Source organism: Vibrio sp. 99K-1 (assembly GCF_013114585.1).
GTDB classification, from domain to species: Bacteria; Pseudomonadota; Gammaproteobacteria; order Enterobacterales; family Vibrionaceae; genus Vibrio; species Vibrio chagasii_B.
The window spans coordinates 1-115,343 of record NZ_VTXF01000014.1 but is presented as its reverse complement, the minus strand read 5'-3'; the positions used below and the strand labels follow the sequence as shown (position 1 = coordinate 115,343).

Annotated in this window: 102 protein-coding genes (1 of these 102 running past the window's edge); 53 read left to right on the top strand and 49 right to left on the bottom strand. The window is 46.0% G+C overall.

Features of this window, described 5'->3' with window-relative positions:
- From acs to F0228_RS12810, 3 genes are all read right to left on the bottom strand, one after another.
- A protein-coding gene (gene acs / locus F0228_RS12820; RefSeq protein ID WP_061033585.1) for an acetate--CoA ligase crosses the window boundary here: on the bottom strand, nt 1-487 show its start. 1,463 nt of this gene lie to the left of the window's left edge; the window shows 487 of its 1,950 coding nt (coding positions 1-487); its start codon is at nt 485-487; its stop codon lies off the left edge, out of view.
- 218 nt (nt 488-705) lie between these two features.
- Nucleotides 706-1,338, bottom strand: a complete 633-nt coding sequence (locus F0228_RS12815) for a 3'-5' exonuclease (protein WP_137406931.1) — start codon at nt 1,336-1,338, stop codon at nt 706-708.
- Between the two features lie 11 nt (nt 1,339-1,349).
- Nucleotides 1,350-3,182: a DUF294 nucleotidyltransferase-like domain-containing protein gene (locus F0228_RS12810; RefSeq protein WP_171762293.1), complete on the bottom strand. Its 1,833-nt coding sequence runs from the start codon at nt 3,180-3,182 to the stop codon at nt 1,350-1,352.
- A gap of 232 nt (nt 3,183-3,414) precedes the next feature.
- On the opposite strand from F0228_RS12810, the gene F0228_RS12805 reads away from it, so the two are divergent.
- Nucleotides 3,415-4,596: a 3-phenylpropionate MFS transporter gene (locus F0228_RS12805; RefSeq protein WP_171731000.1), complete on the top strand. Its 1,182-nt coding sequence runs from the start codon at nt 3,415-3,417 to the stop codon at nt 4,594-4,596.
- A gap of 131 nt (nt 4,597-4,727) precedes the next feature.
- Nucleotides 4,728-8,159 (top strand): PAS domain-containing hybrid sensor histidine kinase/response regulator, encoded by a 3,432-nt coding sequence (locus F0228_RS12800; protein ID WP_171762290.1) that lies wholly within the window; start codon nt 4,728-4,730, stop codon nt 8,157-8,159.
- A gap of 79 nt (nt 8,160-8,238) precedes the next feature.
- Here F0228_RS12800 and F0228_RS12795 read toward each other — a convergent pair whose 3' ends face one another.
- From F0228_RS12795 to F0228_RS12780, 4 genes are all read right to left on the bottom strand, one after another.
- Entirely contained in the window at nt 8,239-9,624 is a 1,386-nt protein-coding gene (locus F0228_RS12795; protein WP_171762289.1) for a class II fumarate hydratase, read from the bottom strand.
- A 12-nt stretch (nt 9,625-9,636) separates the two neighbouring features.
- Complete coding sequence (locus tag F0228_RS12790) at nt 9,637-10,023, bottom strand: hypothetical protein (protein WP_004737102.1); 387 nt, start codon at nt 10,021-10,023, stop codon at nt 9,637-9,639.
- Nucleotides 10,024-10,225: 202 nt separating this feature from the next.
- The gene (locus F0228_RS12785; protein ID WP_061033590.1) at nt 10,226-11,929 is read right to left on the bottom strand and encodes a sodium:solute symporter family protein; all 1,704 of its coding nucleotides are present in this window, start codon (nt 11,927-11,929) and stop codon (nt 10,226-10,228) included.
- A 10-nt stretch (nt 11,930-11,939) separates the two neighbouring features.
- Complete coding sequence (locus F0228_RS12780; protein WP_008219570.1) at nt 11,940-12,206, bottom strand: DUF4212 domain-containing protein; 267 nt, start codon at nt 12,204-12,206, stop codon at nt 11,940-11,942.
- 402 nt (nt 12,207-12,608) lie between these two features.
- On the opposite strand from F0228_RS12780, the gene F0228_RS12775 reads away from it, so the two are divergent.
- Nucleotides 12,609-14,360: a potassium/proton antiporter gene (locus F0228_RS12775; RefSeq protein WP_032498445.1), complete on the top strand. Its 1,752-nt coding sequence runs from the start codon at nt 12,609-12,611 to the stop codon at nt 14,358-14,360.
- Here the strand turns inward: F0228_RS12775 and F0228_RS12770 are convergent.
- The 11 genes from F0228_RS12770 to aspA form a co-directional block, all read right to left on the bottom strand.
- Nucleotides 14,357-14,986: a response regulator transcription factor gene (locus tag F0228_RS12770; RefSeq protein ID WP_171731002.1), complete on the bottom strand. Its 630-nt coding sequence runs from the start codon at nt 14,984-14,986 to the stop codon at nt 14,357-14,359. The two genes, F0228_RS12775 and F0228_RS12770, sit on opposite strands and share 4 nt — an antisense overlap.
- Nucleotides 14,987-15,196: 210 nt before the next feature.
- Entirely contained in the window at nt 15,197-17,026 is a 1,830-nt protein-coding gene (locus F0228_RS12765; RefSeq protein ID WP_171731003.1) for a protein-disulfide reductase DsbD, read from the bottom strand.
- A gap of 174 nt (nt 17,027-17,200) precedes the next feature.
- The gene (locus tag F0228_RS12760) at nt 17,201-17,689 is read right to left on the bottom strand and encodes an arginine repressor (RefSeq protein ID WP_004737108.1); all 489 of its coding nucleotides are present in this window, start codon (nt 17,687-17,689) and stop codon (nt 17,201-17,203) included.
- A gap of 327 nt (nt 17,690-18,016) precedes the next feature.
- On the bottom strand, nt 18,017-18,481 hold the full coding sequence (pyrI, locus tag F0228_RS12755; RefSeq protein ID WP_004737110.1) for an aspartate carbamoyltransferase regulatory subunit: 465 nt from the start codon (nt 18,479-18,481) through the stop codon (nt 18,017-18,019).
- 15 nt (nt 18,482-18,496) lie between these two features.
- Entirely contained in the window at nt 18,497-19,426 is a 930-nt protein-coding gene (pyrB, locus tag F0228_RS12750) for an aspartate carbamoyltransferase (RefSeq protein ID WP_061033594.1), read from the bottom strand.
- 483 nt (nt 19,427-19,909) lie between these two features.
- A complete protein-coding gene (locus tag F0228_RS12745) occupies nt 19,910-20,920 on the bottom strand; it encodes an ornithine carbamoyltransferase (RefSeq protein WP_004737112.1) in 1,011 nt (336 codons plus the stop codon).
- A 141-nt stretch (nt 20,921-21,061) separates the two neighbouring features.
- Nucleotides 21,062-21,973 (bottom strand): carbamate kinase, encoded by a 912-nt coding sequence (gene arcC / locus F0228_RS12740; protein ID WP_105057667.1) that lies wholly within the window; start codon nt 21,971-21,973, stop codon nt 21,062-21,064.
- 71 nt (nt 21,974-22,044) lie between these two features.
- Complete coding sequence (gene arcA / locus F0228_RS12735) at nt 22,045-23,268, bottom strand: arginine deiminase (RefSeq protein ID WP_061033596.1); 1,224 nt, start codon at nt 23,266-23,268, stop codon at nt 22,045-22,047.
- Nucleotides 23,269-24,035: 767 nt separating this feature from the next.
- Entirely contained in the window at nt 24,036-25,484 is a 1,449-nt protein-coding gene (locus tag F0228_RS12730; protein ID WP_105057666.1) for a YfcC family protein, read from the bottom strand.
- Between the two features lie 508 nt (nt 25,485-25,992).
- Nucleotides 25,993-27,300 carry an anaerobic C4-dicarboxylate transporter gene (locus F0228_RS12725; RefSeq protein ID WP_171731004.1) on the bottom strand — a complete coding sequence of 436 codons (1,308 nt, stop codon included), beginning with the start codon at nt 27,298-27,300 and terminating at the stop codon, nt 25,993-25,995.
- A 180-nt stretch (nt 27,301-27,480) separates the two neighbouring features.
- On the bottom strand, nt 27,481-28,932 hold the full coding sequence (aspA, locus tag F0228_RS12720; protein ID WP_061033599.1) for an aspartate ammonia-lyase: 1,452 nt from the start codon (nt 28,930-28,932) through the stop codon (nt 27,481-27,483).
- A 284-nt stretch (nt 28,933-29,216) separates the two neighbouring features.
- Between aspA and F0228_RS12715 the strand changes: the two genes are divergently transcribed.
- Entirely contained in the window at nt 29,217-29,741 is a 525-nt protein-coding gene (locus tag F0228_RS12715) for an FxsA family protein (RefSeq protein WP_102426101.1), read from the top strand.
- Nucleotides 29,742-29,872: 131 nt separating this feature from the next.
- Here F0228_RS12715 and trmL read toward each other — a convergent pair whose 3' ends face one another.
- The 4 genes from trmL to F0228_RS12695 all read right to left on the bottom strand — a co-directional run bounded on the left by trmL (nt 29,873) and on the right by F0228_RS12695 (nt 33,192).
- Entirely contained in the window at nt 29,873-30,352 is a 480-nt protein-coding gene (trmL, locus tag F0228_RS12710) for a tRNA (uridine(34)/cytosine(34)/5-carboxymethylaminomethyluridine(34)-2'-O)-methyltransferase TrmL (protein ID WP_009844716.1), read from the bottom strand.
- A 77-nt stretch (nt 30,353-30,429) separates the two neighbouring features.
- The gene (locus F0228_RS12705) at nt 30,430-31,047 is read right to left on the bottom strand and encodes a superoxide dismutase (RefSeq protein ID WP_171731005.1); all 618 of its coding nucleotides are present in this window, start codon (nt 31,045-31,047) and stop codon (nt 30,430-30,432) included.
- Nucleotides 31,048-31,123: 76 nt separating this feature from the next.
- Complete coding sequence (gene cpxA / locus F0228_RS12700; RefSeq protein ID WP_061033602.1) at nt 31,124-32,503, bottom strand: envelope stress sensor histidine kinase CpxA; 1,380 nt, start codon at nt 32,501-32,503, stop codon at nt 31,124-31,126.
- Nucleotides 32,503-33,192 carry a response regulator gene (locus tag F0228_RS12695; RefSeq protein WP_061033603.1) on the bottom strand — a complete coding sequence of 230 codons (690 nt, stop codon included), beginning with the start codon at nt 33,190-33,192 and terminating at the stop codon, nt 32,503-32,505. The genes cpxA and F0228_RS12695 overlap by 1 nt, the downstream gene beginning before the upstream one ends.
- Before the next feature lie 180 nt (nt 33,193-33,372).
- Between F0228_RS12695 and F0228_RS12690 the strand changes: the two genes are divergently transcribed.
- From F0228_RS12690 to pfkA, 3 genes are all read left to right on the top strand, one after another.
- Nucleotides 33,373-33,882, top strand: a complete 510-nt coding sequence (locus F0228_RS12690; RefSeq protein WP_061033604.1) for a CpxP family protein — start codon at nt 33,373-33,375, stop codon at nt 33,880-33,882.
- 163 nt (nt 33,883-34,045) lie between these two features.
- A complete protein-coding gene (gene fieF, locus F0228_RS12685; RefSeq protein ID WP_061033605.1) occupies nt 34,046-34,954 on the top strand; it encodes a CDF family cation-efflux transporter FieF in 909 nt (302 codons plus the stop codon).
- Between the two features lie 316 nt (nt 34,955-35,270).
- Entirely contained in the window at nt 35,271-36,233 is a 963-nt protein-coding gene (pfkA, locus tag F0228_RS12680) for a 6-phosphofructokinase (RefSeq protein WP_008219637.1), read from the top strand.
- A gap of 149 nt (nt 36,234-36,382) precedes the next feature.
- Here pfkA and tpiA read toward each other — a convergent pair whose 3' ends face one another.
- Nucleotides 36,383-37,153 (bottom strand): triose-phosphate isomerase, encoded by a 771-nt coding sequence (gene tpiA, locus F0228_RS12675; RefSeq protein WP_008219641.1) that lies wholly within the window; start codon nt 37,151-37,153, stop codon nt 36,383-36,385.
- Between the two features lie 235 nt (nt 37,154-37,388).
- On the opposite strand from tpiA, the gene F0228_RS12670 reads away from it, so the two are divergent.
- Both F0228_RS12670 and F0228_RS12665 read left to right on the top strand, forming a co-directional pair.
- Nucleotides 37,389-37,736, top strand: coding sequence for a 5-carboxymethyl-2-hydroxymuconate isomerase (locus tag F0228_RS12670; protein ID WP_008219643.1), 348 nt, complete (start codon nt 37,389-37,391; stop codon nt 37,734-37,736).
- 64 nt (nt 37,737-37,800) lie between these two features.
- On the top strand, nt 37,801-38,223 hold the full coding sequence (locus tag F0228_RS12665) for a DUF805 domain-containing protein (RefSeq protein WP_008219645.1): 423 nt from the start codon (nt 37,801-37,803) through the stop codon (nt 38,221-38,223).
- Between the two features lie 65 nt (nt 38,224-38,288).
- Here F0228_RS12665 and F0228_RS12660 read toward each other — a convergent pair whose 3' ends face one another.
- The 3 genes from F0228_RS12660 to glpX form a co-directional block, all read right to left on the bottom strand.
- Nucleotides 38,289-38,636 carry a DUF3135 domain-containing protein gene (locus tag F0228_RS12660; RefSeq protein WP_061033607.1) on the bottom strand — a complete coding sequence of 116 codons (348 nt, stop codon included), beginning with the start codon at nt 38,634-38,636 and terminating at the stop codon, nt 38,289-38,291.
- A 117-nt stretch (nt 38,637-38,753) separates the two neighbouring features.
- Nucleotides 38,754-39,380: a metalloregulator ArsR/SmtB family transcription factor gene (locus F0228_RS12655; RefSeq protein ID WP_171731006.1), complete on the bottom strand. Its 627-nt coding sequence runs from the start codon at nt 39,378-39,380 to the stop codon at nt 38,754-38,756.
- Nucleotides 39,381-39,559: 179 nt separating this feature from the next.
- The gene (glpX, locus tag F0228_RS12650; RefSeq protein WP_102424375.1) at nt 39,560-40,567 is read right to left on the bottom strand and encodes a class II fructose-bisphosphatase; all 1,008 of its coding nucleotides are present in this window, start codon (nt 40,565-40,567) and stop codon (nt 39,560-39,562) included.
- Nucleotides 40,568-40,891: 324 nt separating this feature from the next.
- Between glpX and zapB the strand changes: the two genes are divergently transcribed.
- Complete coding sequence (gene zapB, locus F0228_RS12645; protein WP_008219652.1) at nt 40,892-41,134, top strand: cell division protein ZapB; 243 nt, start codon at nt 40,892-40,894, stop codon at nt 41,132-41,134.
- Between the two features lie 95 nt (nt 41,135-41,229).
- Here the strand turns inward: zapB and rraA are convergent, their stop codons facing one another.
- From rraA to priA, 7 genes are all read right to left on the bottom strand, one after another.
- Nucleotides 41,230-41,748, bottom strand: a complete 519-nt coding sequence (rraA, locus tag F0228_RS12640) for a ribonuclease E activity regulator RraA (protein WP_171731007.1) — start codon at nt 41,746-41,748, stop codon at nt 41,230-41,232.
- Nucleotides 41,749-41,821: 73 nt separating this feature from the next.
- A complete protein-coding gene (locus tag F0228_RS12635) occupies nt 41,822-42,739 on the bottom strand; it encodes a 1,4-dihydroxy-2-naphthoate polyprenyltransferase (protein ID WP_061033609.1) in 918 nt (305 codons plus the stop codon).
- A gap of 189 nt (nt 42,740-42,928) precedes the next feature.
- Nucleotides 42,929-44,269 carry an HslU--HslV peptidase ATPase subunit gene (gene hslU, locus F0228_RS12630; protein WP_061033610.1) on the bottom strand — a complete coding sequence of 447 codons (1,341 nt, stop codon included), beginning with the start codon at nt 44,267-44,269 and terminating at the stop codon, nt 42,929-42,931.
- Between the two features lie 55 nt (nt 44,270-44,324).
- Nucleotides 44,325-44,873 carry an ATP-dependent protease subunit HslV gene (hslV, locus tag F0228_RS12625; protein ID WP_004737138.1) on the bottom strand — a complete coding sequence of 183 codons (549 nt, stop codon included), beginning with the start codon at nt 44,871-44,873 and terminating at the stop codon, nt 44,325-44,327.
- A gap of 201 nt (nt 44,874-45,074) precedes the next feature.
- Entirely contained in the window at nt 45,075-45,614 is a 540-nt protein-coding gene (ftsN, locus tag F0228_RS12620; protein WP_032498450.1) for a cell division protein FtsN, read from the bottom strand.
- A 122-nt stretch (nt 45,615-45,736) separates the two neighbouring features.
- Complete coding sequence (gene cytR / locus F0228_RS12615; protein WP_008219665.1) at nt 45,737-46,741, bottom strand: DNA-binding transcriptional regulator CytR; 1,005 nt, start codon at nt 46,739-46,741, stop codon at nt 45,737-45,739.
- 240 nt (nt 46,742-46,981) lie between these two features.
- Nucleotides 46,982-49,183 (bottom strand): primosomal protein N', encoded by a 2,202-nt coding sequence (gene priA / locus F0228_RS12610; protein ID WP_061033611.1) that lies wholly within the window; start codon nt 49,181-49,183, stop codon nt 46,982-46,984.
- 331 nt (nt 49,184-49,514) lie between these two features.
- Between priA and rpmE the strand changes: the two genes are divergently transcribed.
- Together rpmE and F0228_RS12600 are read left to right on the top strand one after the other, a co-directional pair.
- Nucleotides 49,515-49,733: a 50S ribosomal protein L31 gene (gene rpmE / locus F0228_RS12605; RefSeq protein ID WP_004737142.1), complete on the top strand. Its 219-nt coding sequence runs from the start codon at nt 49,515-49,517 to the stop codon at nt 49,731-49,733.
- Between the two features lie 333 nt (nt 49,734-50,066).
- Nucleotides 50,067-51,356: a malic enzyme-like NAD(P)-binding protein gene (locus F0228_RS12600; RefSeq protein WP_008219668.1), complete on the top strand. Its 1,290-nt coding sequence runs from the start codon at nt 50,067-50,069 to the stop codon at nt 51,354-51,356.
- A 179-nt stretch (nt 51,357-51,535) separates the two neighbouring features.
- On the opposite strand, the gene metJ is transcribed toward F0228_RS12600, so the two are convergent.
- Entirely contained in the window at nt 51,536-51,856 is a 321-nt protein-coding gene (gene metJ / locus F0228_RS12595; protein ID WP_004415993.1) for a met regulon transcriptional regulator MetJ, read from the bottom strand.
- 208 nt (nt 51,857-52,064) lie between these two features.
- Between metJ and F0228_RS12590 the strand changes: the two genes are divergently transcribed.
- The 3 genes from F0228_RS12590 to metF all read left to right on the top strand — a co-directional run bounded on the left by F0228_RS12590 (nt 52,065) and on the right by metF (nt 56,836).
- Nucleotides 52,065-53,246, top strand: a complete 1,182-nt coding sequence (locus F0228_RS12590) for an O-succinylhomoserine (thiol)-lyase (RefSeq protein ID WP_171731009.1) — start codon at nt 52,065-52,067, stop codon at nt 53,244-53,246.
- Between the two features lie 2 nt (nt 53,247-53,248).
- Entirely contained in the window at nt 53,249-55,660 is a 2,412-nt protein-coding gene (locus F0228_RS12585; protein WP_061033613.1) for a bifunctional aspartate kinase/homoserine dehydrogenase II, read from the top strand.
- A 276-nt stretch (nt 55,661-55,936) separates the two neighbouring features.
- Nucleotides 55,937-56,836: a methylenetetrahydrofolate reductase gene (gene metF, locus F0228_RS12580; RefSeq protein WP_004737146.1), complete on the top strand. Its 900-nt coding sequence runs from the start codon at nt 55,937-55,939 to the stop codon at nt 56,834-56,836.
- Nucleotides 56,837-56,959: 123 nt separating this feature from the next.
- On the opposite strand, the gene F0228_RS12575 is transcribed toward metF, so the two are convergent.
- The 3 genes from F0228_RS12575 to argE all read right to left on the bottom strand — a co-directional run bounded on the left by F0228_RS12575 (nt 56,960) and on the right by argE (nt 61,873).
- Nucleotides 56,960-57,499: a PadR family transcriptional regulator gene (locus F0228_RS12575; protein ID WP_008219678.1), complete on the bottom strand. Its 540-nt coding sequence runs from the start codon at nt 57,497-57,499 to the stop codon at nt 56,960-56,962.
- 349 nt (nt 57,500-57,848) lie between these two features.
- Nucleotides 57,849-60,485 (bottom strand): phosphoenolpyruvate carboxylase, encoded by a 2,637-nt coding sequence (gene ppc, locus F0228_RS12570; RefSeq protein ID WP_171731011.1) that lies wholly within the window; start codon nt 60,483-60,485, stop codon nt 57,849-57,851.
- A 251-nt stretch (nt 60,486-60,736) separates the two neighbouring features.
- The gene (gene argE / locus F0228_RS12565; protein WP_171762288.1) at nt 60,737-61,873 is read right to left on the bottom strand and encodes an acetylornithine deacetylase; all 1,137 of its coding nucleotides are present in this window, start codon (nt 61,871-61,873) and stop codon (nt 60,737-60,739) included.
- 154 nt (nt 61,874-62,027) lie between these two features.
- On the opposite strand from argE, the gene argC reads away from it, so the two are divergent.
- The 4 genes from argC to argH all read left to right on the top strand — a co-directional run bounded on the left by argC (nt 62,028) and on the right by argH (nt 67,379).
- Nucleotides 62,028-63,032: an N-acetyl-gamma-glutamyl-phosphate reductase gene (gene argC / locus F0228_RS12560; RefSeq protein WP_017063685.1), complete on the top strand. Its 1,005-nt coding sequence runs from the start codon at nt 62,028-62,030 to the stop codon at nt 63,030-63,032.
- A 12-nt stretch (nt 63,033-63,044) separates the two neighbouring features.
- Nucleotides 63,045-63,833, top strand: coding sequence for an acetylglutamate kinase (argB, locus tag F0228_RS12555; RefSeq protein WP_116871575.1), 789 nt, complete (start codon nt 63,045-63,047; stop codon nt 63,831-63,833).
- A gap of 113 nt (nt 63,834-63,946) precedes the next feature.
- A complete protein-coding gene (locus F0228_RS12550; RefSeq protein WP_116871576.1) occupies nt 63,947-65,158 on the top strand; it encodes an argininosuccinate synthase in 1,212 nt (403 codons plus the stop codon).
- Nucleotides 65,159-65,504: 346 nt separating this feature from the next.
- Nucleotides 65,505-67,379, top strand: a complete 1,875-nt coding sequence (gene argH, locus F0228_RS12545) for an argininosuccinate lyase (RefSeq protein WP_004737153.1) — start codon at nt 65,505-65,507, stop codon at nt 67,377-67,379.
- A 233-nt stretch (nt 67,380-67,612) separates the two neighbouring features.
- Here argH and F0228_RS12540 read toward each other — a convergent pair whose 3' ends face one another.
- Nucleotides 67,613-67,861: a DUF3624 domain-containing protein gene (locus F0228_RS12540; RefSeq protein WP_105057654.1), complete on the bottom strand. Its 249-nt coding sequence runs from the start codon at nt 67,859-67,861 to the stop codon at nt 67,613-67,615.
- Between the two features lie 87 nt (nt 67,862-67,948).
- Here F0228_RS12540 and F0228_RS12535 point away from each other — a divergent pair, with 87 nt between their 5' ends.
- Nucleotides 67,949-68,296, top strand: a complete 348-nt coding sequence (locus tag F0228_RS12535; protein WP_004737155.1) for a RidA family protein — start codon at nt 67,949-67,951, stop codon at nt 68,294-68,296.
- Nucleotides 68,297-68,823: 527 nt separating this feature from the next.
- Here F0228_RS12535 and F0228_RS12530 read toward each other — a convergent pair.
- On the bottom strand, nt 68,824-70,290 hold the full coding sequence (locus tag F0228_RS12530) for a dihydrolipoyl dehydrogenase (RefSeq protein WP_171762287.1): 1,467 nt from the start codon (nt 70,288-70,290) through the stop codon (nt 68,824-68,826).
- Nucleotides 70,291-70,497: 207 nt separating this feature from the next.
- Complete coding sequence (locus tag F0228_RS12525; protein ID WP_004737157.1) at nt 70,498-71,226, bottom strand: glutathione peroxidase; 729 nt, start codon at nt 71,224-71,226, stop codon at nt 70,498-70,500.
- Between the two features lie 220 nt (nt 71,227-71,446).
- On the opposite strand from F0228_RS12525, the gene oxyR reads away from it, so the two are divergent.
- Nucleotides 71,447-72,340 (top strand): DNA-binding transcriptional regulator OxyR, encoded by an 894-nt coding sequence (oxyR, locus tag F0228_RS12520; RefSeq protein WP_004737158.1) that lies wholly within the window; start codon nt 71,447-71,449, stop codon nt 72,338-72,340.
- Nucleotides 72,341-72,431: 91 nt separating this feature from the next.
- On the opposite strand, the gene F0228_RS12515 is transcribed toward oxyR, so the two are convergent.
- Nucleotides 72,432-74,993, bottom strand: a complete 2,562-nt coding sequence (locus F0228_RS12515; RefSeq protein WP_171762286.1) for a PBP1A family penicillin-binding protein — start codon at nt 74,991-74,993, stop codon at nt 72,432-72,434.
- Nucleotides 74,994-75,144: 151 nt separating this feature from the next.
- Here F0228_RS12515 and pilM point away from each other — a divergent pair, with 151 nt between their 5' ends.
- The 18 genes from pilM (at nt 75,145) to F0228_RS12425 (ending at nt 95,838) form a co-directional block, all read left to right on the top strand.
- The gene (gene pilM, locus F0228_RS12510; protein ID WP_171762285.1) at nt 75,145-76,170 is read left to right on the top strand and encodes a type IV pilus assembly protein PilM; all 1,026 of its coding nucleotides are present in this window, start codon (nt 75,145-75,147) and stop codon (nt 76,168-76,170) included.
- A complete protein-coding gene (locus F0228_RS12505) occupies nt 76,154-76,753 on the top strand; it encodes a PilN domain-containing protein (RefSeq protein ID WP_008222290.1) in 600 nt (199 codons plus the stop codon). Before pilM ends, F0228_RS12505 begins: the two co-directional genes overlap by 17 nt.
- Nucleotides 76,746-77,357: a type 4a pilus biogenesis protein PilO gene (pilO, locus tag F0228_RS12500; protein ID WP_171762284.1), complete on the top strand. Its 612-nt coding sequence runs from the start codon at nt 76,746-76,748 to the stop codon at nt 77,355-77,357. The genes F0228_RS12505 and pilO overlap by 8 nt, the downstream gene beginning before the upstream one ends.
- Nucleotides 77,344-77,862, top strand: a complete 519-nt coding sequence (locus tag F0228_RS12495; RefSeq protein ID WP_061033622.1) for a pilus assembly protein PilP — start codon at nt 77,344-77,346, stop codon at nt 77,860-77,862. The genes pilO and F0228_RS12495 overlap by 14 nt, the downstream gene beginning before the upstream one ends.
- A 35-nt stretch (nt 77,863-77,897) precedes the next feature.
- Nucleotides 77,898-79,616, top strand: coding sequence for a type IV pilus secretin PilQ family protein (locus F0228_RS12490; RefSeq protein WP_105057647.1), 1,719 nt, complete (start codon nt 77,898-77,900; stop codon nt 79,614-79,616).
- Nucleotides 79,617-79,792: 176 nt separating this feature from the next.
- Nucleotides 79,793-80,311 carry a shikimate kinase AroK gene (gene aroK, locus F0228_RS12485; RefSeq protein WP_004737165.1) on the top strand — a complete coding sequence of 173 codons (519 nt, stop codon included), beginning with the start codon at nt 79,793-79,795 and terminating at the stop codon, nt 80,309-80,311.
- 26 nt (nt 80,312-80,337) lie between these two features.
- Complete coding sequence (gene aroB, locus F0228_RS12480) at nt 80,338-81,426, top strand: 3-dehydroquinate synthase (RefSeq protein ID WP_171762283.1); 1,089 nt, start codon at nt 80,338-80,340, stop codon at nt 81,424-81,426.
- A 79-nt stretch (nt 81,427-81,505) separates the two neighbouring features.
- Nucleotides 81,506-83,014, top strand: a complete 1,509-nt coding sequence (locus F0228_RS12475) for an AAA family ATPase (protein ID WP_061033625.1) — start codon at nt 81,506-81,508, stop codon at nt 83,012-83,014.
- Between the two features lie 69 nt (nt 83,015-83,083).
- Nucleotides 83,084-83,929 (top strand): Dam family site-specific DNA-(adenine-N6)-methyltransferase, encoded by an 846-nt coding sequence (locus tag F0228_RS12470; protein WP_004737168.1) that lies wholly within the window; start codon nt 83,084-83,086, stop codon nt 83,927-83,929.
- Between the two features lie 185 nt (nt 83,930-84,114).
- Nucleotides 84,115-84,789, top strand: a complete 675-nt coding sequence (gene rpe, locus F0228_RS12465; RefSeq protein ID WP_008222304.1) for a ribulose-phosphate 3-epimerase — start codon at nt 84,115-84,117, stop codon at nt 84,787-84,789.
- A 120-nt stretch (nt 84,790-84,909) separates the two neighbouring features.
- Nucleotides 84,910-85,596, top strand: coding sequence for a phosphoglycolate phosphatase (locus F0228_RS12460; RefSeq protein ID WP_061033626.1), 687 nt, complete (start codon nt 84,910-84,912; stop codon nt 85,594-85,596).
- 151 nt (nt 85,597-85,747) lie between these two features.
- Nucleotides 85,748-86,764 (top strand): tryptophan--tRNA ligase, encoded by a 1,017-nt coding sequence (trpS, locus tag F0228_RS12455; protein ID WP_061033627.1) that lies wholly within the window; start codon nt 85,748-85,750, stop codon nt 86,762-86,764.
- Nucleotides 86,765-87,148: 384 nt separating this feature from the next.
- Nucleotides 87,149-89,743, top strand: a complete 2,595-nt coding sequence (locus tag F0228_RS12450) for an ExeM/NucH family extracellular endonuclease (protein WP_061033628.1) — start codon at nt 87,149-87,151, stop codon at nt 89,741-89,743.
- Nucleotides 89,744-89,952: 209 nt separating this feature from the next.
- Nucleotides 89,953-90,531: an aminodeoxychorismate/anthranilate synthase component II gene (locus F0228_RS12445; RefSeq protein ID WP_061033629.1), complete on the top strand. Its 579-nt coding sequence runs from the start codon at nt 89,953-89,955 to the stop codon at nt 90,529-90,531.
- A gap of 464 nt (nt 90,532-90,995) precedes the next feature.
- Nucleotides 90,996-92,207 (top strand): aspartate aminotransferase family protein, encoded by a 1,212-nt coding sequence (locus F0228_RS12440; RefSeq protein WP_008222315.1) that lies wholly within the window; start codon nt 90,996-90,998, stop codon nt 92,205-92,207.
- Nucleotides 92,208-92,314: 107 nt separating this feature from the next.
- A complete protein-coding gene (gene astA, locus F0228_RS12435) occupies nt 92,315-93,334 on the top strand; it encodes an arginine N-succinyltransferase (RefSeq protein ID WP_061033630.1) in 1,020 nt (339 codons plus the stop codon).
- 39 nt (nt 93,335-93,373) lie between these two features.
- Nucleotides 93,374-94,831, top strand: a complete 1,458-nt coding sequence (astD, locus tag F0228_RS12430; protein WP_016796009.1) for a succinylglutamate-semialdehyde dehydrogenase — start codon at nt 93,374-93,376, stop codon at nt 94,829-94,831.
- 215 nt (nt 94,832-95,046) lie between these two features.
- Nucleotides 95,047-95,838, top strand: a complete 792-nt coding sequence (locus tag F0228_RS12425; RefSeq protein WP_008222320.1) for a DUF1338 domain-containing protein — start codon at nt 95,047-95,049, stop codon at nt 95,836-95,838.
- Nucleotides 95,839-96,048: 210 nt separating this feature from the next.
- Here the strand turns inward: F0228_RS12425 and crp are convergent, their stop codons facing one another.
- From crp to F0228_RS12395, 6 genes are all read right to left on the bottom strand, one after another.
- Entirely contained in the window at nt 96,049-96,681 is a 633-nt protein-coding gene (crp, locus tag F0228_RS12420; protein ID WP_004410522.1) for a cAMP-activated global transcriptional regulator CRP, read from the bottom strand.
- 240 nt (nt 96,682-96,921) lie between these two features.
- Nucleotides 96,922-97,791 (bottom strand): phosphoribulokinase, encoded by an 870-nt coding sequence (locus F0228_RS12415; RefSeq protein ID WP_008222326.1) that lies wholly within the window; start codon nt 97,789-97,791, stop codon nt 96,922-96,924.
- A 77-nt stretch (nt 97,792-97,868) separates the two neighbouring features.
- Complete coding sequence (locus F0228_RS12410) at nt 97,869-98,081, bottom strand: YheU family protein (RefSeq protein WP_004737179.1); 213 nt, start codon at nt 98,079-98,081, stop codon at nt 97,869-97,871.
- A gap of 128 nt (nt 98,082-98,209) precedes the next feature.
- A complete protein-coding gene (locus F0228_RS12405; RefSeq protein WP_061033631.1) occupies nt 98,210-99,190 on the bottom strand; it encodes a hydrolase in 981 nt (326 codons plus the stop codon).
- 271 nt (nt 99,191-99,461) lie between these two features.
- Nucleotides 99,462-99,932: a TIGR02444 family protein gene (locus F0228_RS12400; protein WP_061033632.1), complete on the bottom strand. Its 471-nt coding sequence runs from the start codon at nt 99,930-99,932 to the stop codon at nt 99,462-99,464.
- A complete protein-coding gene (locus F0228_RS12395) occupies nt 99,929-101,851 on the bottom strand; it encodes an ABC transporter ATP-binding protein (protein ID WP_061033633.1) in 1,923 nt (640 codons plus the stop codon). Before F0228_RS12395 ends, F0228_RS12400 begins: the two co-directional genes overlap by 4 nt.
- A 171-nt stretch (nt 101,852-102,022) precedes the next feature.
- Here F0228_RS12395 and kefG point away from each other — a divergent pair, with 171 nt between their 5' ends.
- The 5 genes from kefG (at nt 102,023) to F0228_RS12370 (ending at nt 106,577) form a co-directional block, all read left to right on the top strand.
- Nucleotides 102,023-102,607: a glutathione-regulated potassium-efflux system ancillary protein KefG gene (gene kefG / locus F0228_RS12390; RefSeq protein ID WP_061033642.1), complete on the top strand. Its 585-nt coding sequence runs from the start codon at nt 102,023-102,025 to the stop codon at nt 102,605-102,607.
- A complete protein-coding gene (gene kefB / locus F0228_RS12385; RefSeq protein ID WP_032498650.1) occupies nt 102,594-104,390 on the top strand; it encodes a glutathione-regulated potassium-efflux system protein KefB in 1,797 nt (598 codons plus the stop codon). The genes kefG and kefB overlap by 14 nt, the downstream gene beginning before the upstream one ends.
- A 148-nt stretch (nt 104,391-104,538) precedes the next feature.
- Nucleotides 104,539-104,739 (top strand): YheV family putative zinc ribbon protein, encoded by a 201-nt coding sequence (locus tag F0228_RS12380; RefSeq protein ID WP_004737184.1) that lies wholly within the window; start codon nt 104,539-104,541, stop codon nt 104,737-104,739.
- Nucleotides 104,740-104,833: 94 nt separating this feature from the next.
- Nucleotides 104,834-105,424, top strand: coding sequence for a peptidylprolyl isomerase (slyD, locus tag F0228_RS12375; RefSeq protein WP_008222340.1), 591 nt, complete (start codon nt 104,834-104,836; stop codon nt 105,422-105,424).
- Between the two features lie 187 nt (nt 105,425-105,611).
- Nucleotides 105,612-106,577: an isoaspartyl peptidase/L-asparaginase gene (locus tag F0228_RS12370; RefSeq protein ID WP_061033634.1), complete on the top strand. Its 966-nt coding sequence runs from the start codon at nt 105,612-105,614 to the stop codon at nt 106,575-106,577.
- A gap of 115 nt (nt 106,578-106,692) precedes the next feature.
- Here F0228_RS12370 and F0228_RS12365 read toward each other — a convergent pair whose 3' ends face one another.
- Together F0228_RS12365 and F0228_RS12360 are read right to left on the bottom strand one after the other, a co-directional pair.
- Nucleotides 106,693-106,920 carry a SlyX family protein gene (locus F0228_RS12365; RefSeq protein WP_004737187.1) on the bottom strand — a complete coding sequence of 76 codons (228 nt, stop codon included), beginning with the start codon at nt 106,918-106,920 and terminating at the stop codon, nt 106,693-106,695.
- Between the two features lie 5 nt (nt 106,921-106,925).
- Nucleotides 106,926-107,903: a PQQ-binding-like beta-propeller repeat protein gene (locus F0228_RS12360; RefSeq protein WP_171731018.1), complete on the bottom strand. Its 978-nt coding sequence runs from the start codon at nt 107,901-107,903 to the stop codon at nt 106,926-106,928.
- Nucleotides 107,904-108,034: 131 nt separating this feature from the next.
- On the opposite strand from F0228_RS12360, the gene fkpA reads away from it, so the two are divergent.
- The 9 genes from fkpA to tuf all read left to right on the top strand — a co-directional run.
- On the top strand, nt 108,035-108,811 hold the full coding sequence (gene fkpA, locus F0228_RS12355) for an FKBP-type peptidyl-prolyl cis-trans isomerase (RefSeq protein WP_061033636.1): 777 nt from the start codon (nt 108,035-108,037) through the stop codon (nt 108,809-108,811).
- A 205-nt stretch (nt 108,812-109,016) separates the two neighbouring features.
- On the top strand, nt 109,017-109,742 hold the full coding sequence (locus F0228_RS12350; RefSeq protein WP_004737190.1) for a transcriptional regulator: 726 nt from the start codon (nt 109,017-109,019) through the stop codon (nt 109,740-109,742).
- Nucleotides 109,736-110,125, top strand: coding sequence for a sulfurtransferase complex subunit TusD (gene tusD / locus F0228_RS12345; RefSeq protein ID WP_061033637.1), 390 nt, complete (start codon nt 109,736-109,738; stop codon nt 110,123-110,125). The genes F0228_RS12350 and tusD overlap by 7 nt, the downstream gene beginning before the upstream one ends.
- Nucleotides 110,122-110,478 (top strand): sulfurtransferase complex subunit TusC, encoded by a 357-nt coding sequence (gene tusC / locus F0228_RS12340; protein ID WP_061033638.1) that lies wholly within the window; start codon nt 110,122-110,124, stop codon nt 110,476-110,478. The genes tusD and tusC overlap by 4 nt, the downstream gene beginning before the upstream one ends.
- An 8-nt stretch (nt 110,479-110,486) precedes the next feature.
- Nucleotides 110,487-110,762, top strand: a complete 276-nt coding sequence (gene tusB, locus F0228_RS12335; protein WP_061033639.1) for a sulfurtransferase complex subunit TusB — start codon at nt 110,487-110,489, stop codon at nt 110,760-110,762.
- Between the two features lie 182 nt (nt 110,763-110,944).
- Nucleotides 110,945-111,319 (top strand): 30S ribosomal protein S12, encoded by a 375-nt coding sequence (rpsL, locus tag F0228_RS12330; protein ID WP_004737194.1) that lies wholly within the window; start codon nt 110,945-110,947, stop codon nt 111,317-111,319.
- A gap of 107 nt (nt 111,320-111,426) precedes the next feature.
- Nucleotides 111,427-111,897 (top strand): 30S ribosomal protein S7, encoded by a 471-nt coding sequence (rpsG, locus tag F0228_RS12325; protein ID WP_004737195.1) that lies wholly within the window; start codon nt 111,427-111,429, stop codon nt 111,895-111,897.
- A gap of 143 nt (nt 111,898-112,040) precedes the next feature.
- Nucleotides 112,041-114,137, top strand: coding sequence for an elongation factor G (gene fusA / locus F0228_RS12320; RefSeq protein ID WP_061033640.1), 2,097 nt, complete (start codon nt 112,041-112,043; stop codon nt 114,135-114,137).
- Nucleotides 114,138-114,165: 28 nt separating this feature from the next.
- Nucleotides 114,166-115,343 (top strand): elongation factor Tu (tuf, locus tag F0228_RS12315; protein ID WP_171762282.1); only part of this gene is annotated, 1,178 nt, incomplete at its 3' end.

Here is a 115,343-nt window from a genome sequence, read left to right as displayed (position 1 = left end):
ATACCACGGTATGAACCGCACCAATACGAGTACACGCCAGCATAGCAACTGCAGCTTCAGGAACCATAGGCATGTATAAACAAACCACATCGCCTTTACGTACGCCTTGCTCTTTTAGAGCGTTAGAGAACAGACATACTTCTTTGTGCAGTTCATTAAAAGTTAGGGTTTTATCATCAGCAGGGTCATCGCCTTCCCAGATGATTGCGACTTCATCACCGCGCTCAGCAAGGTGGCGGTCAATACAGTTCGCCGACACATTCAATGTGCCATCTTCAAACCAGCGAATATCGATGTGGCCTGGGTCGAAAGAGGTATTTTTTACTTGTGTGAAAGGTTTAATCCAATCCACGATTTTTCCGTGTTCACCCCAAAAGCCTTCTGGGTCAGAAACAGATTGTTGGTACATGGCTAGGTAAGTGTCATTATCCGCGTGTGTGGTTGATTTAATATTTTCTTTTACCGGATAAACGTGGGCTTCACTCATTGCATCTCTCCTTGTGCCTACATTCCTAATGAACTGGCAACTTCCTTTGTGTTCAGTTTCTAGGTCTATTACAGAACCGTCTTTGTGTTATCACTCTCGGCTAGGACGGCGATTTCCACAATTAGACTTTAGGATGAGACGCCGCTTTTCACTTACAAAATAGCGAGTTAAGTTCATTTTTGAGATGTTGCTCTCTATGTCGAGCTGCAAGGATTGAATTAGGTGTACGAAGAGTTGAAGCGGGGCAGATCACCATGTTTCAGGCGGACAAAGATCAGCGCAGCAGAGATAGCATCTTGTAATGCATCATGTTTATTGACTGGAATTGGTAAGTCGAGCTGGCGGCAAATCGCATCCATGCTGAGGTCGAAATAGGCATTGGGCAGCTGTCTTTCGAGTTTGTCTTGATAGAGTTGGCTCACTTCGATTAATCGGTTAGGCAGCGGAAATCCGAGTTGTTTTAAACAGGCGCGGTCGAGAATTTTTTTGTCATAGCGGATGTGATAGCCGACTAAAGGACGATTACCAATGAAGCTTAGCAGTTCAATTAGGGCTTGTTTCTCTTCGATTCCGTGTTTGAGGTCTTGATGGCGGATGCGGTGGATTTTTATTGAATTGCAGTCGAGCGATTGAGGGGCTCGTAATCTAACTTCGAAGGGCTTACTGGTGATGATGCGGTTACCGATGATCTTGGTCGCGGCAATAGTGACTAATTCCGCCTGATTAGGGTCTAGGCTGGTGGTTTCACAATCGAGTGAGACATATTCTTGATGAAGAGGCGCAGTAAACAGAGGCTGATGCGGAGAGCCTTTGAGCTTGTGATGCCAGTAATAGCGAACCAGTCTATTCATCGTGCAATCGCCTAGTCCCTTATCTGATAGTGGTAGCCGAGCCATTGCTTGAATTTCTTAACCACGTGCAGGCTATGACGAAGCAGATCTCGATCTGCTCGCTCCATTAGTTTGACGTCGATTTTATTGCTGCTGTGCTGTTGCGACAGGCGTTGTGATAAACGCCACTTAAAAAACTGCTTGAGCGCTTCACTGAGGTTATCCGCGGTGCTTTGCTCTAGTACCTTCTTATTTACGAGATGCTCGATGCGTTCAAAGGTGTTATTGACCGTCACGCCGTGCTCAAGGCTCAGTGCTCTAACACCATGCACTATAGGGAAAATACCACCTTGTTTGATGTCGAGTCCGGACTTGGACTGTTTCACATTACCAAACAGGGTCAGGGGAACTGAGAAGTTTAGGGCAGGGCGGCAGAACTCGGTCAGAATCAATTCCTGTCCGAGCATCAAATCACTCAAGTGCTGCTTAACGGGGAGTAACAGGTCTCTATTGCCTGCAACAGCATGTGCATCCGCCATGATGGCAATATCCATCACCGTATCTGGCGTCGCTTTTCTTACCCAACTGGTGAGAGTTTGTTTCCATTCTTGTTCTGAGTGAACCCACTTCGGGTTGTTGACCATGACGTTGCCAGGACACAGTGGATAACCTAACTGTTGCAACGTATGAGTGAGATCATTCATGGCGTTTTGGCATTGGTGCCACTCTAATCCGTCTTGAATGATCAACGCATTGTCTTGATCGGTTTTGAGTATCTGTTCTCCGCGACCTTCTGAGCCTAACACGATGAGGCAGCAATGGTTGTGTAGCGCTGGCGGGATAACCAACTCAAACGCCTTCTCTATAATCTGTTCATTTACGGCTGAAATTAGCTCCATGATGAAACGTGTGCGAATACCATTATTGAGCAGGCTTTCGACCAATTGACGTTGCTTGTTGGAGGCCAGGGCCAATTCTTCAATGCTGGTGGCTCGAGCGATACGCAAAGTAAGAACATGCGAGTGAGTGGAGAACGCACTGAGTATTTGCGTCATATCCACCATGCCGACCGCATTTAACCCATCACAAACCATCAGCCTTTTTACACGATTCCTTGTCATGGTGATCATGGCGTTAAATAAGAAGTCACCATGATTAACATGCAAAACAGGGTAGGTTGCTATCTCGCCGACAGGTGTATCGAGCGGGCGATCATCAAGCATCACCGCGTGTAATAAATTGGTCCGTGTGACGATTCCGTACGGAAAGGAACATGATGATCTAAAAGCTTTTGGATCATCATGTTCCAAATGAACCAAGGCCGAGTCTAAGCCTTGTTCTTTAAGGGTTTGAGTGACTTGATTGATAGGTTGGTCAGGTTCAAGTATCAGGGGTGGGTGGTAAATCGAGTCGTCGACTTTGGTCAGTATGAACTCAGCAAGATTCTGCTGTTGCTGAGCGGCTTCAATCAATGCTTTTCGGGTCGAGAGGTTACTATCGAAGTAAGCGGCAAACTGGCCGTTGGCGTGGTATAGCTCAAGAAAAACGTCGTTTGGCAATAGGTAACTTAAGGTATCTTCTAATGCGATATATTGATGTTTGGTATGAGGCTCAAACTGGCTGCGCACATCGAAAATATCGTCATTGGCATAGTGCGCATAGATCTCTCCGTCACTGCTAGCGCGCTCTTCGACGGCCCCTTTAATCAGAATATGCAGGTGGCGGCTCGGGCGGTCGGCCTCCAATATCACTTCGTGTGCTCGGTAGTAAACCACATCTAAAGCTGAGCGTAGCGTTAACTGTTCCGCTTCAGACAAGCTATCGAAGGGCGGGTGCTGCATATTAAATTTGTCAGGCATAAGCAATCGCAAGGGAGTGAGAGTCTCTTTTTAGTGTGACAAATTACCAGCGAAGCTCCAGACGACTTTAGTCTAAATGAGAGAGTTGCGACTTTTGCACGTTGGATTTTTGAGTTAAATACGACAGAGATATTTATTGAATATGGGAATGCTATCCCCGCAATAATTCCCTTTTTCATCTTTTGTGACCTAGGCATAATTGGCGCTTCCTTGTTCCACACATTTTTATAGGTCGCCTATGTTTAATCCTTCCCCTTATGGCTGGATATCCCAGTATTTTCTTGGTTTCTTTTTTGCCTATGGCGTTTATTTGCCATTTTGGGCGCTGTGGTTTGAAGAGCAAGGTGTGTCTGCAGGGGACATTGGCGTATTGATTGGTGTGGGTTTGGCTACGCGTTGTGTTGCCAACTTTGTAATAACACCACGTATCTATAAAGTTGAGCATTTAATGCCAGCATTGCGTTGCCTCAGTTTTGTAGCGCTATTATTCGTTGGTTTCCATTTCTTTACTGGTGGTAGCTTTTTATTGATGCTGCTAGCAACGGTGATGTTCAACCTCTGCTATGGACCGATTATTCCGCTTTCTGATGCAATGGCGAACCATTACAGCCGTCTCAAAATGCTCGATTACGGACGTACACGTTTGTGGGGATCAGTGGCATTTATTGCGGGCTCTACCGTGGTTGGTTATCTGGTGGCTGAATTTGGCACGGATATGATTTTGTATACTGCGCTGGCAGGGGTGTTAGTGTCTTTATTGTTCGCGATGAGAAACCCGAACGTAATGCCAGTGACAGAATCAGAGCAAGTGGCTGAAAGACCTAAACTTGGTCAACTATTACGTGAATCATCGGTAGTGAAGTTTCTTGCATTGATGGCACTGCTTCAAGGAAGCCACGCTGCGTATTACAGCTTTAGTGCGATTTACTGGAAAGAGGCGGGGCACTCTGAGGCGATCATCGGTTATCTGTGGAGCTTGGCTGTGGTTGCTGAGGTGGCAGTATTTGCTCTGAGCAAGCGACTGTTTGCTGGATTATCGTTACGCACTTTGTTTGTGATTGCTGGTATCGGAGTAATGGCTCGTTGGGGTATTACGGCATCAACGACTGCGATTCCAGTATTAATAGTGGCCCAGCTGCTGCATGGGGTGACATTTGCGATGGCACATATCGCTGCGATTCAATACATTCAGTCTCAAGAGTCGAACAAAATGGTGGCACTGCAGGCACTTTACAATGCGATACCACTTGGCGCCTTTATCGCATTAATGACGACCCTAAGTGGCTGGGGCTACGAATTGTGGGGTGCGAATATCTTCTGGGGAATGGCTGCGATGGGTGCAATTGCCCTGTTTATCAAGCTTGATGAAAGAAGCTCTGTGGTTGAAGTTAATCAACCCGAGTCAGAAGTTCATAGCTGATCACCAATCGTGATTATTAGAGTCTAAAGCACAGAATTTAAGCGATGCGATTGAGTTAATGACTCATCCTTAGTTAAATGAAACCTCTCCCTTATGGAGAGGTTTTTTTATGGATGAAGAAAGGGTTTTCAATGCAAGGATGGGTAGTAATTCCAGTCTCTTTAGCCTACTTGGGCGTGTTATTTCTGATCGCTTGGTATGGAGACAGGCAGGTTCGCTGGCTATCGCGTTGGCGACCGTGGATCTATAGCCTTTCTATTGCGGTGTATTGTACCTCGTGGACCTTCTATGGAACGGTGGGTCAGGCGAGCAATAACCCTTGGTCTTTCTTACCCATCTATCTTGCACCGATTTTGGTCTTCACCCTTGGGTGGCGGATCTTAGCGCGACTGATTCTGATCGCGAAGCGGGAACATATCACCTCAATTGCCGACTTTATCGCGGCTCGCTACGGAAAATCCCAAGGCTTGGCGGTGGCTGTCACCGTGATTGCTGTCGTCGGTATTCTTCCTTATATCGCGCTGCAACTACGTGGTATCACCATGGGGTTGGATATCGTTGCCCCGAGTCTGGCTCAAGATTTTGGCTATCAGGATTACCATGTTTCTTGGTTTGTGGTCGGTGCGCTGGCCATTTTTACCATGCTGTTTGGTACAAGGCACATTGATAACACGGAGCATCACCGCGGCATGATGATGGCGGTGGCGTTTGAGTCCATAGTTAAGTTGGCGGCATTTTTGATTGTTGGTCTATTTATCATGTATCTGGCGATGAGCAGCGACAAGATTGACCTGCTAGACGTGGCAGCGAGCACTTATGAGTCGCCGAATATTCCGACCTTAATTATCCATACTGTTTTGACCATGTTGGCGATTGTCTGTTTACCACGCCAGTTTCATACCATGGTTGTTGAGAATGAACGCCCTCAAGATCTGCATACCGCTCGCTGGTTATTTCCGCTTTATCTGATTTTGATGGGGCTGTTTGTTCTGCCAATTGCATGGGCGGGGCAAGGGCTGCTTCCGAGCATGCCTGCAGATACGTATGTGATCAGTCTGCCGATGGCTGAAGGCGCCAATCATATTGCCTTGCTTGCGTTCCTTGGTGGTACATCTGCTGCTAGTGGTATGGTAATTGTGTCGACCATCGCGTTGGCGATCATGGTGTCGAACGATTTAGTGATGCCGCTATTGCTGCGCCGTATGCGACTCACCCAAAGGACTCATCGCCACTTCTCTGGGTTACTATTGGTGATTCGTCGTGGGCTTATTTTATTGCTTCTACTTGGTGCTTGGTTGTTCTATCAGGCGCTCGATACCATTCATTCCTTGTCTGCGATTGGCTTCCTTTCGTTTGCGGCGATTGCTCAATTTGCTCCGGCACTGATTGGTGGTTTGTACTGGCGTCCGGGTAATCGCAAGGGTGTTTATGTCGGTTTAATGGTTGGCTCGGTGATTTGGCTCATTACCTTGATGAGTCAAACCAGTATGTTGGCTGGCGACAGTCAAAGTAACTTGCTGCTGTGGATCATCACACCACCAGAGTTACTCAGTAGTTGGGATATTAGCAGTTCAAACTGGGGGATAGTGCTGAGTATTGTGCTCAATACTTTGTGTTATGCCGTGGTTTCTATTTCGACCAGACCAAGCCTAAGTGAGCGCTTACAATCGGCGGCATTTGTTGGTACGCCGCTGCCTGAAAATGAGAACATTAGCCTTTATCAAAGCCGTGTAACCGTGGCTGAACTAGAGATGTTGGCATCTCGGTTTGTCGGTCGAAAGCGAGCGAAAAGCGCTATCCAAAGTTACTGGCAGCAACACGGTCAACCGCTGCTTCCTAATCAACAAGCGCCAGCAAGCTTGATTCGACATGCTGAGCGTGTACTGGCGGGTGTGTTTGGAGCCTCCTCTGCTAAGTTAGTACTCACTTCCGCTCTGCAGGGCCGAAATATGCAGCTTGAAGAAGTGGCGACCATCGTTGATGAAGCCTCTGAGTTGTACGATTTCAGTCGTGGCTTGCTACAAGGTGCGATTGAGCATATTGGTCAAGGTATTGCAGTGGTTGATAAACAGATGAGGCTGGTGGCATGGAATCAGCGTTACTTAGAACTGTTTGAATTCCCTGCTGGCTTGATACAAGTGGGCAGGCCGATCTCCGATGTGATTCGCCACAATGCTCAGCAAGGTTTGTGTGGTCCGGGTGACCCTGAAGATCATGTGCGTCGCCGTGTTTATCATTTGGAGCAAGGTACACGACACACCTCTTCTCGCATTCGCCCTGATGGTCGCGTGATTGAGGTGCAAGGCAATCCAATGCCAAGCGGCGGCTTTGTGATGAGCTTTACCGATATCACGGTATTCAGACAAGCAGAACAGGCACTAAAAGACGCCAATGAAAGCTTGGAATCAAGAGTGCACGAACGAACTCAAGAACTCGAAAAACTCAATCATCGCTTGGTCAAGGCGACACAAATTTCTGATCAAGAATCGCAATCTAAGAGTCGTTTCTTGGCGGCAGTAAGCCACGATTTGATGCAGCCACTTAATGCGGCGCGCTTGTTTGCTTCGTCACTTTCGGAGGTAGCAAAAGAGCAAGAGGTGAAGCAGCTTTCATCCCATATTGAAAGTGCACTGGGTGCGGCAGAGGACTTGATTGGTGATTTGTTGGATATCTCACGATTAGAGTCCGGCAAGCTGGAAACTAACATTCACGCCATTGCGGTGCATGATGTGCTCGCTAACTTGAATGCTGAATTTAGCGCCTTAGCGACGCAGCAAAAAATTGATTTCAAGATGATCCCATCATCCCTGTTTATTCATTCTGACCCTAAGCTGTTAAGGCGTGTGATTCAGAACTTTTTGACTAACGCTTTCCGCTATAACCCAGAGGGGAAAGTGGTGCTGGGAGCAAGACGAGTCAACGGGCAGGTGCGAATCGATGTGTGGGATAACGGAACCGGTATTGATGAGGACAAGCAACAAGAGATCTTCGAAGAGTTTACTCGTGGTAGCCAAGTGCGTTCCGATCAAGGCTTAGGGCTTGGCCTTGCGATTTCTAAAGGTATTGCTCATGTGCTTGGTCATCAAATATCGATGCGCTCATGGCCGGAGCAAGGCAGTGTTTTCTCTATAACCTTAGCAAGAGCGGAACAAGTGGCTCCGGTTGTGCAAGCTACTGCGTCAGTGGCGAGCAGTGACATCGAGCACCTTAAAATCTTGTGTGTTGATAATGAACGAGAGATTTTGGTTGGTATGGAGAACCTGATTGGTCGCTGGGGTTGTGAGGTTAAAACGGCAGTTGATTTGGTCGAGAGTTTGAAGTGCCTCGATGGTGACTGGAAACCCGATGTGATCTTTTCTGATTACCGCCTCGATAATGGGCGAACAGGGCTTGAGGTGTTGCAACAGTGTCGCTTGCGCCTTGGAGATTCCTTTGAAGGGGTCATCATTAGTGCCGATAGAACCGATGACATGTTGGCGGCGATAAAGGCCAACAGCTTTAGCTTTATTGCCAAGCCAGTGAAACCACTAAAACTCAGAGCAGTGTTGAATCGTGTGAGTTAATTTAAGTCATTATTAGATCCTAATAAGGCCTCTGATGAGGCCTTTTTCGATCCGGTAGACTTGTTATGAGTTACTGGTTTTAACCTGCGATACCACCTTGAGTGAGCGCGGTTGGGTCAAGCAGCTTGCTGAGTTCTTCTCGGCTAAGATCGGTTTCTCGCTCGGCAACATCAAGGATAGGTAAACCCTCTTTGTAAGCTTTCTTGGCAATATCTGCTGCCTTTAGGTAACCAATCACAGGATTAAGTGCAGTCACCAAAATAGGATTCTTTGAAAGCGCTAAATCAAGATTGTCTTGGCGCACCGTGAAGGTTGCAACCGCTTTATCTGCTAGCGCGACTGAACTGTTAGCTAAAAGCTCGATACTTTCTAATACGTTATGAGCAATCACTGGTAGCATCACATTCAGTTGGAAGTTGCCAGATTGGCCCGCTACCGTAATGGTGGTGTCGTTACCAATCACCTGCGCTGCCGCCATCGCTGCAGCTTCTGGTATTACAGGGTTCACCTTGCCCGGCATGATAGATGAGCCTGGTTGTAGCGCCTGCAATTCAATTTCTCCTAAGCCAGCTAATGGACCAGAGTTCATCCAGCGAAGATCGTTTGCGATCTTCATGATCGCAACTGCTGCAGTTTTGAGCTGACCCGAAAAGGCAACGATCGCGTCTTGACTGCTGAGGTTGAAAAAGAAGTTTTCACTCGAGTTAAAGCTGATCTTTGTCGACTGCGACAGGTTACTTGCAAACTTATCGGCAAAGCGAGGGTCAGCATTGATGCCTGTACCTACCGCCGTTCCACCTTGAGCAAGCGCTTTAATAGCGGGCAGGGTGCTTTCAATGGCTTGCTTAGCGTGTTCAATCTGGAACTTCCAGCCACCTAATTCTTGAGCAAAGGTAATCGGCATCGCATCCATTAGGTGAGTACGGCCGGTTTTCACTACCTCGGCAAGCTCTTGCTGTTTAACGTTCAGGGCTTCAGACAGGTGGGTTAGTGCTGGTAGCAGCTTGTTTTCAGCAGTGAGTGCGACACTGACTTGAATCGCGGTTGGTACCACATCGTTACTGCTTTGTCCCATGTTGACGTGATCGTTCGGGTTCACGTCGCCTTGCAAACTTCTTGAAGCGAGTGTTGCAATCACTTCGTTGGCATTCATGTTGGAGCTAGTACCAGAGCCGGTTTGGTAGACATCGATCGGGAATTGATCGAGATGTTTACCATCAATGATCTCTTGGCTCGCGTCAGCGATCGCATTGGCAATATCGCCTTCCAATAAGCCTAATTGAGCATTGGTGTCAGCAGCGGCTTGTTTAATGAATGCCAGTGCTTGAATAAAGCTGGTGGGCATTTTGTGGGAGCTAAACGCGAAGTTATCTGCGGCACGTTGAGTTTGTGCTTGATACAGCGCATCAGCAGGGACTTTTACTTCTCCCATGCTGTCTTTTTCAATTCGATATTGTAGGGTCATCTTCTATCCTTGTTAGCCAAGTGGGGCTTGGACTTGTTGTAGTGTCTGGCTGAGATTCAAAAAACGCGCTTGGCCATGTGGTTGCTGGCAGTAGTGGCGTTTTAGATAAAATAGTGGTGAGTGAATTGAGTCTAGGCAGATATGACGAAAGGTAAAACTGCGCTCAGGTGACTCAATCGCTTCAATCAGATGGAAGAAAACTTGGCGCAGGTACAGCTCGCACAGCAAGATGTTTTCTTGGGCGGCGTGTTTTTCATAGTATGCGGCAAGCGTTTGTGCACACTCGATGTAGTCTCGAATTACAAACGGCTCGTGCCCGTGAACTTGCTCTGAGGAGGTAAAGCGATCCTGCGCTTTGTAGAACCTCGAATAGAGAACCTGCTGCTCTTTCATCATCATTTTCATCTCTATATTGGATGTTAATGATAATTATTATCAAACAGAGGTTTAAAAACAACCCTTTGTTTCTGTTTTTATAAAACGGTAGGCAAAAGAAAAAAGCCGATACATAACGTATCGGCTTTCTGAGATTCAGTACCTAATCCCTACAATGTAAGTACTGATTCATTTTTTGCTAAACATCTTTGTTTCGAGGTCATGCTTAGTGGTCGTGAGCTTCACCTGCACCTTTCGGGTAACGGATGTTTTCAACCATCTCTTGTACGTCTTGTGGTACTTCAGCAGTTACCTTGTTTACCGCAATTGAAACTACGAAGTTTAGACACATACCTAGCGTACCGATGCCTTCTGGGCTGATACCAAACCACCAGTTTTCAGGTGTGCTTGCTGCTGGGTTAACGAACTTGAAGTAGATGATGTAGCTTGCTGTGAAGGCAATACCTGTCAACATACCTGCAATCGCACCTTCCTTGTTCATCTTCTTGTAGAAGATACCTAGGATGATTGCTGGGAAGAAGGATGCTGCGGCTAAGCCGAAGGCAAACGCTACTACCTGAGCAACAAAGCCTGGTGGGTTAATACCCAAGTAACCTGCACCGATAATCGCGACCATTGCTGCCAAACGAGCGGCTAGTAGTTCCTGCTTGTCGGTCATGTTTGGTCTGAAGCCTTTCTTCAACAAGTCATGTGAAATCGATGTTGAGATTACCAATAGTAGACCAGCGGCTGTTGATAGTGCGGCTGCTAGGCCACCGGCTGCCAGTAGCGCTACAACCCAGTTTGGTAGTTTTGCTAGTTCTGGAGAAGCCAGTACGATGATGTCACGGTTAATCTTCATCTCGTTGCGCTCATCGCCCGAGTAGAACATTTTGCCATCGCCGTTCTTATCTTCCCAACCTACTAGACCAGTGCTTTCCCAGTTTTTGTACCAGCTAGGTGCGTCTGCTGCTGCGACACCTTGCATGTCTGGGCCGTTAATCGTTTCAATCATGTTTACACGAGCGAATGCTGCAACGCCTGGTGCTGTTGTGTATAGCAATGAGATGAACAGTAGTGCCCAACCTGCTGAGATACGAGCATCACGTACTTTCGGTACTGTGAAGAAACGGATGATTACGTGTGGAAGACCTGCAGTACCCACCATTAGAGCTGCACAGATGAAGAATACATCCACCATGCTCTTGTTACCTTCGGTATAGGCGGTAAATCCGAGCTCTTCAGTCAGTCCATCCAGTTTATCGAGTAGGTAAACGTCTGTGCCTGAAATCGTTGAACCCATACCAACTTGTGGAAGCGGGTTACCTGTCATCATGATTGACGTGAAGATTGCTGGAACAAGGAAGGCGAAAATGAGGACACAGAATTGAGCTACCTGCGTATAAGTGATGCCTTTCATGCCACCAAGTACTGCGTAGAAGAACACAATACCCATACCAATGATGATACCTAGGTTAATGTCGACCTCTAGGAAACGAGAGAATACTACGCCCACACCACGCATTTGACCTGCAACGTATGTGAATGATACGAAGATTGCACAGAATACCGCTACCATACGTGCTGTTTTCGAGTAGTAACGTTCGCCGATAAAATCAGGAACCGTAAACTGACCGAACTTACGTAGGTAAGGTGCTAAACATAGCGCAAGTAGTACATAACCACCTGTCCAGCCCATTAGGTAAACCGCACCGTCGTAACCAACGAATGAGATGATACCTGCCATTGAGATGAATGACGCTGCCGACATCCAGTCAGCGGCTGTCGCCATACCGTTTGCTACAGGGTGTACACCACCGCCCGCAACGTAGAATTCACTGGTAGACCCTGCGCGAGCCCAGATTGCGATGCCGATATACAGTGCGAAAGTGATACCGACGAGAATAAACGTCCAAGTTTGAATATCCATGTTCTAGCCTCTAGTCTTCCTGTACGTTGTATTTTTTGTCGAGCGCATTCATGCGGACAACGTAAATGAATATCAGCGCCACGAAGGTGTATATCGAACCTTGTTGAGCGAACCAAAAGCCTAGCTTAAACCCGCCAAACTGAACGGTGTTAAGGGCATCAACAAATAAGATGCCTGCGCCGTAAGACACTGCGAACCAGATCGCGAGCAGTGTTCCCATAATTCCCAAGTTTTCCTTCCAGTAGGCTTGAGCATGTTCCGTAGATTCGAACGCCATTGCCTTCTCCTTTATTCCGTTTCCGTAGAATGTCGTTGTGTTAACGTAATGTTACGATTTGAAATGTAGCAAGGATAAGTCAAGGGATCTGTGCAACTTTAGTAGGGACAGTTTTAGCCCTAATCCACTGAAATATGGGAGTCGGGAGACAAAACTATATAAAAATGTGATGTTACAAGGTTGTTAAATTAGCCAAAAGTCTAACAAAAAGGGGGGAATTAATGAGTGAGTAATAAAATTTAACAACTAAATGACAGATAACCAGTATTTAGTCCTGCTTATGACACTAAGGGAAATATAAGTTTGTTATAGTAATTACGCTGCTTTTAGAGCCCTTTTCTTGCTTAATGGCAGAAATTCTACATGCTTAAATCACGAGTTTTATTCTTTGGGGGGAATGAATTGGACGCAATAACTATTAATCACTTATTTTTAACTGGTGCCGTGCTCATCGCCATCAGTGTGCTTTTCTCACAAGTGTCCTCACGATTGGGCGTTCCGATTCTTTTGATCTTTTTGTTTGTTGGTATGTTGGCGGGTGAAGATGGTCCCGGCGGCATCAATTTTGATGATTATTCATTAACTTACTTGGTGAGTAACCTTGCACTTGCTGTGATCTTACTGGATGGCGGTATGCGCACCAAGGTGGCGAGTTTCAAGGTTGCGTTTTGGCCTTCGCTGTCGTTAGCCACGATAGGTGTGGCTTGTACTGCCACTCTCACCGGCTTAATGGCGGCTTGGCTATTCGATCTATCACTGATGCAAGGCATTCTAGTGGGCGCTATTGTGGGCTCAACCGATGCAGCGGCGGTATTTTCTCTGCTCAAAGGGCAGAGCCTCAACGAGCGTGTTGGCTCAACTCTAGAGATCGAATCGGGTACCAACGACCCTATGGCGGTCTTCTTAACGGTGACCTTAATCGCACTACTTGGCACCCCAGATGCCGAGATGGGGATGAACTTCCTGCTGAAAAGCTTCGCGATGCAATTTGGTGTTGGCACGCTTATCGGCCTTGGTGGTGGTTGGGTTCTGTGGAGTCTCATCAACCGAGTACAGTTGGCTGATGGTCTTTACTCTATTCTGGTACTTAGCGGCGGTGTGGCTCTGTTTGCTTTCTCTAACATGCTTGGCGGCAGTGGTATCTTGTCTATTTACCTTGTGGGCTTGTTTATTGGTAATCGTCCAACACGCTCTCGACACTCGATTCTCAATGTCCTTGATGGCATGACGTGGTTAAGCCAAATCGTGATGTTCTTGGTGTTGGGTTTACTGGTGACGCCATCGACACTGATGGACATTGCTCTGCCTGCGCTAGCATTGGCTTTCGGTATGATTTTGTTTGCACGTCCGCTGTCTGTTTGGTTGGGCTTGCTACCGTTTAGAAGCTTTACCACCAAGGAGCGTTGGTTTGTTTCTTGGGTTGGGTTACGTGGTGCGGTGCCGATCATTTTGGCTGTGTTCCCGATGATGGCTGGTCTGCCTAATGCTCAGCTGTATTTCAATATCGCATTCTTCGTGGTTATGGTGTCGCTGATTGTTCAAGGTGGCAGCTTGATGAAAGTGGCGAGGCTGGCTCAAGTTACCTTACCACCAACGCCGACACCTGTTTCACGCACTGGTATCGAGATCTACCCGACCAGTGAGTGGGAGATGTTTGTCTACAAGTTGAAAGAAGAGAAGTGGTGTGTCGGTGAGCCGCTTAAGCGCTTATCGATGCCAGAAGGCACACGTATTACTGCACTGTTTCGACAAGACGCTTTGCTTCACCCATCGGGTAGCACAGTGTTAGAAGCGAACGATATTCTTTGTGTGCTTGGTCAAGACAAAGACCTAGACAGCTTAAGTGAGCTGTTCAGTGAGGCGCCGGAGGCTGAAGAGGCTGCACGATTCTTTGGCGATTTCTTCCTTGAGGTTGGCTTGTCGATTGCTGCGGTGAGTGACTGTTATGGCATCGAGCTTGGTTCTGAAGAAGAGCGTGAGATGACGCTAAAACAACTGGCTGAACGCGAACTCGGCCCTCATCCAGTATTGGGTGATAGCTTCGAGTGGCATGACATCAATTGGGTGGTTGCAGAGATAGAAGATCATAAAGTCGTCAAGCTAGGTTTATGTTTGCCTAAGACGACTTTAGAAGAGGATATCAGCGGCGCTTAATTATGGACTTCTTGCAGTAAGATAACCGCTTGAGTTCGGTTTTTTACGTCCAGTTTTCGGAAGATGGCTGTCATGTGCGCCTTGATGGTCGCTTCCGAAACATTCAATTCATAGGCGATTTGTTTGTTCAGCAGGCCGTCGGAAAGCATCCCTAGCACCTTGTATTGTTGTGGCGTCAGTGTGGCAATTTTTTCCGCAAGGTCGCTACAAGCCGCATTGTTTGTTATCAGCCCTTCAGGGAAGAATGGGTCGCCATTCAGCACTTGATTCAGTGCACTCACCAATTCACGCATGTCACTCGACTTTGGAATAAAACCAAACGCACCATGACTTTTCACTTGAGTGACCACGCTAGCGTCCTCACTTGCCGAGATCACGACAATCGGTAGATCTGGGTATTCTGCACGAAGCTGAATCAGACCTGACATTCCATTGGCTCCCGGCATTTTTAGATCGAGAAGTAGTAGGTCGGGTTCATCTTCTTTTTTAAGTAGAGACAGTAACGCGTCGAGAGAGTCGGCCTCAAGTAGGTTCGCACCGCTGATCGCCATATGAACCGACTGAAATAGGGCGTTGCGGAAGAGAGGGTGGTCATCTGCAATGATGATGGTGTAGGTCGAGTCCATGACGTCCATACTTTTAACAATTTAGTTAATATTTATTATCATCCTGATTGAGTATGTGGACAATATCTATGCATTAAAAGTCTGAACCATATCGACTTTTATCCCCTTTCTAAGAAAGCGTTTCTTGCTATAACAAAAAAGCCGCACTGCCATCTCGTTATGAGGGGCGGTGCGGCTTTGTCTGGTGTTACATTCAGACCAATGTTGCCGTTATAGCTGGTGGTCTTGCATGTGTTTTAAGAATACATCGGCAGGCATAAAACCAGTCACACGAGCATTTGGAACATGGTTACCCTCACTATCCCAGAACTCAATGGTTGGTAAGCCAAGTACTTGCAGTTGTTTAAGTAATTCAATGTCTTGAGGCATGTTTCGCGTCACGTCTGCTTGAAGTAACACGAAGTCAGACAGCTTGTTCTCGACGTCTGCTTGATGGAAGGTGTACTTCTCAAACTCTTTACACGCCACACACCAGTCGGCGTAGAAATCGAGCATCACTGGTTTACCCAGTTTCTTCGCTTCGATGAGCTGGATTTCAAGCTCTTCAACGGTGTTGATTCGAGCAAACTGGATCTGTTGTTCTACTACAACGCTCTTTTCTGCAAACCAGTAATTTAGTGCAGGTTGAGCAGAAGCAAACAGACCAAGCATTGCGATGATGCCCACAGCGCTCTGCTTCCAACCACCAAATGGCAGTGCGTTCTTGCTGTGATACAACCAACCGAAGGCGATGAAGCCAAGGGCAGACCAAAGCACGGTTGCCCATAGTTCTGGGATGATGCGTTCTAGTAGGAAGATTGGTGCTGCCAACAAGATAAAGCCGAATACGACCTTCACTTTATCCATCCAGCTGCCTGCTTTTGGCAGTAGCTTATTGCCAAATACCGCAACCAAGATTAGCGGAATGCCCATACCCATAGCTAATGCATACAGAGCAATCGCGCCTGTAAATAGGTCGCCACTTTGAGCCACATACAGCAGCGCACCCGACAGTGGTGCCGTAGTACAAGGTGAACACACCAAGCCAGAGATAGCACCCATCGCGAATACGCCCAAGGTATTGCCGCCTTGCTGTTTGTTGCTTTGGTTGTTGAGCCAGGTTTGGACACTGCTCGGCAGTTGTAGGTTATACACGCCAAACATCGACATCGCTAACGCTACGAATAGAACGCTCAACGCAATCAACACGTAAGGATGTTGCATTGCAGCTTGGAACTGCATACCCGCAGATGCAACCACTAAACCTAATAGGGTGTAGGTGAGCGCCATACCTTGAACATAGATGAAGGACAACATCAACGCGCGACCTTGGCTGAGCTTGCCACCACCTAACACGATGCCCGTTAGGATTGGATACATAGGCAGAACACACGGTGTGAAGGCTAAGCCAACACCGAGCGCCAAGAACAGTAATGGGGTCCACCAACTGTCACCGAGTTTATCGGCTAGGCTTGCTTCTTTTGAAACGGGTGCGCTTGATTGTGGTGCTGTGTTATTGGCCACATCTGCTTTTGGAGAAGCAACTTGTGGTGAGCTGTTCGCTTGGTTACTGGTAGTGTCGGTAGCAGTGTCGCTTGAACCCGCCGCTTCAAACGGTGCAATGTCGATGACGCGAGTTTCTGGGGGGTAGCAGAAGCCAGCCTCAGCACAGCCTTGATACTTAACGATCAGCTGCGAGCCATCTTGGTAACTTTGTAGGGGAACTTGTACGAATAGCGGCTGAGTATAAACACTCACCTCACCAAAGAATTCATCTTGATGTGGCTTACCATCTTCTAACTCAACATTACCGATAGCGAGATTTTGGCCGCTAAAAGAGAGGCTATGTTGATAGAGGTAGTAGCCTTCTTTTACCTGCCAGTCGAGAAGCACCTTGCCATCTTGCTGGTAGTAATTGAAAGGGAAAGCTTGGTCTACAGGAACAAAACCGTTGTTATTGCCTCCGAAGCTTGGCTCGGCGTTGTCATTTCCAAAAAGCGCCCACGCAGGCTGGGTGAACAGGGAAATACAAACAAAAAGTAATGTGGCAAGTCGTCGCATACTATTTAGTCATTTAATGGAGTTATGGGTATCTTAACTCAATCAGACCGTAATAGTTTGCTATTAGTTTCATTGGCTAGCAAATATCCCTTAGGGCGGGAAATCCACTTTCTTAGGTAATCGAGATAGGGTCAGCCTTGCAGCAGGCATAGGGAGCCCTTGCCAGTAACCCATTTAAGCCACACCTAAGCGTGCTTTTACTACTTGCTCGCAAGCATCGATATTGGTTGTGTCTTTTGGAATGATTAACACGGTGTCGTTGCCGCCAACAGTACCGATAATCTCAGTATGCGGGTCGATATCGACTAATCTTGCAACTAACTGCGCACAACCTGGGTGGGTTTTAACTATCACCATTGCTTGGTTATGAGTGATTAATTCGATTTGCGAAGAGATGGATGCATCGACACGTACAGGCGCGCTTTCAACCGTAATGCAGTAGACCTTTTTACCACAGGCATTCTGAATTTTGACTACGCCGAGCTGTGACAAAATACGAGATACCGTCGACTGGCTAATGCCGGTATAGCCGATCTCGACTAGCTTTTCGCGCAGTTGGTTTTGGGTTGAGAAGCTTTGTTGTTGTAGTAAGCGTTTGCACGCTGCAGTCAGTGTTTTATCTTCAGCTGAATACAAGCAACCGTGCTCAGTGATCGGGTTCATGAACAACTCCTTAAGGTCAACAGTGATACCGCTTGTCCATAGCGTCGTGCGCACTCCCAAAGCCGTAGAGTACGATTTGTTAATTAGGGCTTACCGACGAATCCTGAAGTAAAGAAGGGTGGGTATGCGAGATGTATGATCATCTATGCATTCAGTCTACCACTAAAGGATAGTTATCTTTTTGAAGGCGATCACCAAACAAAATTCTGGTTATTTGCTTATATTTTGGTGCTTTATTCTTAGGGTGAGTGGATATTTATTCCGCATTGGGAATAAATATCCATGTATTTTGAAAGGTTTTAACCTTGGTGTTAATGAAGATAAGGGCTAGCGAATTTCACTCATGATCTCGCGAGAGAATACTTTTTCACAGTAATGGCATTTTAGCTGCACATTTTCCTGTTTTAGCTGAACTTTAAAGCTACTTTCAACGGGTTCACCGTGTGAAATACAGTTGCTATTTGGACATGAGAAGACGCTGTTGATTTGCTCTGGCAGTACAAGCGTCAGTTTGTTCACTACCTTGTACTCTTCAATTTGATTGACCGTTGCCTGTGGCGCATACAGAGCCAATTGGTTCGCCTGTTCTTTGGTTAGAAAGATGTTCTCAATCTTGATCAGGTCTTTGTGCCCCAGTGCGGACGATGGCAGGTTTAATCCCATGGTGATGCGCTGTTCGGTTTTGTGCATCTTGAACAGCTTGAGGATTTTGATACCTAGGTGAGCAGGGATGTGGTCAATGACGCTGCCGTTGCGGATCGCTTCTACTTGTAGCTGAGTTTGTTTTACCATGACTGAGTCTCCTGCTTATAAAGTGTCGTTTAGAACTAGGGCTAATAGGGCTTCGCGAGCGTAGACACCATTTTCAGCTTGCTCGAAGTAGTAAGCGTGTGGTGTTTTATCAACGTCGGTGGTGATCTCGTCGACGCGTGGCAGTGGGTGAAGCACCTTCATGTTTTGGCGAGCCTCTTTCAATGTGTCGGCGGTGAGGATGTAAGCCGATTTCATGTGTGCGTATTCCGACGCATCAAAGCGTTCTTTCTGTACGCGAGTCATGTACAGCACATCCAGTTCCGGTACCACTTCTTCAATACTGCTGTGGGTGCTGTATTGAATGCCCATCTCTTCCAGTTCTTCACAGATGTAATCCGGCATTGCTAATACTTCTGGTGCGATAAAGAAGAAACGTACGTTATTGAATTTTGATAGTGCTTGCGTCAGCGAGTGCACGGTTCGGCCATATTTAAGGTCGCCGACGAACGCCACATTGAGGTTGTCGAGTGTGCCTTGCGTTTCGTAAATCGAGAACAGGTCAAGTAGGGTTTGAGTTGGATGTTGGTTTGCACCATCACCGCCATTCACCACTGGAACACCGTTAGAGAACTCAGACGCCAAGCGTGCTGCCCCTTCTTGTGGGTGACGCATCACAAAGGCATCAACGTAAGATGAAATCACCTGCACTGAATCGGCAAGTGTTTCACCTTTCTTAGCCAGCGATGTGTTACCGCCATTATCAAAACCGATGACTGTGCCACCCAGGCGTTGAACTGCGGTTTCGAATGAGAGACGAGTTCGAGTTGAAGGCTCAAAGAAGCAGCTCGCAACGACTTTATTTTTCAGCAACTCTGGATTTGGTTCAGCCTTGAGCCTTGCTGCGGTATCGACGATAAGCTCCAGTTCATCACGAGAGAGCTCAGGAATGGAGATGATGTGCTTATTAAATAACGAATGCGCCATAACGGGTCTTCCTTCTATGCATACAGTCAAATTGCGGACAAAAAAAAGCCCCCTAAAAATAGGAGGCTTCGAAACGATCAATAGAACAAAATAAAAATGACACCAACGCCACTCTTTGGCGTGTAGTTTGACAATCATGTGCGACAAAACTGCGGTTCATTTTTTGCTCTCTTTAGACAAATTGCGGAGGATTATACTCAGATAAAAACAGCACGCAATAGTTTATGTAAAGTATTCATTTTATGGATATTTATGCCAAATTGGCCTGCGTTTTCACTTCTTTTTAAGCCTTTGTTGGGGCTGAAGAACTTCGACTTTTTTCGGCAATAATCTTTTCAAACGAATGAAAAAAAATGCGGGTTTTATCCAAGGGAAAACTCCCATGCACGCCACCCGCATTTCCCTGTTATTGCACTCAACTTATCGACTTGTTTGTAAATAAGAGAGTGCTCTGCTTCTATGTTTTATTAACTGTTTCGTTTGTTAACTGCCTAGCGTAGCAACCATCACAGCTTTGATGGTGTGCATGCGGTTTTCAGCTTCATCGAACACGATAGAGTATTCAGACTCGACCACTTCATCAGTCACTTCCACACCGTCTTTTAGCTGTGGATATTCAGCCGCAAGCTGTTTGCCTACCGTGGTATCTTCGCCATGGAAAGCTGGCAGACAGTGCATGAATTTAACGTGTGGGTTGCCCGTTGCCTTTAGCATTTCCATGTTCACTTGGTAAGGCATCATTAGGTTAATGCGCTCAGCCCACGCTTCTTTCGCTTCACCCATCGATACCCAAACGTCGGTGTATAGGAAGTCACAACCTTGCACGCCTTCTTGAACATCTTCAGTTAGGGTGATTTTGCCGCCAGTGTGCTCTGCGATTTCACGACATTGAGCCAATAGTCCTTCTTCTGGCCAGAATTGCTTAGGAGCAACAAGGCGAATGTCCATGCCCATTTTCGCTGCGCCAACCATTAGAGAGTTACCCATGTTGTTGCGAGCATCGCCTAGATAAGCAAACTTGATTTCATGCAGCTGTTTGCCACGGCCGTATTCGGTCATGGTCAGGAAGTCTGCCAAGATTTGAGTTGGGTGGAACTCGTCAGTCAGACCATTCCATACAGGTACACCAGCGTAAGCGCCTAACTCTTCAACAATCTCTTGACCGAAGCCGCGGTATTCAATGCCATCGTACATACGGCCAAGAACGCGAGCGGTATCTTTCATCGATTCTTTGTGGCCAATTTGAGAACCAGATGGGCCTAAGTAAGAGACGCGAGCACCTTGGTCGAATGCTGCTACTTCGAACGCACAGCGAGTACGAGTTGAGGTTTTCTCAAAGATAAGTGCGATGTTTTTGCCAGTTAGTTTTGGCTGTTCGTAACCGTTGTACTTCGCTTTTTTAAGCTCCATTGAAAGATCTAACAAGTGTTGAATTTCGCGTGGAGTGAAATCTAGTAGTTTTAGGAAGTTACGATTGCGTAGGTTAAAAGCCATGATGTATTCCTTCTTAGATTTAGGCGCTTTCCTGTTACAGGGAAAGAAAATTCAAGAAAGCGCGATTCAATTTTTGTGTATTAATTTCAGTTCAAACGGTGATTCAGTTTTCTCGCAAGCTTTGAAAAGCTCGCGAGTGGGTTAATCTTTGGTGATGTTGGTACCCGCTTGGCCTTGCAGAATTTGCAAACCATCTTCGAGCGCACCGATACCGACGACTTTGCCGCCTTGTTGGATGAATTCGCACGATGCTTCAATTTTTGGTCCCATCGAGCCGGCATCAAATTCAAACTTCGCTAGTTCACCTGGTGTAGTGCTGCGCAGTGCGTGTTGAGTCGGCTTGCCCCAATCTAGGTAAACCGCGTCTGCGTCGGTCAGAATCAGTAGCGCATCGGCATTCAATTGTTTCGCTAGGAAAGCGGCAGACATGTCTTTGTCGATAACCGCTTCGACACCAACCAATTTGCCATGCTCTTTTTTCACTGGAATGCCGCCACCGCCAGTACAGATTACTAGGTGACCCGCTTCGATAAGCTGGGTGATCGCTTCATGTTCAACGATGCCGGTTGGTCTTGGGCTTGGCACAACGCGACGGAAGTGTTGGCCGTCTGGTTTTACGACCCAGTGGAATTTTTCTGCCAATTCACGCGCTTCTGCTTCTTCGTAGATTGGGCCAATCGGTTTGGTTGGATCGGCAAATGCAGGGTCATTTGGATCAACCGTCATTTGGGTCAACATGCATGAGATGTTGCGGTTTGGCAGATAGTTTTTGAACTCTTGCATCAGCATGTAACCGATCATGCCTTGCGTTTCGCTGCCTAGTACATCCAGTGGGTATGGATTTACTTTCTTGTATTCCAAACCTTGCAGAGCAAGTAAGCCAACTTGTGGGCCATTACCGTGCACTAACACCACGTTGTACTCTTTGGCGATTTCAGAGATGGTTTTCACCGCCGTTTCAATATTGCGGCGCTGAACGTCAGCTTCTAACGGCTCACCGCGACGAAGTAGGGCGTTACCACCGAGTGCAACAACAACAGTTTGTTTAGTCATAATTGTGTTCTCTCATTGTGGCCAAGTTGAGGTAATTTGCTTTCGCCAACTTGGCCGTTTCGTCTTAGTGATTAGATACCATCACGCTCGATTGGACAGCTCATGCAACGTGCGCCACCGCGGCCACGACCAAGCTCGTCTCCAGGAATTGGCAGTACTGTGATGCCAGCTTTGTCGTATTTCTCGTTGGTGTAGGTGTTACCTTCGTAGCCAACAACGACACCAGGTTTAACGGTCAGTACGTTGTTTGCATCGTTCCACTGCTCACGTTCTGCATGGAAGTTGTCACCACCAGTGGTGATCAGGTTTAGCTTGTCTACGCCCAGTGCTTTTTCGATAGCGGTAACGAAGTAGCCTTCTTCTTTCACTTTCACGGCACCAGACTCATCGCCGGTTAGGTTCCAGCACTTCACATCTTTACTCACCACTTCAGGGTAAACAGAGAACGTATCTTCGTTCATATGTGTCATTACCGTGTCTAGGTGCATGCAAGAGCGGTGTTTTGGTAGCTGCATAGCGATAACTTGCTTCGCTTGACCGTGTTTGAACAGGCTCGACGCTAAGTGCTCGACACCTTGTGGCGTGGTACGCTCCGACATACCGATAAGCACTGTGCCGCGGCCAATAACCAGAACGTCACCACCTTCAATCGTTGAGTTGTCGTAGTTGATGCTCTCTTCATCGCCGAAGTATTTAATGAAGTCTTGGCCTGCGAAAGTTGGGTGCCAACGGTAAATCGCACGCACGTGGTTGGTTTCGCGTTGACGTGCTGGTTTCGCCATTGGGTTGATCGATACACCACCGTAAACCCAGCAAGAGGTGTCGCGAGTAAATAGGTGGTTTGGTAAAGGCTCAATAATGAAGTCGGTTGGTGTGAACATGCCTTGCATCATTGAAGAAGACTTCATAGGCATTTCAGCGTAAGACAGACCGCCGGTTAGGATTTTTGCAAGCTCTAGGTTTGGTAAGTCACCCAAGTAGCAGCGTACGTCGTTAGCAAAAGTTTTACCCAAGCGGTAATCAGACACTTGGCAGTTCAGTAGCCAATCTTTCGCTTCTGGCACGGCTAGCGTATCTGCTAGTAGGTCAGTAAGAAGAAGAACTTCAACACCCTGATCACGCAGTGTTTGAGTGAATACGTCATGCTCTTTACCTGCACGCTCAACAGCCAGTACGTCATCAAACAGCAAATCGTGACAGTTAGATGGTGTTAAGTGAGTCAGTGCGCGTCTTGGGCGATGAACTAGAACACGACGCAATTGACCTATTTCAGAACCTACATAGAACTTACTCATGATCGTCTCTCTCTTATATATTTGAATTACTTTTATTGCTAAAAGTAATTATTTATTTTCAGTTGAGAATAATGAATTATTTATTCATATCTCTTGTCTGGAATTAATATTACGCCTGCTGCTCAGGTATTCTTAGAGATCTATCACAAATCATTTTTTATCCCGCAGCCCTTTAAAAATAAGGGTTTTAACAAATTTTATGCACTTTGGGCTATCATCTATTGCTTCTAAATAGTGAATTCTTTGGGAACATTATTCATGTTTTTCTAATCCAGATTAGTAAACTCCAAATAGTAGGGGTTTATATGCAATATACTTTAATTGATAAAAGTGAGCTTAAAGTGGAAGTATGCAGTGTTTTTATTTATATATTTAATTTTGAATGTGGAATTAATTATCTGTTAACAAATTAAATTCGTATAAAGTTATTGAGGTCACATTTTAAAATAGGACTTATGAGGGGTTTTTTAATTAGTTTTAGGCGTTTGCTTATCTTTTACTGTTACTTTTGATAAAACGTTAAATATAATTAGCGCTAATAAATGACTAAATATTTTGCCATATATCACTTTGGTAAATAATGCGCTGTATTGTTAGCTCCGCCTCTGATGTTTACAGATGAGTTGGAGTGTTGATATGGGGCTTCTAGGGAATTGGTGAGTTCGCTATGGTCTGCTGTGATGACAAAACTGGCTGAGCGAGCGATAGAGCTAAAAAAGCCGCTATGGAAGCGGCTTTGAATGGGAGTATGTTTGTTGAAGAGATGCCTAGATAAGCGCACCAATACTCAGTACGATGATGCAGAACACCGTTAAGATACCAACTAATGGCATGACCCACTTCACCCAGCGTACGTAAGGTACACGAGCTATCGCCAAGCCACCCATTACCACAGCAGAGGTTGGGGTAATGAGGTTTACTAAGCCTGAAGCCGATTGGTAAGCGGTGATAACAAGGTCTCTGCCAACGCCTGCAAAGTCAGCCAATGGCGCCATGATAGGCATGGTCAGTACCGCTAGGCCAGATGTCGATGGCACTAAGAATGACAGTAGAATCTCTAGGAAGAACATCACGTTAATAAAGATAACGGATGAGAGCCCGGTGACCATCTGCTCTGCAGAGAACAGAATCGTATCGGTGATCATACCGCGGTCCATCACCACCACAATACCACGCGCAATACCTATGATTAGCGCTACACCGAGCAGGTCACGTGCACCGTCAATGAAGCTTGAGGTAAACTCTTCTTCGCTCATGCGAGCCACAATACCGACAATGATGGTCGCCGCTAGGAACATTGCAGAGATCTCTGCCATCCACCATCCTGCAACGGATACACCGTAAATCATTACTGCGAATGAGCCACCAAAAATAGTCAGAATCAGCTTACGAGTTGCAGTGAATTCCAGTTTTTCTCCGCTTGAGTTACCAAGGAAGTGCGCTTTGTTTTCTTCGTACTTGTCATACACAATCGACTTGCTTGGATCAGCTTGCACCATTCTTGCGTAACGCATGACGTAAGCGACACAGATCCCCCAACCAATAATCAGCATTGCTACACGCAGCACGATACCGTCGGTAAATGGGATGCCAGAGGCGTTAGCAGCGATAACCGTTGCGAATGGGTTAATGGTGGAGCCTAGCACCCCTATGCCCGCGCCTAGAAGTACAGTCGCTGCTGCCACTAGAGGGTCAAAGCGAGCCGCCATCATGACAGGTACAAGAAGCGTATAGAATGGGAGTGACTCTTCCGCCATGCCATAGACAGTACCGCCAGCGGCAAACAGTGCCATCAGTATTGGTATCATCAACTCTTCTCGCCCTTCGAGGCGCGCGGTGACGCGTTCTATACCAGCATCAATTGCACCAGTCTTGGTAACTAGCCCTAAGAAGCCACCAATGATCAGAATGAACAGAGAAACGTCAATTGCAGCCGCTTCATAGCTATTGTGGTCGTAGAAGCCGTCAATCGGCGCTAGCAGTACGTCAATCACGCCCTGAGGGTTACCTTCAACTGCTTGATAGGTTCCGGTTACCGGCACTTCTCGGCCTAATTCTTCATTCATTGCTCGGTCGTATTGGCCCGCTGGAACAATCCAGGTCAGTAGAGCAACGAATGCAATTAAAATAAATAGAATGGTATAAGCAGAAGGGAATTTAAAGTTGGCAAAGAAGCCGCCCTTTTTTTTCTCGCTTGGTATCGTTTGAGTTGTCATGGCTATCTCCTTACATCATCTTAAATAAAAGTGATGTGAATTAGCGACTAATGATTTATAGACTGTAAATACACTGACACTTATAAATTACCCAACGATATAGATTTGCGGGATTTAAATTAAAGTTATTTGATATTTACTAATCCAGATGAAGTTGTATTTAATTTAGCTGCGGTTATTTTATTCTTTACTTAATCATTTAAGTTTGGTGCTGTTCACAAAAATAGTGGCCAGTAAAAGGGCTAAAAAATGTGAGAAAAATCGTAAGGTTTTTTGGTTAATTAGCTCGGATTAATATTCGGTTTGGTTAGTTGGTAAGTAGGGGAGGGTTGATTTGATAGGTATTGATGGTGAATGGGTTGGATAGTCTTGGAATTTTATTCAAACTTTATTTTTGAGCGAGTTTTAAAGTTTGTCATGGTTATTTGACGGGCATCAAAAATCAAATTAAGCCACAAACAAAAAAGGAAGCCGAAGCTTCCTTTTAGAGTCATATCATCAGTGGTTTTTAGATAAATAGACCACCGAATGCGAAGCCTAGTGCTACGGCAGTACTGATTGTAACCACACCTGGAATGAAGAACGGGTGGTTGAATACTAGGTTACCGATACGCGTTGAGCCTGTGTCATCCATCTCAACCGCAGCCAGTAGCGTAGGGTAAGTTGGAAGAACGAACAGTGCACTTACCGCAGCGAAAGAAGCAACGGCTGTTAGTGGTGCTACGCCAATTGCTAGTGCTGCAGGCATTAATGCAACCGTTGTTGCGCCTTGAGAGTAAAGAAGCATAGAAGCGAAGAACAGAACAAGAGCCAGCATCCATGGGTAGTCAGCCAGTAGTGCACCTGCAACGTCTTTGATTTCAGCAACGTGTGCGTTTACAAACGTAGAACCTAACCAAGCCACACCAAGTACACAGACACACGCCGTCATACCAGAGCGGAATGTCGGTGCTGAAGAAATTTTCGCTGCATCGATTTTAGTGAACATTACGATTGCCGCTGCTGCTGCCAACATTACCGACATGATCGCTTCGTTACGACCTAGTGCAGGGTTTTCGATTAGGCCAACAGAGCTAGAGATAGCCGCTGCGTAACAAACCACGAAGCCAATTGCTGCTAGGAAGATGTAAGTTGCTTTCTTCGCTGTTGGCAGGATCTCGCGTTTCTCATCTGTCGCTAGTTTGATTAGGCCTTTCTCTAGACGTTCTTGGTAAATAGGATCGTCTTTCAGCTCGCTACCCATGTAATTCGCGACAATCGCGCCAACCATACAAGCGATGAAGGTTGTTGGGATACAAACCATCAATAGTGTTAGGTAATCAACACCGAATGGTGCAAGCATTGCTGCGAAAGCTACAACCGCTGCTGAGATTGGCGAAGCTGTGATCGCAATTTGAGACGCAACAACAGCGATAGACAGTGGACGAGAAGGACGCACACCTTGGCCTTTCGCTACTTCCGCAATAACTGGCAGAGTTGAGAATGCTGTGTGGCCAGTACCCGCCATTAGTGTCATTAAAAAGGTCACGATTGGCGCGTAAAAGGTGATGCGTTCTGGGTGTTTACGCAAAAAGTTTTCTGCAATTTGTACCAACCAGTCCATACCGCCAGCAACCTGCATTGCAGCGATTGCAGTGATAACTGACATGATGATCAAGATGACATCGATTGGGATGAAAGATTGGCTTGTTGGAACGCCAAGAATAAGTGAAAGAGCAATAACACCAGCACCACCGGCAAAGCCGATACCGATGCCGCCAATTCTGGCCCCTAAGAAGATAAAGAGCAGGACGATAAACAGTTCTACTGCAATCATAATTAACACCTCATTTAGATTTTATTATGTGACCACTCGTTGTTCGAATGTTCAGATAATAGTTCTATGGTTTAGATTCAATTAAGCAAAAGTGCAACACACAGAAAACCACAGAATAAACAGGGTTAACCGTATTGGAGCCTAAAAAAGGGCTCCGTTTGGAGCCCTGTCTCGCGAGTTTTACTCGTAGCGTTTCGCTTTATACTGAGGATGCTTCAAATTTTCAACAGAGAAAATGTCATCAAGTTCTTCTTCGGTCAATAAACCGCGCTCTAGAACCACATCACGAACACTCTTACCTGTTTCTGCACAGATTTTACCAACAATGTCACCCTCATGGTGGCCAATGTATGGGTTTAGGTAAGTGACGATACCGATAGAGTTAAATACGTGTGCTTCACATACTTCTTTGTTTACCGTAATGCCGTCTACACACTTATCGCGCAGGTTCACACAAGCGTTTGTTAGAATGTCTAGCGACTCAAACATGCTTTGTGCAATAACAGGTTCCATTACGTTTAGTTGAAGTTGACCACCTTCCGCAGCGAAAGAAACCGTGTTGTCGTTACCTAGAACTTTGAAGCAAACTTGGTTTACTACTTCAGGTACAACTGGGTTTACTTTAGCAGGCATGATTGAAGAACCTGCTTGCAGTTCAGGTAGGTTTAGCTCGTTCAAACCAGTACGTGGACCTGAAGAAAGCAGACGCAAGTCGTTACAGATCTTAGACAGCTTAACTGCTAGACGCTTAAGTGCGCCGTGCGTCATTACGTATGCGCCACAGTCAGACGTTGCTTCGATTAGGTCTTCTGCAGGAACACACTCTAGACCAGTTACTTCAGCTAGGTGTTTCACTGCTAGGCCTTGGTAACCAGGTGCTGCGTTCAGACCAGTACCGATAGCTGTCGCACCTAGGTTAACTTCAAGCAGTAGCTTAGATGTGTATTCTAGGTTTTTGATTTCTTCATTGATGGTTACCGCCCAAGCGTGGAACTCTTGGCCAACCGTCATTGGAACTGCATCTTGAAGTTGAGTACGACCCATCTTCAAAATGTTGTTGAATTCTTGGCTTTTAAGCTCGAATGCGCCTTTTAGGTATTCAATCGCATCGATCAGTTTTAGTACGCTGTTGTAAACAGAGATACGGAAGCCAGTTGGGTAAGCACAGTTAGTTGATTGGCTGCGGTTTACATGGTCGTTCGGGTTGATGAACTCATATTGGCCTTTTTCTTTGCCCATAAGCTCAAGTGCCACGTTCGCAACCACTTCGTTCGCGTTCATGTTTACAGAAGTACCAGCACCACCTTGGAAAACGTCTGATGGGAACTGATCCATGCACTTACCAGTGTCTAGAATGAGGTCACAAGCTTGGATGATGTATTTAGCCACTTCGCTAGGAATTACACCTAACTCTTTGTTTGCTAAAGCCGCAGCTTTCTTTGTCATCACCATACCGCGAACGAATTCAGGTACATCTGAGATCGTTACATTTGAGATGTTGAAGTTTTCAACTGCGCGTAGGGTGTGGATGCCGTAGTAAGCATCAGCCGGAACATGACGTTGACCTAAAAGATCTTCTTCGAGACGAGTAGCTTGAGGAGCATCAACTTGTGCTTCTGATAGAGTAGCCATAACAGGATCCTTAGAGAATAATTCTGATTATATAGTTAGTTATTAGCCTATTCTGTGTGCAAATACTCCGTTCGCTAGAATATTGGGCTGATAAATCCGTCCTGACTTATGTGGCACATGATACTGTACCTAGCGCATAAAAATAGTAAGTTGATCACCTTTTTCGCTTTTGTTTAGTCAATATTTCGCAAAGTTAATTTGGGTCAATAAACACGCTTATTTACAGGATAAATTTGAGATTGGTAGACCTTTCAGCGTAAACTGAAAGCAACAAAGGAGGGCGTGTGTTTCCTATCTTATTATTACTATTTATCTTCGTACCCATCATTGAGATTGGGCTATTTATTCAAGTTGGTGGCTTCTTAGGATTGTGGCCAACTATTGCGTTAGTGTTGATTACTGCATTTGTTGGTGCCTCACTGGTTCGTAGCCAAGGCATTCAAACACTGATGTCTGTTCAAGGTCGCTTGCAACAAGGCGAGATGCCGGCACAGCAGATCCTTGAAGGTGTGATGCTGGCGGTGGCTGGCGTACTGCTGTTGACTCCAGGCTTTATGACAGACGCTCTGGGTATGTTGGTATTGTTGCCAGCACCAAGAGCCATGATTGCTAAGAAAATGATGGAAAAAATGGTGGTTAAAAACATGTCTGGCGGTTTCCACGCTGGCGGACAAGCTGGTTTTGGTCAGAGTCCATTTGGAGATGATCCATTTAACCGCGACCCATTTGACCAATCAAAAGGCGGCAACACCTTTGAAGGTGAGTTTGAGAAGAAAGACGACGATAACGATCGTAACCGCTTAAACTAACCTTTTTACTTAGATAGAAAGACAACAACTGAAAAGGCTCTTACCTTTATCCTTCGTAAGAAAGAGATAATGGTAAGAGCCTTTTTTATTGCGTATTAGCGATTACGGATAATAGGTGTTTAAGGGGTTGGTTATACCGCGCCTTCAAAGCCCATTTGTCGCCATGCTTCAAACGCGATGATTGCTACAGCATTGGATAGGTTCAGGCTGCGTGCGTCTGGCATCATCGGAATGCGAATACGTTGCTCCATTGGCATACTTTCGATGAACTCAGCGGGCAGGCCGCGTGTTTCTGGGCCAAACATCAATACATCGCCTTGTTGGAACTTGGCATCGACGTGGTGACCTGTGGTTTTAGTGGTGCAGGCAAAGATGCGGAAGTCACCCTCGCGTTCATTTTCTAGATACTCAAGAAAAGCTTCTAGGTTCTTGTGACGTTTAACACGCGCTAGGTCGTGGTAATCCAAGCCAGCACGACGAACTTTCTTCTCTTCAAAATCAAAGCCAAGTGGTTCAATTAAATGCAGGTTTGCGCCGCAGTTAGCACATAGGCGGATGATGTTACCCGTATTGGGTGCAATTTCAGGTTCGTATAGAGCGATATCAAACATGTTGGTTCACAAGAATAATCAAAGATAGCCAGAGTATACGGTGGCAAGCTGAGTGAGTACAGTTCACCACCATTAGCTTATGCTTTATTCGTGAGTGCTTGTGCGTAGTTTTCAGAAACCGCATTCCAATTCACTACGTTCCACCATGCGTTGATGTAATCAGGACGGCGGTTTTGGTAGCTGATGTAGTAGGCGTGCTCCCAAACATCGAGCGCCAGAATCGGCTCACCATTACTGGCAACTGTATCCATCCAAGGGTTGTCTTGGTTTGAGGTTGAGATGATCTTCAGTTGTCCTTTTTCTACTACTAACCAAGCAAAGCCAGAACCGAAGGTATTAATAGCGGCTTGAGCGAACTGATCTTGGAATGTTGTGAAATCTCCGAATGTGCTTTTAATCGCTTGACCAAGCTCGCCTGTCGGCTCTCCGCCACCGTCTTGAGACATACAGTTCCAATACAAAATATGGTTGTAGTAGCCGCCACCATTGTTACGAACTGCTGGGCTGTGCTGAGAAATATTAGCGAAGATTTCAGTGAGAGATTGCTGTTCAAGCTCGCTACCAGACACCGCAGCAACAAACTTATCGTAATAGGTTCTATGGTGCTTGCTGTAGTGCACTTCCATCGTTTTTGCATCGATGTAGGGTTCTAGAGCATCGTAGGCGTAGGGCAGCTCAGGGAAAATGTGAGACATGGTAAATCCTCCTTAATTAGAGGATTTACCATAATGATAATAACAATCATTATCAACTGCGATCTTTGTGGGGGTATTACAGTGGCAGGATAGGCAGAGTAATTTCGAGCTGTAATCCACCGAGTTTACTGCGGCTCGCGGTAATCGTTCCGCTATGTTGGCGAATCGCACTCTCGGTAATAGTCAGCCCAAGCCCGGTGCCACCAGAATTACGGTCACGAGCGGTAGAAACACGGTAGAAAGGTCTGAAGATAGAATCGAGTTCATCATCAGGCACACCATCACCGTTGTCATTGACGCAAATAGTCAGCTGATCTTGCACTACGTGGAATTGCACATCGACTTGGTCTTTTCCGTAGTAAATGGCGTTGCGCGTAATGTTGTCTAAGGCACTCATCAGTAGCTTAGGATTACCTGAAATTGAACGCTCAGGGATTTCTGAGAATGTCAGCTCTTTACCCATCTGTTCGGCTTCAAACTGCGCGTCTTTTAAGATCTCTTCCCACAAGCTCGATATCGGCTGAACTTCACGAGTAATGTGGCTATCAACCTGCATGCGCGAGAGGGTCAGTAGTTCACTGATCATCTGTTCCAAGCGTTGCGCTTCTGTATCAATACGCTCGAGTTCTGGACTCTCTCCTTGCTTACGAATCGCCAGTGCATTGGCCATGCGAAGCCGTGTTAAAGGCGAACGTAGCTCGTGTGAGATATCAGAAAGCAAGCGCTGTTGCCCTGAGATCATCTGGTTTACGGCCTCAACCATTTGGTTAAAGCTTTCACCCGCTTGTCTGAATTCTGATGTGCCTTTTTCAAGTGTTGGATCGACTTCGAATTCGCCTTTCGCTACACGTTGTGCAGCACGTTCAAGTCGGCGAGCTGGCTGGCTGAGTGCCCAAGCTAACCAAAGTAATAGTGGGGTACTGGCTAGCATCACGGCAAGCAACAGCTGCAGTGGTCTATCAAATAGTCGCAGTAAGAACGGCGGCGGCTGGTTCCACTTTACTCCGGCGTACATAAGTAGTTCTTCACCTGCCAGCTTGATTGGTACAGGACCAGCAACCATGTAGTGCCCGTAAAGCTTCTGCTTTGGTACTTCTGGGTTATCAATTGAGGTTACAAAGTTGCGAATCGCCTTAAGTTTGTAGTCTGAATGTCTTTTGGAGGTTAGGACTGCACCTTCAAGATCGGTCAGATAGAGACGTGCACGAGAGTCTTTGCGGCTGCGTGGTGCTTCAAGTTGAAAGACAATTTTGCCGAGATTAGGCTCTTTGGCGTAGCGTTTCTCTGTAGCCTTGGCGATACGTTCTAATTTATTGAGGTGATCGGCGGGCACATCACGCGCTACTCGCGGGTCTAGATGTGGTAGTGAGAGTACGGATAAAAGCACCAGTAACATGGTGAACCAAAAGATGGCAAAGATACGTCCATATAAGCTAGTGATTTTAGGAATGCGCATTAATCCTCCTCTACCAATAGGTAGCCACGACCACGTAAGGTTTTGATGCGTGATTTACCATCGCTACGTTCTGGAATCTTTTTACGTAGGTTAGAGATGTGCATGTCTATCGCACGGTCAAATGCTGCAAGCCTTTTGCCCAATACATCTAAGCTTAACGCTTCCTTGGTGATTACTTGACCCGGGTTTTGAATCAGATGACTCAATAGAGCAAACTCGGTGGTAGTAAGGTCGATGAGCTGACCATTACAGTAAGCTTCTTGCTTACCCGGGAAGACCTCAATGTCTTGATATTGGATCCTATCGCTGGCGGCTTTTGGAGTACTCGTGGTTTGCGTACGGCGCAAGATGGCGCGAATACGAGCGAGTAACTCGCGGTCGCTAAACGGCTTTGGTAAGTAATCATCTGCACCAAGCTCCAGGCCGATCACACGGTCGATCTCTTCCCCTTTCGCCGTCAGCATTAGCACTGGCGTTTCCCAATGTTCTCTTAACTTCTTGAGTGTTTCCATGCCGTTCAGGCGCGGCATCATCACATCCAAAAGAATCAGGTCAATCTCATCATTGATCGCTTCGAGCCCTGCGTAGCCATCATTGGCTTCAGAAACAGTGAAGCCCTCAAAGCTAAGAATGTCTTTAAGTAAGCTCGTTAGCTCGGTGTCGTCATCAATAAGAAGAATGTTCGCCATGGGAAAGCCTTAATCGGTTAGTTACAGGTTAATAATACTGCTAATTATTCGTCAGCTTTCACTCTTTACGATTCTTTACGCTTTCTAAACGTCACTTTACGAGGGAAAGACTAATCTATATTCAAGCGCTGAGATACAGACGCAATACATGACTTATTATACCGAATTGAGGCAACAATTATGAAAATGACGAAGAAACTTGTACTAGCAGCTGCGGCACTTCCACTTATGTTAGGTACAGCAAGTGCGTATGCATTTGGCGGCGGTGACAAGGGCGACCACAAAGGCATGCACGGTAAATGTGGTGGCTTCGACAAGAAAGTGATGCGTCAACTAGAACTAACTGATGCACAAAAAGAACAGTTAAAAGAGATGCGTGAAGCGAACCGTGCTGAGATGAAAGCAAAACACGCGGGCAACAAGTCAGACAAAATGGCGCAAATGAAAGCGCACCATGAGAAAGTTCAAGCATTGGTATTAGCTGAAAACTTCGATGAAGCAGCAGCGAACGACCTAGCAAGCCAAATGGTTGAGAAGCAAACTGAGCGACGCGTGGCAATGCTTAAGAAGCAACACGAAATGATGAGCGTGCTAACGCCTGAGCAAAAAACTCAACTGAAAGAAATCCAACAAGAGCGCATGACTAAGTGTGCTGAAAAAATGGAAAAACGCATGAACAAAGACAAGTAATTCGAGCTTGATTAAGCAGCTTTGAATGAAAGTATTTAGAAAAAAGCGGCCGTGTGCCGCTTTTTTTGATCTCTTAAAATGAATGTCTTACATCATGGCTGTCATATTCAATTGATTATTTGCAGGTTATACTTTGTGCTATTAGTCACTTTATAGCCAAGTTATGAAACAAGAATACGCACGTTTAGTTACGCTGGCCGCTTGGGCAGCGACCACCATCGCCACTATTTTGTTGATAGTAAAAGTCGCAGCTTGGTGGGTGACAGGTTCGGTGAGTCTGTTGGCTTCCGTAGTCGATTCAATGTTGGATATCGCCGCTTCGGTCGTTAACTTATTGGTTGTTCGCTATTCTCTTCAGCCTGCCGACAAAGAACATACCTTTGGTCATGGTAAGGCAGAATCACTCGCTGCATTAGCACAAGCGATGTTTATCTCAGGCTCGGCTTGTTTCCTCATTCTTAATGGTGTCGAGCGTTTCTTTAGACCTCATGAGCTCAACTCGCCGGAAATCGGTATTTACGTCAGCTTGTTTGCGATAGTGATGACGTTTGGCCTAGTTCGATTCCAAAAACACGTGGTCAAGAAAACAGGCAGCCAGGCGATTGCCGCTGATTCACTACACTATCAATCTGACCTTTACATGAACGCGGCCATCATGCTGGCCCTAGCATTGAGCTGGTTTGGCATTGGCCAAGCGGACTCTGTATTCGCGGTGGGTATCGGTATCTACATTCTTTACAGTGCTTATCAAATGGCGATGGAAGCGATTCAATCTCTGCTTGATCATAAGCTACCGGATGAAGAGCTAAAACAGATTAAAGAGGCATCGTTGAGCATCGAAGGCGTGTTGGGTGTACATCAATTACGAACGCGTCGTTCGGGGCCAATTCGCTTCATTCAATTGCACTTAGAACTTGAAGATGAGATGCCACTTATTGAAGCGCATCGCATTTCTGATGAAGTAGAGGCTAAGCTTATCTCTGTGTTCCCTGATGCTGATGTATTAATTCATCAAGATCCGTATTCGGTGGTGTTTGGGCCAGAGAAACAACAAAAGTTTCATTCGTGGTAATGAGCACGAAAACTAGGCAGCAAATGGTAAGTGGATGGCTTTTGAACTAGAGTGAGTAGAAATTGCGAACGCTTTGGTGATTCAAAAACCACCTTAGTAACAATTAATGTTGATTCTGATGTGAATCAACAAAGTTACTGAGTAAAACTGTAATACTCTTACAGAAGTAGAAATGTTACATAATTTTTCGCGATTTAAGTGCTATTCCTGTTGAGGAAATGTAACATAACGCACAAATATAGATTTAAAATCTTGTTGATATACAATCAGCAAGAATAAGAATTGAATAATAGATTCCCAAAAATCGAGGGTGAGCATGATTAAGAAGATCGGTGTTTTGACCAGTGGTGGTGACGCTCCGGGCATGAACGCAGCAGTTCGCGGCGTAGTTCGTACCGCGTTATCAGTTGGCATTGAAGTTTACGGTATTTACGATGGCTACCAAGGCCTTGTTGAAAACCGTATCGAGAAGCTTGACCGTTCAAGCGTATCTGATGTGATCAACCGTGGTGGTACTTTCTTAGGTTCTGCACGTTTCCCTGAATTCAAAGACGTTGCTGTTCGTGAGAAAGGCATCGAGAACCTTAAAGAGCACGGTATCGAAGCACTTGTTGTTATCGGTGGTGACGGTTCTTACATGGGTGCTAAGAAGCTGACTGAAATGGGTTACCCATGTATCGGTCTTCCAGGCACAATTGATAACGATATCGCAGGTACTGACTACACAATCGGTTACCTAACAGCGCTTAACACTGTTATCGATTCAATCGACCGTCTACGTGACACGTCTTCTTCTCACCAACGTATTTCTATTGTTGAAATCATGGGCCGTCACTGTGGTGACCTTACGCTTATGTCAGCAATCGCAGGTGGCTGTGAGTACATCATCACTCCAGAGACTGGCCTAGATAAAGAGCAGCTAATCGGCAACATCCAAGATGGCATTGCTAAAGGCAAGAAGCACGCAATCATCGCTCTAACTGAGCTAATGATGGACGCGAACGAACTGGCGAAAGAGATCGAAGCTGCAACGGGTCGTGAAACTCGTGCAACGGTTCTTGGTCACATCCAACGTGGTGGTCGTCCTACTGCGTTTGACCGTGTCCTTGCTTCTCGCATGGGTAACTACGCTGTTCATCTTCTACAAGAAGGCCACGGTGGTCGTTGTGTTGGTATCGAGAAAGAAGAGCTTGTTCACCACGACATCATCGACTGTATCGAGAACATGCAGAACCCAGACCGTTCTGAGCTGTTCCGCGTAGCAGAAGAGTTATTCTAAGCAACGCCTAGCGTAAGCTTAAAGAATTTAAAAACCGCTGATTTATCAGCGGTTTTTTTATGCCTGCTTATTGGGCTTGAGAAATGACAGACAATAAAAAAGGCCAACCTAAGTTGACCTTTCATTCAATTTAAACCGTGATGTCTAAATTAAGCTTTTGCTTTAGCTGCTGCTTTAGCGATAGCTGCGAAACCAGCTGCGTTTAGAGCTGCGCCGCCAACTAGAGCACCATCGATGTCTGGTTGTGCGAAGTAAGCTTCAGCGTTTTCAGGCTTAACAGAACCACCGTATTGGATGATTACTTGCTCAGCTACCGCTGCGTCTTTTTCAGCGATCATTGCACGGATAGAAGCGTGGATGCGTTGTGCATCTTCAGCTGTTGCTGCTTTACCAGTACCGATAGCCCAGATTGGTTCGTAAGCGATGATTGCGCCGTTTAGAGCTTCAACACCGTAAGCGTCGATAACTGCGTTGATTTGACGTGCACATACTGCTTCAGTTTCGCCTGCTTCGTTTTGCTCGTCAGATTCACCGATACAGAAAACTGGCTTCAGGCCGTTCTCTTGTAGGAATTTGAATTTCTTAGCTACGAACTCGTCTGATTCGTTGTGGTATTCACGACGCTCAGAGTGACCGATGATGATGTGAGTTGCACCGAAGTCTTTCAGCATTTCTGGAGACATGTCGCCAGTGAAAGCACCGCTGTTGTTTAGGTCAGTGTTTTGAGCACCTAGGATGATTTTGTTACCGCCTTCAGCGATTAGACGCTCAGCTAGATCGATGTAAAGTGCTGGTGGAGCTACTGCTACGTCTACACCTTCAACGCCTTCAAGTTCAGCGTTAAGACCAGTTAGCAGCTCAGTTACCATTGCTTTGCTACCGTTAAGTTTCCAGTTACCCATCACTACAGGACGACGCATAGGAATATCTCCGTATTTAATCAATTAATGTAAAAAATCTTCGTAAGAATATAACAGATAAAACGCGTTAGATCATGATTGTGGTCATGTCTTTATGGGATCTTATCGATTGGTCAGAGTAGATAACGCTCTTATATCAGTGATCCGACAGACAGAATAATAGCTAACTTCTCGGATTTTTCATCGTTAGTTGGTATTAAGGGACAAACGTTTGCGTTAACAATAGGAAGTAATAATGCCAAATCTAGTTCTAGAGTACTCAAATTCAGTGGACGAGCGAGTGAATATCCAAGGTTTACTAGAAGATCTTCATCAAGTTACATTAAACTGTGGCTTGTTTGATATTCCGTCTGTGAAATCACGCTCTCTACGTTGTCATAACTGGCTAGTGGGTGATGAAGAGGACAGTGTGGACTTTATTCATATCAGCTTTGAATTACTTTCTGGGCGTACCGAAGAACAGAAACGGGAATTGTCACGTTCGTTAATGCAAATCTTACAAGAACAGGCGAGCCATGTTCGAAGCCTAACGGTTAATATTCGAGATATGGACAAAAGTTGTTTTCAGAAAGTGATTAACTGATTCGTGTAATAAAGTATTTACTGCTAACTTTTTGGTAGTGTATTAATTTTTTGAGTATTTTTAGATGTCGATGAAAGATTTACTGCTCTCTTTCAAAGGGAGAATTGGTCGCAAGACTTACTGGATGTGGAACATTTTCTACTATGTCGCGATCACGGGTTTTGCGTCTGGGATTTCGGTACTGTTTCCTGCCTACTCCTATATTTTACTGCCAATCTTCTTGTTGCTACTCGTAATCCCAGACTTAGCGGTGACCGCTAAGCGTTGGCATGACCGTAACAAGTCTAACTACTGGTTACTACTGAATGTACCGCTAGTATTAGGGCGTTTAGCTTCGCCTGTCGCTGCAACATCGGCGGACTCGGTATCACCAATGCACATGGTGGCAACGGTTGCAGCATTAGTGTGTGGTTTATGGATTTTGATTGAATGTGGTTTGTTGAAAGGCACAGAAGGCCGCAACGATTACGGTGAAGATCCAGTATAAGAGTTTTCAGCAGTTAATATAAAGGGAGCATTAGGCTCCCTTTTTGCTTTCTGGAGCTGTCTGATCTAGTACATTTTGGGTTCAGTGTTAGGTCTGAATGGAACCACATTTTCAGGCTGAGGCTCTTCTAAGGTACAGCGCCCTTGGAGCGCGTCTTGGAACTTGCAAACCTGGCAGCGCAGCTCTTGCATCAACACGACATTGACGTGGTGAGGATTTTTACAACGGCTGACGACTAAATCGAGATGGCTTTGCTGAGCTCGAAGTCTGCCTTGCATACTTTCAGAAGCGGAGCAGATCATCTGTTCACACATATCGTGTTTGAATTGGTTGAATGCTTTGGGATCGTTTTGAGCAAGTTGAACCAGTTCATCAAAAGGAGGTAGTTTCTGCTCTGGTTGTGGATGTGCCATCATTCCTTCCTTAGCATTAAGCATGTTTCATATGCTTTAAGCTTAAGAAAGATTTCTGTATAAATTTTGTTCTATCTTTTGATTTCTCAATATTGAGACAAGATCAATCACTTAGCGTTAAGCAGTGGCGACAGGTACTAGGGTGTAGGTACAGCGTCGTTCGCCAGCAATAATATGCTCAGTTCGGCTGACGTAGCACTCATCTTTTAGTAGCTCGGTGAACACGTTGAGCTCAGATTGACACAAGCTCGGGCAACGAGTCGCAGCCTTACAAATAGGGCAGTGGTTTTCAATCAAGATGTAGTGATCGTCGTGTTCTTTCAGTTCTGCCATGTAGCCCTCTTCTTCACGAAGTTGGGTGAGCTTTTCCAGCTTACTGATTAGATTTTCACAATCAGACAGGGCAGATTGATACTGTTTTAAGGTGTGTTGTTCACGCTCGGCAGCGACTTTAGCTAAGCCTTCTTTTCCGAATAGATTCTCTACGGCATCAATGACTTGAATCGTAAGTTCACCATGACGGTCTGAAAACTGACTATGGCCGTGCTGAGTAAGAGACCAGTGACGAGTCGGACGACCGACTTTCACTTTGACATCATGAAACGCGAGAATGCCATCATCTTCCAGGCTTTGCAGATGTTGCCTTGCACCCATTGTCGTCATGCCAAACTCTTCTGACAGCTGTTTGGCCGTTACCGCGCCTTGACGCTTAATGGTCTGTAAGATTTTGTCGCTTGTTTTCATACTATCCCTACCTCATGAACCTTACTATTATGAGGCAAGGTGTTTATAAAGCAAACCATTTACTATTTTGACAGTTACTGACCTATCAATCGCAATGGTGAGAACCTTACAGGGCAATAAAGCAAAAGGCTGATACTTGGTATCAGCCTTTGAATATTCTGTTTCACTCGATATGAGGATTACAGGATGTGACCAACCACTTCTGGGTCTTTACGCTCTAGGTAGTGGATTGATTTGATGCGGCGAATCGTACGGCATCGGCCACGGATAAGTAGCGTTTCTGTTGTAGCGATATTGCCTTGACGAGAAATGCCTTCTAGCAGGTCACCCTTAGTGATGCCCGTTGCTGAGAATACAACGTTGTCGCTGCGCGCCATGTCTTCCATCTTCAATACGATACCAGCGGTTACGCCCATTTCAGCACAACGCTCTAACTCAAGTTCACCGTGTTTACGGTTCTCTTCTGTATCGCCTTTCACTTCGTGACGAGGCAGTAGACGACCATGCATGTCACCGTCCAGCGCGCGAATTACTGCGGCAGAAACTACACCTTCAGGTGCGCCGCCGATGCAGTACATTACGTCGACTTCGCTGTCTGGCATACAGGTTAGGATTGATGCTGCTACATCACCGTCTGGCACTGCGAATACACGAACGCCCATCGCTTGCATCTCTGCAATCACTTGGTCGTGACGTGGCTTAGCCAGTGTGGTGACTACTAGCGTGTCGAGTGTTTTACCCAGAGCCTTAGCAATGTTTACTAGGTTTTCTTTTAACGGTAGAGCTAAGTCGATAGCGCCTTTAGCACCAGGACCAACTACTAATTTTTCCATGTACATATCAGGCGCTTTTAGGAAGCTGCCTTTTTCGCCTGCAGCCAATACTGCTAATGCATTTGATTGGCCCATTGCTGTCATGCGTGTCCCTTCAATTGGGTCAACTGCGATGTCGACAGCGTCGCCGCCTACACCTACGTTTTCACCGATATATAGCATAGGTGCATCATCGATTTCGCCTTCACCAATAACAATTTCACCGCTGATTTCGGTTTTGTTTAGTAGGCTACGCATGACTTCTACAGCAGCGCCATCTGCAGCGTTTTTGTCGCCACGGCCAAGCCACTTGTAACCAGCCAGTGCTGCACCTTCTGTGACACGAGAGAATGACATTGCTAAATCGCGTTTCATGCGGACTCCAAAATTTTCAAAGGGGGAATAGAAATTTCGCGGCGGATTTTACCATATCCAAAAGGAAACGTTTGCCTTTTTGCTTTTTGGAGATTGCTTTTGATCAATGAGCAGTGAAAAACCACTAATATTCATCAAAATAATTGGTTTGCGAGTGTGACTGTAAGAATTAACGTCAATATTCGGTAAAAAGCGCTGTTTTTTTCATCGAATGGCGCAAAATATCGAATATATTGAGTGTTTATCCTTGCTCTGCTGAGTAGAATGGGGAAATAAGTGGAGTGAACCTTCACCATCAAATGGATAACTTAAAGGTAGGCCAGAATGTCTTTTGAAGTACTAGAGCAACTAGAAGCAAAAATTCAAACAGCAGTAGATACGATTGCACTTCTTCAAATGGAAGTGGAAGAGCTTAAAGAAGAGAAACAAGCACTAGCAACTGAAGCTGGTGAGCTTAAAGCAAGCCGTCACGAGTTAGAGCAAAAAACTCAGCAGATGCAAGAAGAGCACTCTGCATGGCAAGATCGCATCCGTAACCTTCTTGGTAAAATGGATGAAGTAGAGTAATTCACTCTTCAGATTTAAAAAAACGCCCGCTACTCAGTAGCGGGCGTTTTTGTTTGTGTTCGTGGTTAATGTGGGTGATTTATGAAGAGCTAGAACTACTCGATCTCTTCTTCATCAGCATCGAGATCAAGTTCAACATCCAAAGGTTCGGCTGAAAGAATAATGCCCGTGTTATCGGCGTAGAGGTAATCTTCCGGTAAGAAGGTCACGCTACCAAAATTAACAGGTACGTCTAGCTCACCGACACCATCTTGGCTTGCTCCAACAGGAATAGAAGCCAGTGCTTGAATGCCTAGGTTCATGTCTTCCAGCTCATCGACTTCGCGAACGCAGCCATACACCACAATACCTTCCCACTCATTGTCTTCGGCAAGTAGGGCCATTTCAGCATCGATCAGCGCTTTACGCAGTGAGCCGCCGCCATCGATTAACAACACACGCCCTAGACCATCTTGCTCTAATACCGAGCGGATCAGAGCGTTGTCTTCAAAGCACTTTAATGTCGTGATTTGTCCTGCGAAAGAGGCACGTCCACCAAAGTTGCTGAACATTGGCTCCACGACATCAACTTGATCCAAATATATGTCGCACAGTGCTGAAGTGTTGTATTCCATTAGTATACCTTTTGAACAATGAGCTTACTTTGAGTATATCGGTGCTTGACCCCTTTGCAATGATTAGTCTTAATTAACTCAATAGAGTTTGAGCTACGACAACCCCTGCAAACAATAGGTTAGTAACCAGCGAGCATTTCACAATCACAGGCATCATAGGTGCTATTTGAGCTGGTTTTTCGGTTTCCCAAACGGCCTTGCCATGCTTGTAGACAATCACAATGCTCAACAAAAATGGCAGGCTGATCCAGACCGGTTTCTCTTGAATCAGTAGGTAGATAGCAAAAGAGACCAGTGCTAACCCAAGTAGCGCAAAGTGGTAATGTTTGGCTTTGCGTTGTCCAAGGCGAACCGCCATTGTGCGTTTGCCACATTCACTGTCGTTTTCAATATCACGCATGTTGTTGATATTAAGTACTGCAACCGCCATCAATCCACAGCCTAACGCAGGAAGGAAGAGGCTTGGTTCCACATGGCCAGTGTGTAGGAAGTAAGTACCTGAAACGCCTAATAAGCCAAAGAAGATAAATACCGATAAGTCGCCAAGGCCGATATAGCCATAAGGCTTATTACCCACGGTGTAAGCGATAGCGGCAACAATGGCCAATACACCTAACGCAATGAAAGAAAGAATGCTTTCAATCGAGGTTAAGGCATGAAAAATCAGAATCAGACCAGCAATCACAGTAAACACGATGTTGAGGATGATCGCCTGCTTCATGGTTTTGGCGGTTACTGCACCGGATTGCATGGCGCGCATTGGGCCTAAGCGGTTTTCATTGTCTGTGCCTTTTACTGCGTCACCGTAGTCATTCGCCAAGTTCGACAAAATCTGTAATAGGGTGGCGGTTAAAAAGGCCAACAGAGCGATCGATAAAGAGAACTGATCGTTGGCGAACGCTAAACTACTTCCTGTAAGAATAGAGACGAGTGCGAGAGGCAGAGTTTTTGGTCGTGCGGCATCAAGCCAAATCATTAGAGATTGTTTCATCGTAAGTCTATTTCGTTGTAAGGACACCTTGATTAGCAGGGCGCCTATATTGTAAGTATTGGTTTCATGCGGTGATTTGAGTATACGCCCATTTTTCAGGTAATAAAAAGCCCACTCGAAAGTGGGCCTTGAATTCGCTTATTAGCTGCTATTTCTTTGAGATAGAGCAATAAGTTGGAGTTTCGTGTGCTACAGGATGAAGCGGCTTAGGTCTTCGTCTTCAACGAATTCACCCAGCTTCGAGTTTACGTAAGCTTGGTCGATCACGAGCGTGCTGCCTGCTTTGTCTGTTGCATCGAATGAAATCTCATCCATCAGGCGTTCCATCACAGTGTGTAGACGACGTGCACCGATGTTCTCAGTGGTTTCGTTTACGCGCCATGCTGCATCAGCGATCTGGTTGATGCCGTCTTCAGTAAACTCAATGTTCACATCTTCTGTCTTCATTAGGGCAATGTATTGCTCTGTCAGAGACGCTTTTGGCTCAGTTAGGATGCGTTTGAAGTCATTCGCTGAAAGCGCTTCAAGTTCTACACGAATTGGTAGACGACCTTGTAGTTCAGGGATTAAGTCCGATGGCTTAGCCACTTGGAATGCACCTGATGTGATGAATAGGATGTGGTCCGTTTTCACCATACCGTGCTTAGTTGATACTGTGCTGCCCTCGATAAGAGGCAGTAGGTCACGTTGAACGCCTTCACGAGATACGTCTGGGCCTGAGCTGTCGCCACGCTTACAGATTTTGTCGATCTCATCGATGAATACGATACCGTTGTTTTCAGCGTTGAAGATCGCGTTCTCTTTCAGCTCTTCCTGGTTCACAAGCTTAGCGGCTTCTTCTTCAGTTAGGGCTTTGAATGCGTCTTTGATTTTCATCTTACGCTTTTTCTTGGTGTCGCCAGCTAGGTTTTGGAACATGCCCTGTAGCTGGTTCGTCATCTCTTCCATGCCTGGAGGTGACATGATTTCAACGCCCATTTGTGGTGCTGCTACATCGACTTCGATCTCTTTGTCGTCTAGCTTACCTTCGCGCAATTTTTTACGGAAAATTTGGCGAGTGTTTGAAGAGGTTGTGTCTTCGCTTGATTGCTCATTCTGACCCCAAGCATCACGAGCTGGTGGTAGTAGGGCATCAAGAATGCGCTCTTCCGCTTGCTCTTCAGCGCGGAACTGCACTTTCTTCATCGCTTGCTGGTGCGTCATTTTGATCGCAACGTCCGTTAGGTCGCGGATGATGGTCTCAACTTCTTTACCTACGTAGCCAACTTCGGTGAACTTAGTCGCTTCTACTTTGATGAACGGTGCATTTGCTAGCTTCGCTAGGCGGCGAGCAATCTCTGTTTTACCAACACCCGTAGGGCCGATCATTAGAATGTTTTTTGGTGATACTTCAACACGCAGGCTCTCTTCAAGCTGCATACGACGCCAGCGGTTACGCAGTGCGATAGCAACTGAACGCTTAGCGTTGTCTTGACCGATAATGTGGCGATTGAGTTCGTGAACAATTTCGCGAGGAGTCATCTCAGACATGGTTTTTCCTTAATTCTTTAATCACTGTTGATACAAGTTTGGGTAGAAGCGTTTGTTATTCTGGCTTTGGCAGTTCAACAGTGCTTTCTAGCTCTTCAACAGTGTGGTGATGGTTGGTGAACACACAGATATCGCCAGCAATATTCAGCGACTTTTCTGCGATTTCACGTGCATCTAAATCAGTATTTTCTAATAGTGCAGTAGCCGCTGCTTGAGCGAAGTTACCGCCTGAACCGATAGCGATTAGGTCGTTCTCTGGTTGAACAACATCACCGTTACCTGTGATGATCAGTGAAGCGGTTTCGTCAGCTACCGCGAGTAGTGCTTCTAATTTACGTAGAGCACGGTCACTACGCCAATCCTTCGCTAGCTCAACGGCAGCTTTGGTCAGATGGCCTTGGTGCATTTGCAGCTTGCTTTCAAATTTTTCGAATAGCGTGAAAGCATCAGCGGTACCGCCAGCAAAACCAGCCAGTACTTTATCATTGTATAGGCGACGCACTTTACGGGCATTGCCCTTCATTACCGTGTTGCCTAGAGATACTTGTCCATCACCCGCGATGACGACTTTATTATTACGACGTACAGATACTATGGTAGTCACGAGTAGGGCCTCTTAATGTTCTTATCTTTGGGTATAAAAAGTATATGAGGATGGTGCTCGGATAATTCAAGGAAGCGCGAGTGATGTCGTGCAACTTATCGGTGTAAGTTTGAAAGAAGATAGAAAAAGCGATGAATAAAAGAAAGCCTCCACAATGGGAGGCTTTCGTTATTTGTCTTTTTTGCGACTGCTTTACTGGAATTATTCGGTGTCTTTCCAGATAGCGCAAGGCTCAATTTTAGCACGCTGCAGCTTGTGGCGGTCTCGCTCTGCATCACGCTTAAGTTTGTATGGTCCTAGTACCACGCGGTACCAGCTGCTGCCATCTTTCTTACGGATTTCACTCGAGATACCTTGGAAGGCGATATCCAACTTACGTGCTTCTGCCTGTGCTGACGTTTTGTAAGCGCCACATTGCATGATGTAAGGGATCTTAGAGATCTCTTGCTCTTTGGCTTTGACTTCGATTTCGCGACTTGGCAGTGTTTCAACGTAGTCCCATTTCTCTTCTGGAGGTGGTGGAATCACTTTGGCTGGTTTTGGCTTCGGTGTTGGTTTACTCACTACTGGAGCCGGTGCTGGTGGCTCAGGATCATTACTCAATAGGTAAAGTCCATAACCAAACCCGCCAACAAGGAGGATCGCCAAAAGACCACTACGCCATGGTTTACGGCGAGGGGCTTGTTTTTTGGTCGGTTTTTTCGTGCCACGACCACGCTTCACATAATCTCTATTAGCCACAAGACAATTCAGTAGTTGGTAATTCTGCTCTCATGGTAATCCAGATTGCGCGAGGATAATAGTGTAGAAATGGAAGCGGCACATCAAAATGTGCCGCAGATTTATATGGGTATTTCGAAGACTTACATTCGAGGTGGTGCAGTACTGCCTCGAACCACTAAGCTGGCTTCTAGCAGACGCGAACCTGCTTGCACATCGTTGCCTTTTAGTAGGTCTAGCATCATCAACATCGCTTGGCGTCCAATCTCATAACGAGGTTGAGAAATGGTGGTTAGCGGTGGATCGCAGTACTGAGCGAATTGGATATCATCAAAGCCAACAACGGATAGATCTTGAGGCACTCGTAAGCCGAGTTTTTTCGCTTCTTGAATCGCACCAATGGCCATTGCATCGTTATGGCAGAAGATAGCGGTTGGCTGCTCTGGTAGCGCTAACAGTTGACGAACCGCTTGAGCTCCCGCTTCAAACGTAAAATCACCGACGGTGCTGTAGGCTGGGTTCATTGACACGCCCGCACGGCGCAGCGCTTGTTGGTAACCTTGCTGACGGAACTTACATAGGGTTGCTGACATTGGGCCGGAGATTTGAGCGATACGCTTATGACCCAATTGAGCAAGGTAGTTCACGGCTTCGAATGCAGAAGTCAGGTTATCGATGTGTACAGTAGGCAGTTCAAGTTCTGGAGCGAACTCACATGCCATTACCATAGGAGGCAGGTTCTTTTGTTCAGACTTACTGACATCGAATGGGTGGTCGGTGCCTAGTAGTAGCATGCCGTCCGCTTGTTTGGTGAAGACGAGATTAACAAACGAAGACTCACGTTTCTTCTGTTGACCGCTGTCACCCAGTAGAACAAGGTAATCATTTTCGACAGCAGCATCTTCGATACCACGAATGATTTCCGCGAAATACGGGTCACAGATATCAGGAACGATAGTAATGATGGTTTTTGATTCGTTGCGACGTAAATTTCTAGCTAATGTATTAGGTGAGTATCCAGCTTCAAGTACGGCTGTTTCCACTCGTTTGCGAGTCGAAACTGAGACTTTCTCAGGATTCATCAAAGCTCGTGATACGGTAGCCGTTGAGACGCCTGCTAGCTGGGCAACATCCTTCATTGTCGCCATAAATTAAACCCTCTTTTAAGTTCCTTTGTTGCCTAAGTATCTAAGGCGTGAATAATAAATGTAATCGAATAGATATTATGAAAGTGTTGCTAACACTTTTTTTATTGCAATATTTTATTCGTTTCATCTGCGTAAAGTTACGGCTAGATTAACAAAAATCGCATGACTCGTGTGAACTTGCTCACGAGAAATATGAAATATTTGTGAACAAACTTATCATTAGTTTTAACCCAAAGGGGTTTAGCTCAAATCCTGCGGCTCTATATCGAGTGACCAACGAACTTTTTTCGCAGCGGGTAACATATTAATTGCTGGCTTGGCACTCATTAATAGCTTCTGCATTAATGAGCGAGTCTGTGTTTGTAGAATTAACTGCCATCGAGCTTTACCCGCTCGCTTAGCCAATGGTGCTGGAGTTGGCCCTAATACCATGCAATATTGGTCAAACAGTGGATGAGATTCCAGTGTATGACGTACCTGACGTAAGAACTCTTCCACTAAGCGCGTGTCGTTCGCTTCTGCTCTGAACAGCGTCATAAAGGTGTAAGGCGGCAACATCGCCTGTTTGCGCTCTGCTAAGGCCGTTTGAGCAAAGTGGTGATAGTCTTTATGCAGTAGCGCCTGCAGTAAGCCGTGTTCCGGGTGGTGCGTTTGTAAGATCACCTCACCAGGCTTGCTTGCACGACCTGCGCGCCCCGCCACTTGAATGAATAGCTGAGCAAGGCGTTCAGAGGCTCGGAAGTCACTGCTGTATAAAGAGCCATCGACATCCAATAACGCCACGAGTGTCACGTCAGGGAAGTGGTGGCCTTTAGCTAACATCTGGGTGCCGATAAGAATCTGGTATTCACCTTTGCGAATCGATTCAAGCGCGCTCTCTAAACTGCCTTTACGGCGAGTGCTGTCTCGGTCAATACGAATGGTTTTGTATTCCGGGAATAGCTGACCAAGTTGTGCTTCCAACTGTTCTGTACCCACACCAACCGTTACCAAGTTTGCTGAACCACAGCCTTGGCAGTTATGCACAATATGCTGCTGCGAGCCACAGTGGTGGCAGCGCATTTCATTGCTGTATTGGTGATAGGTGTAGTAGGCGTCGCAGCGCTTACACTCGGCTGTCCAACCGCAATCGTGACACATTAATGCTGGAGAAAAGCCGCGGCGGTTGAGGAACAGCATTACCTGGTTACCTGATTTTAAGTGGCGTTGCATCTCGGCAATGAGTGACGCGGACAAACCACTTTCCAGATATTCGCCTTTCACATCCAACACTTTATTGGTGGTTGGCAACGCGACACCCGCACGTGAAGTCAGAGTCAGGTGACTGTACTTACCTATTTGCGCGTTGTGCAGGGTTTCGAAGGCTGGCGTTGCTGAGCCTAATACTACTGGAATCTGCGCTTTGTGCGCACGCATGATCGCCACATCTCTCGCATGGTAGCGCAGGCTATCTTGTTGTTTGTAAGAGGCGTCGTGCTCTTCATCGACAATAATAATGCCCAAATCTGCAAACGGTGTGAACAAAGCCGAACGGGTACCAATCACAATGCCTGCAATCTTATCGCGAGCCGATAGCCAAGCGTTCAGTCGCTCTGAATCGTTTAAACCAGAGTGGATAACCTCAACAGGCACATTAAAGCGTCGCTTAAAGCGGTTAATGGTTTGCGGTGTTAGGCCGATCTCTGGCACTAGCACTAACGCTTGTTTACCTTGGTCAAGAATCGGCTTAATCATATTCAGGTAGACCTCGGTCTTACCTGAACCTGTGACACCTTCGAGAAGGAAGCAACCAAAGTTGTTTTGACTATTTACTGTTGCAATTGCGATGGCTTGCTCTTCATTGAGCTTAGGTTTGTCTTGGTCGTTTTCGAGCTCGGCAGGCCAAGGTTGGCGCTTCGGCTTTTTCTCAACCGATTCAATCCAGCCTTTTTCTTCTAGCGTCTTGAGTACGGCGCTAGCCACTTCTTCATCAATGAACTCTTGATGAGGTACGGGACCGTGCTCAAGCATGTGCATCACTTTGGCTTGCTTAACGGCGCGACCAAATCCTTGCATCAGTTGGTCGCGGCCTGATGGCGTTAGCTGCCATTCGACGAGTGTTGCGAAGTCTGCTGCTTTGCCTTTGCGTAAAGCACTCGGTAGCGCATTAGCAAAGGTTTCGCCAAGAGGGTACTGATAGAACTGACTGCACCAGGTTAATAGTGAGTAGACAGATTCAGGCCAAACAGGTTGGTTATCCAATAGCGCTTTTATTGGCTTGAGCTTATCTAGCTCGAATTCGGATTCGTTAACTAGAGCCGTGACAATCCCAGTTAAGGTTTGTCGTCCAAAAGGCACAGAGACTCGACCACCAATAATCGGGAATAGGTGGTTTGGAATCTTGTAATCGAACTGCTTGTCGAGTGGAACAGGCAGCGCCACACGGGCAATCATTGGACGCATAAAGGGACGGCTTTATCTGAATTGACGAGAGCGAACAGTCTAAAGGATAAGGCGGTTAAATTCGAGAAGCAGTTTGAATGTGATGTGGCAGAGAAGCGGGTGAGGTTGGGGCCAAGCCAAGAATCACAGTCAGCAAAGGAAATAATGCCGATATTGGCGAAAAATGTATCAAATCAGTTGATCCTACTTCACAGATTCATTACTATACTGCGCCTTAAAGGTATGGCTTCGTCGCGCTTTAGTGATGAGCGGTGTCTTTATTTCTTTTTTAAACTACGTGTGGTGTGCGGCTTAGAATCGTATAGCGACACGGCCTACTTGAGGTTATCCCATGAAAGCTGGAATCCACCCAGAATACAAAGCAGTTACTGCTACTTGTTCTTGCGGCAACACTTTTGAGTTCAACTCAACGCTAGCAAAAGAATCAATCCACCTAGACGTATGTGACAAATGTCACCCGTTCTACACTGGTAAGCAACGTATCGTAGATACAGGCGGCCGTGTTGATCGCTTCAACAAGCGTTTCGGTGCTCTTTCTAGCAAGAAGTAATTCTCGCTATTTAGACATAAAAAGGACACTTCGGTGTCCTTTTTTGTTGCCTGAAATTCGAGAAAATACAAACTTTCCCTTCAAGCTTTCACTCTCTTCAACAGTAAGCCGCTTAACTGAATATTATCGGGTCATTCTTGGCTTATCGCTCACCACTGTAAATCCGCACGAAAGTTCAACAAGCGACAGTAATTTCAACTGCTCACTGGTCTTATTAGTAGTGAAATCTCGTTTTTTAATGAGACAGAGGCTTCAACCACCTAGGAACTTTGAAGTACATCCATTAACATGAACAAGATCCCCCAAATAATAATATCCTAGGAACCTACACCTATGTCTGAAGACAGCCGCCAAGATCAATCCTCTCAAGAATTATCACCTCAAGAACAATTCCGTCAGCAAGCTCTTGATTATCATGAGTTCCCAATTCCTGGCAAAATTGCCATTGAGCTGACGAAGCCTGCAAACTCTGCAGAAGACCTAGCACTTGCTTACAGCCCAGGTGTGGCTGAGCCAGTTCGTGAGATCGCACAGAACGTAGATAACGTTTACAAGTACACAGGTAAAGGCAACATGGTTGCAGTTATCTCTAACGGTACAGCGATTCTTGGCCTAGGTAACCTTGGTCCAATTGCTTCTAAACCAGTAATGGAAGGTAAAGCGCTACTGTTTAAGCGTTTCGCTGGTTTAGATTCTATCGATATTGAAGTAAAACACCGCACAATCGATGAGTTTGTCGATACAGTTGCGAACATCGCAGATACATTCGGCGGTATCAACCTAGAAGACATCAAAGCACCAGACTGTTTTGAAATTGAACGTCGCCTGATTGAGCGTTGTGATGTACCTGTATTCCACGATGACCAACACGGTACAGCGATCGTAACAGCAGCAGGTATGCTGAACGCGATCGAGCTTCAAGGTAAGAAGCTTGAAGAGTGTAAGATCGTTTGTTTAGGTGCTGGCGCAGCGGCGGTTGCTTGTATGGAGCTACTGATTAAGTGTGGCGCTCAGCGTGAGAAGATCTACATGCTTGACCGTAAAGGTGTGATCCACACTCGTCGTGATGATCTGAATGAATACAAAGAGCTATTCGCAAACAACACAGATAAGCGTACGCTTGAAGATGTTATCGAAGGTGCTGATCTATTCTTGGGCGTATCAGGTCCTAACCTGCTACCGGCAGAAGCACTAACATTAATGGCTGATAAGCCAGTTGTATTTGCATGTTCAAACCCAGATCCAGAGATCAAGCCAGAGCTTGCTCACGAAGTTCGTTCTGACCTTATTATGGGTACAGGCCGCAGTGATTACCCTAACCAAGTGAACAACGTACTTTGTTTCCCATTCATTTTCCGTGGTGCACTTGATGTGCGTGCAAGCGAAATCAATGACGAAATGAAGCTAGCAGCGGTTAAAGCGATTCGTGAACTGGCGAAAGAAGAAGTGCCAGCGGAAGTATTAAAAGCTGCGGGTGAGACGTCACTTGAGTTCGGTAAGGGTTACATCATTCCTAAGCCAATGGACCCACGTCTACTTCCTCGCGTAGCGAAAGCAGTAGCAGAAGCGGCCGTTGAATCTGGCGTTGCGCGTATCGAGATGCCTGCTAACTACATGGCATAGCAGCATATGGCGTAGTCGCTTGTTATAGCGGTTGCTCCATAGAGCACAAATAATAAAAACCGACTCATCTGGAGTCGGTTTTTTTATGTCTCTTATTCACAGAACACTGATAAGACGAATCAGTAATGTGAGCATTCAGCTAAAGCGAATCAATATTGAAGGCAGTGACTGAGTTATTGTTATTCTTCGTCAAACGCTTCGAACTCGATGCCCATCTCTGTCATCAGTTTTTTCACTTCAGCAGGAATATCATCTGGGCGGTCTTTACGAAGGTCTTCATCTGTTGGCAGTGGTTGGCCTGTGTACGCATGTAGAAAAGCTTCACACAGTAGCTCACTGTTTGTTGCATGGCGCAGGTTGTTGATCTGGCGGCGAGTACGCTCGTCAGTAAGCACCTTTAGCACTTTTAAAGGGATAGAAACTGTAATCTTCTTTACTTGTTCGCTTTTCTTTCCATGCTCAGCATATGGGCTTATGTATTCACCATTCCAGTCGGCCATTGCGTACCTTCATCACTTTAGTTGTTAGATTAAATTAATAGTGGTGATTTTAGCGGGATTTACCGCCATAAGCAAAGACATATAGACGTCTAGAAGTGTTGACGTCTCACGTTTATGAAAGTAAAGTGAATAACATATATCTAACACAGCCGCAAAATGCCGACAAGCAGCTGTGATTCTCAGACGCAAAACTTGTAAGGAAGCACCTATGAGCAGCCGGAAGCCAGCAACAATCGCAGTACGTACTGGTATCGAGTCAGACACGCAACACCATGCCGTTGTCCCACCTATTTATCTTTCGACTAACTATGGGTTTCCCGCTTTTGGTGAAGTGCCAAAGTACGATTACACCCGTTCAGGTAACCCAAACCGCGGTTTATTAGAAACGGCACTGTTTGAGCTTGAATCGGGCAAAGGTGCAGTGGTTACTAACTGCGGTACTTCTGCACTTAACTTATGGGTTTCTGCTTTCTTAGGCAGTGATGATCTGATTGTCGCACCACACGACTGCTATGGTGGTACTTACCGTCTGTTTAACACTCGCTCACTAAAAGGTGACTTCAAAGTTCTGTTTGTTGATCAATCGGATCAAGCGGCACTGGATGCGGCGATCGCGCTTAAGCCAAAGTTGATCTTAATTGAAACACCATCGAATCCTTTAGTTCGTGTAGTTGATATTGCAGAAACTTGCCGTAAAGCGAAAGAGGTTGGTGCTCTGGTTGCTGTCGACAATACGTTTTTGACACCAGTGTTCCAAAAGCCTTTAGAGCTGGGTGCGGATTTTGTTATCCACTCAACTACTAAATACATCAACGGACATTCAGATGTGATTGGTGGTGTGGTGATCACTAAAACAGAAGAGCACGCTGAAGAGCTAGCATGGTGGGGTAACTGTATTGGTGCGACCGGCACACCATTTGATAGCTACATGACGCTACGTGGCATTCGTACGTTAGGTGCTCGTATGCGAGTTCACGAAGAGAGTTCATGTGAAATTCTGGCGTCTCTGCAGCAGCAAGATCTCGTTGGTACTATTTACCACCCAAGCCTTCCTGAACACCCAGGTCATGATATCGCGAAGAAGCAGCAGTCTGGCTTTGGTTCAATGCTGAGTTTTGAGTTTGCGGGCTCATTCGAGGCGCTTAAGTACTTTGTCGATAAGTTAGAGCTGTTCTCTTTGGCGGAGTCGCTGGGCGGTGTTGAAAGCTTGATTTGTCACCCTGCGTCGATGACGCACCGTGCGATGGGTGAAGAAGCACTGGCAGAAGCGGGCGTTTCTCAACAGTTGCTGCGTCTTTCTGTTGGCCTTGAAGATGCTGAAGACTTGATTGATGACCTCAAGCAAGCGTTTGAAAAAACACAAGGCTTTATCGCTGAAGGGGAGGGGTAACAATGGCAACCTTTCGCCAGCTACATAAATTTGGTGGTAGCAGTTTAGCAGACCCTGAGTGTTACTTACGCGTGGTCAACATTCTTAGAGAGTATTCATCAGCAACAGACTTAGTGGTTGTTTCGGCAGCAGGCAAAACCACTAACCGTTTGATTGAGTTTGTAGAAGCGCTTGATAAAGATGGGCGTATTGCTCATGAGTGCCTACAAACCCTTCGTCAGTTCCAGCTTGAACTGATTGAAGCACTGCTTGAAGGTGAGCCTGCAGAGCAACTTACGGCGACTATCCAACAAGAATTTACCGCTTTGGGCGAGCTAACGGCTCCTCTAAGCGAAGCACAAAAAGCACAAGTCCTAGGTCACGGTGAAGTTTGGTCTTCACGTCTGTTAGCTGCTTTGTTGTGTCAACATGATTTACAAGCTGTCGCACAAGATGCTCGTGCTTTCTTACGTGCAGAAGTGGGCGCTCAGCCTGAAGTGGATCGTGCTCGTTCTTATCCTCTGATTAAAGAAGCGTTAGCGCAACATGCCCATTGTCGTGTGGTGATTACCGGCTTTATGGCGCAAAACACTGAAGGTGAAACCGTATTACTTGGTCGCAATGGTTCAGACTATTCAGCAACCGTGATTGGCGCTTTAGCTGAAGTGGATCGCGTAACGATTTGGAGTGATGTAGCAGGTGTATACAGTGCTGACCCTCGCTTGGTGTCGGATGCGTGTTTACTGCCTCTACTTCGTCTTGATGAAGCAAGTGAACTCGCTCGTCTTGCCGCACCTGTGCTTCATAGCCGCACACTACAGCCAGTCGCGCAAAGTGCGATGGATCTGAGCTTGCGTTGCAGCTATCAGCCAGAATCTGGTTCGACTCAAATTGAGCGTGTTCTGGCATCGGGTCGCGGTGCAAAAATCATTACCTCTCTGGATGAAGTGCTTATCGTGCAACTGACGTTTGGTCACGGGCACGATTTCGACCGCTTAGAAAGTGAAGTGCTTGAAGGGCTTAAGCGTGCTCAACTAGAGCCACTTGCCTATGAGCTAGAACCGGATCAACACTGCTTGCGTCTCGCGTATACAGAAGAGATCGCTGGTGGCGCTCTAGAGTACCTGCAAGATCACGCTATTGAAGCTGAGATTAAGCTGAAAGAGGGCTTCTCTCTTATTGCTGCTGTAGGTGCGGGCGTAACGAAGAACCCGAACCACTGCTACGGTTTTTATCAGCAGCTAAAGAGTTCATCGGTTGAGTTTATCTCTGAAGCGAACTCTGGTCTGAGTTTAGTGGCAGTGATTCGTAAGAGTGAAACATCGAGCCTAGTGAAGGGCATTCACTCTCAACTATTCCAAGCGCAGAAGCGTGTTGCGATTGCCTTGTGTGGTAAGGGTAACATTGGTTCAAGCTGGTTAAGCCTGTTTGCTGAGCAAAAGGCTGAGCTCGAAAAGCGTCGCGGAATGAACTTTGAATTGGTTGCTGTGGTTGATAGCCAAACCTATTGGTTCGACGACCAAGGTATTGATGCAACCTCTGTCGGTGAGCGCTTTGATGACGAAGCGATTGCTAACAATGGAAACGACTGGCTGGAGCGTTTAGGCTCTATTCAGGGCTACGACGAAGCTGTGGTTTTGGATGTTACTGCCAGCCAAGCTCTTGCAGAAAAGTATCTACAGATTGCTCAGCAAGGCATTCACTTGATCTCGGCGAACAAGGTGGCAGGCTCCGCATCAAGCGAGTATTACCATCAGGTTCAAGATGCGTTTGCTAAGATCAGCCGTCACTGGTTGTACAACGCGACCGTTGGTGCGGGCTTACCAATTAACCACACGGTACGTGACCTACGTGAAAGTGGCGACGATATTATTGCGCTGTCGGGTATCTTCTCAGGCACTTTGTCTTGGTTGTTCCAGCAGTTTGATGGCACGGTGCCGTTCAGCGAGCTGGTGGATTTAGCATGGCAACAAGGCCTGACAGAACCAGACCCTCGTGCTGACCTCGATGGTTCAGACGTGATGCGTAAGTTGGTTATTCTGGCTCGTGAGTCGGGCTTAGATATCGAACCTGAAAACGTAAAAGTGGAATCACTGGTCCCTGAAGAGCTGCAAGACCTATCGGTGGATGACTTCTTTGACAAAGCTTCTGTGCTGAGTGAGGAGTTGGCTGAGCGTTTGGAGAAAGCGCATTCTCAGCAAAAGGTACTACGTTACGTCGCGCGTTTAGAGAAGAACGGCAAAGCAACCGTAGGTGTTGAAGCGTTATCGAAAGAGCACGCTCTGGCGAACTTGCTGCCTTGCGACAATATCTTTGCGATTGAGAGTAAATGGTACAAAGATAACCCATTGGTTATTCGTGGCCCAGGTGCTGGACGTGAAGTGACGGCTGGTGCAATTCAGTCTGATTTGAACCGAATGTCGAGCCTGTTCTAATACTCAAATCATTTGCTATGGCACTTAAATAGCATACTATTCACTAAGATAAATAAGGCTGAAAGCACGATGTGTTTCTCAGCCTTTTTTCTTCCTTATTTCTGCTTTGCGACCCATCTAACGACTTGAGTTTTACTCACGATCTACTTGAAAAAAATTCATAATGGATCTGTTGACATTAAATCGTATTCAATACATCCTGTGGACATATAGACGTCTAAACGTCGTTTGAGGATTTGAGATTTTAGTGGTTGCTTTTGCCACAGGGAGAGTAAGATGGGATACACACACGCTAGTCATATCGACGCTTTAAATCAGAATATCGCTGAGCTTTCTGACAACATCAATGTGTCATTTGAGTTTTTTCCACCAAGCAGTGAAAAGATGGAAGAGACCCTGTGGAATTCTGTTCACCGTCTTAAAACGCTTCAACCAAAATTTGTATCAGTGACCTACGGTGCAAACTCGGGTGAGCGTGACCGTACCCACTCAATCATTAAAGAAATCAAGAACCAAACAGGTCTAGTTGCTGCGCCGCACCTAACGTGTATTGATGCGAGTCGCGAAGAGCTGATTCAAATTGCTGACGATTACTGGGCAAATGGCATTGAGAGTATCGTTGCGCTGCGTGGTGATATTCCACCAGGTGGCGGAGCGCCTGAGATGTACGCATCTGACCTCGTTGAGCTACTCAAGTCTCGTCACGACTTTGATATTTCAGTGGCGGCATTCCCAGAGGTTCACCCTGAAGCGAAAAGCGCTCAATCAGATCTTATCAACCTAAAACGTAAAGTGGATGCCGGTGCAAACCGTGCCATCACTCAGTTCTTCTTTGATGTAGAGAGCTATCTACGTTTCCGTGACCGCTGTGTAGCGGCTGGCGTTGATGTTGAGATTGTACCGGGTATCTTACCAGTTTCTAACTTTAAGCAAGCGTCTCGCTTTGCTGCGATGAATAACGTAAAAGTACCAGGCTGGATGGCGAAGCAATTTGAAGGCTTGGATGATGATCCAACGACTCGTCAGCTTGTTGGTGCTAGCCAAGCGATTGATATGGTTCGTACACTGAGCCGTGAAGGTGTGAAAGACTTCCACTTCTACACGCTAAACCGTGCAGAAATGACTTACGCACTTTGCCACACGTTAGGTGTTCGTCCGCAAGTCGCTGCGCTTTAAGTAAAGCTTAAGCTCCTGTAAAGCATCGCTGTTTAATTCAAATCCTATAGATACAAAAAAGGCTTGGACTCTAAGAGTTCAAGCCTTTTATTTTTCTATCAACTTCTAGCTTCTAGCTTCTGCTTAAGCGATAGCACCAAGTTCAAGCAGTACTTCTTCAGCCCATACAATCCATGCTTCACGGATAAGTAGGTTACGACGAAGCGTTAGACGCTCAAGACGAGCTTGCTTGTCTAGCGTTGCTGGTGTTGCGTAGTAAGCCGCTTCGATTTCACGGTAATGAGAAACCAATTTGCGAGATTCTTCTACAAGTTCAGAAAGTTGTACACGGTACGCGTCAGAAGGTTGTACAGCACAAGCCATTAGCTTAGCTGAGAATTCGTCACGAACCGTTGGGTGTGCAGTCGGCTGTTCAAACCATTCACCCAGAGCACTACGGCCAGCATCGGTGATAGAGTAAACTTTACGATCAGGTTTGCCTTCTTGAGGTTCAAGCACGCAAGTTACCTGTTCGTTCTGAGCCATTTTATTTAGCTCACGGTAAACTTGTTGATGGCTAGCTTTCCAGAAGTAACCGATGCTTGCAGAGAATTCTTTTGTGATATCGTAACCAGTAGCGTCGCGTGTACTTAGAACGGTTAAAATTACGTGTGGTAATGACATGTCTGAAATCCAAATGGTAAACAGTAAACAAATACTTAAACATCAAGTGTGCTTCTAGTGGCACGTTATATTGGTTATGTTTAAGTTGTACCAACTCATGGGTTGGTTATGTCACCTTACAAAGCCGTTTATCACCTAGGTCGACCAGTTTATTGGTCAAAGTACTGCAGATTATGATTTTTGAGTGTTTCCGCAGTGGAGCAGTAGTATATCTAAATAATAAGCATAAAGTAGAATACATGGATAAAATAACCCAAAAAACTGATAAAAAACTCATCATGGTCATTTTGTTGAAATAAAAAGGTCGCACGAGGCGACCTTTTGTCTATCTTATAGTAGAAATCACTAATTAACCGGTGTTTCGCATGCCTGCAGCAATGCCTGCAATAGTCACCATTAGCGCCTCTTCTAACTCAGCTGGTGGTGTTTCGCACTTACGAGTACGGTACAGCAGCTCAGCTTGAAGCATGTTCAATGGCTCTACGTAGATGTTACGTAGGCGAATCGACTCAAGCCCCCAAGGGTCGCTCTGCATCAGGTTCTCGTTGTTCTCTACATTGAGTACGGCTTTGATGTCTTTTTGTAGCTGCTCACGCAGTAACTCACCCAGAGGCAATAGCTCTTCGTCAACAAGACGTTGGTCGTAATACTTCGCAATTTCCATGTTGCACTTCGAGTACACCATTTCCAACATACCCAAACGAGTTGAGAAGAATGGCCATTCACGACACATCTCTTCAAGTAGCGCTTGATGCCCTTGGTCAACTGAGTATTGAATCGCTTCACCAGCACCTAACCATGCAGGAAGTACCAAGCGGTTCTGGCTCCAAGAGAAGATCCATGGAATCGCACGTAGGCTTTCTACGCCGCCGTTCGGGTTACGCTTCGCAGGGCGAGAACCAAGAGGCAGTTTGCCTAGCTCCAGTTCAGGTGTCGCTTGACGGAAGTAAGGAACAAATTTCTCTTCGCCACGAACCACGTTACGGTAAGCCTCACAAGAGACTTGAGACAGCACTTCCATTAGGTCACGCCACTCTTGTTTTGGCTCTGGTGGCGGCAGAAGGTTCGCTTCTAGAATCGCACTTGCGTAAAGGTTGAAGCTGTTTACAGCAACATCTGGCAAGCCAAGCTTAAAGCGGATCATTTCGCCTTGCTCAGTTACACGTAAACCGCCTTTCAAGCTCTTAGGTGGCTGAGAAAGAAGAGCGGCGTGCGCTGGCGCACCACCACGACCAACCGTACCGCCACGACCGTGGAATAGAGTCAGTTCTATGCCTTCTTCATCACAAACCTTAACTAGCTTATCCATTGCATCGTATTGAGCCCAACCAGCAGACATTACACCCGCATCTTTCGCTGAGTCAGAGTATCCGATCATCACCATTTGGTGATTCTGGATAAAGCCACGGTACAAATCGATGCTCATTAGCTGTTTCATTACTGCTTCTGAGTTGTTCAAGTCGTCTAGCGTTTCGAACAGTGGGCACACGTCCATGCGGTATGGGCAGCCACATTCTTGCAGTAGCAAGTGAACAGCCAGTACATCTGATGCTGTACGCGCCATAGAAATCACGTAAGCACCGAAGGCTTCACGAGGTTGAGCAGCAATGACCTTACAGGTGTCTAAAACCTCTTTAACCTGTTCAGATGGCTCCCAATCGCGAGGAAGCAGCGGGCGCTTAGAGCTCAATTCATTGGTTAAGAAAGCAATCTTGTCTTGCTCGCTCCATTGGTCATAATCGCCAATGCCTAAGTAGCGAGTCAGTTCAGACAGCACATCTGAGTGACGGGTACTTTCTTGACGAACATCGAGACGTACTAGGTGCACACCGAATGCTTTTAAGCGGCGCAGGGTATCCAGTAGGGAGCCATCCGCGATTACGCCCATGCCACATTCGTGCAGTGATTGGTAACAGGCGTAAAGCGGTGTCCAAAGTTGGTCGATGTTCTGTAGTGTTTCTTTCTTCGGAACCTCGGTGTCATGCAGTTTTGCATCCAGCACTTCTAGCGTGTTGTTCAGTAGAGTGCGTAGGTTCTTCAGGATTGCACGGTAAGCTTCGTGCTCATCACCGGCTAGTTCACGAACCGCATCATTACACTTGGTCATCGACAGTTCGGTAATCAGCTCGTTTACGTCACCTAGGTAAAGGTCAGCGGCTTTCCAGCGAGATAGGCGCAGAACCTCTTTGGTAATAGTGTGCGTTACGAATGGGTTACCATCGCGGTCACCGCCCATCCAAGATGAGAAGTGAACTGGACGTGCATCAATCGGCAGGCCTTCACCAAGGTAGCCTTTAAGTCGACCATCCATTTCACGCAGGAAATCAGGCACAGCTTCCCATAGCGAGTTTTCTACAACCGCAAACCCCCATTTAGCTTCATCAAGTGGTGTTGGGCGTTGCTGACGAATCACATCAGAGTGCCAACCTTGAGCGATAAGTTGCTCTAGGCGACGTTCGGTTTTCACGCGCTCTTTGTGTGATAGGTCGCTTAATTCTAATTTAGACAGACACTCGTTGATCTTCACCAGCTTGTTGATCATGGTGCGACGAGTGATTTCTGTTGGGTGTGCAGTCAAAACGAGCTCAATGTTCAGGTCGCGAACAGCTTGAGCTGCATCTAGCTTGCTGATGTCGTTTTGGTTTAATTTGGAAAATAGAGATTGCAGCACGTCTGGTTCGCAAACATGCTCCTCACAGTGGCGAGAGATGGTGTGGTATTGCTCTGCCATGTTGGTGAGGTTGAGAAATTGGTTAAATGCACGAGCAACAGGAGTGAGTTGTTCGTTCGGCAGGTTTTTGATTTCTTCAACTAGGCTGTCACGGTCAGCTTTGTTGCCTGCGCGGGCGGATTTGGAAAGTTTACGGATAGTTTCCACTTTCTCTAAGATAACGTCACCATGTGCATCTTGGATTGTGTTACCTAGCAAGCGTCCCAGCATGCTTACGTTACTCTTGAGAGCGGCGTATTTCTCGTTCATTGTCATCCTGCCTCGTAAAAAAATTACATCCATTGTTCCTTGTTAAGTACACAATCTAGCGAAAACTGCTGTATCTAGTCAAATAAAGCATTCTAAGTTTGCAATTATTAGTTTTCGAAATGCGGGAGAAGTAAATTTCCCAAGACTTCGGAATAAAGTGAAATTTAATTACAAGATCAGGCTTTGGCAGGGATAACAGAATAAAAGCCACCTTTTAGGGCAGCTTTTATAAAAAAGTATCGCAAGGGTGGCAATAACTAGAAACAATATTTACGAATAGATTTACTCAGTACGTCAATCGTTGGGTCGATAAAATCAAAGCTTAAGAATTCATCCGGTTGGTGAGCTTGGTCAATTGAGCCCGGACCCAGAACTAAGGTTGGGCAAAGTTCTTGAAGGAAAGGTGCTTCGGTACAGTAGTTCACGGTTTGTGATTCAGTTTCGCAAACGGATTCCATGCCGCCGATAAATGGGTGGTCGTGCTGACACTCGTAACCTGGGATAGGTTCGTGCAGTGGCGTAATCTCAATTCTGCCCGGCCACTTCGCTTCCACTTCTTTGAGTGCGCTGCGCAGCATGTTATCTAAACCGTCTAAGCTGATACCCGGTAAAGGGCGCACGTCGTAGTGCAGTTCACAACAACCACAAATACGGTTAGCGCTGTCACCACCATGAATATGACCTAGGTTTAGTGTCGGGCTTGGAATAGCGAACCCTGGGTGGTGGTACTCTTTAATTAATTTGTCGCGCAGCTGCATCAAAGCAAACAGCACTTCATGCATGATTTCGATAGCGTTAACGCCAAATGCTGGATCTGAAGAGTGACCTGATTTACCGGTTACGCGCACTGCATTCGCCACGTGACCTTTGTGCCCGCGAATCGGTACTAGGCTGGTCGGTTCACCAATGATGCAGTAATCCGGTTTAAACGGTGCGTTTTCAGTGAAATGACGCGCACCTAGCATGGTGGTCTCTTCATCACAGGTTGCCAATACATAAAGTGGCTTCGCCTGTTTACTCCAATCCATCTTTCTTACTGCTTCATAGATAAAGGCGAAAAAGCCTTTCATGTCGGCAGTACCTAATCCGTAGAAGCGATTGTTGTGTTCTGTCAGTGCGTGAGGGTCGAAATTCCAACGCCCTTCATCAAATGGCACGGTATCACTATGTCCAGCCAGCAATAAGCCGCCTTCGCCTGAGCCCATTTTTGCGATCATATTATGCTTGCCAGGCTCAACTTCCACGACTTCTGCGCTAAAGCCCAGATCTTTAAACCATTGAGCCATTTTTTCGATCACTTTCTCGTTGCCATGATCCCAGCTTGGATCCGTAGAACTAATAGAGTCGGTGGAAATTAGGCCTTTATAGACCTCAAGGAAACTCGGTAATTGCATAATATCTTCACTTCTACTATTGACAGGAAAACTATAAGTCGGTAAAACACATATTAAATCATATTTAATGCATAAGAAATCAAATAAAGCTAAAAATTAAGTATGAATAGTCAAATTTTGAAATGTAACTTACCTCAGAAATGGATGTGTTGAGATGTTGAAAACCACGATCATTGGCGCAAGCGGCTACACAGGAGCAGAACTGGCTCTAATGATAAACAGACACCCTGAGCTCACGCTATCAGGTTTGTATGTCTCAGCCAATAGTGTAGACGCAGGTAAACCTATTGCAGCACTGCACGGTAAGTTAGCGGGCTTGATTGATATGCCAGTACAGCCATTAACGAATCCAGAAGAAGTGGCAAAGCAGTCTGATGTGATTTTCCTAGCGACAGCACATGAAGTGAGTCATGACCTAGCTCCTATCTTTCTAGAGAATGATTGCCAAGTATTCGACCTATCAGGTGCTTTTAGAGTTAAAGGCGAAAACTTCTACCAAGAGTTTTACGGCTTTGAACACCAACATGAACAGTGGCTAGATAAAGCGGCTTACGGTTTAGCGGAATGGAATGAGCAAGAGATTAAAGAAGCTCAGCTTGTTGCAGTCGCAGGTTGTTACCCAACGGCATCACAACTGGCGATTAAGCCTTTAGTTGAAGCTAAGTTACTGGACGAGAACCAGTGGCCTGTGATTAACGCGACCAGCGGGGTTACTGGAGCGGGTCGTAAGGCGACCATGGTCAACAGCTTCTGCGAAGTGAGCCTGCAAGCTTACGGCGTATTCAATCACCGTCATCAACCTGAAATGGCAGCACATTTAGGATGTGATGTGATTTTCACTCCGCACCTCGGCAACTTTAAGCGCGGTATTTTGGCGACCATCACAATGAAATTGGCTGAAGGCGTGACAGAGCAACAGATACAAGATGCCTTTGAGCAAGCTTACCAAGGTAAACCTGCGGTGAGATTACTCGAAGAGACATTGCCAAGAATTCAAGATGTAGAGCAGACGCCTTTCTGCGACTTAGGTTGGAAGGTTCAAGGTCAGCACATCATCGTTGTTTCAGCGATTGATAACTTATTAAAGGGTGCATCTAGCCAAGCGATGCAGTGTTTGAATTTACGTTATGGTTTTGCGCCATTAACTGCGTTAGTGTAAGGAAATCTAGATATGAGCCTTAATAATCAACCATTAATCATAAAGTTAGGTGGCGCTGCGCTATCTTGTGGTGAAACACTTAGCAAGTTATTTGGTGCTATCTCTGCTTACCAACAACAGGCACAACGACCAATCGTGATTGTTCACGGCGGCGGTTACCTTGTTGATGATTTGATGAATAAGTTGAACCTCGAAACCGTTAAGAAAGAAGGGCTACGTGTTACTCCTTATGACCAGATCCCTGTGATCGCTGGTGCACTAGCAGGCACGGCCAACAAACTACTTCAAGGTCAGGCGATTAAAGACGGTATCAATGCCGTTGGTTTGAGCCTTGCAGACGGTGGTTTATGCAAAGTGAGTGAACTGAACCCTGAACTGGGCGCGGTAGGAAAAGCGGAGCCGGGCGACTCAACCGTTCTGCAAGCGATTCTTAATGCGGGCGCACTGCCAATTATTAGTTCAATTGGTCTTACTGAGCAAGGACAACTGATGAATGTGAATGCAGACCAAGCAGCAGTAGCCGTTGCTGGTGCACTTGATGCTGAGCTGGTACTGCTTTCTGATGTAAGTGGCGTACTAGATGGCAAAGGTCACCTAATTCCAAGCCTTAACCAGCAGCAAGCTGATGAGCTTATCGAAGGGAAAGTGATTACTGACGGCATGATCGTGAAGGTTCAAGCCGCACTAGAAGCTGCTAACGACCTTGGACGACCAATCGAAGTCGCTACGTGGCGATACCCAGAAAAGCTAACACAACTGTTTTCAGGTAAAAGCATAGGAACACAGTTTTTACCTCAGTAGGCCTCACTGCGAGTCACTACTTAAAGAATTTAGACAAATTAAATAAACATATAATTATGAAGTCATTTCCAACGCTGACCGCCATGTGCAGTATGGAAACTAGGAGAAAGAAAATGAGCAAAGTTAACGTAAAGAAAGTTGTAGTAGCCTACTCTGGCGGTCTAGACACATCAGTAATCATCCCATGGTTGAAAGAGAACTATGACTGTGAAGTAGTGGCGTTTGTCGCGGATGTTGGCCAAGGTGCTGAAGAACTAGAAGGCATTGAAGAGAAAGCAAAAGCTTCGGGTGCTTCTGAGTGTTACATCGCTGACCTTAAAGAAGAGATGGTCGCTGACTACATCTTCCCAACGCTAAAAACCGGTGCTTACTACGAAGGCAAATACCTTCTAGGTACGTCGATGGCTCGTCCAATCATTGCTAAAGCACAGGTTGAAGTTGCGCGTAAAGTAGGTGCAGATGCACTGTGTCACGGTTGTACGGGTAAAGGTAATGACCAAGTTCGTTTTGAAGGTGCATTCGCTGCACTAGCACCAGACCTACACGTAATTGCACCATGGCGTGAGTGGGATCTAGTGAGCCGTGAAGAGTGTCTGGATTACCTAGCTGAACGTAACATCCCTTGTACTGCTTCTCTGACTAAGATTTATTCTCGTGACGCAAACGCATGGCACATCTCTACAGAAGGTGGCGTTCTAGAAGATACATGGAATGCGCCAAACGAAGATTGCTGGGCTTGGACAGTGGATCCTGAGCAAGCACCAAACGAATCTGAAACAGTAACGCTTAAAGTTGAAAAAGGTGAAGTGGTAGCGGTTGATGGTGAAACAATGACACCATACAACGCACTGGTTTACCTAAATGAGAAAGGTGCTAAGCACGGTGTTGGTCGTATCGATATCGTAGAAAACCGTCTTGTAGGTATGAAGTCGCGTGGTTGTTACGAAACTCCGGGTGGCACTATCATGATGGAAGCACTGCGTGCAGTTGAGCAACTGGTTCTTGATAAAGCGGCATTTGAATTCCGTGAAGAGCTAGGTGTTAAAGCTTCTCATCTTGTATACGACGGTCGTTGGTTCACTCCACTATGTAAGTCAATTCTTGCTGCGACAGAAGAACTAGCGCAAGACGTTAACGGTGAGGTAGTTGTTAAGCTATACAAAGGTCACGCAACGGTGACTCAGAAGCGTTCTGACAACAGCCTATACTCAGAAGAGTTTGCAACCTTTGGTGCAGATGAAGTTTACGACCAAAGCCATGCTGAAGGCTTCATCCGCCTTTACTCGCTATCCAGCCGTATCCGTGCTTTGAATAGCCAAAAGTAATACTAACAATGAGTTAGTGAGCTAGCCTTCACTGAAATGTTGAAGGCCAGTAAACAGACATGATTATGCAAAGCCCACTCACTATTGATTAGTGAGTGGGCTTTTTACTTTCTAATCGCCTAATAAATCAGCTTCGGTTTTTACTATTGGATGGCATATAATTCGCGCTCTAGGCTGTAAAGAATCATGGATGAGCCTCTTGGTGAATAAATATGTGAAAAAAATGAATTAATACTTTATTTTCATTTTGAATTGCCGTAAGTTTAAACCATCAGAAAAATACTGAATCTTAATCAGAATTATCATTTGCAAAAACAGTGAGCACTGTGCAATTAGGAGATACACAATGGCATTATGGGGCGGTAGATTTACCCAAGCAGCAGACACCCGGTTCAAAGATTTTAACGATTCCCTTCGTTTTGATTACCGATTGGCTGAGCAAGACATTGTGGGCTCAATTGCCTGGTCTAAAGCTCTACTGTCGGTCAACGTATTAACAGAAGAAGAACAGCAGAAGCTTGAGTTAGCGCTGAATGAGCTAAAACTTGAGGTAATGGAAGATCCTGAACAGATTCTACGTTCTGATGCAGAAGACATTCACAGCTGGGTTGAGCAACAACTTATCGGCAAAGTCGGTGATTTGGGTAAAAAGCTTCACACTGGCCGTTCTCGTAATGACCAAGTGGCGACAGACCTGAAACTATGGTGTCGTCAGCAAGGTAACCAACTGCTGCTAGCGCTTGATCGTCTGCAGAGTCAGATGGTTAATGTTGCTTCTCAGCATCAAGGTACTGTGCTTCCTGGCTACACTCACTTACAACGTGCTCAGCCAGTAACGTTTGCTCACTGGTGTTTGGCTTACGTTGAAATGTTTGAGCGTGATTACTCGCGTTTGAATGATGCAATTAAGCGTCTAGATACATGTCCGCTGGGTTCTGGTGCCCTTGCGGGAACCGCTTACCCGATGGACCGTGAAGAGTTAGCTCACAACTTAGGTTTCCGTCGTGCAACGCGCAACTCTCTAGATTCAGTATCTGACCGTGATCATGTGATGGAGCTGATGTCGATCGCTTCTATCTCTATGCTTCACCTTTCGCGTCTTGCGGAAGATATGATTTTCTACAACTCTGGTGAATCAAACTTCATCGAGTTAGCGGATACCGTGACATCAGGTTCATCTCTGATGCCACAGAAGAAAAACCCGGATGCATTAGAGCTTATCCGTGGTAAAACAGGCCGTGTATACGGGTCACTTGCTGGCATGATGATGACGGTGAAAGCACTGCCTTTGGCTTACAACAAAGACATGCAAGAAGATAAAGAAGGTCTGTTCGACGCTTTAGACACTTGGAATGACTGTATGGAAATGGCGGCGTTGTGTTTTGACGGCATCAAAGTGAACGGCGAGCGTACACTTGAAGCAGCGAAGCAAGGTTATGCAAACTCTACGGAGCTAGCTGATTACTTAGTAGCGAAAGGTATTCCTTTCCGTGAAGCTCACCATATCGTAGGCGTAACCGTCGTTGCGGCGATCGCGAAAGGCTGCGCTCTAGAAGAGTTAACCATTGCAGAGATGAAAGAGTTCTCTGAGGTGATAGAAGAAGATGTGTACGACATCCTGACCATTGAATCGTGTCTTGAAAAACGTAGTGCGCTAGGTGGTGTATCACCGAAGCAAGTGGCTTACGCGGTGGACCAAGCTGAGAAGCGTTTGGCGCAGCGTGATACCTCTATCGTTAAGGTTCGTCCTGCTCGTTTGACTGACATTGAAGCGTTGGAAGGCATGGTGGCTTACTGGGCGAACATGGGTGAAAACCTACCTCGTTCTCGTAATGAACTGGTGCGTGATATCGGCTCCTTCGCCGTCGCAGAACATCATGGTGAAGTGACTGGTTGTGCATCGCTCTATGTGTATGACTCTGGTTTAGCGGAAATCCGTTCACTGGGGGTCGAAGCTGGCTGGCAAGGTCAAGGGCAGGGCACCGCGATTGTTCAGCACTTGGTTGAGAAAGCACGCCAAATGGCGATTAAGAAAGTGTTTGTACTGACTCGTACGCCTGAGTTCTTTATGAAGCATGATTTCTTACCAACATCGAAATCTCTGCTACCTGAGAAGGTACTGAAAGATTGCGACCAGTGTCCTCGTCAACATGCGTGTGATGAAGTGGCTTTGGAAGTGAACTTGGTCGAGCAGATTATTGCTAAGGTGAATGTTGCATAAGGCATTGATTTTATGGTCCCTAAAAAAAAGATCAAAAATCCGATCTTTTTTGGGAACAAACTAAGAAAAGCCCGGTCTATTAAAGTACCACTGCTTTTTCTTAGAATTTTCTAAGAAAGCCCCAAAACCGATTGGTTTTGGGGCTTTTTTCTATCTGCCGTTTGGCGAAAGGTAAGAGCTCGATAATTGAACTTAGTATCTAACTATTGTCGCCTATCCAACAAACACTTCTGCTAACGCTTTTTGTTCCTTAAAGGCAGCACCACAAACTTCATTATCCAATGCAGCGACAATAAGCCACTAAACGCGAAAGCCGCCATTATCAAAGCGATGGCGTTGATGGTTTTCGGATCTTCCCGGAAAAACAGCCACCATACTCCCCAACTCAATATCGACAACACAGTGAGCTGATTCATACAACGTTGGCAGCGACCGAGTTTGTTGAAGATTTTTTCATTTTTATTGCAATGAAGACATGTCATCTTGGGCTTGATTCGCGTTATGCTTGTTGCCCTGATAATACCACGTCACAAGATATTGGATCACGGTGACATAGAGAGAGAAGATCGATGATTGAGCGCCAAGAAACCAAGCAACGCATGAGCCGTATTGTTAAACACAACGGTACTATCTACCTATGTGGCCAAGTTTGTGCGGATGCAACAAAAGGCATTACAGAGCAAACACAGACGATGCTAGATAAAGTAGAAGCGTTACTTGAGCAAGCAGGCAGCGACAAAGAGCACATGCTGTCAGCAACCATTTACTTGAAAGACATGAAAGATTTCCAAGAAATGAACGCAGTTTGGGATGCATGGGTTCCAGAAGGCCACGCTCCAGCTCGCGCATGTGTGACTGGCGACATGGCTCGTGAAGCACTACTAGTTGAGATCTCTGTGATTGCAGCTGAGAAGTAATTCTCTCGCATTTAGTGATAAGTAACGGTTTTAAGAGATTCCAGATACTTCGTCCCTCAGTTCTGGAATGACGAGTTAATTTTTGATTCGTTGATGCGTTGTTCTTATTGGGCTACGGGTTGGCTGTGTTCAAAAGCATCGTCATTCCCGAAAGCGACGAAGGATCGCAGTCGGGAATCTCTATTTATATGTGACCAGAGATTCCAGATACCTCGTCCCTCGGTTCTGGAATGACGGATTAAGTTTGGACTTAGTTGCTTAACTAAATCAACGTCATTCCCGATAGTGACGAAGGAGCGTAGTCGGGAATCTCTGTTTACGTGTGACAGAGACTCTAGATACTTCGTCCCTCAGTTCTGGAATGACGGATTAAGTAGTGGTTTAGTGGCTTAAATAAATCAACGTCATTCCCGAAAGCGACGAAGGAGCGTAGTCGGGAATCTGTTCGTTGCCAAAAAACAAAAAGGAAAGCCAACGGCTTTCCTTTTTAGTATCTAATCTATGCGTTCTGTTTCAATCCACCGAGATTAACAACCTGGACCACAGTCTAGACAGTGTTTCACCATCTCTGGACCTAAGTGCAGTTTCGCGTTGAGGTCACGCAGCGCTGTTCGTACACCCTCTTCGATTACTGGGTGGTAGAACGGCATGTCTAGCATCTCAGAAACCGTCATCTTGTTTTGGTGTGCCCATGCTAACAAATGCGCCAAGTGTTCTGCGTTTGGTCCCATCATCTCAGCACCAAGGAAGCGGCCAGTACCTTGCTCGCCGTAAACGTGCAGAATACCTTTGTTGCGTAGCATCACTCGTGAACGGCCTTGGTTCTCGAAAGACACTTCACCCGTTGCGAAACAACCACATGTACCTAAGCGTGTGGTGATCTCTTTGTAAGTCTCACCAACCATCGCGATTTGTGGGTCAGAGAATACCGCTGAGATTTTAGAGCGGCGAAGGCCTGCACGAATCTCAGGGAAGCGACCTGCGTTATCACCCGCAATACGAGCTTGGTCTGCTGCTTCATGTAATAGAGGCAGTTGGTTGCTCGCATCACCCGCAATGAATACTGATGGAAGCGATGTTTGAAGCGTGTAGTGGTCAGCGATTGGAACACCACGCTCATCAAGCTCAAGAGAGGTATGCTCTAGGCCAAGTTTGTCTGTGTTAGGACGACGACCTGTTGCTGCCAATACGTACTCAACGATGTTGGTTTCTAGCTCACCTTGCTTATTGATGAACTGGATTTCGACACGTGGCTCACCCGATTCAGTGGTAATGCGCTTCATGCTTTCGATTTTCACGTCGGCATCGAGATAGAACTCTTCGTTAAAGGCTTTATCTGCGTAAGCCATGATCTCTGGGTCAGTTACTGGGCCAACTTGACCACCCAAACCGAACAGTTTTGTCTTCACACCTAAGCGGTGCAGCGACTGACCAAGCTCTAAACCAATGACACCAGGGCCAAATACGGCAACTGATTCTGGTAAGTCATCCCAGCTGAAAACGTCATCGTTAATGATTAGGCGGTCGCCAAGTTCATTCCAAACGGCAGGGTATGCAGGGCGAGAGCCGGTTGCGATAACAATACGCTTTGCCGTGATCACCGTGTGGTCATCAACTTGCAGTGTGTTGTCGTCTAAGAATTTTGCGTAGCCAGAGATCTTGTCTTGCTCTGGGATTTCATCGACGCCTTCTAAAACAAAACCAACAAAACGGTCACGTTCAAACTTCACTCGGTTCATTACTTCACGACCGTTAATTACGATATCGCCTTGTGGGTGAACGCCAAAAGCCGGAGCCTTCTCGATTTGGTGTACGCTTTCCGCAGCTGCAATAAGCAGTTTAGATGGCATACAACCAACACGAGCACAGGTTGTACCGTAAGGGCCGCCTTCAATCATCACGACACTGTCAGTGTGTGCTTTTGCAGCGCGGTATGATCCTAGACCTGCCGTACCGCCCCCGATAACTGCTACATCTACATTGACTTGTTTCATAATAATTTTCTCGCAATGGCTGAATTTAGTTTGAACGAACCCCTCCAACTCATGTGATGTTTTTAGTGAGTCAGGATAGCGGGTCAGTTTTGTGGTTCTGTTTTATTAGGTTTAGCTTGTGACTGTGGTTAATGCGAGCCACAAGCTTGATTCAACCCGATAGGGTTAGCTAACCCACAAGTGAGTGGGTTAGCCTTTTGGCAGTGATTAGCCTAGGAAAGCTTCTAGTTCTTCGCTACCACCGATGTGTTTACCACCGATGAATACTTGAGGAACCGTTGTGCGACCAGAGATTGCACGTAGGCTTACTGTTGTAGCGTCTTTACCTAGTACTACTTCTTCGTAGTTTAGACCTTTGTCGATTAGGTTCTGTTTCGCTTTCATACAGAAAGGACAGCCTGGCTTAGTGAATACTGTGATTGACTCTTGCTCTTTGTGCTCTGGAGCAATGTAGTTCAGCATAGTGTCTGCATCAGAAACCTTGAACGGGTCGCCTGGTACGTCTTCTTCGATGAACATTTTTTCTACCACGCCGTTCTTAACCAGCATGCTGTAGCGCCATGAGCGTTTGCCGAAGCCGATGTCGTTTTTCTCAACTAGCATACCCATGCCGTCTGTGAAATCACCGTTACCATCTGGGATGAATGTGATGTTTTCTGCTTCTTGGTCTGCTTTCCATGCGTTCATTACGAACGTATCGTTTACAGAAACACAAAGGATGTCATCAACACCGTTCTCTTTGAACACAGAATGTAGTTCGTTGTAACGAGGAAGGTGGCTTGACGAACAAGTTGGAGTAAACGCGCCTGGTAGGCTGAATACGATAACTGTTTTGTCTTTGAATAGCTCTTCAGTCGTTACGTTAACCCATGCATCACCTTGGCGAGTCGGGAATGTTACTTGAGGGATTGATTGACCTTCTTTAGATGCAAACATATTGATTTCCTTAAATGATATTTTAATTTTGTTCTATTAGAGCTTAACGTTTTTCGTTGCTCTGTTTCGTTTTGTTGAGCCCATTATTAGATAAATTCTTTGATAGCTCTAATCGTTTGATGTTATGGTTTTGATAGGTAAATTCTATCAAGAGCATTTTTCTTTTAAATGTTGCTATGAAAACCCTTGTTCTTATTAAACCTGAGGTAAGAGACTGATCATGAACATTCGTGACTTTGAATACTTGGTGGCGCTCGCAGAGCACAAACACTTCCGAAAAGCGGCAGAAGCGTGCTTTGTCAGTCAGCCAACACTAAGCGGTCAAATACGCAAACTAGAAGATGAAATCGGACTTCAGTTAACCGAGCGTAGTCCAAGGAAGGTCATATTTACAGAATCAGGGTTACAACTTGTTGAACAAGCCAAGCGTATTCTCAACGAAGTGAAAACTTTTAAGGATATGGCGAGTGGACACGGTGAAGCGATGACCGGACCAATGCATATTGGTTTCATTCCAACGGTAGGCCCTTACATCCTGCCTAAGATTGTTCCTCACCTGAAAGAGAGCTTTCCTGAGTTAGAGCTATACCTGCATGAGGCGCAAACTCATCAATTAGTGAGCCAATTGGAAGATGGCAAGCTTGACTGCTTGGTACTGGCTGCAGTTGATGAAACTGCGGTGTTCAAAGAGATTGATGTGTATGACGAGCCATTAAGTGTCGCGGTTCCATGTGACCATGAGTGGGCTCAGCAGGACACAGTAGACATGCTTCAACTCAATGGACAGACAGTCTTAGCACTTGGTGATGGTCACTGTTTAAGAGACCAAGCCCTAGGGTTCTGTTTTGCTGCGGGAGCAAAAGATGATGAGCGCTTTAAAGCGACCAGCTTAGAGACGCTGCGTAACATGGTCGCGGCAGGTGCGGGGATTACCTTGCTGCCTCAATTATCAGTACCAAAAGAAAAGCAGAAAGATGGTGTGTGCTACGTGCCTGCGGTCAACCCAACGCCTTCACGTCGTATTGTGGTTGCGTACCGTCCGGGCTCTCCATTGAAAGGGCGCTTTGAGCAACTGGCGGAGACGATTCGCACTCAGTTGGAAAAGGTCGTTTAGCTTCATCTCTGCATAGCAGACACAAAAAAGGGTTGATATGAATTCATATCAACCCTTTTTATTTTTCATGTTACTAGGTTCAAAAAACTACCTAGAACAGTTCTTCTACCGTTTCACCTGAAGAGGTGGAGTAGATATCATCATTGAAACGCTCAGTGATGTACTCAGTTGGCTCTGTACCTTTCTCGAAGTACTCAAACATTGATGAGCTATCGTACTTGTTGGTCAGTAAGCCGGTATCACGGTCAATACGAACGCGAACGATATTTTCTGGAATCTCTTTGCGTTGCGCTGGAACACCTGCCAGTGCAGTACCCATGAAGTCTACCCATGCTGGTTCTGCTGTCTTAGCACCGGCTTCCGCACCAGTAATCTGGTTCTTACCAAGGTTAGAGTTCGCTTTAGTACGACCTAGGTTACGGTTGTGGTTATCAAAGCCAACCCATACCGTTGCAACCATGCCTGGGCCGTAGCCGCTGTACCAAGTATCTTTCGAGTCATTAGTCGTACCTGTTTTGCCGCCAATATCACGACGTTTCAGTGGTTGAGCTCGCCAACCTGTACCGTTCCAACCTGTACCCGCACTCCAATCACCGCCGCCCCAGATGTTGCTGTACATCATTTCACGAACTAGGAATGCGTTCTGCTCAGAGATAACTTGAGGAGCGTATTGAACTTTCGCATCCACATCTTGCTCGGCAAACTCATCCGCCATTGGATCGGTCGTAATGGTTTGTTTGCAATCTTCTTTACAGACAACTTTTGGTGTTGCTTCAAACTCAGTATCGCCAAATGGAGTCTCAACGCGGCTGATGTAGAAAGGTTCAACGTAGTAACCACCGTTAGCGAATACTGAGTAACCTTGCGCTACTTTCATTGGCGTTAAGCTACCTGCACCTAGCGCAATAGTTTCAGAACGAGGTACTTCATCGATATCAAAACCAAAGCGGGTTAGGTAGTTACGAGTGTCATCTAAGCCTACTTCACGCAGTACACGTACCGCCATTACGTTTTTCGATTGAGCTAAGCCAATACGTAAACGAGTAGGGCCGACGTAAGTTGGTGGCGAGTTCTTTGGTCGCCATGCCGTACCTTGACTCTTATCCCATTGGTTGATTGGCGCATCGTTGATAAGAGAAGCCAGTGTTAAACCTTTCTCAATAGCTGCTGAGTAAATGAAAGGCTTGATACCAGAACCCACTTGACGAATAGATTGCGTCGCACGGTTGAATTTGTTGTGTACGAAGTTAAAGCCACCGACCATCGACAACACAGCGCCGTTGTTCGGATTCATTGCTACGAATGCAGTGTTGGCATTCGGCACTTGGCTTAGGCGCCAAACTACCGGAGTATCAGATTCTGCAGTTGCTGACTCTTCTGTTGCTTCCTCAGAGACTTCGTCACCTGTGATCGCTTCATGACGAACCCAAACTTGTTCGCCAACCGCAAGAATCTCTTTTGCTTGAGATGGAGCAGGGCCTTGACGGTCGTCTGTTAGGAACTTACGAGCCCAGTTCATACCTTGCCATTCGATCGTGCCTTCGCCTTGATTCTTCACCCATACTTGAGCGCTTTTCGAATCAACAGCAGTCACTACTGCAGGAACTAGGTCACCGTAGGTTGGTTGAGATTTTAGGTGTTTCACGATCTTGTCGTGGTCCCAAGCCGATTGAGCGGTTTGCCATAAGACTTTTTCAGCACCGCGGTAGCCGTGACGCTCATCGTAGCCAAGCAGGTTCTTAATCGCGGCTTGGTTTGCCGCTTTTTGCAGCTTCGAATCAACGGTTGTGTAGACTTTCATACCAGAGGTGTAAGCGTCTTCACCGTAGCGTTCAACCATCCAAGCACGTGCCACTTCTGCCACGTATGGTGCGCTCAGTTCGATCTCTGCACCGTGGTACTTTGATACAAGCTGTTCATTGCTTGCTTCATCAAACTCGGCTTGAGTGATGTATTTCTCGTCGAGCATACGACGTAATACAACGTTACGACGGTTGGTCGCGCGTTCAATAGAGTAGATAGGGTTCATGGTTGAAGGTGCTTTTGGCATACCTGCTAGGGTCGCTAGTTCACTCAGGGTTAGATCCGGAAGATCTTTACCAAAGTAAACGCGTGCAGCAGCGCCGAAACCATACGAACGGTGACCAAGGAAGATCTTGTTGACGTAAAGCTCCATGATCTCTTCTTTGCTAAGCAGTTGCTCAATATGGATCGCAATGAAGATCTCTTTAATCTTACGCATGATCTTTTTCTCATTGGATAAGAAGAAGTTACGCGCAAGCTGCTGAGTAATGGTACTCGCCCCTTGTTTTGCCGAACCTGACATCGCTACTACGATAGCTGCACGAGTAATGCCGATTGGGTCAATACCAGGGTGTTCGTAGAAACGGCTATCCTCGGTAGCAATCAAAGCCTCAACTAAGTGGCGAGGGATCTCGTCATAAGTCACTGGAATACGACGTTTTTCACCAAATTGGGAGATCAACTTACCGTCTTGGCTGAAGACCTGCATTGGAGTTTGGAGTTCTACGTCGCGCAAAGTGGCAACATCAGGCAACTCTGGTTTTACGTAGTAATAAAACCCAAAAATTGTACTGACTCCAAGAATCATGCAAATCAATGTAAATATGAATAATCGCTTTATGAACTTCACCGGATAATCCCTGATTAGTTAAGGCTGATAAGCAGCAAACCCTTGTACTCTAGGCTAAAAAATTAGCTTTCGTTTATTAACGCTTATTTAACTAATAATCACAACCCCTAGATAATCAACGAAATGCTTGGCACTTCAGGAGCTAGGTCACATGGGTTCATCATTAATTACAGGTATAGATATAAATCACCACAGCATCAAAGCTGTGGTGCTAAAACCCGTGGGGGAATTGTATGCCCTAGTGGGATACAAAGAGCTGCCGATTTCGGACGACATTTTTACAGCTAACCATACTTTGGAGTATCAGAAAACTGTTAAGAAACTCAAAGAACTTAGGAAAGGGCTGCCTTTCGGCTGTCGTAATGTCGCCATTTCGGTACCTGATAACACGGTGATCAGCAAGGTACTGCAAATTGAGAGTGAACTCGAAGACAGAGAGAGAGAGTTTTCGATCTACCAAACCTTCGCCCATCAATCTCCTTTTCCCATCGAGGAGCTGAGTTTAGATTTTGTGAAGCTGGAAGACAAACGATTTGGTAAAGGTTCGACGAGCAGTTATCAGGTTTATGCTACTCGTAAAGAAGTGGTCGATAGCCGAGCAGAGGCATTAACCAAGGCTGGCTTTAAACCTGTTGTCGTTGATACGCAGGCGCATGGCTTGCTTCATGTTTGGCAGCTTGCCTCACGCTTGTACCCAGAGAAAAGTAATTGGCTGTTGGTGGACATTGGCGTTGATCAAACCTCGATGGGCATCATTCCTCAGGGAGCAGCCCCTTTCTATAAAGACATCGCTTTTGGTACGCAAGACCTTTGCAGTATCGAAAACCCCAATGATATCGAGGCTGCGTTTGGCAGTGCTCAGGATACTCATCAATTTATCGTTAACTTAATTGAAAAGCTCAAACGTCAGTTGCAGCTCTATTCCTCGGTGAATGCTCACCAACCTATCTCAGGCATCTGGTTAATGGGTGAGGGTGCCAGTACGCCAATGGTGACCGAAGAGCTCGAGCGCCATTTTCAGCTGAGCTGTGAATCATTGAATCCTTTATCCCTGTTTGAGAATAAGGTCGCGAGGAAGCGCCGCCTGCAAATGGATTGGCAACATTTTGGTATTGCTGCGGGCATGGCGATGAGCGGACTTAAATGGCAGGGAGAGAAGCATGTTGCATCAAATTAACCTGCTACCTTGGCGTGATGAGATTCGTGCTCAGCACCGAAAACGTTTTATTCACCTGGTCATCCTTGGTGTGATTGTGGCTGGCGCAGGGCAGTGGGCGGTCGGTAATTATTTCCATGATCAACAAGCCAAACAGCAAGCTCGTCTTAATTATCTCAATCAATACATTGCTGACCTTGACCGTCAGATTCAATCGCTAAAAGTTGCAGAGCAAGAGCATAAAGCCATTTTGACTCGACTTGATGTGGTGGAATCTTTGCAGCTCGGTCGTAATAAAACCACCGACTTTATGAACTTGATGCCGGAGCTGATTCCTGAGGGAGTGTATGTCGACAAGATAAAGATGAACGGTCAAGAGATTGAAATGGCGGGCATCAGTGACAGTACCGCTCGTCTCGCCACCATGCTGGATAACTTAGAACGCTCTGAATCCCTCAAAGGAGTCGAGATGCACTCTATTGTCCATAACCGTAAGCGCTTCAATAAAGAGTTTCAGACCTTCAAGGTGTCTTTCGTGTTCAGCCCTGTGTCATTAGAAAGCACAACTGCACATCGAAAGGATAAGGGGGCTAACCATGGCTAGCCTTCAAGGCGTGATGAGCCTGCAAGAGCTTGATATCGATGAGATCACCGAGTGGCCACTGTTGCCTCAGTTATTGGTGATTCTATTGCTGGTGGCGCTCATTCAAGGGCTGGGAACCTGGTTCTATATTTTGCCTTTGGATGATGAGCTACAACAGATGAAGCAGCAAGAGCAGACCTTGAAAGCAACACTGCGCATCAAAGCCAATAAGGTTGCTGCTTTACCTAAGCTTCAGGGCCAACTGGATGAACTCACCAGTCGCTATGATTACCTGTTAGAACAGCTTCCCGTGCAAAAGGAGTTGGCAAGCATGTTGGCATCAGTCAATGAGCTTGGCTTAGATAACTCACTAACCTTTACCCGAATCGACTGGGGTGAAAAACAGAACAAAGCCTTCTTATACCGCTTACCTCTTAATATCGAGCTGACTGGTGATTACCACGAGATAGGCGACTTCTCTGCAGCTATCGCTAAGCTTCCACGAATCATCAGCTTTGATGATGTGAATTGGCAGCGAGTCAGCCAAGAAAGTAGCACTCTGCACTTTAGGGTTCGAGCTTATACCTACCAGTTTAAATCGGAGGTCAATGATGAAACCCAATAGCACGTTTTACTCAATCGTATTGCTGCTTGCGTTGTCGGGCTGCAAAGCCAATCAAGACTCATTAGAAGACTTTGTTATACAGGTAGAAGCTAAGGCGAGAAAGGAGGTCGAGCAACTTGTCCCAGCAACTGAGTTTTCGGCGGCTACCTATCAACGGCGTACTTTTCGTCCTCCCTTTGAACTGCCTAAAGAAGCGATTGTGCAAAACCAGCCGTTGGTTAAGAAAGATTGTTGGCAGCCAGGTGCTCGTGCACGCAACGGCAAGTTGGAGAAATACCCATTGAGTAAATTGCGCTTAAAAGGAGTGATGGGCAGCGGCTCCAGCGTGTTTGGGCTTGTACAAACGCCTAAGGGCAATGTCGTCAATGTGAAAAAAGGCCAGTTTATCGGCTTAAACAACGGCCGAGTTACTAAGGTAACGAGCCAGTACGTTCTGATTAATGAAACTCTTCCAGATGGCTTAGGTTGTTGGCATAAGCGCAACGTTAGGCTGGCTCTGAAATAAACCAATGTCACATGATGTGGATATGAGATGTAAATATGAATAAAGGAATAAGTGGATTAGTGAGCAAAACTCTACAAGGTTTTGCTGTGTCCGTGATGTTGGTTTTTAGCGTATTTGGTTACGCAGAGAGCTCGTCTAATAAATTAGAGAACATTGATTTTAGAGTTAACAAGGATAAAGACGCTGTCATCATCATTGAGCTAGCAACAAGCAGCGCGGTGGTCGATGTTCAGCGGGCACAAGAAGGCTTGAGCATCGAACTCATCAATACAGAAGTGGATGATGACAAGCTCTACCTTTTGGACGTTAAAGATTTCGCGACTCTAGTTGAGGGGATTGAAGTATACAAAGAGACGCCAAGCACTCGGTTACTGGCGACCATCAGCAATGACTACCAATACGAATATGACCTCAAGGGGCGCTTCATCGAGGTGGTGATCAGCAAGCCCACGATTGAAGAAGTGACGACAGAGAAAAGCGTACTTGAGAAAGAGGGCAAACTGATATCGATTAACTTCCAAGATATCCCTGTCCGAAACGTGCTGCAGTTAATCGCTGACTACAATGAATTCAACTTGGTGGTATCCGACTCGGTCGCGGGTAACCTGACATTACGCTTGGATGGCGTCCCTTGGCAGCAAGTTCTCGACATTATCTTGCAAGTTAAAGGCTTGGATAAGCGCGTCGACGGCAACGTTATCTTGGTCGCTCCCAAAGCGGAACTGGATCTGAGAGAACAGCAAGCGCTCGAAAAATCCCGCCTAGAGGAAGAGCTTGGGGAACTTAAATCAGAAATCATTAAGATTAACTTTGCCAAAGCCACCGATATAGCTGACATGATTGGTGGTGAAGGGGCGGTGAGCATGTTGTCTGATCGCGGCTCGATTACCATAGATGAACGCACTAACTCTCTGCTGATTCGCGAGCTGGAAGAGAACATTGCGGTAATACGCGGCATTATTGAGTCGTTAGATATCCCAGTGAAGCAAGTGCAGATAGAGGCGCGCATTGTTACCGTCACCGAAGGTAACCTTGATGAACTCGGCGTGCGCTGGGGCGTTTCATCGACCAACGGAAGCTTCACGGTTGGCGGTTCAATCGAGGGTAATCACCCTTCAGCCATTACACCTTATGACGACGATGGTGGCAGCAGCGTGATTGATGACTACCTTAACGTGAATTTGGCGGCGACATCGCCAAATGCATCGAGTATTGCTTTTCAGGTGGCCAAGCTTGGCTCTGATACGCTGCTCGATCTTGAGCTATCTGCACTGCAACAAGAGTCTAAGGCGGAGATCATCTCTAGCCCACGCTTAATTACCACCAATAAAAAGCCGGCTTACATTGAGCAAGGTACTGAAATTCCTTACTTAGAGTCCTCTTCGAGTGGTGCAACGTCAGTCGCATTTAAGAAAGCTGTGTTGAGTTTGAAAGTTACCCCTCAAATCACACCAGACAATCGCTTGGTTCTGGATTTGAGTGTGACTCAAGATAGGCCTGGGCAAGTGGTGAAAACAGGAACGGGGGAAGCGGTCGCGATAGATACCCAAAGGATAGGTACGCAAGTGCTTGTTAATAATGGTGAAACCGTCGTTCTTGGTGGAATATTTCAACACAGTGTCAGTAGTACAGTCGATAAAGTTCCTCTGTTGGGAGACCTTCCTTTATTGGGTGCATTGTTCCGTCGTAGCTACGAAAATGTGGGTAAAAGTGAACTGCTTATCTTTGTTACACCTAAAGTTGTGATTCAGTAACGTACAATTAGATTAAAAATAAAGTTGCATTAGTGGCACCTAACCTTGATAATTTCGGGTCTTATCACGAATTATCTGTGAGGAATCGGTGCCACGGGCCTTTTAATTTCAGTACTTGTACTGACCTACCTTGTGGCGATGTCATTGAATTAACGTTGTAAATTACTGCTAAAAACATGGCTGAGAAACGCAATATTTTTCTTGTTGGCCCAATGGGCGCCGGCAAAAGTACAATTGGTAGACACCTAGCTTCCCAACTTCATATGGAGTTTCTAGACTCTGACACTGTGATTGAAGAGCGCACTGGCGCAGACATCGCATGGGTTTTTGATGTTGAGGGCGAAGAAGGTTTCCGTAAGCGCGAAGAATCTGTAATCAACGATCTGACTGAAGAGCAAGGTATTGTTCTAGCGACAGGCGGTGGTTCAGTGATGAGCAAAGAAAACCGTAACCGTCTATCTGCACGAGGCATTGTTGTATACCTAGAGACAACAATTGAAAAGCAACTTGCTCGCACAAATCGCGACAAGAAACGCCCTCTACTTCAAACAGACAACCCGCGTGATGTGCTAGAAGATCTAGCTGTATCTCGCAACGCACTATACGAAGAAGTGGCGGACTACACAGTTCGTACTGACGACCAAAGTGCAAAAGTGGTAGCCAACCAGATCGTAAAAATGCTAGAAGAACGTTAAGTTCATTTTTTTCGGAGAGCAAACCCATGGAACGGATTACGGTCAATCTAGCTGAGCGTAGCTACCCTATCTCTATTGGCGCCGGGTTATTTGACGACCCGGCGTACCTTTCTTTTTTATCAGGCAAGCAGAAAGTCGTTGTTATCAGTAATGTGACAGTAGCGCCTCTTTATGCTGATAAAATTCTATCTTTACTGGATCAAGTTGGCTGTCAGACATCTCTTCTCGAGTTACCTGATGGTGAGCAATACAAAACGCTTGAAACGTTCAATTCAGTGATGAGCTACATGCTTGAAGGAAATTACAGCCGCGATGTGGTGGTGATTGCTTTAGGTGGTGGTGTTATCGGTGATTTGGTCGGCTTTGCTGCATCTTGTTACCAGCGTGGTATTGATTTCGTTCAAATCCCGACAACGCTTCTTTCTCAAGTGGACTCTTCTGTTGGTGGTAAAACCGCAGTAAACCATCCTCTTGGTAAGAACATGATCGGTGCATTCTACCAACCAAAATCCGTGATCATCGATACCAACTGTTTATCAACGCTTCCTGAGCGTGAGTTTGCAGCGGGCATTGCTGAAGTCATCAAATACGGCATCATTTACGATGAAGCCTTCTTTGATTGGTTGGAGCAGAATATAGAGAAACTTTATCAACTTGATGAACAAGCACTGATTACTGCAATTGCTCGTTGTTGTGCAATTAAGGCTGAAGTGGTTGCTCTAGATGAAAAAGAGTCAGGAATCAGAGCGTTATTGAACCTAGGTCATACATTTGGTCATGCGATCGAAGCAGAACTAGGCTATGGTAATTGGCTACATGGTGAAGCTGTGTCTTCAGGTACTGTAATGGCAGCGAAAACTGCTCAGTTACAGGGACTGATCACTCAGCAGCAGCTTGAGCGAATTATTTCTATACTCAAGAATGCGAAACTGCCAGTTCATACGCCAGAAAGCATGTCTTTTGAAGACTTTATGACGCACATGATGCGTGATAAAAAAGTGCTGTCTGGTCAATTACGTCTGGTATTGCCAACAAGTATTGGTACTGCTGAAGTGGTTGCTGATGTGCCTCAGGACATCATTAAACAAGCAATTGATTTTTGCCGTACTCTTTAAATTTGGTTGTGAGGTTGCCTAGTTAGACTCTAGGCAACTGAAGCGTTTTACTGATCGATCTAATCAGTAGGGATCCGCAATGAGTTTGGCTCATGAATTAAGAGTATTAGAGTTAGAGTCTCAAGTTGAGCTGCTAGAGCGCTTACAGCTTTTGACTAACTTTGGTTCAAATCTAGTAACGGTGGCTGGTAAACCTGGTTCTGGCCGTTCTTGGTTAGCACAGCGTTATCTCGAAGCGTGGGCGACAGAAAAGAATCAGTGTTTACTGCTTTGTCACCCAAGCCAAGACGACCAACAACGCCGCGCGCTTATTCTTAGCCAAATTGTTTCTGATCCGCTATTTAATCAACATGACTCCTTATCTGATAGCCTAGCAAGGTTGCTGGATGGTGAGCCGTGTAGTGTGGTTATCGTTGTCGATGATGCCCACCGGCTCTCTGAGCGATTGGTATCCGAACTATGGATGTTGGTACTGGAAGCTCAAGCTAATCCCCAATGGACGATCAATGTCGTTCTTTTCTCAGAAATTGGTCACCTAGACACCTTACTCACCCGTCTAAGTTACGGCCAACAACACAAGCCTATCGATCTTGAGATCGATGACCTTTCGCAACCAGAAGCTGAACATTTCTTTGAATCACTGGTGATTCGATACGTGGATGATGAGTCTGAAACTCGCGTGCGACGTGCGTTTAACAAAGCGCAACCTCTGCCTGGCGAGCTAATGGCTTTAGGAGAATTGAAAGTGGAAAAAAGGATTATTATTCGCTCAATCATTGGCTCACCAATCAATATCGCGATTGTGGTAGCCCTGTTGCTGTTGTTAATTGGTGGTGGTTATTGGTGGATGTTCAGCCAACCGACCCCGGATGACAAAGCGCAATCTCTGATCGCACCAATTGAGCAGACTGTTATTCCAACCTTTGAAGTGGACAATGGCTCAGAACAAACTGGTGTTGAGGGAGTTGTAGACACTGAAACGTCAACTGATATCAGTTATCAAGGCGCTGATGATGACAGTTCATCTTTGCCACCGGTTGTGGTGGAAGAGACGGCTAGCGTGGGTGAGGTTGAGCAAGACCAACAGCGTGTCGTGATTACTTCGGATGTGGTTGATGCTCTACTGGATGATAAAGCTCAGAGTGCTGATACCAGCGCCATCGATGCTGCGGTTGAAGAGAACACTCAAGTAGAGGCTAATTCACAGGCTGACGCTGAAGCGGTTGCTCCAGCTGATGAAAAATCTGACTTAACTGAATCAACGCCTCCGACTAAGAAGATCACCTTCTCGTTTGCTCGTGAGGAGCTACAAGCTATCTCGCCACGAGCATACACCTTACAGTTGAGTGCGATGACTTCGTTGGAAGATGTGCAGTCTTTCATTGAAGAATACGATCTAGAGAATAAGGTTCGTATCTACCCAACTCTGCGTAACGATACCAAGTGGTTTATCATCACTTATCAAGATTACCCAACGATTCAGGTGGCGCGAGATGCGGTAAGTACACTCTCAAAACCACTTCAACAGTTGGAACCTTGGGCAAAATCGATGAATCAAGTGCATCGAGAGATAGAACGTGCGAAATAACCCTGAGCTTAGCCTCAAAATATGTTACATTCCGCAGCCTTATTTTTGTGTTGATAGATAGAGCAGTAAATGAAAAAGCAGCGTGCCTTTCTAAAATGGGCTGGTGGTAAATATGGCCTAGTTGAAGACATCCAACGTCACCTGCCACCTGCTCGTAAATTGGTAGAACCATTTGTTGGTGCTGGTTCTGTGTTTTTGAACACGGACTATGAACAGTATCTACTGGCTGATATCAATCCCGATCTTATCAACCTGTATAATCTACTTAAAACCGACCCTGAGACTTACATCGCGGAAGCAAAGCGTTGGTTCTGCCCTGAGAACAACCGCAAAGAAGCCTTCTTAGATATTCGAGCTCAGTTCAACGATACTGACAATGTTATGTATCGCTCACTCGCTTTCTTGTACATGAACCGATTTGGCTTCAATGGCCTATGTCGCTACAACAAGAAAGGCGGTTTTAACGTTCCGTTTGGTTCTTACAAAAAGCCTTACTTCCCAGAAGCTGAGCTGGAGTTTTTCGCTGAAAAAGCGAAAAAGGCCACTTTCGTGTGTGAGGGATACCATGAAACCTTTAGCCGTGCCCGTAAAGGTTGCGTGGTTTACTGCGATCCTCCGTACGCACCGCTGTCAAATACCGCTAACTTTACCTCTTACGCAGGTAACGGCTTTAGCTTAGATGATCAAGCAGCACTGGCTGACGTTGCTGAAAAAGCGGCGACAGAACGCGGTATCCCTGTGTTGATTTCTAACCACGACACGACATTAACGCGTCGCTTGTATCATGGTGCAGAGTTGAACGTGGTGAAGGTGAAGCGCACTATCAGCCGTAATGGCGCTGGTCGTAATAAAGTGGATGAGCTATTAGCGCTATTCCATCAAGATAAAAACCAGCAACACGCGGCAGCAGAATAACCTCGAACCCCTCAAATTGAGTGACCAACAGGTACTTTCTTAAACTAATCTTTCGAACTGCTAGGATCTGCCTAGGTGCTTAGGTAGAATTGCACACCAAATAGTCTTGGGGTTGAATCTTGTACGCATACGAGGTGCCACCAAGGCGGTGAACTCGCAATTTACTTACTCTTAAGAGGTTTGGTATGAAAGATTTTCTAATCGCTCCATCAATTTTGTCTGCAGATTTTGCTCGTCTTGGTGAAGACGTTGAAAAAGTACTCGCAGCCGGTGCCGATGTTGTGCACTTTGATGTGATGGATAACCACTACGTACCTAACCTGACTTTTGGCGCACCTATCTGTAAAGCACTCCGTGACTACGGTATTACTGCTCCAATCGATGTTCACCTAATGGTGAAGCCGGTTGATAACATCGTGCCTGAGTTTGCAAAGGCTGGCGCATCGATGATTACCTTCCACGTAGAAGCATCAGAGCACATCGATCGCACTCTACAACTGATCAAAGAGCACGGCTGTAAAGCGGGCGTGGTTCTTAACCCAGCGACACCACTATCTTGCCTAGATTACATCATGGATAAAGTAGACATGATCCTATTGATGTCTGTGAACCCAGGTTTCGGCGGTCAATCTTTCATTCCTCACACTTTAGATAAGCTACGTGCGGTTCGTAAGTTGATTGACGAATCAGGTCGTGATATTCGCCTAGAGATCGACGGTGGTGTAAAGGTGGATAACATTCGTGAAATCGCAGAAGCGGGCGCAGATATGTTCGTTGCTGGCTCAGCGATCTTCAATCAACCAGATTACAAAGAAGTGATTGATGAGATGCGTGCAGAGCTTGCAAAAGTAAACGCATAAAAGTAGAACTAGGGTCAGTTGACCTAAAATCAAAAAATTTAGATTAAGGGGGCTGATTGGCCCCTTTTTTACGTCTTATTGCTCAACACATGAGACGAATATAATGAATAGGAAAGTAAGATGTCATTAAGCTCAATAAAACTGATCGCCTTTGATTTGGATGGAACCTTGTTAGATAGCGTGCCTGATTTGGCAGTCGCTGCTGACCAAGCTTGTCAGGAGCTAGGTTTCCCTTCAGTGAGTGAAGAACAAGTTCGTGATTATGTAGGCAATGGTGCTGACGTACTGATCGGGCGTTCACTAAGCCGCAACCTAACTGTGGACCCAAGCTTAGAACCAGAGCTGCTGAAAAAAGCACGCATCTTGTTTGATGATTTCTACGAGCAGGGCGGCCATAAGCTGAGCCACCTTTACCCATCAGTAAAAGAGACGCTGGCAGAGCTGCACAAAGCGGGCTTTACTATGGCATTGGTAACCAACAAGCCATCGAAGTTTGTGCCAGACGTGCTAGCGCAACACGGTATCGATAAGTACTTTGTAGATGTGCTTGGCGGTGACTCTTTCCCAGAGAAAAAACCGAACCCAGTCGCGCTAAACTGGTTGCTAGAAAAGCACAATGTGAAAGCAGAAGAGATGCTAATGGTTGGCGACTCAAGCAATGACATCAAAGCGGCAAAGAACGCGGGTTGTCACTCGTTTGGCCTGACTTACGGCTACAACCACGGTGAGCCTATTTCAGCATCAAACCCTGACTATGTGGCAGATAATGTCGCGCAATTGCTCGATGTCGTTCTAGTTTCTGCATAAAGCGGACAAAAGTTAGCTAACCCACTAGCAAAATACTTATCAATGAGTACACTGGATGAGCCGCGCAGAAAGAGCTGTGCGGCTTTTCTATATTTAAGTTAAGAAGCTAAGCCATCAATTGACTTAGCGAATAAGCAAAGGAATTAAAACCATGAGCAAGCCCATCGTATTGAGTGGTGTTCAACCATCTGGTGAACTAAGTATCGGTAACTACTTGGGTGCTCTACGTCAATGGCAACAGATGCAAGATGACTACGATTGCCAATACTGTGTGGTAGACCTTCACGCAATTACGGTTCGCCAAGATCCGAAAGCACTGCATGAAGCGACTCTAGACGCACTAGCTATCTGTCTTGCTGTCGGTGTTGATCCAAAGAAGAGCACGCTATTTGTTCAGTCTCACGTACCAGAGCATGCTCAACTTGGTTGGCTTCTTAACTGTTACACACAAATGGGTGAACTGAGCCGAATGACTCAGTTTAAAGACAAGTCTGCACGTCACTCAAACGACGTAAACGTAGGTCTGTTTGATTACCCAGTGTTGATGGCTGCAGACATCCTGCTTTACGGTGCTCACCAAGTGCCAGTAGGTAGCGACCAGAAGCAACACCTAGAGTTAGCGCGTGATATCGCAACTCGCTTCAACAACATCTACTCGCCAGAACAGCCAATCTTCGAAGTGCCAGAACCGTACATCCCAACAGTGAATGCACGTGTAATGAGCCTACAAGATGCGACCAAGAAGATGTCTAAGTCGGACGACAACCGTAAGAACGTGATTACTCTGCTAGAAGAGCCTAAGTCGATCATCAAGAAGATCAACAAAGCGCAAACCGATGCAGAAACACCACCACGTATTGCTCATGATTGGGAAAGCAAAGCGGGTATCTCTAACCTGATGGGCCTTTACTCAGCAGCAACAGGTAAAACATTCGAAGAGATTGAGGCGCAGTACCAAGGTGTTGAAATGTACGGCCCATTCAAGAAAGATGTGGGTGCTGCGATTGTTGAGATGCTTGAGCCGATTCAAGCGGAATACCACCGCATCCGTGCTGATCGTGCCTACATGGACGCAGTAATGAAAGCGGGCGCAGAAAAAGCCTCTGAGCGCGCAGCAGTAACGCTGAAGAAAGCATACGAAGCAGTTGGTTTTGTAACTCGTCCATAGGGTGACTCAAAACCTTCCGCTGTAAAATCTAAGCCCAAAGTGACTACGTTTACTTTGGGCTTTTTAGTGCCCGCTAGCTAAGGCTTCCCAATAATCGTGCTGTTTTAATTGATGATTTACGCACTTAATGACTAACACATCTGTAACATCTATGTTGTGCAGAATATCTTATTAAATGAGTTTTGGTTTTATAAATTTTTACTCGTTTCTATTTGTGTTGGAAATATATAGCGTGCCAAACAATTGATGATTCCAAAGTGATAAGTTCCTCATTTTCTTGCCAACTGACTTATTCCTTTCATAAATAAACCTGATAGTTACCACAAAATACATGACTGCCCATAGATGGCAGTAATTATAAATCGATGAACTCAGGTGAAACGGATGGCTCTTTTACACAAACCTTCATTGCTAGCAGTGGCAATTGGTAGCTTGTTAACCACAAGCGCACACGCTGATTTGTTTATTTCACAATATGTGGAAGGCGGCAGCTACAACAAAGCGGTTGAGATTGCCAACAACGGTGATAGCAGCATTAATTTAGATGGTTATTCACTGGCTAAATCAGCGAATGGCAACAGATCATGGGGCGCCACTTTACCTTTAGATGGCCACGTTTTAGCGCCTGGTGAGGTACTGGTTGTTGCGCATAGCGGTGCAAGCGATGAGATTAAAGCGGTCGCTGACATTCTTAATGCTTCATTGGCTAATCACAATGGTGATGACCCGTTGGCTATCCTGAATGCAGACTCAAGCGTGTTGGACATGGTTGGCGTTATGGGCGATGTCGACTGGGGTAAAGATGTTACCTTAGTTCGTGCTGAGCAAACCCCATCGGCGACGTTTGATGCTTCACAATGGGTATCGCTACCAAAAGACAACATTGAAGGTCTAGGTTCCTTAGACAATGTTGAGTTGCCAGAAGCCTTTGCTTGTACGCAAGATGGCTCAGACCCAGTATTCACCACCATTCAAGAAATCCAAGGTGAGGGCGCGACATCGCCGTTCATCGATGGCTACCCGTACATCACCGACGATGAGTATTTCGTAAAAGGGGTGGTAAGTGCGGTTACTACCGGCCTAACTAAAGGTTTCTATCTGCAAGCTCTTGAGGATGACTTCAACTCAAGCACTTCTGAAGGTCTATTTGTTCATACTAACCAATCTAGCTCAGAATTAGCTGCAGGCGATGTGGTGTGTGTGAAAGGTAAAGTACAAGAATACTACAGCCACACTCAGCTTAAAGTTGAAAATAATCAATGGTTAAAGCAAGGCGAGCAGGACGCACCTGACGCGACATACATTGAAGTATTAGACACTGACGAGAACTTCGCGGCGACACTTGAACGTTACGAAGGCATGTTGGTGAAAACAACTGAAGCGCTAGATATGCGTGTAACGCGTACCTTCGGTTATGACTACGCAGGTCGTCGTAACAACATGGTTTTGGCGCATGAGCGTATCAACATGCAACCAAACCAACTTTTCGCAGCGGGTTCTGATGAAGCGAAACAGCAAACGGAAGACAATGCTGACCGTCGTCTTTTCGTAGAGACTGACCAAAAAGCAGGTGATGGACAGGTTCCTTTCTATCCAGATTTTGGCCGTACTGACATCGACCAAGATGGCTCAACGGAAGACTACATCCGTATTGATGACACCATTGTTGGTCTAGAAGGCGTGTTGACTTACAGCTATGGCGAGTACCGTCTGATTACGACTAACCAGATCACGGCTGAAAACTTCATTCGCAACGACCCACGTACCGACAAACCAGACATGGATGAAGGCGACCTACGTATTGCGACCTTCAATGTATTGAACTACTTCAACTCACCATTTGGCGGTGATGCGAATCAACATGGTAATAACCGTGGTGCAAACACCATCACTGAGTTTGAGATGCAACAAGAGAAGATTGTAAACGCGATTCTTCGCTTGGATGCTGACATCATCGGCTTGATGGAAATTGAGAACAACGGATTTGGTGAAGGTTCGGCAATTCAACAGCTTGTGAATCAACTGAATGATCGCATTGAGCATAAGAAAGACCGTTACACCTTTGTGGCTGTCGACTCTAATGAAGATGGCGTTACCGACGAAATGGACTCGATCGGCACTGATGTGATTACTACGGGTGTTATCTACCGTAAGAAGGTGGTTAAGCTTAAAGACAGCCGTGTCATCGCGATGCCAAGCCAGCAAGCACCAGAGGTGTTAGACGACTCAGGTAAGGTGATTGAAGATGGTAAGAACTACCAACGTGACTCATTGGCACCAACCTTTAAGGTGAAGGGTACCAAAGAGAAACTGACTGTAGCGATTAACCACTTTAAATCGAAAGGTTCTAAGTGTTGGGAAGATGCTGCCCCTGTTGAGCAAGGCGGTCAAGGTGGTGTAGATGCCGATAAGCAAGGCTCATGTGAGAACTTCCGTGTTGCAGCGGCGGTTGCGTTGGGCGAAGCACTCGATGGCATTGAAGGTCACAAAGTGATTCTGGGTGATATGAATTCGTACGGCATGGAAGACCCAATGCTAGTGCTGACAGATTACTCTGAAGAGAAGTACGGCAAGCAGATCAAAGCGGCGCGTAACACTTACATTGATGGTGTTGAACAGTTTGGTGATAACGGTGCGGTGATTACTAAGAACTACGGCTACATTAATGCCGTAGCTCAGAAGCACCCAGACAGCTGGAGCTACTCATACAACGATGAAGTTGGCGCTTTAGACCACTTACTGGTGAGCGAGAGCTTAAAAGACATGGTGGTCGACGCGACCGACTGGCATATCAATGGTGGTGAATCGACGCTATTTGACTACAACGAAGAGTACAAAGGCGACCTGCCTAAGTACCAAGACCACTTCCGTTCATCGGATCATGATCCAGCGGTTCTTGAGCTAAAAGTCGGTGGTTCGTTTGGCTTTGGCGCGTTGATGTCACTGTTTGGCCTAGCGATGTGGCGCCGTCGTAAGTAGTGAGCGAATCAGCTTTACTGCTAACGGTGAAAGTGAGTACACATCACCGAATGCGGGTAATTGACAGTTATCTGTAAACAATTAAGGTCAACCTAGGTTGGCCTTAATTATTGGTGAAATGCAGTTTCCACTTGCCTTTCGCTATGGGTATTGCACAATACCGCCCCTATATCTCCCAATCATTTAGTATTTAGCAAACGATTTCACCCATGTTACTTATCATCGATAACTACGACTCTTTTACCTATAACTTGTATCAGTATTTCTGTGAGTTAGGGGTAACTGTAAAAGTTGTACGCAACGATGAAATTGATATTGCGGGCATTGAAGCGCTGAATCCTAGTCACCTTGTGATATCCCCGGGGCCTTGTACACCGGATGATGCGGGTATCTCTCTGCGAGCCATAGAACACTTTGTTGGTAAACTACCTATCTTAGGTGTGTGTCTTGGCCATCAAGCCATTGCTCAGGTGTTTGGCGGTGAAGTGGTGAGAGCCAGACAAGTGATGCACGGTAAAACCTCACCGATACGCCACAATGGTAAGAGTGTTTTCCAAGGGCTGAATAACCCACTAACCGTCACGCGTTACCACTCCCTTGTGGTGAAAAACGGCACACTACCAGATTGCTTTGAACTGACTTCTTGGACAGAGCTGGAAGATGGCAGTATGGATGAGATCATGGGCTATCAACACAAAACCTTGCCAATTGACGCGGTTCAGTTCCATCCTGAATCGATTAAAACAGAGCAAGGGCACCAACTTCTGGCTAACTTTTTAGCACGTTAAGTGTTTAAAGCGGGCGTTTTATTCTCTTAAATAGGTGAGCTTAACCTGCCAACTCCTTCGTTATACGTTTTAATTTGAGTTTTACCGAGCTCGATCCTTCTGACGCTGATCACTTTTTATAACATTTCTTCCTCATCAGGCTAAGTTTTTAGCCTATGCAAAGTTATTCGCCGTATTTCCTTTTGAACCCAATTTACCGCTGTGCCAGTAAGGCTTTGCCTTTGCAGGGTAGGCGTATGCGTAAAAAAAGCTTCATAAAACAGGTTGATTGATGCATAAATAGTCATAGATAGTGAGGTTTAGCTGGTTGTGAGGGATGGCTAAAGAATAATCTACTATTGAAAACGTTAATTAAATGTAAATATAATGCTGCAGCGGGATTGTAGCGAGACAAAATTTTTTCGTCTCACTTATGAATCATTACGCTTATTTGCGAAGCTTGCGGTATCGAGAAGGAATGTACGATGACAGTGGAAAATAATGTAGAACGTAGTCTGTTTAATGAGGTGATGGTGCCTTGTTATAACCCAATGGAAATGATCCCGGTAAAAGGGGAAGGCGCACGCGTATGGGACCAACAAGGCCGAGAGTATATCGACTTTGCTGGTGGTATTGCTGTGAGCTGTTTGGGTCACTGTCACCCAGCAATGGTGAATGCCGTTACTGAGCAAGCAAACAAGATTTGGCACCTAAGTAATGTAATGACTAACGAACCTGCACTGCGTCTAGCGAAGAAGCTAACTGACGTATGTTTTGCAGAAAAAGTATTCTTTGCGAACTCTGGTGCAGAAGCGAACGAAGCAGCACTTAAGCTAGCTCGTCGTTGGGCGGCGGATGTTCACGGTCCTGAGAAATCTGAAATCATTGCATTCAAACAAGGTTTCCACGGTCGTACATTCTTTACTGTAACCGTTGGTGGTCAAGAAGCTTACTCAGATGGCTTTGGTCCAAAACCTGGCGATGTAACTCACCTACCTTACAACGATATTGCGGCTCTAGAAGCGCATATCTCTGATCGCACTTGTGCCATCATGATGGAACCTCTGCAAGGCGAGGGCGGTATCATCTCTCCAACGGCTGAGTTCGTGAATACGGTTCGTGAACTGTGTGACAAGCACAATGCACTGTTGATTTTTGATGAAGTACAAACAGGTAATGGCCGTACTGGTAACTTCTATGCTTACCAAGGTCTGGGCGTGACGCCAGACATTCTAAGCACAGCGAAGTCTCTAGGTGGCGGTTTCCCTATCGGCGCAATGCTGACGACGTCTGAACTGGCTACACACCTTAAGGTTGGTACGCACGGTTCTACATACGGTGGTAACCCACTGGCGTGTGCGGTAGCTGAAGCCGTGGTTGACGTAGTTAGCCAACCTGAGACTCTAGAAGGCGTAAAAGAGCGTGAAGCGCTATTCCGTGATGGTCTAACTAAGATTAACGACAAATACCAAATTTTCAGTGAGATTCGTGGTAAAGGCCTATTGTTAGGTGCTGCACTGAATGACGAATGGCAAGGTCGTGCGCGTGACGTATTAGTAGCAGCAGGCGAGCAAGGCCTAATGGTACTGGTTGCGGGTGCAAACGTGGTTCGTTTTACTCCATCACTGGTTATCACTAAACAAGAAATTGAAGAAGGCTTATCAAAACTAGACAAAGCAATCGCTACGCTAGTTTAGCCTGAGCGGCGTCATAGGAATGATCGCCATTAGAGCGATCCCATGACGTACTGCTAAAGGCCCAAGCTTCTGGTTTTGGGCCTATTTTGCATCTGGAGGGAATATTGATGCTAGTTGTTCGCCCAATAAAACTGTCTGATTACGATGCGCTGCACACCTGTGCAGTTGAATCAGGTCATGGATTCACATCTCTTCCGGTTAACGAAGAATTGTTAACTAACCGAATTACCCATTCTGAATACAGCTTTGCGAAAGCAGACGTGACCGAACCCGGTGATGAAGGCTATCTAATGGTGGGTTTCGACGCTGAAACTGGCGAAGTTGCTGGTACAACGGGTATCGAAGCTTCCATTGGCTGGGATGTGCCTTTTTACTCGTACCACATCAGTAAAGTGGTTCACTCTTCACAGCGCCTTAAAGTGAATAACGTGGTTAAGCTGTTGACGTTTGGTAATAACTACACAGGCTGCAGCGAAATTTGTACGCTGTTCTTACGTCCTGATTACCGCAAAGGCTTAAACGGTCGACTGATGTCTAAGTGTCGTTTCCTACTGATGGCTGAGCACCCAGAGCGTTTCTCAAAAACGATCTTTGCTGAGATGCGTGGTGTATCAGATGCAGAAGGCAACTCGCCATTCTGGAAGTGGTTGCAAGAGCACTTCTTCTCAATTGATTTCACACTAGCCGATTACCTAACGGGTATTGGTAAGAAAGGCTTCATCGCGGACCTTATGCCGAAACTGCCAATCTATGTAAACCTATTGAGTGAAGAAGCTCAGGCGGTGATTGGTCAAGTGCACGATAACACCCGCCCAGCATTGAAACTGTTGGAACGTGAAGGTTTCACGAATCGTGGTTATGTCGACATCTTTGATGCGGGACCAACGGTCGAGTGTGATTTAAGAAACATCGAATCTGTACGTCACTCTATTCGAGCACAGGTTCAAATTGCAGAGCACTCTAGCTCTAAAGACTTCCTAATTGGTAATACCTCATTTGAGAACTTCCGCGCAGTGGCCGCGAAAGGTGCGTATGACCAAGCAAGCGACACAGTGATTTTATCATCTGAAGTAGCAAGCGCTCTTGAAGTAAAAGAAGGCGAATTCGTTCGCATGCTGGCTCAATAAGAGCGGCGATTATCTGTCGAAGATTTTAAGGATAGAAGTATGACTCAGTGGATAGCAGGACAATGGGTAGCAGGTCAAGGTGATGCCATGACATCAGTAAGCCCATACAACAATGAAGTAGTGTGGCAGGGTGATAGCGCAACACCGGCACAGGTTGAATCTGCAGTGGCAGCGGCTCGCGAAGCGTTCCTAGTTTGGAAAAAACTGAGCTTTGCTGAGCGTGAAGCGATCGTGTTGAAGTTCGCGGAAAAAGTAAAAGAGAACAGCGAAGAGATCGCGCAAATTATCGCAAAAGAGACGGGTAAACCTATTTGGGAAACTCGTACTGAAGCGGGCGCAATGGCGGGCAAGATCGCTATCTCTATTCGTGCTTATCACGAGCGTACCGGGGAAGCATCACGTGAAGCGGCTGGTAACCAAATTGTACTTCGTCACCGTCCATTGGGCGTGATGGCGGTATTTGGTCCTTACAACTTCCCTGGCCACCTACCAAATGGTCATATTGTTCCTGCATTGCTATCGGGAAATACAGTGGTATTCAAACCTTCAGAGCAGACGCCTTGGACAGGTGAGTTCGCAATGAAGCTATGGCAAGAAGCGGGTCTTCCTGCTGGCGTAATCAACCTAGTGCAAGGTGCTAAAGAGACAGGCATCGCACTAGCAGATGCTAAAGGTCTTGATGGCGTGCTATTCACGGGTAGTGCTAATACGGGTCATATCCTGCATCGTCAATTCGCGGGTCAACCGGGCAAGATGCTGGCACTAGAGATGGGTGGTAATAACCCTATGGTGATCAGTGACCAATACGGTGACGCAGACGCAACGGTATACACCATTATCCAATCAGCGTTCATCAGTGCTGGTCAACGTTGTACATGTGCTCGTCGCCTGTATGTTCCTGTTGGCGAGAAGGGTGATCTGCTACTCGACAAACTGGTCGCAGCGACGCAAAAGATTCGTGTTGATCAGCCATTCGCTGAACCTGCACCTTTCATGGGGCCTCAAATCTCTGAAGCTGCCGCTAAGTTTATTCTAGACGCACAAGCTAACCTGCAATCGTTAGGTGGTGTCAGCCTAGTAGAGGCAAAAGCAGGCGAAGCGGCGTTTGTTTCTCCAGGCATTATCGATGCAACCAATATTGCTGAACTGCCAGATGAAGAGTACTTCGGCCCATTGCTACAAGTGGTTCGTTATCAGTCGCTAGAGCAAGCGGTTGAATTAGCTAACGACACACGCTTTGGTTTGTCAGCAGGTTTAGTATCGACAGACGATTCTGAGTGGGAATACTTCGTTGACCATATCCGTGCGGGTATTGTTAACCGCAACCGCCAACTCACAGGCGCAAGTGGTGATGCACCATTTGGTGGTCCGGGTGCTTCTGGCAACCTACGCCCAAGTGCTTACTATGCGGCAGATTACTGTGCTTACCCAATGGCTTCAATGGAAGGTGGTGAAACTCAACTGCCAGCTACGTTTAGCCCAGGTATCGAGCTGTAGTTTAGATTGATATTGAGCTAAGGCTCATTCATTAGTTATGAAATAAGGAAGCAGCGTATCGCTTCCTTGTTTTAACCACGCTCAGCGTCAAGATTGGGCGGTAGATAATAATAGAACAAGTATGTCACAGGCTGATGGCTGCTGACTTTGTGTCTCAGTCTCTCCCTTTCTAATCCAAATTACTAGCTTGCTAGAACCTCTGACAAGGAGTCACCATGACGCCCGATCTACTCTTTAAATCTCTATGGGACGATTACATTCACAGGCTTTGTCCATCCGCAGAGAAAGTACATCATTTGCTAAAAGAAGATGAAGCGCTGATCAACGATCACATTGCATTGCGTACTTTTAATGTTGCTCCTCTTGGTATCGAAACATTAGCCAAACCTTTCCTTGAGTTAGGTTATAAGGCATGTGGCGATTACCTGTTTGAAAGCAAGAAGCTAGTGGCTAAACACTACGAACACCCAGATCCAAAACAACCGAAAGTGTTCATCAGTGAGTTGAAGGTAGAAGAGTGTTCTAGTGAATTACAGCAGATCGTTGCCAAATTGGTTGAGCAGGTTGATGCAAGTAAGTTAGAGGGGCATGAATTCCTATTTGGTGGCCGCCTTTGGGACTTGAGCTTCGCTGATTTCCAACTGTTAGCAAAAGAGAGCGAATACGCTTCTTGGTTAGCCGCTCACGGTTACGGTGCTAACCACTTCACGGTTAGTGTCAATCAACTGAACAAGTTCGATGAAGTACAAGCAGTAAATGACTACCTGAGTGATGCTGGCTTTACGATTAACGCATCTGGTGGTGAGGTAAAAGGCTCTCCAGAGGTGTTATTAGAGCAATCATCAACAATGGCAGACAAAGTGCCAGTGGCATTTGTTGAAGGCAATGAGATGATTCCTGGTGGCTTCTATGAGTTCGCTAAGCGCTATCCAATGGCCAATGGTGAGCTTTACACCGGTTTTGTTGCGGCATCGGCGGATAAGATCTTCGAAAGCACCAACGGTTAAAGAAAGATACAAGTACGGGCTTTGCCCTAGAGATGCGGGTACGCTTCGCTTCGAGAGTGTTTACAAGGCGAGAGCCTCATGTGTTCCATTCGTATCTCGTATCTCGTATCTCGTATCTCGTATCTCGTATCTCGTATCTTCTCTCGATAAAGAAAAAGCCACCAAATTCGCATTTGGTGGCTTTGATATTTTTGACTCAGTTAATCGAGATTAACGAGTGCCGTATACCACGATAGTTTTACCGTGTGCAGAAATTAGGTTCTGCTCTTCTAGCATCTTCAAGATACGACCTACTGTCTCACGAGAACAACCAACGATTTGGCCAATCTCTTGACGAGTGATCTTGATTTGCATGCCGTCAGGGTGAGTCATTGCATCTGGCTGTTTCGCTAGGTTTAGTAGCGTTTGAGCGATACGACCTGTTACGTCAAGGAACGCTAAGTCACCAACCTTTTGGCTAGTTACTTGTAGGCGGCTTGCCATTTGCGCTGAAAGACGCATTAGGATGTCTGGGTTCACTTGGATAAGTTGACGGAATTTCTTGAAAGAAATTTCAGCTACTTCACAAGGAGATTTAGCACGAACCCAAGCAGTACGCTCTTGGTCTTCTTCGAACAAGCCTAGCTCACCGATGAAGTCGCCTTGGTTTAGGTAAGAAAGAATCATTTCCTTACCTTCTTCGTCTTTGATAAGAACTGCCACAGAACCTTTAACGATGTAGTACAAGGTTTCTGCCTTTTCACCAGCATGAATCAAAGTACTTTTTGAAGGGTACTTATGAATATGACAGTGTGAAAGGAACCACTCTAATGTTGGATCGGTTTGAGGTTTACCTAGAACCATAATATCTCACTTCCTCTGCAGGGTATGCTTGCCGCTTTCCGTATTTTAGCTAAGCCTGAATTGACTTCTTAGGATAAGAGCACTCGATGAGCGCTGCAAGCTATCTTGTGTTTCGTTTAAGAATAGTATCCTTTTTCAGGTACTATTTCTTGATTTTAATCGTGACCAAGCTACGATTTTTTACGCAAAATTGTGCACATGATCACGGTATGAAAAGTAATCAACCAGAACGTCGTTTTGTTAACCTATTTTTCCGGTTTCGATGAGTTGTTGTAGGATTGGCCTTACAATGAGCTCCATAGCAAAACTCATCTTGCCTCCTGGCACAACTAGCGTGTTATGACGAGACATAAATGAGCCATCAATCATTGCCAAAAGGTAAGGGAAATCGACGTTTTTGATACCACGCAAACGTATAACTACGAAGCTTTCGTCTAAACTTGGAATCCCTTTGGCGTTGAGTGGGTTCGATGTATCTACGGTTGGAACACGCTGAAAGTTGATATGTGTACGTGAAAACTGCGGGGTAATGTAGTTAAGGTAATCATCCATTGAACGTACAATAGAGTCCATTACCGCTTCTCGAGAGTGGCCACGATCGCGAGTGTCACGAACGAATTTTTGAATCCACTCTAGGTTTACGATAGGGACCATGCCGATCAGCAGATCGACGTGTTGAGATACGTTGATGTCGCCATCAACCACTCCACCGTGCAGGCCTTCGTAAAACATCACGTCTGAATTTTCAGGGATATCTTGCCATGGCGTAAAGGTGCCCGGCATTTGATTATAAGGGACAGCTTCGTCAAACGTATGTAGGTAACTACGTACTTGGCCAGTACCTTCATTTCCGTATTTACGGAAAAACTCTTCTAAGGCTCCGAAGTCGTTGGCTTGTGGACCAAAGTAGCTGATGTGCTTACCTTGCTCGCGCGCCTTACGGATCTCGACGTCCATCTCTGGTCGAGTGAAGCGGTGGAAACTATCCCCTTCAACCCAAGCAGCCTTCACGTCCATCATATTGAACATTTTGCGGAAGGCTTCTGAGGTGGTGGTGGTGCCGGCTCCTGAGGAACCCGTCACCGCAATAATTGGATGTTTAGCGGACATGACAACCCTTGTCTTATGAGTAACTTACTTGTTAGCAATCGTTTTCCACTATAACACGGCTCTTTTCTCAACGCAGCTTAGAAGCGTTTTGTGAGCTGGATATCAACGGTCTCGTGCAGTTCGGAAAATACAATGTTGGCCTCACCTGAAGCTAATTGATGTTTCACTTGATCAATCTTGTTTTGTAGGGAGATCTCAACGTCGCCGTAGTCTGTTCCCTCACGCAAGACGAATTCTTTGATGAGGTTTTCGAGCGTATCAGGCTCAATGTCTTTCCATGGGATGATCATAAATACTTCTCTCTTTTATGTTCATTGATATGTTGATGAGTGTGTCTAGTGATGTTTTTAGTACAACCCCAATTAGGGGCTGCGCTATCTTATCAAGGTTTCGCTTTTATATTTAGCAGGCTTGGCCGTTATGCCGAATCTTGAATACTTTCATAGTAGGCAGGCAGCGCTTCTTCTAGCCAAAACCTTGGCTTGAGCGTACTTCCTGTAATGAACCCGACATGACCCCCTTTCTGGAACAAGCGATAATCGATGTTATCCGGTAGGACGAATTTTGGAATCACATCGTCAGTCATGAAAGGATCGTCCTTGGCATGAATGATCTGGGTCGGTAGTTTTATCTGATTGAGCTTAGGAAGAGCGGAACATTGTGCGTAGTAGTCTTGAGCGTTCTTGAATCCGTGCAGGGGTGCGGTGATACGTTCATCAAATTCGTACAGCTTATCAATCTTCTTGATCGTCTCTGCGGTGATATCGAGCTTCTCTTGCAGTAGGTTAATCTTTTTTAAGGCATTAGATTTGAGAGAGCTGAGCAGGTACTTCTTGTAGAGCTTAGAAAAGCCTTTCTCAATGCGACTCGCGCAACAAGCCAGATCAAATGGGGCTGACACTATGGTCGCTGCTGACAACAAGGGGTCGTCTGAGTACTCAGCAAGATAGTTTGCCAACATGTTCCCGCCTAAAGAGATGCCGACCGCCACCTTAGGGTTATTGGGAAACTGTGCGTGCAGGTGTCTTAGAAAAAAGCGGGCATCTTCGACTTCGCCAGAGTGATACGCACGGGCTAAACGGTTCGGTTTACCACTGCAGCCTCTAAAATGCATCATCACAGACAACCAACCATCTTTGGCAAATGCATTCATCAGTCCGTTGGCATAAGGGCTCTCAAAGCTGCCCTCCAGTCCATGGAACAGAATAAAGATAGGTTTGTTACTGCTGGGCTTATCGCCGTCTGGTGACTCACTCCAAGCAAGATCGAGAAAATCACCATCGCTTGTTTCTAAGGTTTGCCATTGAGGGTGAAACAACGCCTGCTTTCTGATAAATCTTGGCACTAAGGTTTGTAAGTGTGGATTAGATAAACCAGCAGCTGCGGTAAATATGGTCATAAAACAGTCCGTACTTTTTTATGGGCTTTAAAAAGTGTTGAGTATTGCGATGCGCCCACGTTTTTATTTGAGCTTGGTTGATTCTCGGCATAAGCGCAAGCGTTTCACTGCGACTCGATGCAAAAATAGGTGATGGGTAACTGATTGAATATTATAAAAGTTGAACGAGTTAACCCTTGTCCGTGATGAATATTACCTTTGATGTTCACATCACAAGTATCAGTGTCAGACAAGCTTGTGCCTGAACTGGATAAAAGAGAAAAGAAACGAGTTAAGGTTGAGGGGCGGGTTCAGAAAATGCGTCGTAGAGGTTTTCAGCCCCGAGTAGACGACAATATTGCAGAGCCAGTGGGGTCTGTTGATTGGTGAATAGCTGCAGCGAGTTGATACAGTCAACAAGGTCGGATTGCTGCTGCTTCTCAAGTTGCAGTTCAAACTGTAAGGCTTCACGGTAGAGAGAGTCGACAACATGCTCTTTAAGGTGTTTGCGCAGCTCTCGATAGCTATGCAGTAGAGTCTCAGAGCGGCTTAAGCACTGCTGCACTTTGTGCCACTCTTCTTCTGCAAAAGACAATTGCTGCTCATCAAGCCATTTGAGGAGCAGCAGTAGATTGACGTTGCCGTGGAATTGGTTTTGCAAAGCTAAGCACGCATCTTTAACACCACGCACACTGTAGTACTGAAGGCTAAATTGCCATAGTCTTTCCAGTGTGAGTGATATTGGGGCGTGCTTTAGGCTCATAAACTATCCATATCCTGTTCCATCTGCTCAAGCTCTTCTTGAGTGGACATCCAATCCATTTCAACTTCTTCCAGTTGTGACTTACTGCTCGCTTGTAGAGCGAGTACTTCATTCAGTTTAGCCTTATTTTCAGCTTCATACAGTGAAGTGTCGGATAATTGTTGTTCAGCTTCTTCAAGAGCAAGCGTCAGTTTATCCATCTGCTTTTCAAATTGAGTCAGCTTTTTACGGATTGGCGCGGTTAACTTACGGAACTCCGCTTCTTTACGTTTTTGCTCTTTTTTCGCAGCAGCACTGTTGGCGCCATCTTTCGTTGGAGCCTGTGCTTGTGCTTCTTTGCGTTCCACTTTTTGCTGTTCGGTGAGCCACTTGTAGTAATCGTTCAGGTCACCGTCAAACGGTGCAACTTGGCGGTCGTGTACAAGGTACAGGTCATCGGTAGTTGCACGAAGTAGGTAACGGTCGTGCGATACGATAACCATTGCGCCTTCAAATGTCTGAAGAGCAAACGTCAGCGCTTGACGCATGTCGAGATCCAAGTGGTTGGTTGGTTCATCGAGTAGTAACAGGTTCGGTTTTTGCCAGACCAGCAGTGCCAACACTAAACGTGCTTTCTCACCACCTGAGAAAGGCGCTACTTTATCCAGTGCTTTCTCGCCTTGGAAGCCGAAGCTACCAAGGTAATCACGAAGCTGTTGTTCGGTGTGCTTAGGCGCAATCTGCATCATGTGTTGCAGTGGTGTCTCTTCTGGGTGCAGCGTTTCTAGTTGATGCTGTGCGAAGTAACCAATCTTAACGCCTTGTGAGTAGCTCAGCTCGCCACCTTGCTGTTTCAGTTCGCCAGAAAGCAGCTTAATAAGCGTCGATTTACCTGCGCCGTTTCGACCCAGTAGACCGATACGGCTGCCTGGAACCAGGTTAAGGCGAATCTTCTCTAGAATTAGGTTGTCGTCGTAGCCCGCAGATACTTCATCCATCATCATGATTGGGTTTGGTAGTGCGTCAGGTTCTCTGAACTCAAAGCTGAATGGGTTATCAAACTGAGCGGGCAGTACTTGTTCCATTTTTTCGAGTGCTTTAATGCGGCTTTGCGCTTGGCGAGCCTTTGAAGCTTTATAACGGAAACGGTCGATGTAGCTCTGCATGTGAGCCATCTGCTTTTGCTGCTTCTGGTACATCGCCTGTTGCAGAATCAGCTTTTGCGCTCGTTGATTCTCAAACGATGAGTAGTTGCCTGTGTACTCATTTAACTTTTGGTTTTCAACATGCACGATACGATTGACGATAGGATCTAAGAAGTCTCTATCGTGCGAGATAAGTACTAGCGTACCAGGGTAGGTTTGTAACCAGCGCTCTAGCCACATTACTGCATCCAAGTCCAAGTGGTTGGTTGGCTCATCGAGCAGCAGTAAGTCACTGCGGCATAGTAGGGCTTGAGCTAGGTTCAAACGCATACGCCAACCACCTGAGAATTGAGTCAGGTTCCATGTCATTTGTTCTTGGCTAAAGCCTAGGCCGTCTAGCAATTCGGCTGCGCGAGCTTTGATGCTGTAACCACCAATGGTCTCTATCTTGCCGTGAATCTCTGCGACGAGTGTGCCGTTGTCGGCTACTTCCGCTTTTTGTAGCTGATCTTCAAGGCCACGATATTCACGGTCACCATCAATCACGTATTCAATTGCTGTTCTTTCTAATGCTGGAGTTTCTTGAGCAACCCACGCCATTTCCCAATGAGCAGGTTTGCTGAATGAGCCAGCATCAATCGATAGCTCGTCTTTAATTAAAGCGAACAGCGTCGATTTACCACAACCGTTTTTGCCTACCAAGCCAATCTTGTCGCCAGGGTGAAGAGTCGCAGATGCTTGGTCGAGGAGGGGCTTACCGCCGCGTAGCAATTGAATATCAGAGAAAGTAATCATAGAAATAGCATAGAAATTAGAGATGAACAGACGCCTGCATAGTAGGCTGAAACCAGATAAAAGTCGATCACAATGCAATTTGCGTTATGATGCCAATAACATATTAATAACTTTTGCTTAAATTCTTGTGGCCTTGCCACCGTTTAGCCTTAAAAGGAATGCTTCAAAGGAATGAGTAATACTCCCTCGACAGACAAAACCGTGCCTAAGGTGTTAATCATCTACGCACACCCAGAGCCACAAACCTCTATTGCTAATCAGATGATGGTCAAGAAGGTAGAGTCGCTCGGGCATGTCAAAATTCACGATCTTTATGCCATCTATCCTGATTTCTTTATCGATGTGCCTTATGAGCATGAATTACTCCTTGAGTACGATGTGATTGTGTTCCAACACCCTCTGTTTATGTATTCCTGCCCTTCATTGCTAAAAGAGTGGTTTGACCGCGTATTGGGCAAAGGCTTTGCGTTTGGTGAGCAAAGTGCACTGAAAGGTAAACATTGGCGAAGTGTTATCACTACGGGTGGTAAAGAAGAGGCGTTTGGAGCAGCAGGCTATAATAAATATCCATTACAAGAGATTTTACAACCTTTCGAACTCACAGCTGCTTTGTGTCAGATGAATTGGATACCACCATTGGTTTTACACTGGGCACGAAATGTCACAGATATGACACGGTATCAACATGCAGAAGCGTATCGAAACTGGTTGCGAGACCCGCTACAAGATATAGGAGCGAACGATGGCTCTGACTAATGAATTTTTGCAAAGTAGCGTTATATTTTTAGCTGCCGCGGTGGTTGCTGTTCCTATCGCACAACGCGCAGGTTTAGGCTCAGTTTTGGGCTACTTGCTGGCGGGTGTGGCAATTGGCCCATGGGGGCTTGGTTTAATTAGTGACGTAGAAGCGATTCTACACTTTTCCGAATTCGGGGTGGTGCTGCTGCTCTTCCTGATTGGTTTAGAGCTTAACCCTAAAAAATTGTGGCAGATGCGAGCACCTATTCTCGGGCTCGGTGGCGCGCAAGTGCTGATTACCACTCTGATCATCACCGCTATCGCTTGTATGTTTGGCTTAACCTGGCAAACGAGCTTAGTAATAGGTATGGGTTTAGCCTTATCTTCGACCGCGATCGCTTTAAGGGTTATTGAAGAACGAGAGCTTGGTGGCAAAGAAGCAGGCCAGTCAGGTTTCGCAGTACTACTTTTCCAAGATATTGCCGTGATCCCTATGTTGGCTATGCTGCCTCTGCTTGCAGGTAACACCGGCGGCAGCTGGGCAGACATGTTGTGGATGTTAGGTGGTGTGGTTGGTTTGCTGGTGGGCGGTCACTTCTTGTTGAGGCCTCTTTTCCGCTATGTGGTAATGAGTGGTGTACGTGAGTTGTTCACCGTTGCTGCTCTGCTATTGGTGATTGGTATTGCCGTTATCATGCAACAAATTGGCTTGTCGATGGCATTGGGTACTTTCTTAGCGGGCGTACTTCTGGCTGAGAGTGAATACCGACATGAGCTGGAAATCGCGATTGACCCATTCAAAGGATTACTACTTGGTCTGTTCTTCATCTCAGTGGGTATGGCCGTTAACTTGGGATTGTTGGCCGAAAGCCCATTTGCAATATTGATCGCTGTTCTAGCGCTAGTCGTACTAAAGGGTTTGGTTCTGTACGCCCTTGCGCGAGTGTTTGGTACTCAAGCCAAAGCGCGTAGTCGCATGGCAATGATTCTTAGCCAAGGTGGTGAATTTGCTTTCGTTATCTTCACGGCGGCAAGTGCACAAGGTATCTTGAGTGGTGAGCAAGTATCGTTCTTGCTAGTAGTTGTGAGTTTATCAATGGTGACCACACCATTAATGCTTAAGCTACAAGATAAGTTCTTTGCTCGCCAATTGAATCAAATCAGTGAGAATGCGATGTCTTCGGATGTGGTTGACCGTAGCCCTCGAGTGATCATCGCCGGCTTTGGTCGTTTTGGTCAGATCATTGGTCGTCTGATGTACGCCAATAAGATCCGCATTACGATTTTGGAAAGTGATGCTAGCCAAATCCATATCTTAAGAAAGTTTGGCTACAAGGTGTTTTACGGTGACTCTACACACTTAGAGTTGTTACGCGCAGCGGGAGCGGATAAAGCCGAAGCGATTGTGCTGTGTACTGACTCCCCTGATGAAATCATGAAAACCGTCGATTTGTGTAAGCAACATTTCCCTCGCTTGAAAATTTTAGCGCGTGCTCGAAGTCGTGTTGAGGCGTATCAATTGCTTAATCACGGGGTAAACAACTACTCGCGTGAAACCTTCCTTGGGGCATTGGACCTTGGTCGTCAAACTCTGACTGAACTCGGCATGCACCCATATAAAGCGAAGCGAGCAGAAGCACATTTTAGGAAGTTGGATAATGGTATGCTGAAAGAATTACTGCCTCAGCATAATGAAGACGCAGAATTAGCCCAAAGAGCGAAAGAGGCTCGTAAAGAGCTTGAAGAGATCTTTGGACACGAGATGGAGAATGACCACCAATCTCGAAACTATTGGCAATAGCCTCAGCTTAGAGTGAATGGTTCGAGCTTGTAATGAATGCTTTAAACCAAAAGCCATTGCCCAGAGATACCTAATAATAAACGTGGTCCTATTCGCTTTCACATCAAGCATAGAGAACTGCGAATCCAGAGTAGTAAAGGATATTAACGTGAAACAGAAAAAACGCTTTATCGCAGGGGCGAGCTGCCCAAGCTGCAATACTCAAGACACGCTTCGTTGGTGGATTGAGAATAATATCGAGCTGGTGGAATGTGTCGATTGTGACTTCTCAGAGCAACGTAAACCGAAAACTGTAGAGAAATCTGAACACGCGAATCAAGAAATGATCGGTATTTTTAAGCCTGAATGATTGAGTTTCGATAATTGATCCCCATAATATCCGGGTACAGAATTTTTCCTAAGCTCAACTGTTGGAGCTTAGTCCAAACCTCCTTGGAGCTCTCATGAAAATTGAAAAGAACGTAGTAGTTAGTGTTGCATATCAAGTGAAACTTGAAGATGGCGTAGTAGTTGACCAATCAACTGCAGAAGCTCCACTAGATTACCTTCACGGTCATAACAACCTAATTACAGGTCTTGAAAAAGAGCTTGAAGGCAAAGTAGCTGGCGACAAGTTCTCTGCAACTGTTACTCCAGAAGACGCTTACGGCGAGCACAACGATGCTCTAGTACAACGTGTTCCTGCTGACGTATTCCAAGGTGTTGAACAAATCGAAGTTGGCATGCGCTTCCTAGCGGATACTGACCAAGGTCCAATCCCAGTAGAAGTAACTGAAGTAGACGGCGACGAAGTTGTTGTTGATGGCAACCACATGCTAGCTGGCCAAACTCTAACGTTTGACGTTGAAGTAGTTGCGGTTCGTGAAGCGACTGAAGAAGAAGTTCAACACGGCCACGTACACCAAGCTGGTGGCTGTGGCAGCCACGGTCACGACCATGACCACGAAGGCGGTTGCTGTGGTGGCGAAGGCCACGACCACGGTGAAGAGAAAAAAGACGGCTGCTGCGGCGGCGGTAGCTGTGGTTCTCACTAATACCGACCTAACGGATTAGTTCAAGAATATGAAAGCCTCCCTTGTGGAGGCTTTTTTCGTATTGGGGTTGTGCTTTCTGGCGTGAGCATGACCGCTAGCGAAAGATTTGTTGTTGCTATCAGACATCGAGCTTTGGATATGATATTGATAGCGACAGATAACAAGAATACGTCAGTGGAGAGTTTAGATGTCGCAACCTTTTTCAATTGCCATTCATGGTGGTGCTGGCACCATCTTGCGAGAGCAAATGAGTGATGAGCTAAAAGCGAGCATTACCGAGGCTTTGGAAAAGTCGGTTTTGGCTGGCTATCAAGTACTGCAGTCGGGTGGTGATGCTTTGGATGCGGTAGTGGCATCGGTTAAGGTGATGGAAGACAGCCCACACTTCAATGCGGGCAAGGGATCCGTTCTTACGCATGATGAGTTTGTTGAGATGGATGCGTCTGTAATGCACGGTCGTGAAATGGATGCGGGTGCTATTGCTGGTGTTCGCCACATTAAAAACCCGATCGAATTAGCCCGCGATGTGATGCTGAAAAGCGACCATGTATTGTTGATTGGAGAAGGGGCCGAAAAGTTTGCCTTTGAACACGACTATACCTTTACCGAGCAAGACTACTTCTTCACTGAGCGCCGTTACGATCAGCTTCAATCGATGAAAGAGAAGGGCATATTTGCTTTGTCTGAAGCGAAATATGATGAGCAGCAAGCTGAGAAGTACCCTGATGACAAAAAATACGGCACGGTTGGCGCGGTGGCATTAGACCAAGCCGGTAACTTGGCGGCAGCGACCAGTACTGGCGGTGTGACAAACAAGAAGTACGGCCGTGTCGGCGATTCGCCAATCATTGGCGCGGGCACTATTGCTGAGAATGGCAATGTTGCGGTTTCTACTACTGGCATGGGGGAGTTCTTCTTAAGAAAAATGGTTGCCAGTGATGTGGCTGCGCGCATGCGTTATCTCAAAGAAGATGTTCATACCGCATGTGAACACATTATCCAAGGTGAGCTGAAAACCATGGGTGGCGAAGGTGGTTTGATTGCGATTGATGACCAAGGTGATATTCATTTCGGCATGAACAGTTCCGGCATGTACCGCGCTAGCGTTGATACAGAAGGGCGAGTGGAAGTTAAGATCTATGCCGATGACTAACCAAGCTCCGGTGTAACTCAAACTCCCAATCAGATAAACAAAAGGCGACAGATAATCTCTGTCGCCTTTTGTTTTTCAACCAGACCAACAAGCCGCAGCTCATTGGCAACGCACATTAGTAATGTGGTGGTGGCGTTTCTTCAGATGCGTCAGCTAAGTTCGAACCATCAATGTTCTTCACTTTACCCACTACATACTTCATTTGGTCTTGCATCTTAGTGATCAACATCTGTTGTTGGCTAAGCGCTTCATTAAGTTCTTCAATGGTTTGCTCTTGGAAAGCTAGCTGACATTCTAAGTCATTCACGCGGCTTTCTAACTGTTCAACTCGCTTTTCTGTCATCGTTCTTAATCCACATTCCAAGCTTGGGCGATGCCCGCAGAGGTGCCCGATATTACACGGTTCTTATCATCAAAGGCTGCATCATACACTACCGCACGAGGAGGGCGAGTATCTTTTAATGGCTCTGCATCGTGTCGTGAAAGTCGTTTGCCGTCCTCAGTATTCCAAACGCTGACTTGGCTTGACGGGGTACCTGTCACCAACATGCTGCCATCATCGGAAAAACGGGCACTGGAGAATATCAGCTGTCGAGACCAACTCTGTAGCTGGGCTTGAGGTTCGCCCGTTTCAAGATCCCAAATCATCGCTTGATTACCACCATCAGAGGTAAAAGCTAAATTGCCATCGCGCTGTAGGGCAACACGTACTACTCTTTGTTCATGCTCGAAGGTTCGCAGCACTAAGCCTGATTCGGTATCCCATAGGTAGGCCTTATAGTCGTTACCGCCAGAAAGAGCATAGCGGCCATTAGATGAAAGGGCGACGGAATTAACTTTTTCTCGGTGAGCGAGGAACTCCAGACGGCGTCCGGTGACTAAGTCCACATAGATGGCTTTACCATTAGACAAACCGAGCAGTACTTTTTCACCATTGCTAGAGATATCAACATCGCGAATTAAGCCGTCTGAGATAGACCATAGCCCTTCAGCTTGGGTCCAGGATAGGTCCCAAACGGCGAAGTTCATCTGGCTGGCAGTAATGGCAAAGCGGCCATTGTCAGAGATTCGAATGCGCGATACTTGGTTTGCGGACTGATCTTGAGGGCCGAGTTGGGCTAACTCTTTGTTTTCGGCAAGGTCCCAAAGTAGCAATTGTTTTTGCTGAGAGTAGAGCAGGGCGAAGCGTCCATCTCTGCTTAAGGCAAAGCTGGTGGCGCCGCTGGGCTCAATTTCCCAACGCTGCTCATCGTCTTGAAAGAAAAAGCATCCATTTAACAAGGTGATGACAATTGCACATAGCAAGGAATGGAAAAATATTTGCATCACTTCTAATAATCCGGTTTGTGTCGAAAGACATATGACTAGTATATTGTTATAACTAACGTATTCACACCAATCTAATCATTAGATTTGTGCACAATAACCAATGGCTTGGCCATTAATTGGAGAATTCAATGAAATCAGTTTTAAAAGTATCACTGCTTGCCGCAACGGTTATGCTAGCAGTTGGTTGTCAGAAAGAAGAACCAAAGGCAGAAGCACCTCAAGTAGAAGAAGTTAAAGTAGAAGCAGTAAACTTTAAAACCGAAGATGACAAAGCGGCATACGCAATCGGCGTATCTTTCGCAAACTACCTGAGCACAAGCATTGATAAGCCAAGCGAGCTAGGCATTAATCTAGACAAAGACATGGTTCTTCAAGGTATTGAAGACGTATTCGCAGAGAAAACTGCACTTAACGAAGAAGAAACTCGTGCAGCGCTTGAAGCTCTAGACAAGCGTGTTGCTGAAACTATGCAAGCACAAGCGGCAGAGAAATCAGCTGAAACTAAGAAAGCAGGTGACGACTTCCGTGCTGAGTTCGCAAAAACTGAAGGCGTTAAGCAAACTGAATCTGGCCTACTTTACCAAGTAATGACACAAGGTGAAGGCGCTTCTCCAAAAGACACAGATACCGTTCAAGTACACTACAAAGGTACATTAACTGACGGTACTCAGTTCGACAGCTCTTACGACCGTGGCGAACCAGCAACATTCCCACTAAACCGCGTAATCCCAGGTTGGACTGAAGGCGTACAACTAATGCAAGTTGGTTCTAAGTACAAATTTGTAATCCCGCCAGAGCTAGCATACGGTGAGCAAGATACACCGACTATCCCTGCTAACTCAACGCTAGTATTCGAAGTTGAACTACTAAGCATTGATAACGCTGAAGCACCTGCTGCTCAGTAATAATTGCAAGAAATCCTGCTGTAAAAAGCGTTGATTGACTAAAAAGCCTAACTTTTCGTTAGGCTTTTTTTATGATTCGAATATGAGTATTTGATTTTTAAACTTGTTCTAAATCACTAGTTGCAATGTTAGCTAGGTGTGCAATTAAAATTTTCTGATAAACTTACATAAATTTGTTGATTTTTCACACGAAGGTAAGGAATAAGTGACTACTACAGAAACAGTCAATGCAGATGTGTTACTTGAAATGGAATCAGTCAATGTCATGCCATTCAGTGAACACGATAAAATCATTCTAAGATCTTATGAAGCGGTGGTAGACGGCATTGCGAGTCTAATTGGCCCATTTTGTGAGATCGTTCTGCACTCTTTAGAAGACCTCAACACCTCTGCAATTAAAATTGCTAACGGTGAGAATACCGGGCGTCAGGTTGGCTCGCCAATTACTGACCTTGCATTGAAGATGCTAAAAGATATCGAAGGTTCTAAACGTAACTTCTCACGCTCATACTTCACCCGTGCTAAAGGTGGCGTGTTGATGAAGTCGATCACTGTGGCTATCCGCAATGGTGAAGACCGAGTGATTGGCCTACTGTGTATTAACGTGAACTTAGATGCGCCTTTCTCACAAGTGCTGCAATCTTTCATGCCGACACAAGACGCAGACGAAGCTGCATCATCGGTTAACTTTGCAAGCGACGTTGAAGAACTTGTCGACCAAACGGTTGAGCGCACCATTGAAGAGATCAATGCCGACAAGTCAGTATCGAACAATACCAAGAACCGTCAGATTGTGATGGAGCTGTATGACAAAGGTATTTTCGATATCAAAGATGCGATTAACCGTGTTGCTGAGCGATTGAATATTTCTAAGCACACCGTGTACCTATATATCCGTCAGCGTAAAACAGAGGATGAAGAGGGTTGTTAAGCTATACACTCCTAGTTAATGGACCTCTCTATGGTTCACAGTCAGCAAGAAGTGCTTACCTGTTTGCCGTGGCTCTGCTTCAACAGGGCCACAAACTCCACAGTGTGTTCTTTTATCAAGACGGCGTAAGTAACGGCTCTGACCTTACTGTGCCGGCTAATGATGAGTTTGATTTGGCTGCGGCTTGGCAGAAATTGGCAAACGAACACAATGTGAGTCTTGAGACCTGTGTTGCGGCGGCACTAAGACGTGGCATCATCAGTTCTGAAGAAGCAGAGCAGCATCAGCTTAGTGGCTCTAACTTAGCTTCTGGATTCACACAGGCTGGTTTAGGTAGCTTATCCGAAGCGCTACTCACGCAAGACAGAGTGGTACAGTTTTGAGAAAATTAGCTTTTGTATTTAATAGCTTTCCCCATACTACCGCTGCGGGTAGGGAAGGTTTAGACGCATTATTAGCTGCGTCGGCTTATAGTGAAGACATCGTGGTATTTTTTGTCGGCGATGGTGTGACTCAGCTTCTTACAGCACAACAGCCTGAACAGACACTTTCACGTGACTACATTTCGGCGTTTAAACTGATGGATCTGTACGACATCGAACAGGTATACGTATGTCAGCGAAGCCTGAATCAGTTTGGCCTTTCAGCTGATGACTTGTTGATTGATGTAACCGTCACAGAAGTCGATGAGTTAGCGCAGACGTTAGCTCAGTGCCAACAGATACTGACTTTCTAGGGAACGCTATGCTTCATATTGTTAAAACAGCCGATAAACTCAAGCTTGCACTCGTCTATTCGCAACCACAGGATCAGTTCTTGTTAGTTGAAGATGCGGTGTATGTTTGCCTTCCAAATCATGAGTTATTCACTCAAATCAGTGCAGTCGAGTATGTGTCGGTATTAAAACCCGATCTAGAGAGTCGTGGCCTACAAAAACTGGCCTCTGAAGCCATCACACAAGTAGGCTTTGATGGCTTTGTTGAATTGACAGTTTTAAACGACAAATCAGTCACTTGGTAGCTATGTTATATCAGCTTGGTCAAAACTAGACCATCCTGAGCTCTAGACGGCTAAAAAAGATCTGTATATTTCTTGACACACATCCCACTGCTGAATAGAATTTTGCGTCCCTAATTGCGACATGTAGTTAGGGATAGATTTTTCACAAAGCTTACTTTCAAGTAAATTTCAGGAGCTAGTTAATGGCAACTATTAACCAGTTGGTTCGCAAACCTCGTGTAAAGCAAGTTGTTAAAAGCAACGTGCCTGCACTAGAAGCGTGCCCACAAAAACGTGGTGTATGTACTCGTGTTTACACTACTACACCTAAAAAACCTAACTCGGCACTACGTAAAGTATGTCGTGTACGTCTAACTAACGGTTTCGAAGTAACTTCGTACATCGGCGGTGAAGGCCACAACCTACAAGAGCACAGTGTTGTACTAATCCGTGGCGGTCGTGTAAAAGACCTTCCGGGTGTTCGTTACCACACTGTTCGCGGCGCACTTGACTGTGCTGGCGTTAACGACCGTAAACAAGGTCGTTCTAAGTACGGTGTGAAACGTCCTAAGTCTTAATTGATTCTCTTTTTTAAAAAGAAATCGTTAAGTAAGGCCAAACACTATTTTATTTATTATTCTGAAAAGTTTTGGAAAAAACCTGAAGAAGACAACGGAGAATATCCATGCCACGTCGTCGCGTAATAGGTCAGCGTAAGATCCTTCCAGATCCAAAGTTCAAATCTGAACTGCTGGCAAAATTCGTTAACATCCTAATGGTTGACGGAAAGAAATCTACTGCAGAGAAAATTGTTTACACTGCACTAGATGCAATGGCTGAGAAGTCTGGTAAAGACCACTTAGCTGTATTTGAAGAAGCTCTTGAAAATGTTCGCCCAGCGGTAGAAGTTAAATCTCGCCGTGTAGGTGGTTCAACTTACCAAGTACCTGTAGAAGTTCGTCCGGTTCGCCGTAACGCTCTTGCTATGCGTTGGGTAGTTGAAGCTGCGCGTAAGCGTGGTGAAAAATCTATGGCTCAACGCCTAGCTGCTGAAATGCTAGACGCGTCTGAGAACAAAGGTACTGCGGTTAAGAAACGTGAAGACGTTCACCGCATGGCTGACGCAAACAAAGCGTTCGCACATTACCGTTGGTAATACCTTTTTAGTGCTGCAAGGTTCCTTGCAGCACTTCTTTAGTTCCTATGCTTATGCTAGGAACTATTGCTATTTCTAGGGCAGGCAAATTTCAACCCTAGGTATAGCAATAGTCCCTAAGTCTCTAATAAGAGGATTCAACCGTGGCTCGTAAAACTCCTATTGAGCAGTACCGTAACATCGGTATCGTTGCTCACGTAGATGCAGGTAAAACAACCACAAGTGAACGTATTCTGTTCTATACCGGTCTTTCTCACAAAATCGGCGAAGTTCACGATGGTGCAGCAACCATGGACTGGATGGAGCAAGAGCAAGAGCGCGGTATTACGATCACTTCAGCAGCAACCACTACGTTCTGGCGTGGTATGGAAGCGCAATTCCCAGATCACCGTATCAATATCATCGACACTCCTGGACACGTTGACTTCACTATCGAAGTAGAACGTTCTCTACGTGTACTTGATGGTGCCGTTGTTGTGTTCTGTGGTTCATCTGGTGTTGAGCCTCAATCAGAGACAGTTTGGCGTCAAGCTGATAAGTACCAAGTTCCTCGTATGGTTTTCGTTAACAAAATGGACCGTACTGGCGCAGACTTCTTGCGCGTTATCGAGCAGATCAAAGACCGCCTAGGCGCGACTCCTGTTCCGATTCAACTGAACATTGGCGCAGAAGAAAACTTCCAAGGCGTTGTCGATCTAATCAAGATGAAGGCAATCAACTGGAACGAAGCTGACCAGGGCATGACTTTTACGTACGAAGACATTCCAGCAGACATGCAAGAAATGGCTGAAGAATATCGTACAGAACTTGTTGAAGCAGCGGCAGAAGCCTCTGAAGAGCTAATGGATAAGTACCTTGAAGAAGGTGAACTGACAGAAGCTGAAATCAAACAAGGTCTTCGTACTCGTACTCTTAATAATGAAATCGTACTAGCAACTTGTGGTAGTGCATTCAAAAACAAAGGTGTACAAGCTGTTCTAGATGCAGTGGTTGATTTCCTTCCTTCTCCAGTTGATGTACCTGCAATTAAGGGCATCGATGAAGACGAGAATGAAGCAGAGCGTCACGCGGACGACAAAGAACCGTTCTCAGCGCTAGCATTTAAGATCGCAACAGACCCATTCGTTGGTACTCTAACTTTCATCCGTGTTTACTCTGGTGTTGTTGAAAGCGGTAAAACAGCTTACAACTCTGTGAAGAAACAACGTGAACGTTTAGGTCGCATTGTACAAATGCACTCAAACAAGCGTGAAGAAGTAAAAGAAGTACGAGCAGGTGACATCGCGGCTATTATCGGCCTAAAAGATGTGACCACTGGTGAAACTCTGTGTGACCAGAACCATAAGATTGTTCTAGAGCGCATGGAATTCCCAGACCCAGTTATTCAGATCGTTGTAGAGCCAAGCTCACAAGCCGATCAAGATAAAATGACTATTGCGCTAAGTAAATTAGCAGCAGAAGACCCATCGTTCCGCGTCGATATGGACGACGAAACAGGCCAGACACTGATTTCTGGTATGGGTGAACTACACTTAGATATCATCGTTGACCGTATGAAGCGCGAATTTAGCGTGAACTGCAACGTTGGTAACCCGCAAGTGGCTTACCGTGAAACAATTCGTGGTACAGCGAAAGCGGAAGGTAAATTTATCCGTGAACACGGTGGTAAAGGTCAGTACGGTCATGTATGGCTGAAACTGGAACCATCAGAAGTGGGCGAAGGCTTTGTCTTCGTGGATGAAATTGCCAATGGTACAGTACCAAAAGAGTTTATCGCTTCAGTAGCTAAAGGCGTTGAAGAACAGATGAACAATGGTGTGCTTGCTGGCTATCCAGTTCTGGATATCAAAGCTACACTATATGATGGTTCTTACCATGAAACAGATTCAAGTGAGATGGCGTTTACAATCGCTGCCTCTATGGCTTTCAGATCAGGTGCACTTGAAGCGCAACCAGTTCTGCTTGAGCCTATGATGAAAGTTGAAGTGACTACTCCAGAAGACTGGATGGGTGACGTTGTTGGCGATATTAACCGTCGTCGCGGCATCATCGAAGGTATGGACGAGGGGACAGCTGGCCTGAAGATAATTCGTGCACAAGTTCCGTTGTCTGTCATGTTCGGTTACTCAACTGATTTACGTTCTGCGACACAAGGTCGTGCTTCTTACTCTATGGAGTTTAGTGAGTACGCTGAAGTGCCTAACAATGTTGCAAAAGCAATCATTGCAGAGCGTGGTTAAACAAAAGGAAGGCATTTTTTTCATTTTTTTGTCTAAAGAAAAATTTGAACGTACGAAACCGCACGTAAACGTTGGTACTATCGGCCACGTTGACCACGGTAAAACAACTCTAACTGCTGCTATCTGTACTACACTTGCAAAAGTGTACGGTGGTGTTGCTAAAGATTTCGCATCTATCGATAACGCTCCAGAAGAGCGTGAGCGCGGTATCACAATCGCTACTTCTCACGTTGAGTACGACACTCCATCACGTCACTACGCACACGTAGACTGCCCAGGACACGCGGATTATGTTAAAAACATGATCACTGGTGCTGCGCAAATGGACGGTGGTATCCTAGTTGTTGCTGCGACTGACGGCCCAATGCCTCAAACTCGTGAGCACATCCTACTTGGTCGTCAAGTTGGTATCCCTTACATCATCGTATTCATGAACAAATGTGACATGGTTGATGACGAAGAGCTACTTGAGCTAGTAGAAATGGAAGTTCGTGAACTTCTTTCTGAGTACGACTTCCCAGGTGATGACCTACCAGTTATCCAAGGTTCTGCACTTGGCGCACTAAACGGCGAGAAGCAGTGGGAAGACAAGATCGTTGAGCTTGCAGAAGCACTAGATTCTTACATCCCTGAGCCAGAGCGTGCAGTTGACCAACCGTTCCTACTACCAATCGAAGACGTATTCTCGATCCAAGGTCGTGGTACTGTTGTAACTGGTCGTATCGAGCGTGGTATCCTACGTGTAGGTGACGAAGTAGAAATCGTTGGTATCAAAGAGACTACTCTTACTACTTGTACTGGTGTTGAAATGTTCCGTAAACTGCTTGACGAAGGTCGTGCAGGTGAGAACGTTGGTGCACTTCTACGTGGTACTAAGCGTGACGAAGTTGAACGTGGCCAAGTACTATCTGCTAAAGGTTCTATCAACCCACACACTAAGTTCGAGTCTGAAGTATACGTACTTTCTAAAGACGAAGGCGGCCGTCACACTCCTTTCTTCAAAGGTTACCGTCCACAGTTCTACTTCCGTACAACTGACGTAACAGGCGACATCACTCTACCAGAAGGCGTAGAAATGGTAATGCCAGGTGACAACGTTCAAATGACTGTTGAGCTAATCGCTCCAATCGCAATGGACGAAGGCCTACGTTTCGCTATCCGTGAAGGTGGCCGTACTGTAGGTGCTGGTGTTGTAGCTAAAATCTT

What these genes read in the sequence shown, in the direction of transcription:
- F0228_RS12815 (WP_137406931.1), bottom strand. Translation starts at nt 1,338, where the DNA reads ATGAATAGACTGGTTCGCTATTACTGGCATCACAAGCTCAAAGGCTCT.
- F0228_RS12805 (WP_171731000.1), top strand. Translation starts at nt 3,415, where the DNA reads ATGTTTAATCCTTCCCCTTATGGCTGGATATCCCAGTATTTTCTTGGT.
- F0228_RS12800 (WP_171762290.1), top strand. Translation starts at nt 4,728, where the DNA reads ATGCAAGGATGGGTAGTAATTCCAGTCTCTTTAGCCTACTTGGGCGTG.
- F0228_RS12795 (WP_171762289.1), bottom strand. Translation starts at nt 9,624, where the DNA reads ATGACCCTACAATATCGAATTGAAAAAGACAGCATGGGAGAAGTAAAA.
- F0228_RS12790 (WP_004737102.1), bottom strand. Translation starts at nt 10,023, where the DNA reads ATGATGATGAAAGAGCAGCAGGTTCTCTATTCGAGGTTCTACAAAGCG.
- F0228_RS12785 (WP_061033590.1), bottom strand. Translation starts at nt 11,929, where the DNA reads ATGGATATTCAAACTTGGACGTTTATTCTCGTCGGTATCACTTTCGCA.
- F0228_RS12780 (WP_008219570.1), bottom strand. Translation starts at nt 12,206, where the DNA reads ATGGCGTTCGAATCTACGGAACATGCTCAAGCCTACTGGAAGGAAAAC.
- F0228_RS12770 (WP_171731002.1), bottom strand. Translation starts at nt 14,986, where the DNA reads ATGGACTCGACCTACACCATCATCATTGCAGATGACCACCCTCTCTTC.
- F0228_RS12765 (WP_171731003.1), bottom strand. Translation starts at nt 17,026, where the DNA reads ATGCGACGACTTGCCACATTACTTTTTGTTTGTATTTCCCTGTTCACC.
- F0228_RS12760 (WP_004737108.1), bottom strand. Translation starts at nt 17,689, where the DNA reads ATGAACCCGATCACTGAGCACGGTTGCTTGTATTCAGCTGAAGATAAA.
- pyrI (WP_004737110.1), bottom strand. Translation starts at nt 18,481, where the DNA reads ATGGTAAAACAAACTCAGCTACAAGTAGAAGCGATCCGCAACGGCAGC.
- pyrB (WP_061033594.1), bottom strand. Translation starts at nt 19,426, where the DNA reads ATGGCGCATTCGTTATTTAATAAGCACATCATCTCCATTCCTGAGCTC.
- F0228_RS12745 (WP_004737112.1), bottom strand. Translation starts at nt 20,920, where the DNA reads ATGGCTTTTAACCTACGCAATCGTAACTTCCTAAAACTACTAGATTTC.
- arcC (WP_105057667.1), bottom strand. Translation starts at nt 21,973, where the DNA reads ATGACTAAACAAACTGTTGTTGTTGCACTCGGTGGTAACGCCCTACTT.
- arcA (WP_061033596.1), bottom strand. Translation starts at nt 23,268, where the DNA reads ATGAGTAAGTTCTATGTAGGTTCTGAAATAGGTCAATTGCGTCGTGTT.
- F0228_RS12730 (WP_105057666.1), bottom strand. Translation starts at nt 25,484, where the DNA reads ATGACAACTCAAACGATACCAAGCGAGAAAAAAAAGGGCGGCTTCTTT.
- F0228_RS12725 (WP_171731004.1), bottom strand. Translation starts at nt 27,300, where the DNA reads ATGATTGCAGTAGAACTGTTTATCGTCCTGCTCTTTATCTTCTTAGGG.
- aspA (WP_061033599.1), bottom strand. Translation starts at nt 28,932, where the DNA reads ATGGCTACTCTATCAGAAGCACAAGTTGATGCTCCTCAAGCTACTCGT.
- trmL (WP_009844716.1), bottom strand. Translation starts at nt 30,352, where the DNA reads ATGTTTGATATCGCTCTATACGAACCTGAAATTGCACCCAATACGGGT.
- F0228_RS12705 (WP_171731005.1), bottom strand. Translation starts at nt 31,047, where the DNA reads ATGTCTCACATTTTCCCTGAGCTGCCCTACGCCTACGATGCTCTAGAA.
- cpxA (WP_061033602.1), bottom strand. Translation starts at nt 32,503, where the DNA reads ATGCGCATTCCTAAAATCACTAGCTTATATGGACGTATCTTTGCCATC.
- F0228_RS12695 (WP_061033603.1), bottom strand. Translation starts at nt 33,192, where the DNA reads ATGGCGAACATTCTTCTTATTGATGACGACACCGAGCTAACGAGCTTA.
- F0228_RS12690 (WP_061033604.1), top strand. Translation starts at nt 33,373, where the DNA reads ATGAAAATGACGAAGAAACTTGTACTAGCAGCTGCGGCACTTCCACTT.
- fieF (WP_061033605.1), top strand. Translation starts at nt 34,046, where the DNA reads ATGAAACAAGAATACGCACGTTTAGTTACGCTGGCCGCTTGGGCAGCG.
- pfkA (WP_008219637.1), top strand. Translation starts at nt 35,271, where the DNA reads ATGATTAAGAAGATCGGTGTTTTGACCAGTGGTGGTGACGCTCCGGGC.
- tpiA (WP_008219641.1), bottom strand. Translation starts at nt 37,153, where the DNA reads ATGCGTCGTCCTGTAGTGATGGGTAACTGGAAACTTAACGGTAGCAAA.
- F0228_RS12670 (WP_008219643.1), top strand. Translation starts at nt 37,389, where the DNA reads ATGCCAAATCTAGTTCTAGAGTACTCAAATTCAGTGGACGAGCGAGTG.
- F0228_RS12665 (WP_008219645.1), top strand. Translation starts at nt 37,801, where the DNA reads ATGTCGATGAAAGATTTACTGCTCTCTTTCAAAGGGAGAATTGGTCGC.
- F0228_RS12660 (WP_061033607.1), bottom strand. Translation starts at nt 38,636, where the DNA reads ATGGCACATCCACAACCAGAGCAGAAACTACCTCCTTTTGATGAACTG.
- F0228_RS12655 (WP_171731006.1), bottom strand. Translation starts at nt 39,380, where the DNA reads ATGAAAACAAGCGACAAAATCTTACAGACCATTAAGCGTCAAGGCGCG.
- glpX (WP_102424375.1), bottom strand. Translation starts at nt 40,567, where the DNA reads ATGAAACGCGATTTAGCAATGTCATTCTCTCGTGTCACAGAAGGTGCA.
- zapB (WP_008219652.1), top strand. Translation starts at nt 40,892, where the DNA reads ATGTCTTTTGAAGTACTAGAGCAACTAGAAGCAAAAATTCAAACAGCA.
- rraA (WP_171731007.1), bottom strand. Translation starts at nt 41,748, where the DNA reads ATGGAATACAACACTTCAGCACTGTGCGACATATATTTGGATCAAGTT.
- F0228_RS12635 (WP_061033609.1), bottom strand. Translation starts at nt 42,739, where the DNA reads ATGAAACAATCTCTAATGATTTGGCTTGATGCCGCACGACCAAAAACT.
- hslU (WP_061033610.1), bottom strand. Translation starts at nt 44,269, where the DNA reads ATGTCTGAGATGACTCCTCGCGAAATTGTTCACGAACTCAATCGCCAC.
- cytR (WP_008219665.1), bottom strand. Translation starts at nt 46,741, where the DNA reads ATGGCGACAATGAAGGATGTTGCCCAGCTAGCAGGCGTCTCAACGGCT.
- priA (WP_061033611.1), bottom strand. Translation starts at nt 49,183, where the DNA reads ATGCGTCCAATGATTGCCCGTGTGGCGCTGCCTGTTCCACTCGACAAG.
- rpmE (WP_004737142.1), top strand. Translation starts at nt 49,515, where the DNA reads ATGAAAGCTGGAATCCACCCAGAATACAAAGCAGTTACTGCTACTTGT.
- F0228_RS12600 (WP_008219668.1), top strand. Translation starts at nt 50,067, where the DNA reads ATGTCTGAAGACAGCCGCCAAGATCAATCCTCTCAAGAATTATCACCT.
- metJ (WP_004415993.1), bottom strand. Translation starts at nt 51,856, where the DNA reads ATGGCCGACTGGAATGGTGAATACATAAGCCCATATGCTGAGCATGGA.
- F0228_RS12590 (WP_171731009.1), top strand. Translation starts at nt 52,065, where the DNA reads ATGAGCAGCCGGAAGCCAGCAACAATCGCAGTACGTACTGGTATCGAG.
- F0228_RS12585 (WP_061033613.1), top strand. Translation starts at nt 53,249, where the DNA reads ATGGCAACCTTTCGCCAGCTACATAAATTTGGTGGTAGCAGTTTAGCA.
- metF (WP_004737146.1), top strand. Translation starts at nt 55,937, where the DNA reads ATGGGATACACACACGCTAGTCATATCGACGCTTTAAATCAGAATATC.
- F0228_RS12575 (WP_008219678.1), bottom strand. Translation starts at nt 57,499, where the DNA reads ATGTCATTACCACACGTAATTTTAACCGTTCTAAGTACACGCGACGCT.
- ppc (WP_171731011.1), bottom strand. Translation starts at nt 60,485, where the DNA reads ATGACAATGAACGAGAAATACGCCGCTCTCAAGAGTAACGTAAGCATG.
- argE (WP_171762288.1), bottom strand. Translation starts at nt 61,873, where the DNA reads ATGCAATTACCGAGTTTCCTTGAGGTCTATAAAGGCCTAATTTCCACC.
- argC (WP_017063685.1), top strand. Translation starts at nt 62,028, where the DNA reads ATGTTGAAAACCACGATCATTGGCGCAAGCGGCTACACAGGAGCAGAA.
- argB (WP_116871575.1), top strand. Translation starts at nt 63,045, where the DNA reads ATGAGCCTTAATAATCAACCATTAATCATAAAGTTAGGTGGCGCTGCG.
- F0228_RS12550 (WP_116871576.1), top strand. Translation starts at nt 63,947, where the DNA reads ATGAGCAAAGTTAACGTAAAGAAAGTTGTAGTAGCCTACTCTGGCGGT.
- argH (WP_004737153.1), top strand. Translation starts at nt 65,505, where the DNA reads ATGGCATTATGGGGCGGTAGATTTACCCAAGCAGCAGACACCCGGTTC.
- F0228_RS12540 (WP_105057654.1), bottom strand. Translation starts at nt 67,861, where the DNA reads ATGACATGTCTTCATTGCAATAAAAATGAAAAAATCTTCAACAAACTC.
- F0228_RS12535 (WP_004737155.1), top strand. Translation starts at nt 67,949, where the DNA reads ATGATTGAGCGCCAAGAAACCAAGCAACGCATGAGCCGTATTGTTAAA.
- F0228_RS12530 (WP_171762287.1), bottom strand. Translation starts at nt 70,290, where the DNA reads ATGAAACAAGTCAATGTAGATGTAGCAGTTATCGGGGGCGGTACGGCA.
- F0228_RS12525 (WP_004737157.1), bottom strand. Translation starts at nt 71,226, where the DNA reads ATGTTTGCATCTAAAGAAGGTCAATCAATCCCTCAAGTAACATTCCCG.
- oxyR (WP_004737158.1), top strand. Translation starts at nt 71,447, where the DNA reads ATGAACATTCGTGACTTTGAATACTTGGTGGCGCTCGCAGAGCACAAA.
- pilM (WP_171762285.1), top strand. Translation starts at nt 75,145, where the DNA reads ATGGGTTCATCATTAATTACAGGTATAGATATAAATCACCACAGCATC.
- F0228_RS12505 (WP_008222290.1), top strand. Translation starts at nt 76,154, where the DNA reads ATGTTGCATCAAATTAACCTGCTACCTTGGCGTGATGAGATTCGTGCT.
- pilO (WP_171762284.1), top strand. Translation starts at nt 76,746, where the DNA reads ATGGCTAGCCTTCAAGGCGTGATGAGCCTGCAAGAGCTTGATATCGAT.
- F0228_RS12495 (WP_061033622.1), top strand. Translation starts at nt 77,344, where the DNA reads ATGAAACCCAATAGCACGTTTTACTCAATCGTATTGCTGCTTGCGTTG.
- F0228_RS12490 (WP_105057647.1), top strand. Translation starts at nt 77,898, where the DNA reads ATGAATAAAGGAATAAGTGGATTAGTGAGCAAAACTCTACAAGGTTTT.
- aroK (WP_004737165.1), top strand. Translation starts at nt 79,793, where the DNA reads ATGGCTGAGAAACGCAATATTTTTCTTGTTGGCCCAATGGGCGCCGGC.
- aroB (WP_171762283.1), top strand. Translation starts at nt 80,338, where the DNA reads ATGGAACGGATTACGGTCAATCTAGCTGAGCGTAGCTACCCTATCTCT.
- F0228_RS12475 (WP_061033625.1), top strand. Translation starts at nt 81,506, where the DNA reads ATGAGTTTGGCTCATGAATTAAGAGTATTAGAGTTAGAGTCTCAAGTT.
- F0228_RS12470 (WP_004737168.1), top strand. Translation starts at nt 83,084, where the DNA reads ATGAAAAAGCAGCGTGCCTTTCTAAAATGGGCTGGTGGTAAATATGGC.
- rpe (WP_008222304.1), top strand. Translation starts at nt 84,115, where the DNA reads ATGAAAGATTTTCTAATCGCTCCATCAATTTTGTCTGCAGATTTTGCT.
- F0228_RS12460 (WP_061033626.1), top strand. Translation starts at nt 84,910, where the DNA reads ATGTCATTAAGCTCAATAAAACTGATCGCCTTTGATTTGGATGGAACC.
- trpS (WP_061033627.1), top strand. Translation starts at nt 85,748, where the DNA reads ATGAGCAAGCCCATCGTATTGAGTGGTGTTCAACCATCTGGTGAACTA.
- F0228_RS12450 (WP_061033628.1), top strand. Translation starts at nt 87,149, where the DNA reads ATGGCTCTTTTACACAAACCTTCATTGCTAGCAGTGGCAATTGGTAGC.
- F0228_RS12445 (WP_061033629.1), top strand. Translation starts at nt 89,953, where the DNA reads ATGTTACTTATCATCGATAACTACGACTCTTTTACCTATAACTTGTAT.
- F0228_RS12440 (WP_008222315.1), top strand. Translation starts at nt 90,996, where the DNA reads ATGACAGTGGAAAATAATGTAGAACGTAGTCTGTTTAATGAGGTGATG.
- astA (WP_061033630.1), top strand. Translation starts at nt 92,315, where the DNA reads ATGCTAGTTGTTCGCCCAATAAAACTGTCTGATTACGATGCGCTGCAC.
- astD (WP_016796009.1), top strand. Translation starts at nt 93,374, where the DNA reads ATGACTCAGTGGATAGCAGGACAATGGGTAGCAGGTCAAGGTGATGCC.
- F0228_RS12425 (WP_008222320.1), top strand. Translation starts at nt 95,047, where the DNA reads ATGACGCCCGATCTACTCTTTAAATCTCTATGGGACGATTACATTCAC.
- crp (WP_004410522.1), bottom strand. Translation starts at nt 96,681, where the DNA reads ATGGTTCTAGGTAAACCTCAAACCGATCCAACATTAGAGTGGTTCCTT.
- F0228_RS12415 (WP_008222326.1), bottom strand. Translation starts at nt 97,791, where the DNA reads ATGTCCGCTAAACATCCAATTATTGCGGTGACGGGTTCCTCAGGAGCC.
- F0228_RS12410 (WP_004737179.1), bottom strand. Translation starts at nt 98,081, where the DNA reads ATGATCATCCCATGGAAAGACATTGAGCCTGATACGCTCGAAAACCTC.
- F0228_RS12405 (WP_061033631.1), bottom strand. Translation starts at nt 99,190, where the DNA reads ATGACCATATTTACCGCAGCTGCTGGTTTATCTAATCCACACTTACAA.
- F0228_RS12400 (WP_061033632.1), bottom strand. Translation starts at nt 99,932, where the DNA reads ATGAGCCTAAAGCACGCCCCAATATCACTCACACTGGAAAGACTATGG.
- F0228_RS12395 (WP_061033633.1), bottom strand. Translation starts at nt 101,851, where the DNA reads ATGATTACTTTCTCTGATATTCAATTGCTACGCGGCGGTAAGCCCCTC.
- kefG (WP_061033642.1), top strand. Translation starts at nt 102,023, where the DNA reads ATGAGTAATACTCCCTCGACAGACAAAACCGTGCCTAAGGTGTTAATC.
- kefB (WP_032498650.1), top strand. Translation starts at nt 102,594, where the DNA reads ATGGCTCTGACTAATGAATTTTTGCAAAGTAGCGTTATATTTTTAGCT.
- slyD (WP_008222340.1), top strand. Translation starts at nt 104,834, where the DNA reads ATGAAAATTGAAAAGAACGTAGTAGTTAGTGTTGCATATCAAGTGAAA.
- F0228_RS12370 (WP_061033634.1), top strand. Translation starts at nt 105,612, where the DNA reads ATGTCGCAACCTTTTTCAATTGCCATTCATGGTGGTGCTGGCACCATC.
- F0228_RS12365 (WP_004737187.1), bottom strand. Translation starts at nt 106,920, where the DNA reads ATGACAGAAAAGCGAGTTGAACAGTTAGAAAGCCGCGTGAATGACTTA.
- F0228_RS12360 (WP_171731018.1), bottom strand. Translation starts at nt 107,903, where the DNA reads ATGCAAATATTTTTCCATTCCTTGCTATGTGCAATTGTCATCACCTTG.
- fkpA (WP_061033636.1), top strand. Translation starts at nt 108,035, where the DNA reads ATGAAATCAGTTTTAAAAGTATCACTGCTTGCCGCAACGGTTATGCTA.
- tusB (WP_061033639.1), top strand. Translation starts at nt 110,487, where the DNA reads ATGCTTCATATTGTTAAAACAGCCGATAAACTCAAGCTTGCACTCGTC.
- rpsL (WP_004737194.1), top strand. Translation starts at nt 110,945, where the DNA reads ATGGCAACTATTAACCAGTTGGTTCGCAAACCTCGTGTAAAGCAAGTT.
- rpsG (WP_004737195.1), top strand. Translation starts at nt 111,427, where the DNA reads ATGCCACGTCGTCGCGTAATAGGTCAGCGTAAGATCCTTCCAGATCCA.